The organism is Olivibacter sp. XZL3, assembly GCF_004368405.1.
Taxonomy (GTDB): domain Bacteria; phylum Bacteroidota; class Bacteroidia; order Sphingobacteriales; family Sphingobacteriaceae; genus Olivibacter.
Genome location: NZ_SBJH01000010.1, coordinates 1 through 115,343 on the forward strand (window position 1 = coordinate 1; position 115,343 = coordinate 115,343).

108 protein-coding genes, 1 tRNA gene and 1 riboswitch (1 of these 110 running past the window's edge) are annotated in these 115,343 nt (G+C 42.6%); of the genes, 67 read left to right on the forward strand and 42 right to left on the reverse strand.

Translation table 11 applies throughout. From position 1 onward, the window contains the following. Nucleotides 1–426: 426 nt before the first annotated feature. On the reverse strand, nucleotides 427–1,824 hold the full coding sequence (locus EPX21_RS03685) for a pseudouridine synthase (protein ID WP_134088321.1): 1,398 nt from the start codon (nucleotides 1,822–1,824) through the stop codon (nucleotides 427–429). 211 nt (nucleotides 1,825–2,035) lie between these two features. Here EPX21_RS03685 and EPX21_RS03690 point away from each other — a divergent pair, with 211 nt between their 5' ends. The 3 genes from EPX21_RS03690 (at nucleotide 2,036) to EPX21_RS03700 (ending at nucleotide 6,380) form a co-directional block, all read left to right on the forward strand. After that, complete coding sequence (locus tag EPX21_RS03690) at nucleotides 2,036–2,827, forward strand: lytic transglycosylase domain-containing protein (protein ID WP_134088322.1); 792 nt, start codon at nucleotides 2,036–2,038, stop codon at nucleotides 2,825–2,827. A gap of 365 nt (nucleotides 2,828–3,192) precedes the next feature. Next, entirely contained in the window at nucleotides 3,193–6,030 is a 2,838-nt protein-coding gene (uvrA, locus tag EPX21_RS03695; RefSeq protein WP_134088323.1) for an excinuclease ABC subunit UvrA, read from the forward strand. Between the two features lie 29 nt (nucleotides 6,031–6,059). Continuing rightward, entirely contained in the window at nucleotides 6,060–6,380 is a 321-nt protein-coding gene (locus tag EPX21_RS03700) for an iron-sulfur cluster assembly protein (protein WP_134088324.1), read from the forward strand. Between the two features lie 66 nt (nucleotides 6,381–6,446). Here EPX21_RS03700 and EPX21_RS03705 read toward each other — a convergent pair whose 3' ends face one another. Both EPX21_RS03705 and EPX21_RS03710 read right to left on the reverse strand, forming a co-directional pair. Further along, nucleotides 6,447–7,712, reverse strand: coding sequence for a cation:proton antiporter (locus EPX21_RS03705; RefSeq protein ID WP_134088325.1), 1,266 nt, complete (start codon nucleotides 7,710–7,712; stop codon nucleotides 6,447–6,449). A 30-nt stretch (nucleotides 7,713–7,742) separates the two neighbouring features. Further along, a complete protein-coding gene (locus tag EPX21_RS03710) occupies nucleotides 7,743–8,237 on the reverse strand; it encodes a cation:proton antiporter regulatory subunit (protein WP_134088326.1) in 495 nt (164 codons plus the stop codon). Between the two features lie 178 nt (nucleotides 8,238–8,415). Further along, a riboswitch (cobalamin riboswitch) is annotated at nucleotides 8,416–8,619 on the forward strand. A gap of 147 nt (nucleotides 8,620–8,766) precedes the next feature. Between EPX21_RS03710 and metE the strand changes: the two genes are divergently transcribed. Together metE and EPX21_RS03720 are read left to right on the forward strand one after the other, a co-directional pair. Continuing rightward, nucleotides 8,767–11,091, forward strand: a complete 2,325-nt coding sequence (gene metE / locus EPX21_RS03715; protein ID WP_134088327.1) for a 5-methyltetrahydropteroyltriglutamate--homocysteine S-methyltransferase — start codon at nucleotides 8,767–8,769, stop codon at nucleotides 11,089–11,091. A gap of 126 nt (nucleotides 11,092–11,217) precedes the next feature. After that, a complete protein-coding gene (locus EPX21_RS03720) occupies nucleotides 11,218–12,717 on the forward strand; it encodes an NAD(P)H-hydrate dehydratase (RefSeq protein ID WP_134088328.1) in 1,500 nt (499 codons plus the stop codon). A 14-nt stretch (nucleotides 12,718–12,731) separates the two neighbouring features. Here the strand turns inward: EPX21_RS03720 and lipA are convergent, their stop codons facing one another. Continuing rightward, the gene (gene lipA / locus EPX21_RS03725) at nucleotides 12,732–13,613 is read right to left on the reverse strand and encodes a lipoyl synthase (protein WP_134088329.1); all 882 of its coding nucleotides are present in this window, start codon (nucleotides 13,611–13,613) and stop codon (nucleotides 12,732–12,734) included. Between the two features lie 103 nt (nucleotides 13,614–13,716). Between lipA and EPX21_RS03730 the strand changes: the two genes are divergently transcribed. Beyond that, nucleotides 13,717–14,130 (forward strand): OsmC family protein, encoded by a 414-nt coding sequence (locus tag EPX21_RS03730; protein WP_134088330.1) that lies wholly within the window; start codon nucleotides 13,717–13,719, stop codon nucleotides 14,128–14,130. Here the strand turns inward: EPX21_RS03730 and ytxJ are convergent. From ytxJ to EPX21_RS03750, 4 genes are all read right to left on the reverse strand, one after another. Then, nucleotides 14,114–14,446: a bacillithiol system redox-active protein YtxJ gene (gene ytxJ, locus EPX21_RS03735; RefSeq protein WP_134088331.1), complete on the reverse strand. Its 333-nt coding sequence runs from the start codon at nucleotides 14,444–14,446 to the stop codon at nucleotides 14,114–14,116. The genes EPX21_RS03730 and ytxJ overlap by 17 nt on opposite strands. Nucleotides 14,447–14,456: 10 nt before the next feature. After that, nucleotides 14,457–15,212 carry a hypothetical protein gene (locus EPX21_RS03740; protein WP_134088332.1) on the reverse strand — a complete coding sequence of 252 codons (756 nt, stop codon included), beginning with the start codon at nucleotides 15,210–15,212 and terminating at the stop codon, nucleotides 14,457–14,459. Nucleotides 15,213–15,513: 301 nt separating this feature from the next. Further along, a complete protein-coding gene (gene ribH / locus EPX21_RS03745) occupies nucleotides 15,514–16,008 on the reverse strand; it encodes a 6,7-dimethyl-8-ribityllumazine synthase (RefSeq protein WP_134088333.1) in 495 nt (164 codons plus the stop codon). 20 nt (nucleotides 16,009–16,028) lie between these two features. After that, nucleotides 16,029–16,682 carry a tol-pal system YbgF family protein gene (locus tag EPX21_RS03750; protein ID WP_134088334.1) on the reverse strand — a complete coding sequence of 218 codons (654 nt, stop codon included), beginning with the start codon at nucleotides 16,680–16,682 and terminating at the stop codon, nucleotides 16,029–16,031. Nucleotides 16,683–16,828: 146 nt separating this feature from the next. Between EPX21_RS03750 and EPX21_RS03755 the strand changes: the two genes are divergently transcribed. Both EPX21_RS03755 and EPX21_RS03760 read left to right on the forward strand, forming a co-directional pair. After that, on the forward strand, nucleotides 16,829–17,932 hold the full coding sequence (locus EPX21_RS03755; protein ID WP_134088335.1) for a DNA replication/repair protein RecF: 1,104 nt from the start codon (nucleotides 16,829–16,831) through the stop codon (nucleotides 17,930–17,932). A gap of 146 nt (nucleotides 17,933–18,078) precedes the next feature. Further along, on the forward strand, nucleotides 18,079–18,369 hold the full coding sequence (locus EPX21_RS03760; protein ID WP_134088551.1) for a DUF721 domain-containing protein: 291 nt from the start codon (nucleotides 18,079–18,081) through the stop codon (nucleotides 18,367–18,369). Here EPX21_RS03760 and EPX21_RS03765 read toward each other — a convergent pair. The 3 genes from EPX21_RS03765 to EPX21_RS03775 are packed head-to-tail and all read right to left on the reverse strand — an operon-like array spanning nucleotide 18,364 to nucleotide 20,640. Next, complete coding sequence (locus EPX21_RS03765) at nucleotides 18,364–18,876, reverse strand: shikimate kinase (protein ID WP_134088336.1); 513 nt, start codon at nucleotides 18,874–18,876, stop codon at nucleotides 18,364–18,366. The two genes, EPX21_RS03760 and EPX21_RS03765, sit on opposite strands and share 6 nt — an antisense overlap. A 12-nt stretch (nucleotides 18,877–18,888) precedes the next feature. After that, nucleotides 18,889–20,073: a BT_3928 family protein gene (locus tag EPX21_RS03770; RefSeq protein WP_134088337.1), complete on the reverse strand. Its 1,185-nt coding sequence runs from the start codon at nucleotides 20,071–20,073 to the stop codon at nucleotides 18,889–18,891. A 6-nt stretch (nucleotides 20,074–20,079) separates the two neighbouring features. Then, entirely contained in the window at nucleotides 20,080–20,640 is a 561-nt protein-coding gene (locus EPX21_RS03775; RefSeq protein WP_134088338.1) for a DUF1599 domain-containing protein, read from the reverse strand. A 220-nt stretch (nucleotides 20,641–20,860) separates the two neighbouring features. Here EPX21_RS03775 and folP point away from each other — a divergent pair, with 220 nt between their 5' ends. Then, nucleotides 20,861–21,718 (forward strand): dihydropteroate synthase, encoded by an 858-nt coding sequence (gene folP, locus EPX21_RS03780; RefSeq protein WP_134088339.1) that lies wholly within the window; start codon nucleotides 20,861–20,863, stop codon nucleotides 21,716–21,718. A 1-nt stretch (nucleotide 21,719) separates the two neighbouring features. After that, the gene (locus EPX21_RS03785) at nucleotides 21,720–22,736 is read left to right on the forward strand and encodes a YCF48-related protein (RefSeq protein WP_166670671.1); all 1,017 of its coding nucleotides are present in this window, start codon (nucleotides 21,720–21,722) and stop codon (nucleotides 22,734–22,736) included. 64 nt (nucleotides 22,737–22,800) lie between these two features. Here the strand turns inward: EPX21_RS03785 and EPX21_RS03790 are convergent, their stop codons facing one another. After that, nucleotides 22,801–23,946 carry an MFS transporter gene (locus tag EPX21_RS03790; protein ID WP_134088341.1) on the reverse strand — a complete coding sequence of 382 codons (1,146 nt, stop codon included), beginning with the start codon at nucleotides 23,944–23,946 and terminating at the stop codon, nucleotides 22,801–22,803. A gap of 61 nt (nucleotides 23,947–24,007) precedes the next feature. After that, the gene (locus EPX21_RS03795; RefSeq protein WP_134088342.1) at nucleotides 24,008–25,126 is read right to left on the reverse strand and encodes a M42 family metallopeptidase; all 1,119 of its coding nucleotides are present in this window, start codon (nucleotides 25,124–25,126) and stop codon (nucleotides 24,008–24,010) included. A 260-nt stretch (nucleotides 25,127–25,386) separates the two neighbouring features. On the opposite strand from EPX21_RS03795, the gene EPX21_RS03800 reads away from it, so the two are divergent. Beyond that, complete coding sequence (locus tag EPX21_RS03800) at nucleotides 25,387–26,355, forward strand: isopenicillin N synthase family oxygenase (protein WP_134088343.1); 969 nt, start codon at nucleotides 25,387–25,389, stop codon at nucleotides 26,353–26,355. 74 nt (nucleotides 26,356–26,429) lie between these two features. On the opposite strand, the gene EPX21_RS03805 is transcribed toward EPX21_RS03800, so the two are convergent. Next, nucleotides 26,430–27,866 (reverse strand): NAD-dependent succinate-semialdehyde dehydrogenase, encoded by a 1,437-nt coding sequence (locus EPX21_RS03805; RefSeq protein WP_134088344.1) that lies wholly within the window; start codon nucleotides 27,864–27,866, stop codon nucleotides 26,430–26,432. 198 nt (nucleotides 27,867–28,064) lie between these two features. Here EPX21_RS03805 and EPX21_RS03810 point away from each other — a divergent pair, with 198 nt between their 5' ends. Together EPX21_RS03810 and EPX21_RS03815 are read left to right on the forward strand one after the other, a co-directional pair. Further along, complete coding sequence (locus EPX21_RS03810; RefSeq protein WP_134088345.1) at nucleotides 28,065–29,072, forward strand: DUF4271 domain-containing protein; 1,008 nt, start codon at nucleotides 28,065–28,067, stop codon at nucleotides 29,070–29,072. 21 nt (nucleotides 29,073–29,093) lie between these two features. Further along, on the forward strand, nucleotides 29,094–29,858 hold the full coding sequence (locus EPX21_RS03815) for a uroporphyrinogen-III synthase (protein WP_013668429.1): 765 nt from the start codon (nucleotides 29,094–29,096) through the stop codon (nucleotides 29,856–29,858). 136 nt (nucleotides 29,859–29,994) lie between these two features. On the opposite strand, the gene uvrC is transcribed toward EPX21_RS03815, so the two are convergent. Next, entirely contained in the window at nucleotides 29,995–31,794 is a 1,800-nt protein-coding gene (uvrC, locus tag EPX21_RS03820; RefSeq protein WP_134088346.1) for an excinuclease ABC subunit UvrC, read from the reverse strand. Between the two features lie 2 nt (nucleotides 31,795–31,796). Next, the gene (locus EPX21_RS03825; RefSeq protein WP_134088347.1) at nucleotides 31,797–34,037 is read right to left on the reverse strand and encodes a transglycosylase domain-containing protein; all 2,241 of its coding nucleotides are present in this window, start codon (nucleotides 34,035–34,037) and stop codon (nucleotides 31,797–31,799) included. 431 nt (nucleotides 34,038–34,468) lie between these two features. On the opposite strand from EPX21_RS03825, the gene EPX21_RS03830 reads away from it, so the two are divergent. The 13 genes from EPX21_RS03830 (at nucleotide 34,469) to EPX21_RS03895 (ending at nucleotide 45,974) form a co-directional block, all read left to right on the forward strand. Then, the gene (locus EPX21_RS03830) at nucleotides 34,469–34,699 is read left to right on the forward strand and encodes an AtpZ/AtpI family protein (protein ID WP_134088348.1); all 231 of its coding nucleotides are present in this window, start codon (nucleotides 34,469–34,471) and stop codon (nucleotides 34,697–34,699) included. Nucleotides 34,700–34,718: 19 nt separating this feature from the next. Next, entirely contained in the window at nucleotides 34,719–35,108 is a 390-nt protein-coding gene (locus EPX21_RS03835) for a hypothetical protein (RefSeq protein WP_134088349.1), read from the forward strand. A 14-nt stretch (nucleotides 35,109–35,122) separates the two neighbouring features. Next, nucleotides 35,123–36,295 (forward strand): F0F1 ATP synthase subunit A, encoded by a 1,173-nt coding sequence (gene atpB / locus EPX21_RS03840; RefSeq protein ID WP_134088350.1) that lies wholly within the window; start codon nucleotides 35,123–35,125, stop codon nucleotides 36,293–36,295. Between the two features lie 42 nt (nucleotides 36,296–36,337). Beyond that, nucleotides 36,338–36,541, forward strand: coding sequence for an ATP synthase F0 subunit C (gene atpE / locus EPX21_RS03845; protein ID WP_105727133.1), 204 nt, complete (start codon nucleotides 36,338–36,340; stop codon nucleotides 36,539–36,541). Nucleotides 36,542–36,659: 118 nt separating this feature from the next. After that, nucleotides 36,660–37,154, forward strand: a complete 495-nt coding sequence (locus tag EPX21_RS03850; RefSeq protein ID WP_134088351.1) for a F0F1 ATP synthase subunit B — start codon at nucleotides 36,660–36,662, stop codon at nucleotides 37,152–37,154. A 19-nt stretch (nucleotides 37,155–37,173) separates the two neighbouring features. After that, nucleotides 37,174–37,710: an ATP synthase F1 subunit delta gene (gene atpH, locus EPX21_RS03855; RefSeq protein WP_134088352.1), complete on the forward strand. Its 537-nt coding sequence runs from the start codon at nucleotides 37,174–37,176 to the stop codon at nucleotides 37,708–37,710. Nucleotides 37,711–37,756: 46 nt separating this feature from the next. Further along, nucleotides 37,757–39,331, forward strand: a complete 1,575-nt coding sequence (gene atpA, locus EPX21_RS03860) for a F0F1 ATP synthase subunit alpha (protein WP_134088353.1) — start codon at nucleotides 37,757–37,759, stop codon at nucleotides 39,329–39,331. Between the two features lie 93 nt (nucleotides 39,332–39,424). Next, nucleotides 39,425–40,312, forward strand: a complete 888-nt coding sequence (gene atpG, locus EPX21_RS03865) for an ATP synthase F1 subunit gamma (RefSeq protein ID WP_134088354.1) — start codon at nucleotides 39,425–39,427, stop codon at nucleotides 40,310–40,312. A 513-nt stretch (nucleotides 40,313–40,825) separates the two neighbouring features. Next, nucleotides 40,826–41,596, forward strand: coding sequence for a 5'-nucleotidase, lipoprotein e(P4) family (locus EPX21_RS03875; RefSeq protein WP_134088356.1), 771 nt, complete (start codon nucleotides 40,826–40,828; stop codon nucleotides 41,594–41,596). 129 nt (nucleotides 41,597–41,725) lie between these two features. Further along, nucleotides 41,726–42,388: a hypothetical protein gene (locus EPX21_RS03880; protein ID WP_240768502.1), complete on the forward strand. Its 663-nt coding sequence runs from the start codon at nucleotides 41,726–41,728 to the stop codon at nucleotides 42,386–42,388. A gap of 585 nt (nucleotides 42,389–42,973) precedes the next feature. Continuing rightward, on the forward strand, nucleotides 42,974–43,660 hold the full coding sequence (locus EPX21_RS03885) for a porin family protein (RefSeq protein WP_134088357.1): 687 nt from the start codon (nucleotides 42,974–42,976) through the stop codon (nucleotides 43,658–43,660). Between the two features lie 20 nt (nucleotides 43,661–43,680). Next, nucleotides 43,681–45,324, forward strand: a complete 1,644-nt coding sequence (locus EPX21_RS03890; protein ID WP_134088358.1) for an NAD+ synthase — start codon at nucleotides 43,681–43,683, stop codon at nucleotides 45,322–45,324. Between the two features lie 95 nt (nucleotides 45,325–45,419). Continuing rightward, nucleotides 45,420–45,974, forward strand: coding sequence for a DUF4136 domain-containing protein (locus EPX21_RS03895; RefSeq protein WP_134088359.1), 555 nt, complete (start codon nucleotides 45,420–45,422; stop codon nucleotides 45,972–45,974). A 235-nt stretch (nucleotides 45,975–46,209) separates the two neighbouring features. On the opposite strand, the gene lnt is transcribed toward EPX21_RS03895, so the two are convergent. The 3 genes from lnt to rsmI all read right to left on the reverse strand — a co-directional run bounded on the left by lnt (nucleotide 46,210) and on the right by rsmI (nucleotide 49,410). Further along, the gene (gene lnt / locus EPX21_RS03900; protein WP_134088360.1) at nucleotides 46,210–47,832 is read right to left on the reverse strand and encodes an apolipoprotein N-acyltransferase; all 1,623 of its coding nucleotides are present in this window, start codon (nucleotides 47,830–47,832) and stop codon (nucleotides 46,210–46,212) included. Nucleotides 47,833–47,946: 114 nt separating this feature from the next. After that, nucleotides 47,947–48,582, reverse strand: a complete 636-nt coding sequence (locus EPX21_RS03905) for a PH domain-containing protein (RefSeq protein WP_134088361.1) — start codon at nucleotides 48,580–48,582, stop codon at nucleotides 47,947–47,949. 162 nt (nucleotides 48,583–48,744) lie between these two features. Beyond that, a complete protein-coding gene (gene rsmI / locus EPX21_RS03910) occupies nucleotides 48,745–49,410 on the reverse strand; it encodes a 16S rRNA (cytidine(1402)-2'-O)-methyltransferase (protein ID WP_134088362.1) in 666 nt (221 codons plus the stop codon). A 272-nt stretch (nucleotides 49,411–49,682) separates the two neighbouring features. Here rsmI and serS point away from each other — a divergent pair, with 272 nt between their 5' ends. The 3 genes from serS (at nucleotide 49,683) to EPX21_RS03925 (ending at nucleotide 52,654) form a co-directional block, all read left to right on the forward strand. Further along, entirely contained in the window at nucleotides 49,683–50,954 is a 1,272-nt protein-coding gene (gene serS, locus EPX21_RS03915; RefSeq protein ID WP_134088363.1) for a serine--tRNA ligase, read from the forward strand. Between the two features lie 187 nt (nucleotides 50,955–51,141). Continuing rightward, nucleotides 51,142–51,852 (forward strand): hypothetical protein, encoded by a 711-nt coding sequence (locus EPX21_RS03920; RefSeq protein ID WP_134088364.1) that lies wholly within the window; start codon nucleotides 51,142–51,144, stop codon nucleotides 51,850–51,852. Between the two features lie 145 nt (nucleotides 51,853–51,997). Then, a complete protein-coding gene (locus tag EPX21_RS03925; RefSeq protein ID WP_134088365.1) occupies nucleotides 51,998–52,654 on the forward strand; it encodes an HAD family phosphatase in 657 nt (218 codons plus the stop codon). A gap of 22 nt (nucleotides 52,655–52,676) precedes the next feature. Here the strand turns inward: EPX21_RS03925 and EPX21_RS03930 are convergent, their stop codons facing one another. The 5 genes from EPX21_RS03930 to yihA all read right to left on the reverse strand — a co-directional run bounded on the left by EPX21_RS03930 (nucleotide 52,677) and on the right by yihA (nucleotide 57,926). Continuing rightward, nucleotides 52,677–53,273: a TIGR00730 family Rossman fold protein gene (locus EPX21_RS03930; protein ID WP_134088366.1), complete on the reverse strand. Its 597-nt coding sequence runs from the start codon at nucleotides 53,271–53,273 to the stop codon at nucleotides 52,677–52,679. Beyond that, complete coding sequence (locus tag EPX21_RS03935) at nucleotides 53,263–54,978, reverse strand: M3 family oligoendopeptidase (protein WP_134088367.1); 1,716 nt, start codon at nucleotides 54,976–54,978, stop codon at nucleotides 53,263–53,265. Before EPX21_RS03935 ends, EPX21_RS03930 begins: the two co-directional genes overlap by 11 nt. A gap of 71 nt (nucleotides 54,979–55,049) precedes the next feature. Continuing rightward, entirely contained in the window at nucleotides 55,050–55,886 is an 837-nt protein-coding gene (locus EPX21_RS03940; RefSeq protein WP_134088368.1) for a hypothetical protein, read from the reverse strand. 478 nt (nucleotides 55,887–56,364) lie between these two features. Beyond that, a complete protein-coding gene (locus EPX21_RS03945) occupies nucleotides 56,365–57,219 on the reverse strand; it encodes a UbiA-like polyprenyltransferase (protein ID WP_134088369.1) in 855 nt (284 codons plus the stop codon). A gap of 104 nt (nucleotides 57,220–57,323) precedes the next feature. Continuing rightward, nucleotides 57,324–57,926: a ribosome biogenesis GTP-binding protein YihA/YsxC gene (gene yihA, locus EPX21_RS03950; protein WP_134088370.1), complete on the reverse strand. Its 603-nt coding sequence runs from the start codon at nucleotides 57,924–57,926 to the stop codon at nucleotides 57,324–57,326. Between the two features lie 179 nt (nucleotides 57,927–58,105). Between yihA and ubiE the strand changes: the two genes are divergently transcribed. The 19 genes from ubiE (at nucleotide 58,106) to EPX21_RS04045 (ending at nucleotide 78,329) form a co-directional block, all read left to right on the forward strand. Beyond that, a complete protein-coding gene (gene ubiE, locus EPX21_RS03955) occupies nucleotides 58,106–58,840 on the forward strand; it encodes a bifunctional demethylmenaquinone methyltransferase/2-methoxy-6-polyprenyl-1,4-benzoquinol methylase UbiE (protein ID WP_134088371.1) in 735 nt (244 codons plus the stop codon). 199 nt (nucleotides 58,841–59,039) lie between these two features. After that, nucleotides 59,040–59,798 (forward strand): SDR family oxidoreductase, encoded by a 759-nt coding sequence (locus EPX21_RS03960; RefSeq protein ID WP_134088372.1) that lies wholly within the window; start codon nucleotides 59,040–59,042, stop codon nucleotides 59,796–59,798. 225 nt (nucleotides 59,799–60,023) lie between these two features. After that, entirely contained in the window at nucleotides 60,024–60,479 is a 456-nt protein-coding gene (locus EPX21_RS03965) for a GatB/YqeY domain-containing protein (RefSeq protein WP_134088373.1), read from the forward strand. Nucleotides 60,480–60,541: 62 nt separating this feature from the next. Beyond that, complete coding sequence (locus EPX21_RS03970; RefSeq protein ID WP_134088374.1) at nucleotides 60,542–61,303, forward strand: alpha/beta fold hydrolase; 762 nt, start codon at nucleotides 60,542–60,544, stop codon at nucleotides 61,301–61,303. A 154-nt stretch (nucleotides 61,304–61,457) separates the two neighbouring features. Further along, nucleotides 61,458–62,126 carry a CBS domain-containing protein gene (locus EPX21_RS03975; RefSeq protein WP_134088375.1) on the forward strand — a complete coding sequence of 223 codons (669 nt, stop codon included), beginning with the start codon at nucleotides 61,458–61,460 and terminating at the stop codon, nucleotides 62,124–62,126. Nucleotides 62,127–62,222: 96 nt separating this feature from the next. Further along, the gene (locus EPX21_RS03980; protein WP_134088376.1) at nucleotides 62,223–63,113 is read left to right on the forward strand and encodes an NAD kinase; all 891 of its coding nucleotides are present in this window, start codon (nucleotides 62,223–62,225) and stop codon (nucleotides 63,111–63,113) included. A gap of 373 nt (nucleotides 63,114–63,486) precedes the next feature. After that, nucleotides 63,487–64,227 (forward strand): isoprenyl transferase, encoded by a 741-nt coding sequence (locus EPX21_RS03985; RefSeq protein ID WP_134088377.1) that lies wholly within the window; start codon nucleotides 63,487–63,489, stop codon nucleotides 64,225–64,227. Nucleotides 64,228–64,345: 118 nt separating this feature from the next. Beyond that, the gene (bamA, locus tag EPX21_RS03990; protein ID WP_134088378.1) at nucleotides 64,346–66,916 is read left to right on the forward strand and encodes an outer membrane protein assembly factor BamA; all 2,571 of its coding nucleotides are present in this window, start codon (nucleotides 64,346–64,348) and stop codon (nucleotides 66,914–66,916) included. Nucleotides 66,917–67,147: 231 nt separating this feature from the next. Continuing rightward, the gene (locus EPX21_RS03995) at nucleotides 67,148–67,684 is read left to right on the forward strand and encodes an OmpH family outer membrane protein (RefSeq protein ID WP_134088379.1); all 537 of its coding nucleotides are present in this window, start codon (nucleotides 67,148–67,150) and stop codon (nucleotides 67,682–67,684) included. Nucleotides 67,685–67,825: 141 nt separating this feature from the next. Beyond that, on the forward strand, nucleotides 67,826–68,416 hold the full coding sequence (locus EPX21_RS04000; protein WP_134088380.1) for an OmpH family outer membrane protein: 591 nt from the start codon (nucleotides 67,826–67,828) through the stop codon (nucleotides 68,414–68,416). 326 nt (nucleotides 68,417–68,742) lie between these two features. Further along, nucleotides 68,743–69,987 carry a glutamyl-tRNA reductase gene (gene hemA / locus EPX21_RS04005; RefSeq protein WP_134088381.1) on the forward strand — a complete coding sequence of 415 codons (1,245 nt, stop codon included), beginning with the start codon at nucleotides 68,743–68,745 and terminating at the stop codon, nucleotides 69,985–69,987. Between the two features lie 227 nt (nucleotides 69,988–70,214). Continuing rightward, nucleotides 70,215–71,855: a hydroxymethylbilane synthase gene (gene hemC / locus EPX21_RS04010; protein WP_134088382.1), complete on the forward strand. Its 1,641-nt coding sequence runs from the start codon at nucleotides 70,215–70,217 to the stop codon at nucleotides 71,853–71,855. A gap of 164 nt (nucleotides 71,856–72,019) precedes the next feature. Next, nucleotides 72,020–72,988: a porphobilinogen synthase gene (hemB, locus tag EPX21_RS04015; RefSeq protein WP_134088383.1), complete on the forward strand. Its 969-nt coding sequence runs from the start codon at nucleotides 72,020–72,022 to the stop codon at nucleotides 72,986–72,988. A 102-nt stretch (nucleotides 72,989–73,090) separates the two neighbouring features. Next, a complete protein-coding gene (hemL, locus tag EPX21_RS04020; protein WP_206105991.1) occupies nucleotides 73,091–74,455 on the forward strand; it encodes a glutamate-1-semialdehyde 2,1-aminomutase in 1,365 nt (454 codons plus the stop codon). 82 nt (nucleotides 74,456–74,537) lie between these two features. Beyond that, a complete protein-coding gene (locus EPX21_RS04025; protein ID WP_134088384.1) occupies nucleotides 74,538–75,401 on the forward strand; it encodes a sensor histidine kinase KdpD in 864 nt (287 codons plus the stop codon). Between the two features lie 2 nt (nucleotides 75,402–75,403). Continuing rightward, nucleotides 75,404–76,111, forward strand: a complete 708-nt coding sequence (locus EPX21_RS04030; RefSeq protein WP_134088385.1) for a response regulator transcription factor — start codon at nucleotides 75,404–75,406, stop codon at nucleotides 76,109–76,111. Between the two features lie 3 nt (nucleotides 76,112–76,114). Further along, nucleotides 76,115–76,627, forward strand: a complete 513-nt coding sequence (locus tag EPX21_RS04035; protein WP_134088386.1) for a hypothetical protein — start codon at nucleotides 76,115–76,117, stop codon at nucleotides 76,625–76,627. A 14-nt stretch (nucleotides 76,628–76,641) separates the two neighbouring features. Continuing rightward, on the forward strand, nucleotides 76,642–77,667 hold the full coding sequence (gene hemE, locus EPX21_RS04040; RefSeq protein WP_134088554.1) for a uroporphyrinogen decarboxylase: 1,026 nt from the start codon (nucleotides 76,642–76,644) through the stop codon (nucleotides 77,665–77,667). A 122-nt stretch (nucleotides 77,668–77,789) separates the two neighbouring features. Further along, entirely contained in the window at nucleotides 77,790–78,329 is a 540-nt protein-coding gene (locus tag EPX21_RS04045; protein ID WP_134088387.1) for a CopD family protein, read from the forward strand. Between the two features lies 1 nt (nucleotide 78,330). Here EPX21_RS04045 and EPX21_RS04050 read toward each other — a convergent pair whose 3' ends face one another. The 8 genes from EPX21_RS04050 to rpmB form a co-directional block, all read right to left on the reverse strand. Next, entirely contained in the window at nucleotides 78,331–81,351 is a 3,021-nt protein-coding gene (locus EPX21_RS04050; protein ID WP_134088388.1) for a DUF2723 domain-containing protein, read from the reverse strand. 87 nt (nucleotides 81,352–81,438) lie between these two features. Continuing rightward, nucleotides 81,439–81,792 (reverse strand): MmcQ/YjbR family DNA-binding protein, encoded by a 354-nt coding sequence (locus tag EPX21_RS04055; RefSeq protein ID WP_134088389.1) that lies wholly within the window; start codon nucleotides 81,790–81,792, stop codon nucleotides 81,439–81,441. Nucleotides 81,793–81,906: 114 nt separating this feature from the next. Then, nucleotides 81,907–83,499 (reverse strand): bacillithiol biosynthesis cysteine-adding enzyme BshC, encoded by a 1,593-nt coding sequence (bshC, locus tag EPX21_RS04060; RefSeq protein ID WP_134088390.1) that lies wholly within the window; start codon nucleotides 83,497–83,499, stop codon nucleotides 81,907–81,909. A gap of 114 nt (nucleotides 83,500–83,613) precedes the next feature. Beyond that, on the reverse strand, nucleotides 83,614–84,942 hold the full coding sequence (gene rimO / locus EPX21_RS04065; protein WP_134088391.1) for a 30S ribosomal protein S12 methylthiotransferase RimO: 1,329 nt from the start codon (nucleotides 84,940–84,942) through the stop codon (nucleotides 83,614–83,616). 13 nt (nucleotides 84,943–84,955) lie between these two features. Next, nucleotides 84,956–85,918 carry a signal recognition particle-docking protein FtsY gene (ftsY, locus tag EPX21_RS04070; RefSeq protein WP_134088392.1) on the reverse strand — a complete coding sequence of 321 codons (963 nt, stop codon included), beginning with the start codon at nucleotides 85,916–85,918 and terminating at the stop codon, nucleotides 84,956–84,958. A gap of 249 nt (nucleotides 85,919–86,167) precedes the next feature. Then, a complete protein-coding gene (locus tag EPX21_RS04075) occupies nucleotides 86,168–86,350 on the reverse strand; it encodes a DUF4295 domain-containing protein (protein ID WP_134088393.1) in 183 nt (60 codons plus the stop codon). 43 nt (nucleotides 86,351–86,393) lie between these two features. Beyond that, complete coding sequence (gene rpmG / locus EPX21_RS04080; RefSeq protein ID WP_027379950.1) at nucleotides 86,394–86,576, reverse strand: 50S ribosomal protein L33; 183 nt, start codon at nucleotides 86,574–86,576, stop codon at nucleotides 86,394–86,396. Nucleotides 86,577–86,657: 81 nt separating this feature from the next. Beyond that, nucleotides 86,658–86,891 (reverse strand): 50S ribosomal protein L28, encoded by a 234-nt coding sequence (gene rpmB, locus EPX21_RS04085; RefSeq protein ID WP_134088394.1) that lies wholly within the window; start codon nucleotides 86,889–86,891, stop codon nucleotides 86,658–86,660. Between the two features lie 170 nt (nucleotides 86,892–87,061). Between rpmB and EPX21_RS04090 the strand changes: the two genes are divergently transcribed. From EPX21_RS04090 to EPX21_RS04105, 4 genes are all read left to right on the forward strand, one after another. Then, nucleotides 87,062–87,514, forward strand: a complete 453-nt coding sequence (locus EPX21_RS04090; protein ID WP_134088395.1) for an IS1 family transposase — start codon at nucleotides 87,062–87,064, stop codon at nucleotides 87,512–87,514. A 183-nt stretch (nucleotides 87,515–87,697) separates the two neighbouring features. Then, nucleotides 87,698–89,092 carry a hypothetical protein gene (locus tag EPX21_RS04095; RefSeq protein WP_206105992.1) on the forward strand — a complete coding sequence of 465 codons (1,395 nt, stop codon included), beginning with the start codon at nucleotides 87,698–87,700 and terminating at the stop codon, nucleotides 89,090–89,092. Between the two features lie 53 nt (nucleotides 89,093–89,145). Then, nucleotides 89,146–90,720 (forward strand): MFS transporter, encoded by a 1,575-nt coding sequence (locus EPX21_RS04100; RefSeq protein WP_134088556.1) that lies wholly within the window; start codon nucleotides 89,146–89,148, stop codon nucleotides 90,718–90,720. 26 nt (nucleotides 90,721–90,746) lie between these two features. Continuing rightward, the gene (locus EPX21_RS04105; protein ID WP_134088396.1) at nucleotides 90,747–90,974 is read left to right on the forward strand and encodes a DUF6814 family protein; all 228 of its coding nucleotides are present in this window, start codon (nucleotides 90,747–90,749) and stop codon (nucleotides 90,972–90,974) included. A 28-nt stretch (nucleotides 90,975–91,002) separates the two neighbouring features. On the opposite strand, the gene EPX21_RS22585 is transcribed toward EPX21_RS04105, so the two are convergent. Continuing rightward, nucleotides 91,003–91,203 carry a hypothetical protein gene (locus EPX21_RS22585; protein WP_166670672.1) on the reverse strand — a complete coding sequence of 67 codons (201 nt, stop codon included), beginning with the start codon at nucleotides 91,201–91,203 and terminating at the stop codon, nucleotides 91,003–91,005. On the opposite strand from EPX21_RS22585, the gene EPX21_RS04110 reads away from it, so the two are divergent. The 7 genes from EPX21_RS04110 (at nucleotide 91,196) to lpxB (ending at nucleotide 99,122) form a co-directional block, all read left to right on the forward strand. Then, a complete protein-coding gene (locus EPX21_RS04110; RefSeq protein ID WP_166670673.1) occupies nucleotides 91,196–93,934 on the forward strand; it encodes a sensor histidine kinase in 2,739 nt (912 codons plus the stop codon). The genes EPX21_RS22585 and EPX21_RS04110 overlap by 8 nt on opposite strands. A gap of 13 nt (nucleotides 93,935–93,947) precedes the next feature. Further along, on the forward strand, nucleotides 93,948–94,310 hold the full coding sequence (locus EPX21_RS04115; protein ID WP_134088398.1) for a response regulator transcription factor: 363 nt from the start codon (nucleotides 93,948–93,950) through the stop codon (nucleotides 94,308–94,310). An 84-nt stretch (nucleotides 94,311–94,394) separates the two neighbouring features. Beyond that, the gene (gene acs / locus EPX21_RS04120) at nucleotides 94,395–96,317 is read left to right on the forward strand and encodes an acetate--CoA ligase (protein WP_134088399.1); all 1,923 of its coding nucleotides are present in this window, start codon (nucleotides 94,395–94,397) and stop codon (nucleotides 96,315–96,317) included. Nucleotides 96,318–96,432: 115 nt separating this feature from the next. Then, complete coding sequence (locus EPX21_RS04125; protein ID WP_134088400.1) at nucleotides 96,433–96,618, forward strand: CsbD family protein; 186 nt, start codon at nucleotides 96,433–96,435, stop codon at nucleotides 96,616–96,618. Between the two features lie 193 nt (nucleotides 96,619–96,811). Next, nucleotides 96,812–97,582 (forward strand): 5'/3'-nucleotidase SurE, encoded by a 771-nt coding sequence (gene surE, locus EPX21_RS04130; RefSeq protein ID WP_134088401.1) that lies wholly within the window; start codon nucleotides 96,812–96,814, stop codon nucleotides 97,580–97,582. A 126-nt stretch (nucleotides 97,583–97,708) separates the two neighbouring features. Continuing rightward, nucleotides 97,709–97,975 (forward strand): hypothetical protein, encoded by a 267-nt coding sequence (locus EPX21_RS04135; RefSeq protein WP_134088402.1) that lies wholly within the window; start codon nucleotides 97,709–97,711, stop codon nucleotides 97,973–97,975. 31 nt (nucleotides 97,976–98,006) lie between these two features. Next, nucleotides 98,007–99,122 carry a lipid-A-disaccharide synthase gene (gene lpxB / locus EPX21_RS04140; protein ID WP_134088403.1) on the forward strand — a complete coding sequence of 372 codons (1,116 nt, stop codon included), beginning with the start codon at nucleotides 98,007–98,009 and terminating at the stop codon, nucleotides 99,120–99,122. Nucleotides 99,123–99,209: 87 nt separating this feature from the next. Here lpxB and EPX21_RS04145 read toward each other — a convergent pair whose 3' ends face one another. After that, nucleotides 99,210–101,297, reverse strand: a complete 2,088-nt coding sequence (locus EPX21_RS04145) for a TonB-dependent receptor (protein WP_134088404.1) — start codon at nucleotides 101,295–101,297, stop codon at nucleotides 99,210–99,212. Between the two features lie 82 nt (nucleotides 101,298–101,379). Here EPX21_RS04145 and EPX21_RS04150 point away from each other — a divergent pair, with 82 nt between their 5' ends. Further along, nucleotides 101,380–102,204: a hypothetical protein gene (locus EPX21_RS04150; RefSeq protein WP_134088405.1), complete on the forward strand. Its 825-nt coding sequence runs from the start codon at nucleotides 101,380–101,382 to the stop codon at nucleotides 102,202–102,204. Here the strand turns inward: EPX21_RS04150 and EPX21_RS23025 are convergent. The 3 genes from EPX21_RS23025 to EPX21_RS04165 all read right to left on the reverse strand — a co-directional run bounded on the left by EPX21_RS23025 (nucleotide 102,201) and on the right by EPX21_RS04165 (nucleotide 103,873). Next, nucleotides 102,201–102,401 (reverse strand): hypothetical protein, encoded by a 201-nt coding sequence (locus tag EPX21_RS23025; protein ID WP_240768503.1) that lies wholly within the window; start codon nucleotides 102,399–102,401, stop codon nucleotides 102,201–102,203. The genes EPX21_RS04150 and EPX21_RS23025 overlap by 4 nt on opposite strands. A 302-nt stretch (nucleotides 102,402–102,703) precedes the next feature. After that, complete coding sequence (locus tag EPX21_RS04160; RefSeq protein WP_134088407.1) at nucleotides 102,704–103,078, reverse strand: GreA/GreB family elongation factor; 375 nt, start codon at nucleotides 103,076–103,078, stop codon at nucleotides 102,704–102,706. A 327-nt stretch (nucleotides 103,079–103,405) separates the two neighbouring features. Further along, a complete protein-coding gene (locus tag EPX21_RS04165; RefSeq protein ID WP_134088408.1) occupies nucleotides 103,406–103,873 on the reverse strand; it encodes a nucleoside triphosphate pyrophosphohydrolase family protein in 468 nt (155 codons plus the stop codon). Nucleotides 103,874–104,123: 250 nt separating this feature from the next. Between EPX21_RS04165 and EPX21_RS04170 the strand changes: the two genes are divergently transcribed. Continuing rightward, nucleotides 104,124–104,474 (forward strand): single-stranded DNA-binding protein, encoded by a 351-nt coding sequence (locus tag EPX21_RS04170; RefSeq protein ID WP_134088409.1) that lies wholly within the window; start codon nucleotides 104,124–104,126, stop codon nucleotides 104,472–104,474. Nucleotides 104,475–104,600: 126 nt separating this feature from the next. Here EPX21_RS04170 and EPX21_RS04175 read toward each other — a convergent pair whose 3' ends face one another. From EPX21_RS04175 to EPX21_RS04190, 4 genes are all read right to left on the reverse strand, one after another. Continuing rightward, entirely contained in the window at nucleotides 104,601–105,119 is a 519-nt protein-coding gene (locus tag EPX21_RS04175) for a hypothetical protein (protein WP_134088410.1), read from the reverse strand. Nucleotides 105,120–105,198: 79 nt separating this feature from the next. Next, nucleotides 105,199–105,903 (reverse strand): SDR family oxidoreductase, encoded by a 705-nt coding sequence (locus EPX21_RS04180; protein WP_134088411.1) that lies wholly within the window; start codon nucleotides 105,901–105,903, stop codon nucleotides 105,199–105,201. Between the two features lie 182 nt (nucleotides 105,904–106,085). Beyond that, entirely contained in the window at nucleotides 106,086–106,988 is a 903-nt protein-coding gene (locus EPX21_RS04185; RefSeq protein WP_134088412.1) for a lysylphosphatidylglycerol synthase transmembrane domain-containing protein, read from the reverse strand. Then, complete coding sequence (locus EPX21_RS04190; RefSeq protein WP_134088413.1) at nucleotides 106,989–107,324, reverse strand: hypothetical protein; 336 nt, start codon at nucleotides 107,322–107,324, stop codon at nucleotides 106,989–106,991. A gap of 254 nt (nucleotides 107,325–107,578) precedes the next feature. Between EPX21_RS04190 and EPX21_RS04195 the strand changes: the two genes are divergently transcribed. Together EPX21_RS04195 and EPX21_RS04200 are read left to right on the forward strand one after the other, a co-directional pair. Further along, nucleotides 107,579–108,100, forward strand: coding sequence for a hypothetical protein (locus EPX21_RS04195; protein WP_134088414.1), 522 nt, complete (start codon nucleotides 107,579–107,581; stop codon nucleotides 108,098–108,100). Between the two features lie 209 nt (nucleotides 108,101–108,309). Beyond that, nucleotides 108,310–109,494 (forward strand): aminopeptidase C, encoded by a 1,185-nt coding sequence (locus EPX21_RS04200; RefSeq protein WP_206105993.1) that lies wholly within the window; start codon nucleotides 108,310–108,312, stop codon nucleotides 109,492–109,494. 74 nt (nucleotides 109,495–109,568) lie between these two features. Here the strand turns inward: EPX21_RS04200 and EPX21_RS04205 are convergent, their stop codons facing one another. Next, the gene (locus EPX21_RS04205; RefSeq protein ID WP_134088416.1) at nucleotides 109,569–112,604 is read right to left on the reverse strand and encodes a DUF2723 domain-containing protein; all 3,036 of its coding nucleotides are present in this window, start codon (nucleotides 112,602–112,604) and stop codon (nucleotides 109,569–109,571) included. 360 nt (nucleotides 112,605–112,964) lie between these two features. On the opposite strand from EPX21_RS04205, the gene EPX21_RS04210 reads away from it, so the two are divergent. The 4 genes from EPX21_RS04210 to pth all read left to right on the forward strand — a co-directional run. Beyond that, nucleotides 112,965–113,035, forward strand: a tRNA-Gln gene (locus EPX21_RS04210). Between the two features lie 69 nt (nucleotides 113,036–113,104). Beyond that, complete coding sequence (locus EPX21_RS04215; protein WP_134088417.1) at nucleotides 113,105–114,061, forward strand: ribose-phosphate pyrophosphokinase; 957 nt, start codon at nucleotides 113,105–113,107, stop codon at nucleotides 114,059–114,061. Nucleotides 114,062–114,144: 83 nt separating this feature from the next. Next, entirely contained in the window at nucleotides 114,145–114,732 is a 588-nt protein-coding gene (locus EPX21_RS04220) for a 50S ribosomal protein L25/general stress protein Ctc (protein WP_134088418.1), read from the forward strand. 216 nt (nucleotides 114,733–114,948) lie between these two features. Beyond that, nucleotides 114,949–115,343, forward strand: partial view of an aminoacyl-tRNA hydrolase gene (pth, locus tag EPX21_RS04225; RefSeq protein ID WP_134088419.1) — the 5' portion only. The gene runs 166 nt beyond the window's last position; 395 of the gene's 561 nt are visible here — the first part of the coding sequence; it begins with the start codon at nucleotides 114,949–114,951; its stop codon lies off the right edge, out of view.

The window sequence follows — 115,343 nt, forward strand, 5'->3', positions numbered from 1 at the left end:
TGCAGTAACATGTGGGAGAGTAGGTCGGTGCCGATCTTTATTTGATAAGGCCGCTGTGCAGATGCACGGCGGCCTTTTTTTGTTATATTAAGTCAAAAGTCATAAGTCAAAACCCCGAAGGGCTCATTGATGCCTTGAAAAACCAGATAGGATATCAATAATTAAAAGCCTGCCAGGCGTTCCGGTTGTTATCGCCTATTGCCTAAAGCCTACCGCTACTCCCTACTGACTATTCCCTATTCAAATTCAAAAGGCCTGCCTCCCGGAGGGATGGCTTGCCAGACATCCCAGCTGCTGCCGGCTATAGCCTATAATGCCTATAGCGTAAGGCCTATTTGCCATAGCTTAAAACATAAAGCCCACGGCCTACGGCAAAAAAAAAGGCGCTTGCCATTGTTGACAAGCGCCTTTTTTTGTGGTAAATTGCTACTTAATAAGGTGTTTCAATTGAATGATTTCTTTTTCCTCTAAATACCTCCAACGGCCTCTCGGCAAATCTTTTTTAGTAAGATTGGCATATATGACACGATCCAGTTTTACGACATCATAACCCAGGGATTCAAATATCCGACGGACAATTCTATTTCTGCCGCTATGGATTTGTATCCCTACCTCTCGTTTACTTGCTCCTTGAATATAGCTAACGTCATCTGGCTTAATGAACCCGTCTTCCAGCTCAATGCCAAAGCCTATTTTGTTAAAATCTCCCTGTGTTAAGCTTTTGTTTAGCTCAACATGGTATATTTTCATGATATTATTTCTCGGATGCGAGAGCTTTTCAGCTAAATTACCGTCATTAGTCAACAATAAAAGGCCAGTTGTATTTCTGTCTAAACGACCAACCGGATAAATTCTCTCCTTTGATGCCTTTTCAACTAGGTGCATCACTGTTTTTCTTTCCTGCGGATCTTCGGTCGTAGTGATGTAATCCTTCGGTTTATTAAGTAATACATAAACCATTTTCTCTCTTTTTAGCTTCTCGCCATTGTATTTGATTTCGTCTTTAGCAGCATCAACCTTCGTTCCCAACTCTGTTACAACGACGCCATTAACGGTAACCACGCCTGCTTGTATCAGCTCATCCGCTTTTCTACGCGAACAAACGCCGGAATTGGCAATATAGCGGTTGAGTCTAATCAGCCCCTTATCTTCTCTTTCTTTTGAAAAATGTTCTTCGGTCGACTTCGATCGATCTCGCCGGGGTTTCCCAAAAGAACGATCGCCCGCCTTTTCATCCAACCTGTGTTTTGGACCCTCCGCAAAATTGTCCGATCTAAACCGCGATGGTTTACCTTGGTACTTTCGTTCAGGTGAATGGGATCTGTCGTTATTTGTATTTCTTCTATTTCCCGAATGGGATGTCTCTTTATTGTTATTGTACCTGTCTGCTTTGTCCGTGAAGCTGCCGTCGGAGTAGGAATTACCCTGCTGGCTATATTTCCGATCTGCGTTATATGGTTTTTTAGAAAAGGAGCTTTTCTCTGTTCTGTTTTTATATTCGTTAGTATCGTCGTTCCGTGAAGTAGAGCGTTTTGAATAAGCGGATTTGTCGTCCCGACGGTTTCGTTCGTCATTCCATGAAGAAGAACGTTTTTGGTAAGTGGATTTGTCGTCTCGACTGTTCCTGTTATCGTTCTGTGAAGAAGAACGTTTTTGGTAAGTGGATTTGTCGTCTCGACTGTTCCTGTTATCGTTCTGTGAAGAAGAACGTTTTTGGTAAGTGGATTTGTCGTCACGACTGTTCCTGTTATCGTTCTGTGAAGAAGAACGTTTTGAGTAAGCGGATTTGTCGTCACGACTGTTCCTTTTGTTGCTAAATGGCATATTTCTTTTACGTAAAATTGAATGCAAAGTTACTCAAAATAATGGTTATTGTCGTACTGCGGGAGTGAATTTTAACATAAAAATGAGACATATATGATACGTATAAAAATTCACATAAACAAGGCGGTTTTTGTAAGTGTTTGGACGGTAAGTAAATAATTTTTATATTTGCCATCGCTTTTTTGCATAACCAACACAGAAAGGTAAAAGAATGATAAAAAAACACCTATGTACAAGCGCGGTGGTTTTACTGATTTTAGTTCTTTCAAAAATGTTTATTTACAGCCGGCCTGTAGAACATAGAATTAAAAACGCCATACCAACAAGTACAAAAAGTGAGCCAAGTAAAGACAAAAAGTCGTTATTTGCAAGCTTAAATTTCGCGGACGAATATCTTCCAACGGAAGATGAAAATGTTGAACGAAAGATCACACGCTCTTTGCGAGCGCACTCTTTTGAACGGCTCAGGACACATAAGTTACACAAGAATGCGAGGGCATGGTTTCCAAAGATTGAGCCCGTTCTTAGAGCACACGGAATTCCCGATGATTTCAAATACCTGCCCTTAGTTGAAAGCGGATTGATGGAAGGCACCTCTCATAAAGGTGCTTCTGGACTCTGGCAATTTATGCCTGCTACGGCAAGGGCTTTTGGTCTAAAGGTCAACCGATCTGTAGATGAGCGCCTTGATGTAGAAAAATCTACAGTGGCTGCATGTAAATACCTACAGGCTTTATACAAAGACTTTGGTAATTGGACGCTGGTAGCGGCGGCTTATAACGTGGGTGGTGGCAGTTTGAGAAAGGCGATTCGCCGACAAAAAGAAGAAGACTATTATAAGCTGAAACTGAATCGGGAGACCGGGAATTACGTCTATAAACTGATTTCCACGAAAGAAGTGATCGAAAACCCAGCGAACTACGGTTATAGAGCAAGTGCCTCAAATGAAAAGCTTGCATTGGAAACCAGTGGTGGTGAAGGACATACTGCTAATCAGATGTGATTCGCCGCTACGGAAGCTATTAAAAGTCGCAGCACTTCGCTGTGACTTTTTTTTAATATGGTGTCCCGTCTGTATTTTTATTCTCAATTGCATAAATAGGCTCTAACACTCAGTTCGAAAGGTGATCAAGAGCCTTCGTGATGTCTTCATCTCTGTTGTTGTGCTGCAAGCAGACAGTGGAGGTTTTGTTAATTTTTTTAGCAAAATAAACAGTATTGACGCGCCTCTGATTGTATATCAAAGTAATTTGCCTAAGTTTGTATATACGTTGGCTGTCTAAAAGAAGCTGATATTAACTATTAAGCGATTGAGGTACCGAGGCGTTGCTCTTTGGACAGATTCACAATTTATATCTTTTTTTATACATGAGTAATCGGAATACACCTGATTTAGGCGAGCAAAGTGAACTCGAAGTTTTTGGCGCGCGTGTTCATAACTTGAAGAATATAGACGTGGTGATACCACGGAATGAGTTGGTGGTAATAACAGGTTTAAGCGGAAGTGGTAAGTCTTCCCTTGCCTTTGATACAATATATGCTGAAGGGCAAAGGCGTTATATGGAAACGTTTAGTGCATACAGTAGGCAGTTTATGGGTGGGATGGAGCGGCCTGACGTGGACAAGATTGCTGGACTTAGTCCGGTAATTGCCATAGAGCAGAAAACGACTAGTAAAAATCCTCGGTCGACTGTAGGCACCATTACCGAAATCTATGATTTTATGCGCTTGCTATATGCGCGGATTGGAGAAGCGTACTCCTACGTTACGGGCCGGAAAATGGAGCGCATGTCCGAAGATCAAATCGTTTCCAGAATACTGGAGCAATTCGATGGGCAAGCCGTAAATATTTTGGCGCCATTAGTGAAAGGGCGGAAAGGCCATTACAGGGAATTGTTTGAGCAGATCCGTAAACAAGGCTTCGTTAAAGTGCGGGTGGATGGCGAGATGATGGATTTGGTTCCGAAGATGCAGGTGGATCGATATAAAATTCACGATATCGAAATGGTTATCGATCGTTTGCTAATTAACGAAAAAGAAAGAAAGCGGCTTCAAGGGTCTATTCAGCAGGCCATGAAGGCGGCTAAAGGAATTATCAAATTGAGCGATCAGGATAATAATGAGTATTTTTTCAGCCGCTATTTGATGGATCCTGAGAGTGGTATTTCCTATGACGAGCCGCAGCCAAACACCTTTTCCTTTAATTCGCCTTATGGTGCCTGTGAGAAATGCGACGGCCTCGGCTATGTTTTTGAAATCGATAAAGAGTCGGTTATTCCCAACCCTAAGCTCAGTATCCTTAAGGGAGGAATCGCTCCCATGGGCGAATATAAGGACAATTGGACCTTTCAACAGCTAAAGGCGGTAGCAAAAAAATATGAATTTTCGCTATCCGAACCTTTGGAAAAGCTGACGGAAGAGCAATTGGATATCTTATTGAATGGCGCACCGGATTTGATAACGGTTCCGGTTGCCTATAACAAATGGAATGTTAAGGAGTATAAGATAACCTTCGACGGGATATTTAAGTTGTTGGAAGAGCAATCTGAACGCAAGGCAGAAGATATAGAGCTATTCAGAGTGATGAAGAAGTGTACGCTTTGCGGCGGTGCGCGATTAAGAAAAGAGTCGCTCCATTTTAAGCTTGCTGACAAAAACATATTCGAGCTGGCAAGCATGGATATCGTGGCGCTTACTTCCTGGCTTTCTAACGTAAAGGAGAAGCTAAGCGATCGGCAGCTAATCATAGCGGAAGAGATTTTGAAAGAAATCATTAATCGCTTAAATTTTCTGTTAAACGTAGGTTTGGGCTATCTTACTTTAGACCGTACTGCAAAAACGCTTTCTGGCGGAGAAGCTCAACGGATACGTCTGGCTACACAAATCGGATCGCAACTGGTTAATGTCCTTTATATATTGGACGAACCAAGTATCGGCCTCCATCAACGGGATAATGAGCGACTGATCAACGCCTTAAAGGAATTGCGTGACATCGGTAACTCGGTACTGGTAGTGGAGCATGATAAAGATATGATTTTAGAAGCCGATTACGTTGTTGATATGGGCCCTGCGGCGGGATTAAATGGCGGTTTAGTAGTCGCCCAAGGGAAACCGTCCGAAATTAAAAAGGCAGCGACATTAACGGCAGCTTACTTAAATGGAACGAAGGAAATCAGTGTGCCCAAAAAACGCAGAGAAGGCAACGGCCTTTATTTACGGTTAAAGGGAGCAACGGGAAACAACTTGAAAAACGTATCCGTGGATTTCCCTTTGGGTACATTGATTGCAGTGACGGGGGTGTCTGGCAGCGGTAAATCCACCTTAATAACCGAAACGCTCTATCCTATATTGAATCACCATTTTTTTCGTGCGAAAAAGACGCCGATGCCATATGCTAAAATAGAAGGTTTAGAGCACATTGATAAGGTGATCGAAATAGATCAGACGCCGATTGGCCGGACGCCGCGGTCAAATCCGTCTACTTATACCGGAGTGTTTTCGGATATTAGGAGTCTATTCGTTCAACTTCCCGAGGCAAAAATTCGTGGATATAAGCCCGGCCGATTTTCGTTTAATGTCAAAGGCGGTCGTTGTGAGGTCTGCCAGGGTGCCGGTATGAAGGTGATCGAAATGAATTTTTTACCGGACGTTCAAGTGCCTTGTGAGGGGTGTAATGGTAAACGTTATAACCGGGAAACTTTGGAAGTGAGATATAAAGGTAAATCAATTAGTGACGTCCTTGATATGAGCATCGATGAAGCCGTTCCGTTTTTTGAATCTATTCCGGCAATTTATCGGAAAATCAAAACTTTGCAAGACGTAGGGTTGGGATACCTTACATTAGGACAATCTTCCGTAACTTTATCTGGAGGGGAGGCACAACGCGTGAAACTGGCAACGGAGCTATCCAAGAAGGATACCGGGAATACTTTTTATATACTGGACGAGCCTACTACTGGCTTGCATTTTGAAGACGTCAACGTATTGTTAGGTGTGTTGAATAGGTTGGTCGACAGGGGAAATACCGTTTTAGTGATTGAACACAATTTGGATGTAATCAAAGTGTCTGATTGGATCATCGATTTAGGTCCAGAAGGAGGGGCGAGCGGCGGAAAGGTTCTTTTTGGTGGAGCCCCTGAGGAGATGATAAAGAGCAAAAAGAGCGAAACGGCTCGTTTTCTTAAAGCAGAGCTGCAAAGTCATTAATAACGTGTGTTAGTTTAATCTGTAATGAAATGATAATTTTGGATGAATTAGGAATCGCCGACAAAATCAAGGCGAAACTGGAGACTGTGTTTGACCCCGAGATTCCGGTAAATATTTGTGAACTCGGACTCGTCTACGAAATAATAACGAAAAAAGAGGGTATAGCGAAGGTCATAATGACGCTTACTGCCCCCGCGTGCCCTGTAGCCGGAGAACTTTTAGACGAAGTACAAAGAAAAGTCAGCGAGGTGGATGGGGTGAAAGATGCGCTTGTGGAGCTTACCTTTGAGCCGAAGTGGGACAAAAGTATGATGAGTGAAGAAGCTCGCTTGGAGTTAGGCTTTATGTAAGCATATCATTCCCTTCGCATTGGATTTACGCCAAAGAAAAAAGTTCTTGACAAGAACGATACGCCGCTATTTGTCTATTTGGATGTTTTTGGTGCTTTTCGACTCCAACGCTTCTAACGTTTTTACTGGTTGTTTGTCTTTGGCATATAATCCTCCTCCAAATATGCCATGCCAGATATTCCGTGACTCTTTTGTGAGAATAGGAGCAACAATTGCTAAGATAAGCACATAAACAACCACAAAGGACTGGATTATTGGGTTTAGTCCACCAGCCTTTCCTATATTAGCCATAATAATGGAAAATTCGCCTCTTGCCGACAATGTAAAACCAATATCGAAGGATGTTTTCTTCTTTAGACCCGCAAAGCGAGATGCGAAATAGCCCGAAGCGAGATTTCCACAGATGGTTACTAAGGCGGCGATGGCTCCCCACATAACGGCGCCTCCTAAAGACAAGGGGTCGATAGATAAACCGAAGCTAAAGAAAAACATAGCGCCAAAATAATCTTTATACGGTAAAACGATTTGCTCAATCCGCTTAATATACTGGGAGTCGGCCAACACTAAGCCGGCCATCAAGGCGCCGATCGCTTCGGCAACATGAATTGTTTCAGAAAATCCCGCCACTAAAAACAAGAGGGCAAAAATGATCAGGATAAATAATTCGCCTGATTTTACGCTTAATACTTTATCTATGTAAGGGATCAGCTTTCTTCCAAGAATTAAAAAAAGTAGAATAAAAGCAAGCGCCAATAAAGAAGTACTGGCTACCGTCCAAAATGAACCTCCTCCAGTAAGCACCAAGCCCGAAAGGAAAGATATATGCATGGCAATAAACAAATCGTCAAACATAATCATGCCCATAATGACTTCCGTTTCTGGGTTAGCTGTTCGTTTAAGGTCTGTCAGCACTTTGGCAACAATGGCGGTAGAGGAACTGGTCATTATACCGCAGAGAATCATCTTTTCGGCAAAAGGTAGGTCCATCATCCAGCCCACTAATAAGCCAGCAACAAAATTAAGTACTACATATACAGAGCCCCCTGAAACGATGGCTTTTCCCGACTTTATAAGGCGTCCAACAGAGAATTCCAGTCCTAAATAGAAAAGTAAAAATAAGACACCTAATCTCCCCATGAAATCAATAAACGGTTTGCTTTCCGTAAATTGTAAATCGATCAGGCCAATCGTTGGAGCATGTTGCCCCAAAGCCATACCGATCAAAATAAAGAAAGGTATAACTGAAAAGCGTAGTTTGTTGGCTACCAGTCCCACTAAAGCAACTAGTCCAACCGCTATTCCGATTTCCAAGATCAGGGTTTCTGTATGCATGCTTTTTACATGGGTTTTCTTAGGAGTTTTCTATACAACTTGATAGCTTTTTAACAGTTCTTTTAATGCTTTTATGTTACTCCGCTTTCCGGCCACAACGAGGGTGGTGCCGGGAGTTATTAAATAGTCGGGGCCAGGATTAATCACGCTGTCTTCATTTTTGATAGCAGCAATGATAGAAGCGCCTGTTTTTTGTCTAACGCCCAGCTGTCCGATAGTCTGCTGATTAATGACCGCCTTTTCTTCTATTTTGTACCATTCTATCACAAGGTCGTTAACGGCCAGTTCCATCGTTTCCAGTGCCTTTGGTTTATATGACAAGCCACCAATGATACCTGCTACCTGCCGCGACTCTTCATCACTTAGTGTCATAACGCACTTAGATTCATTTTCATCCTCGTCTAAACGATACAATTCGCGGTTACCATCGTCGTGGATAACCACTACCATATTGTCGCCCGCGCCGGTTTGAATTTGGTATTTCTTACCTATACCAGGTAAGTCACTTTCCCTAACTATAGACATGTTGATCTTTAATTTAATTAACAATATATGGGCTTGGTATTACAGCCATCCCTGTACTACCTATTTGACAGAATCCCATTGTTATTAGTAATAGACTTCTTTGTCGAATACTTTTACAAACAAATTGCAAAGTTATTAAATTTATCTTAGGTTTGAAGACTTGTTTATCAAGTAGTACTCAGATTGAGCGTTTAGTGGTTTCCCTTAGCGGGAATTAATAAGGAACCATGTGTGAATCATGGGCTGTCGCGCAACTGTAAGCGTTCTCCCTTTGTAGGGATAGGTTTTACATACCACAGTCACTGTTCTGTAAATTCAGGATGGGAAGACGTAAAACGGATGGACGCAAGCCAGGAGACTTGCCATTAAATTTTCGACAGGCTTTCGCGAAAGAAGCTATGTTGAGGCCCATTTCAGTAAAACCACTCCCTTGCCGGAGTTGGGGATATTGTGCCTTAAACTTTTTTCTCATCCAAAGCCGCGAGTTTTTTGAAACTGAACAAGTGTTATTCATTAAACTAATTTAAGTATGTTGTTTACAAACAATTTAGGGTACCCGCGCATTGGTGCCCAGCGGGAATTAAAAAAGGCGAGTGAAGCCTTTTGGAGCGGTAAGATTTCAAGAAAAGAACTGCTGGAAGCCGGACTTAAAATCCGTTCAGCTAATTGGAAGATTCAAAAAGAAGCGGGGATAGATATGATCCCTTCGAACGACTTCTCTTTTTATGACCAAGTGCTGGATACTACACTCATGGTAGGAGCGATTCCGGCGAGGTATCATGAGCTCGCCGCTAATAAGAGCGCTGCGTATGAATTGGATCTCTATTTCGCTATGGCAAGAGGATTTCAACACGACGGAATAGATGTCACCGCTATGGAGATGACCAAGTGGTTTGATACAAACTACCACTATTTAGTGCCTGAATTTACAAAACGTCAGCAATTCAGTCTCTTCTCGGAGAAAATCGTCAATGAATATTATGAGGCCAAACAATTGGGTATTGAAACCAAACCGGTGTTGATCGGGCCGATCAGCTATCTCTTGTTAGGTAAAGAAAAAGAAGCCGGGTTTAATCGCTTAGACTTAATCGAAGCATTGGTGCCCGTTTACGAAGAGGTAATCGGCAAACTGAAAGAGTATGGAGTTAAATGGATCCAGTTCGATGAGCCATTTCTTGCTTTGGATCTGGATGATCGAGCACGAGGCTTGTATAACCAAGTTTATAAGCGCCTGGTGAAAAGCGCAGGTGATACGAAACTGCTGGTAGCGACCTACTTTGAGGGCTTAAATGATAATTTATCGGCAGCTCTTTCGTTGCCAATTAATGCGTTACATATAGACCTTGTAAGAGCTCCCGAACAACTAGACGCTATTTTGGAGGATATTCCCGATGGGCTCATCTTGTCACTTGGCTTAGTTGATGGTAGAAATATTTGGAAAAATGACTACGAGCGGTCACTGACCTATATTGATAAAGCGGTCCAAAAAATAGGGAAAGAAAGAGTTTGGATTGCTCCGTCGTGCTCGCTACTGCATGTGCCTTGCGACTTAGATTATGAAGACAACGAGCAGACGTTATCTGTTCATATTAAAGATTGGCTCGCTTTTGCGAAGCAGAAATTAGGGGAAATAAAAGACCTCGCTTTATTAGGGGATAAGCGAGACGAGGGCACCGAGGTTTACGGACGATATCTCGAAAACCAGGCATCACAAGCCAGAAGAAGAACTTCCGAATTAATTCATCATCAAGAAGTAAAAGCGCGTGTAGATGCCATAGTTGATAAAGATACAAATAGACATAGCACGTTTAAGGAAAGAAAAGCCAAACAGCTAGAAGCTTTAAAATTGCCTTTGTTTCCTACAACAACTATAGGGTCTTTTCCGCAGACCAAAGAGGTTAGAAGTTGGCGGGCAAAGTTCAAAAAAGGAGAACTAACAGCGGCTTCTTACGAAGATTTGATTAGAGAGGAGACGAAAGAGGCCATTAAATGGCAAGAGCAGGTTGGTCTGGATGTATTGGTGCACGGCGAATTCGAACGGAATGATATGGTTGAATATTTCGGTGAACAGCTGCAAGGCTATGCATTTACAAAGAACGGCTGGGTGCAAAGTTATGGGTCGCGTTGCGTAAAACCTCCTGTATTATTTGGTGATGTGAGCAGACCCAAGGATATGACAGTTTATTGGACATCATATGCGCAATCGCTTACCAATTTACCAGTAAAAGGGATGCTCACCGGGCCGGTTACCATTTTGCAATGGTCATTCGTAAGAGATGATCAACCGCGTCAACAAACGGCCTTTCAAATCGCTTTAGCCATCAGAGATGAAGTGCTGGCCTTAGAGAAAGCAGGTATTAAGATTATTCAGATAGATGAACCGGCCATCCGGGAAGGATTGCCCTTGCGTAAAGCCGCTCAGCGGGACTATTTAAACTGGGCCGTTAAAGCTTTCAAATTAGCCGCGGCCGGTGTGGAGGACGATACGCAAATCCATACCCATATGTGTTATTCGGAATTTAACGATATCATTTCAGATATCGCCGCTATGGATGCGGACGTGATTACGATCGAAACTTCGCGCTCACAAATGGAGCTGTTGGATGCTTTCGCCGATTTCAATTATCCGAACGATATAGGTCCAGGCGTTTACGACATCCATTCGCCCAGAATTCCAAGCAAAGAGGAGATGGTGTCGCTCATGGAAAAGGCTTCTGCCGTTATCAACCCTAAGCAGTTATGGGTGAATCCCGACTGCGGGCTGAAAACAAGAGCCTGGCCCGAAACGAAGGCTGCCTTGGAGGCTATGGTGGAAGCAGCCAAAACGCTTAGATTGGTAGCTGAAGCCGTTTAACTGCAAATAATTTTAAGTAGAAAGGCAGACACATTTGTGTGCTGCCTTTTTTGTTGTTAAATTCGTTATTCATGGAAAGATAAGGCGGATATCGGTCCGGGTTGACATCATTCAATGTATTAAGATATGGTACCTCTACTAACTGCTGAACAAATTCGACAAGCTGACGCCTATACAATAGCGCACGAACCTATTTCGTCCATTGATTTAATGGAGAGAGCGGCTAAGGCTTTTGTAAATAAGTTCGTTGATCTCTATCCTGAACCAGCCTCGGTATTAGTCTGTTGCGGCACAGGTAACAATGGTGGTGACGGTTTGGCTATAGCGCGCTTACTTTATGAAAGGGGATATACCGATATTGCTGTGTGGATAGTGGCGTATAGTCAAAATAAGACGAAAGATTTTGAAGTGAATTATCAACGCCTATTAGCCTATCCCATTCGGTCACAGGAGTTGCAGCCGACCGACCCGATACCAACGATAGCAGCGGACATTGTTATCGACGCGCTTATCGGCTCGGGTTTAAATAAGCCGTTAAGAGCTCCTTGGGATTCGCTAGTTAAGTCGATCAATCAAGAAACCAAAATCGTAATTTCAGTGGATATTCCAACAGGAATGCCTGCCGATGGCAAAATGAACGGTTTTGAAGACGCCATCATCGCGCGTGATGTCATAACCTTCCAAGTACCCAAGTTAAGTTTTCTGTTTCCGGAAAGCGGTAAGTTCTTGAGGAAATTTCACGTGGTGGACATTGGTTTGCATCAACATTTTACTGCTTCACAGGACACTGAGTTTTGCGCTATTACGGAAGATGATATTCGTTCACGACTAAAAGTCAGGGAAGCTTTTAGTCATAAAGGTACCTATGGGCACGCATGCATTGTGGCCGGTAGCGAGAACACCATGGGAGCAGCACTGCTCTGCGCTGAGGCTTGCTTGTTTACGGGAGCTGGTTTGACAACGGTCTGCATCCCGTTTAGCGGACTAAGTGCACTGAATGCGCGCTTGCCAGAAGTTATGGCGCTTGAGCGATCCAAGTTGTCTGAGGTGTCGACAGGAAAATACAAGGCATTGGCTATCGGACCCGGTTTGGGCACGGGAGAAGAGATAAAGGGATATTTGAGTGAAATGTTGGCAGATGATCTTTCTGCCGCAGTTTTCGATGCAGACGCATTGAACGTCTTCGCTGAAAATAAAAATTTGTTGGCGTTATTAAAAGAGGGTACCATCCTTACGCCGCATATGAAAGAGTTTGATCGGCTCTTCGGCGACAGCGACCAGTGGTGGGACCGCGTAGTAAAAGCACGGACTGAAGCTAAGAAGAGGAAACTGATCATTATTCTCAAAAACCGTTATACCTTTATCGCTTTACCCGACGGGAAAATTTGGGTCAACTTCACCGGAAACCCAGCTATGGCGAGTGGCGGTATGGGCGACGTGCTAACCGGGGTACTGGTTGGCTTACTGGCGCAGGGCTATCGGTCGGAGGAGGCGGCTATTCTTGGCGTATTCATCCATGGGAAGGCAGGCGATTTGTTAGTGAAGGAAGGCATGGGGGTAATACCTGCCAGTTTGCTGATAAAAAAAATCCCCAATGTTATTGAGGATTTTTCGACGATATTGTAAAAGACTCCGGTCAATTACTGCATATCGAATAAGTGCTTTTCCGCATGGTAAGAAGAACGTACCAAGGGGCCGCTTTCTACGTATTTAAAGCCCATTTTTAGGCCAATCTCTTGATAATGCTTAAATTGTTCCGGCGTAATCCATTCGATAACCGGATGATGTGCTTTTGTAGGCTGAAGATACTGGCCAAGTGTTAAAATATGAACACCTGCATCATATAAATCCTGCATCGCTTCAATGACATCGGCTTCTGTTTCACCAAAGCCTAACATGATACCAGATTTCGTACGCAAACCCGCCGCAGATATCCTTCTTAAACATTCCAAGCTGCGATCGTACTTGGCCTGAATCCGAACTTCTCTGGTAAGGCGCCGAACGGTTTCCAAATTATGGGAAACCACTTCAGGACGTACCGCCAAGACCCGGTCTAAATTCTCCCAGTTGCCTTTAAAATCCGGTATCAGGGTTTCTAGTGTAGTATCAGGGCTTTCACGCCTAATTGCGTTTACAGTTTCAGCCCAAATGGTCGATCCACCGTCTTTCAAATCGTCCCTGTCAACAGAAGTAATCACGCAGTGTTTCACCTGCATCAATTTTACAGATGTTGCTACACGCATGGGTTCATCCAGTTCAACCGCTTTTGGTCTACCTGTTGCCACTGCACAGAAAGAGCACGAGCGGGTACAGATGTTACCCAAAATCATAAAAGTTGCCGTACCTGCGCCCCAGCACTCGCCCATATTCGGACAGTTACCACTTTCACAGATGGTGTGGAGTTTATGTTCGTCTACTAAGCCTCTTACATGTTTATATTCTTTACCTACAGGAAGCTTAACACGTAACCAATCTGGTTTGCGTTGCAATTGATTGGCAGGAATAACAGGTAGTTCAATCATAACACAAAAGTAGTTAATAATTTTTTAATTTAGTGGCGTATTTTGTGCTGACTTGGAAAGTTAGGACTCTAAAAACAGCTTATTACATTCTAATTATATTACAATGGCCACTGTTGAAACGACCTATTTAGGCGATTTGCGTACCGAAGCAATACATCTCCAATCGCAGTCGCGATTAATTACCGATGCACCTGTTGACAATCAAGGTAAAGGGGAGGCTTTTTCGCCTACCGATTTGTTGGCTGCTTCGCTCACTAGCTGCATGCTAACCATTATGGGGATTGCTGCAAAAAACCACGGAATTGCCTTGGGAAAAATAGAAGCATCTACCACCAAGATTATGCAAGCCAACCCCCGTAAAGTAGCGGAGATTCAAATTGTACTCAATTTTTCAGCGGATGCAAGCTTTTCGGTACACGATAGACGTATTTTACAGCAGGCGGCAGAGACCTGTCCGGTCTACCTAAGCTTGCATCCGGATATAGTGAAAAACCTTACTTTTAATTGGCCATCTTAACAACGACTTTCGCCACTTCTATCTCGTTATGCGACTCATTGTAAACGCATTGATTGCCTTTTATCAATAGCACTTGGGGAGATTCATGTCTTACATGCCATTTATTGGCGATTTCATTGGATATTTCCCGATATTTGATCAAATCGAGTAAGTAGACAGGCGTCTCCTCGGGAATAAGGGAAGACTCAAATTCAAAAGTTCTCTTCGCCATACTGCTTACCGGACAGCGCGTGCTATGCTTGAAGATAATGACGTAAGAATTTGAGTTAGCTATTGTTTCAAGCGTATCTAATGTGTTTAATTCAATCCACTTCATAGGGTATTCTCTATGGTTTTGACAATTTATCTGATTCGATATTTATAAGCGCCGATACAATCGGGAACTTCATAAAGAAGCCGCTTTTTGCATCGATGAAAACGGTAGGAAGGAGAAGCCCTCCGCCGACGTCTTTAAAACCGGAGGTCAGGAACTTGTACATAACGCGCTCTTTTTCATCTAGCGTCAGCCATTGAAAGATGCGTCCTGTATTCGTATCGATGTATACTTTTGACTTCAATGGTACGGTGTCGGTAGGAAATTGTTGAACCTCGGCTACGTTGTAACGCGTGCTTCCAATAAGTTCTGCATCTTTTACAATTAGCCTTGAGGCATCTGTCAGGCTTTTAGGTGGGAATAACCAAAAGGTCTCATGGTCAAAAGTCATCTTTACCGGAAGGATGATAAGGGCCGTAGAATCCTTGTTATTTACCGCTTTGTTGTCGATGAAAACCTTACCTTTATCGTTGTTTGTATTAAATAAGACAATGACCTTTTGTTGCTGTTCGTTGGTTCCTTCAAACCGACAAGCTCCGGTACTTCGATCCCATAAAAAGGAATGTTCTTCGGAGAATGTTTCCTTTAGATTGGTGCTACAGCTAAACATAAAGTAGCGCGCCTCGTTCCACCCTTGTCTTCCCCCAACGCCTTGCCAAACTAGATTGACTATTTGATCCTTGGTTTGAGAAAACGCCGTTTGTTCATTAAAGAAGGAAAATAAAAACACAAACAAACAAAAAGCGCGTTCAATTTTTTGAATATACATTTTCCTCGGTATGTTAATTTACATGCAAAGTTCCATGTCCGTCATACAGCCTTTGCCAAATTTATAAAAAAACTTAGCACATTCTTTCGGAACAAGTTATGCGTTAAATTGTTTCAAGCGAAGGTGTTTAAGATGATGTTAATGCTTATCGTAAGCAGGACACGTTTTCCGAGCACTTTCGTGGTAAAAAAGTAAACCTACGTCTAGCACAAAGATAAATCAATGAATTTTTCATGGCCCATTTATTTCTATAAAACAAGTAAACTTACCCTAAATATAGGGAATTCGCAAATATTTTATATTAAGCGCTTATGGACTTGCTTAGATTGGCCATTTGGATAGCGGTAACCGCTGCCTCTTCTCCTTTGTTTCCGTGTTTACCTCCTGCACGATCCAATGCTTGCTCTAGCGTGTTTGTGGTAAGCACGCCAAAGATCACCGGTTTGTTATACTTCAAAGAAACATTGGTGATGCCATTTGCCACCGCGTCACAGATGAAGGTGAAATGGGGCGTATCTCCTTGTATAACGCAACCGATACAGATAACGGCATCAATCTGTTTTTTACGTAAGATGATGTCAGCGCCCGAACTTAATTCATAGCTGCCAGGCACCTGTAGCACGTGGATTTTACTTTCAACAGCTCCCTCTTTCAACAACCGATTATAAGCACCTTCCAGCAGCGGGGAAGTTACCTGTGCGTTCCATTGTGCAACAACAATTGCAATTTCTAGGTCCGATGCAGAACCTACATCCATGTGTGAGAAATCGGAAAGATTCTTTAAGTTCGTTGCCATTTAACAGTTTTGTGTTACGCTTATCGGGCCTCACAGCGGGCGATATAACCATCGATGATGGAAGCCTCGTAGCTTTGAGGATAGTCGCTTTTGATTTTTTGATAGCTCTCCAATGCCGATTTATAGTCGTTCTGTGCTTCGTATATTAACCCCAATTTTTTCAGGAATAACGGTGCAGTAAATGAATTATCACTTTTATTTGCTGCTTTTTTGTATTGGTCAGCCGCCTTTTTATAGTCTTTCAGTTCGGTATATGCATCCCCCAATAAACCAGTCACTAAAGGATCCAAAACAGGACTCCCTGTTTCTGAATATTTTGAAAGCGCATTTACGGCCTCTTGGTATTTGCCCTGACGCAAATATAAGCCACCCAAATAAGCATTTGCCACGTTTGCCGATTTGGTGTTGGAATATTCTTCAGCAATCTCTTTGAAACCGGGGTAGGAGCCGTCGCCGTCGATGGCCCGGCCTTGAAGCGAATCTATCATGGCATACTCTTCGGCTTTAAACATTTCGTTCGTTGCTCTTTCTGCTCTTGGTGCCAGATAAAAGCGTTGGTATCCAATATAAAGTAAAATTAAAACAACAATACCGATTGCAATAAATGCCAGACTTTTCTGATTATCGCGGATAAAATTTCCTGTTCCGCCGTTTTTCGTATTATTAACGCTCACGTTATTTTTTGGTTAATTTGAGTTCAGTTTTTTAAGATTGCAAAAATACATTTTTAAACCTTAGATACAAGAGACAAGCGCAAAAGATTTTTGCCGCCTTACAGCTGATTTGTGTCTTGCTTCTTATTTATCTATGTTTGTATGTTATGTGGGTGAAAGAATTAACGGTTATTAATTTTAAAAACTATGAGGAGGCTTCGTTAATATTTGCCCCCGGTGTGAACGCGTTTACCGGTGATAATGGTGCAGGTAAAACGAATATATTGGATGCGCTACACTATTTGTCATTATGTAAAAGTTATTTTAACCCGATCGATTCACAACAGATTAAACAACAAACTGATTTTTTCATGGTACAGGGTGTGTTTGAAAAGGGGGATCAAGAGGATATCTTGGCCTGCAGTTTAAAGCGGAACCAAAAAAAACAGTTTAAAAAGAATAAAAAGGATTATCAGCGTTTGGCAGATCATATCGGGGCCTATCCACTTGTGATGATTTCTCCGAACGATTCGGTAATCATTTCCGAAGGCAGTGAGGAGCGGCGCAAGTTTATAGACAACGTGATTTCGCAAACAGACAATCGCTATTTAGACGACCTGATTCTCTATAATAAGTATTTACAAAGAAGAAATAGCTTGTTGAAGCAGCAAGCATCCAGTAAAATTTATGATGACGATCTGCTCAGTGTATACGATGAGCAACTGGCACAAGTGGGCGAACAGCTATTTGAAAAGAGAAAACTGTTCATACAACCCTTTATACGGATTTTCAATCAACATTATCAATATTTAACGAATGATGCCGAGCCCGTGGAGCTTAATTACGAATCTCAGCTGTTTGGAAACAGCTTGATGGATCTGCTAAGCCGCGCTATTCAAAAAGATCGGGCGTTGGAACGCACCACCGTAGGTATTCACAAGGATGATCTGTTGTTTTCCATCCACGGCATGCCATTGAAGAAATTTGGCTCACAAGGGCAACAAAAGTCATTTTTAATAGCTCTCAAACTGGCGCAATACACCTTCTTGTGTGAGAAAAAGGGTTTCAAGCCGCTGCTGCTGCTCGACGATATCTTCGATAAATTAGACGATAAACGTACAAGAAAGCTGATGGAAATGGTGTCTCATGATGATTTCGGCCAAATCTTCATTACCGATACCAGCGCCGAGCGTGTTCAAAGCACTTTCCGCGGTATTGATGTCGATGTGCGCATTTTTACCGTGTCGAGCGGCAAAATCAACGCAGTATAAAGCCCTTATCCAGCATAGAAAAAACGAAGAGCTGAAAGGATTAGCGCGAACCGGCCGGTGTACGTGTAAAGCTGCGTTGTGGAAAACTTTTATCCGAATTGATGCCGCTATTCGTAACTTTGGATTTCGATAATTCAATATACCTCATGGGCCGTACAAATGATAAAACCTTGAAAGAAGCGATCAATCAATACTTAGACGCACTTAAGTTGCGAAGGAAGTTTGATGAGACTTCTATATTGGCTGCCTGGCCAGAACTCATGGGGGTTGCAATCGCCAATCGTACGCGGCAATTATTTATCCGCGACAAGAAATTGTTTGTGCGGGTAGAGTCGGCCGTTATAAAAAACGAACTGATTTTAATGCGTTCTCAGATTATTGGTAAATTAAATGAATATGTCGGACGGGTGGTAATCGAAGATGTGGTGATCCTATAGCTCCAAATTTTTAATAAGCGCATCAATGTTGAGGTCTAAGACATTAACATGATGATGTGCCTGCATATAAAAAGGGTGCCGATGTTGCATCCTTTCCTCTATAAAGCCAACGAGTTCCTCTTCATTTAGATGTTGTATCAGCGGACGCTTATTTTTTTTGCTGTCTGCTAGTCGCTTCGCCAATGCCCCTGTGGGCATCTGAAGATAGATTGTTATACCGTGGCTATTCATCCACTCCATATTGTCGAAGAAACAAGGAGCTCCGCCTCCCGTGGCTATAACCGCTGGCTCCGAGATAGCAAGATTTTGGAGGATTTCTCTTTCTTTAAATCTGAAAGCTTCTTCGCTATGTTCTTTAAAATATGCTGTAATAGACAGGCCCACCTGTTCTACAAATAGTTCGTCCAGATCAACGAAAGGTCTGTTGAGCGCGCGGGCTAACTTTTTGCCATTGGTCGTTTTCCCGACACCCATAAATCCGACTAGAAAAACATGTTTCTTTAACATGAAGGACAACGATTAATCTAAGTGTTCAAAATAAGCCTGCGCTAAGGCTTCAAAAGATGGTAGCGTATGGTAATGCCATTTTTTGATTACCGTGCCATTTTTTAATAAAATAATGCCCGGATTAGCTCTCACCATGCTCTTTAAGGGAATAGCATCAGCAAAAAAGGTTTCTGCATATAACTTCATTTTGCTGTCTAATTCATTCACCTGTTGCGCTGTATTAGCGGTGAGTAATACCGTTCGAATGTTATATTGCTCCGTCGCCTGCTTCGCCAACTCGTTTATCTTTTGCAGTCCTGTTGGGTTTGAATAGTCTAAATTGTAAGCGACAAATACGAGGTTATAATAAGGGTTTTCGATAATCTCCTTTGTATGATCCACTCCCTGAGCATCGGTAATGTTCAAGTCTTTAATCGGCGCTTGATACCCTTCTTTTATCAGACGGCTTGTCGGCTCGCCTATAACTTCCCAATTTTCATCTTTCCAGAGCTCCTCTTGCAAATAAACCTTATCAGTTACCGATTTGGTTTCCTTTGTTTCCTTATGCTGTAGCGTATAAGTGATTTCATATTCGTCCATAGGAGCGCCCTTCGGGATGTGCATGAGCGCCGGTAGATTATTTCCTTCCTTATAAGGAAGGAAGTCAATGAATGGCAGAAAATTAAATGTATAAATTCCTATGCCCAAGCTAAAAACAATGGCGGCGGAAAGTGTAAGAATTTGGCTGATCTCATTGGAGAATACAGGGTGTATTCTTTTTCTGTTAAAGAAGATAACAAGAATAAAAAATAGTAAGATCAAGTCCTTTGTAAAAGACTGCCAAGGTGTCAACTTGATGGCATCTCCAAAGCAACCACAGGAGGTTACTACGTTAAAAAAAGCAGAATAAAATGTGAGAAAGGTGAAAAATACAATCAATAACAGGAGTCCGAGTGCTACTTTCCTGCCGTATAAACCGAATAATAACAGTATACCCAGCACCATCTCTAAACTGCATAAAAAGATAGCAATGGCAACAGCATAATCGTTTAGGAAGGCTAAATGAAAGACTTCGAAGTACTCTTGTAGCTTGTAACCAAAGCCGATGGGGTCGTTCGCTTTAATGAGTCCCGAAAAAATAAATAGGCAGCCAACGAACAGGCGGGAGAATGTCAATAGATAGGAACTTTTACTTTGCTTTGCAATGGCGGCGTTCATAGCATTTTAGGTGTTTGGAATTTGTTCAGCCTTCGGATCCGTTAATTTAATAAGCGCAAAAACAGCATAGTTGAGCATATCCTGATAATTTGCCTTTACGCCCTCAGAAGCGATGGTCCATCCGCTATTATCTTCAATTTGCTTAACCCTGAAGATTTTCATCAGAATTAAATCAGTGAGGGACCCTATGCGGAGATCCCGCCATGCTTCTCCATAATCGTGATTTTTTGAAAGCATGAGGTCTTTTGTTTCCTTGATATACCGGTCATACAGCTCTTTTACCGTGTTTAAGGCTAGATTTTCCTCCGCATCGGGCGGTAACTCGAGTTGAATCATCGCGATGACGCAATAATTGATAATGCCCACATACTCCGAAGGGATATCGTCAGCAATTTTAGAAAACTTATTTTCTTCAATGGTCCGGATGCGTTGTGCTTTTATAAAAATTTGATCTGTAATTGAAGGAAGCCGCATAATACGCCATGCCGTACCGTAATCGGCAGCCTTTTTTAAAAACAATTCTTTACATTGTGCAATGATAGCGTCGTATGCCGTTGAAGTATTCATTTAATTTTATTCACTTATTTTTTCGTCCTGTGAAAGTTCTTGTGCAAACCTAACACAAAAAAATATCTATTTCGAATATATCGATTTGAAAATAAAAAAAAACACTTCTTGGTGGAAAATGCAAGTTATTGCATCGTAAACGCTTTTTCTCTAAGTTTGCAAAAGTACGGAAGGGCTATAATCACTAGCTATATCGTCGGTACTCAATAAACAAGTGGATATGAAATTTCTCAATGTTGGCGGTAAGTTAATGGATTTATGTGTTCCGAAGATTATGGGAATACTGAATATGACCCCTGACTCTTTCTTCGACGGCGGAAGACACAATAGGTTAACTGACGCCTTAGAAAGGGTGGGTACGATGTTGACGGAAGGCGCAGATGTCATTGATATTGGTGGCTATTCGTCCAGACCCGGGGCACCTATAGTAAGCGTACAAGAAGAGCTGGATCGATTAATGCCGGTTGTCGAAGCTATTCGGCAGTCGTACCCCGACGCGGTATTGTCCATTGATACCTTTCGGGCCGAAGTTGCAGCGGCGGCCGTTCAAGGCGGCGCCCATTTGATAAATGACATCGGGGGAGGAAATCTAGATGAAAATATGTTTCCTACCATTGCAAAATTGGGGGTGCCTTATATTCTTATGCATAGCAGAGGAACTCCTGAAACGATGCAGCATGAAACCGATTACAAGGACGTTGTGAACGATATTATCGACGACCTTACTAAAAAGATAGCAGTGTTGCGGGCTCTGGGCGTAAAGGATATGCTGGTGGATCCCGGTTTCGGCTTCGCCAAAACATTAGAACAAAACTATCTGTTATTGAGTAAAATTAACGAATTAAAGGTTTTAGGACTCCCAATATTGGGCGCGTTGTCCCGAAAATCTATGATTTATAAACTATTAAATAAGGCTCCCCAGGATGCCTTAAATGGTACAAGCGTCTTACATACCGTGCTGTTAATGAAGGGGGTGGAAATGATACGGGTACACGATGTACGGGAAGCGGTAGAGGTGAGGGAGCTTGTCATGCAAATTAAGCCTAAAGATTTTGAAAGGAGTTTACACGATGCATAGCATGTTACTTTCTCTTGTTATTTTATTTACCGTCGGCACATTGAAGGGACAACAATTCAAGTTGGAAATGTTGCAAGAGGGTAAAGATGTGAGCTTTAGGGGAATGTCCATCCCAAGTGACAGCGTTGCGTGGATCAGCGGAACCAAGGGGACGATTGTAAAAACAACGGACGGAGGCGAAAATTGGACTTGGCTTAAGACGGAAGGCTACGAAGATTTTGATTTCCGATCAATCGTGGCTTTTTCAGATAAAAAGGCAATCATCGTTAATGCGGGCAGTCCAGCGGTTATTTTATTGACAGAAGACGGGGGGACGTCGTGGAAAAAGGTGTATAGCTACGATGCGAAAGAAATATTTTACGATGGCATTAGTTTTTGGGATGATAAAAAAGGTATTGTATTTGGTGATCCTATTGAAGGCAAATTACAGCTCCTTGTGACAGAGGACGGCGGGAATACCTGGATGAATATCAGCGATGACGCCAATGTTCAAATGAAGGACGGGGAAGCCGGTTTTGCCGCCAGTGGCAGCAGTATAAGGACGGCAGGAAATGGTTTAGTTTGGATTGGCACGGGGGGCACGCAGGCCCGTTTGCTCTTTTCTTACAATTATGGCCAGTCATGGACGAGCTATCGGGTACCTATTGAACAGGGGGAAGAATCTCAAGGCATCTTTTCACTGGCAATTAATGATCAGAAGCAACTTATAGCGATAGGAGGTGATTACAAAAACTTTAGGAATAATAACAATATCATTCAACTATCCACTAACGGGATGAATTGGAATGCACCAAAAACAAGGCTTTCGGGCTATAAATCCTGTGTTGATTTTGTTGATGACACTTTTGTGCTTGCCACAGGCACATCGGGTACCGACTTTTCCGTAGATGGGGGACAGTCGTGGAAGTTGCTCGATGAAAAAAGCTTTCATGTAGTTAGAGCTTCAGAAAGTGGTAAACTGGTTTTACTGGCCGGCGACAAGGGTAATATTTATCGCATGGTGAAGGACATTAAGTAAGAAGAAAGGGTTTCGTTGTCGGCGGTATTGCCTATTCAAAATTCAAAAGTAACCTGCCTACCGCCTATTTCCGTTTCATATTAACGACGGCATTACATACTATTAGGCTCGCAGTACCTAAGCAAAATACGCTCCAACCGCCCAAGTTGAACAGAAAGATTCCAATAGCTGAGCCAATCGCTCCACCGATAAACGTGGACGTCATAAAGACCGTATTGAAGCGATTTCTGGCCGCGGGATTTAATGAATAGATGAGCGTTTGATTGCTAATTTGCAGTGCTTGATGGCCTATATCCAATAAAATAATACCAAGAACGATTAAAATGATTTTACTTCCGGTGAAATAAAATGCGGCATATCCGAGTAACTGTGCGAGTAAACCCAGCAAGGAAATATTTCTTACTACTGTAACCGCACCACTGCTTCTTTTTCCAATCAAGGGTGCGGCGAGGGCGCCGGAAGCGCCTATGATGCCAAATAAACCGATCTCAACGGTGTTGTATTCAAAAGGTTTGGCCGCTAAGAAAAGTACCATAGTGACCCAAAAGGCGCTCATGCTTGCAAATGACAAAGCATTGCTTAATGAGGCTATACGCAGTTGCGGATAAGTTTTTATATAGTAGACTACCGATCGCATTAACTCACTGTAGGTGCCATGGTAAGTCGGTTTACTTGCAGGAAATACACGCTGTATAATTAAAACCAGCAGAAAACAGATCGTCGCGGCGGTATAGTACATTTGTCGCCATCCGAAAGCGTGACCTATATAACCGCTTAGCGATCGTGAAGAGACTATTCCGATCAGTAAGCCACCCATTACCAAACCAATCACACTGCCTCTCTTTTCATCCGTCGTCAAGCTTGCTGCAAGCGGAATAATCAATTGAGGCACGATGGAAAACAAACCGATGAGAAAGCACAATATCTGTAGAAGAAGGAACGACTTGGTAAAGGCCGCCCCTAAAAGAACAATGACCGAAAAAGTCGTTGTAACGACGATCTGTTGCTTCTTTTCTAATAGGTCGCCAAGCGGAACGAATAGGAGCAGGCCGGCTGCATAGCCTAATTGTGTAATATAGGTGATGCTGCCGGCTTCTGCTTCACGAATGCCAAAATCGTGCGCAATAAGCGGTAGTAATGGTTGACAGTAATAAAGATTGGCAACAACGAGACCACAGCAAATGGCCATAAATAACGTTAAATACTTCATCCGGATGAGCGTGAATATCTCGCATGTTACGCGTTTAACTTGGCAAACGAGATGAATTTGTTTAGTTTGCGAAACTTCTGAAGTCTTGACTCGGATTAATTTTCAATAACACCTCATAAATCAACCGGATTACATTGTCTACATCCTCTTTGTGGATCATTTCAACGGTTGTGTGCATGTACCGTAAAGGTAGTGATACCAGCACAGAGGGCACACCTCCATTTGAATAAGCAAAAGCGTCGGTGTCGGTGCCAGTTACCCTGGACGAAGCCTGACGTTGAAACGGTATTCCCCGCTCAACAGCCGTATCAATCAAAAGTTTGTTCAGATTAATTTGAACAGACGGCGCGTATGAGACGACGGGTCCCTTTCCACAAGCTAAATCACCTTGTGTTACCTTATTAATCATTGGGGTTTGCGTGTCATGTGTTACGTCCGTAATGATAGCCGCATTGGGTTTAATGGTTTGTGTAATCATTTCGGCACCCCGCAGGCCAACCTCTTCCTGGACGGCATTGACGATGTATAGTCCAAAAGGAAGTTTCTTTTTGTTTTCTTTGAGTAAGCGGGCTACTTCTGCAATCATAAAACCGCCGGCGCGATTGTCTAAGGCGCGCCCTACATAATAACGGTCGTTCAGCACCATAAATTCATCTTCATACGTGATAACCGAGCCGACATGGATGCCAAGCGCTTCCACTTCTTCCTTACTTGTACACCCGCAATCCAAGAAAATATTTTTCAAAGACGGCGCTTCTTCTTTTTCACCGCCTCTTGTATGGATGGCAGGCCAGCCGAATACAGCTTTGACGATACCCTTTTCACCGTGTATATTCACCCGTTTAGAAGGAGCAATCTGATGGTCGGAGCCACCGTTTCTAATGACATATAGAAGGCCCTCGTTGGTAATATAATTGACAAACCAAGAAATTTCGTCTGCATGTGCTTCAATCACTACTTTATACGAGGCTTCGGGATTAATAACGGCTACCGCTGTCCCATAATGATCGGTAAATGTTTCGTCTACGTAAGGTTTGATGTAATCCAGCCAAAGCCGTTGCCCTTCCCATTCATAACCGGTAGGCGAAGGGTTATTAATATATTTTTCAAAGAACTTTAATGTTTTTTCGGTTACAACCGTTGTGTGATGCTGTTCGTTGTTTTTTTCTGATTTTGCCATATACGTGATGTTCTTAATAAAAGAAAGGCTTTTACTGCCAGCGACCAAAAGTACAAAGTTTTCAGTAATAACCGGAGTTCGTCTATTCTTTATGAGCTCAGAAATTAATATTCGATCTCCGGTTAATATTACCCCGAGTCGGCTGTTGGCCAAGTTCTGTTTAGGGTAAAGGGCAAAATGCATGCGGATGCTAAACTTTTGTTTGTAATATCACGTTTTATTAAAGAGCTTTGTACCTTAGATTCATTAAGAACCACGCTATGCTTGATACAACGATTAATATCCCTCGCCTTGATTTATTAAATTTCACGGAAGGAACCGCGGAGCAACGAAAACAGTTTTCGGATGATATTGGCAAGGCCTTTACAGAAACCGGCTTTGTAACGATTGCGAATCACGGGTTGAATAAAGAGCTCATTGCAGAATTGTATGAGGTCGTTAAACAGTTTTTTTCATTGCCTGAAGAAACGAAAAGGGCTTACGAGAAACCTGGACTTGCCGGACAGCGCGGTTACACTGCAAAAGGACGGGAAAAAGCAAAGGACGCCAAAACGCCGGATTTAAAGGAATTTTGGCAACGCGGACAAACGATCCTTGGAGATGAAGAACTGCGAAAATCATATCCGGAGAACGTGGAAGTACGGGAATTGCCCCGGTTTAATGCGGTAACTGCAGAAGTTTATCGCCGATTGGAAACAGCCGGACGAGCGCTGCTGAAAGCAATTGCTAACTTTTTAGGCTTAAACGAAGACTACTTCGAAGAAAAGGTGATCAATGGCAATTCCATATTGCGGGCGATACATTATTTTCCTATAGAGAATCCAGACGAGATTGCGCCAGATGCGGTAAGAGCAGGAGCCCACGAAGATATTAATTTGATAACCCTATTGATTGGTGCGAGTGCTGACGGACTGGAAGTATTGACAAGAAACGGCACCTGGTATCCCGTCAAAGCCCATGGTGACGACATCGTGGTCAATGTAGGTGATATGTTGCAACGGCTTACTAACAATAAGTTAAAATCCACTACGCATCGAGTGGTTAATCCGCCGAAGGAATTAATGAAGACCTCCCGCTATTCAGTACCTTTCTTTTTACATCCCAAGGCAGACATGAGCTTGGCTGCTTTGGAAAATTGTATAGATTCAACACATCCAAAAATCTATCCCGACTGTACGGCCGGTGAGTATTTGGATGAGCGTCTGCGGGAGATCGGATTAAAAATGTAGTTTGTAAGGTACAAGGCATGAGCAGTGTGGTGTAAGGTGATTCGCCTTATACCTTCATGCCTTAGGCCTTATACCTATAAACCAAAGCACAGATATTTAATCTCCATATATTCATCGATTCCGTATTTAGAACCTTCCCGGCCTATTCCCGATTCCTTAATTCCACCGAAAGGTGCAACGGCGGTTGAGATTGCTCCTTCATTTATGCCCACCATACCGGCTTCCAAAGCCTGTGCTACCCGCCAACAGCGCTTGACGTTGTCGCTGTAAAAGTAGGCGGCCAATCCATATTCCGTGCTATTGGCAAGTGCGACGGCCTCATCCTCTGTTTTAAATCGAAATAAGGAAACAACAGGTCCGAATGTTTCTTCCTTTGCAATCTTTGCCTCTAAGGGGATGTCTCCCAATACGGTCGGTTCGAAAAACAGCGCGTTTTTATGTTTTCCACCGGTGAGTACACTCGCACCTTTTTCAATTGCATCCTTTACATGATTTTCCACCTTTTCCAGCCCTTTTTGATTAATTACAGGCCCTACTTTAACCCCTTTTTCTAAACCGTTACCTACCTTGAGTTGATTAACAGCCTCGGTGATGCGTTCGGCAAACTGATCGTAAACACCCTCTTGTACCAAGAATCTGTTGACGGCTACGCAAGTCTGGCCAGCATTTCGAAATTTAGCGGCAATGGCTCCTTTTACCGCGGCCTCTATATCAGCGTCATCAAATACAATAAAGGGTGCATTGCCTCCAAGCTCCAACGAAATTTTTTTAACAGTAGAGGCGGCATGTTGCATAAGTGTTTTGCCGACGGCTGTTGAGCCAGTGAACGATATCTTTCGTATTTTGTCGTTTGTAGCGAGTAGCTTGCCGATTCCCTCTGCGTCTTTTCCTGTTACTACATTGAAAACACCCTTCGGAAGGCCAGCCGCTAATGCGAGGTGGGCAACGGCAATAGCCGTAAGGGGTGTTTGCGAGGCCGGCTTTAAAACGACGGTGCAGCCAGCCGCCAAAGCTGGCGCAACTTTTCTTGTCACCATCGCTAAAGGGAAGTTCCAAGGAGTGATAGCTGCACATACGCCCACGGGCTGTCGTAATACAACAATCTGTTTATCCGCCGTCGGAGACGGGATCTGATCTCCGTAAGTACGATAGGATTCTTCGGCAAACCAGCTAACGAATGAGGCTCCATAAGTCACTTCAATTTTACTTTCTTCCAGAGGTTTGCCCGACTCCACGGTCATGATTTCTGCAATTTCATCCGTGTGTTTGATCATCAAGTCATGCCATCGTTTTAAAATGGCGCTACGTTCAGCAATAGGCGTTGTTCTCCATGAAGGCCATGCTTCTTCCGCACTGTTTATCGCTCGTTCAATATCTTTAAGTCCTAAATCGGCTACTGATACAATCGCCTCTCCAGTTGCCGGGTTAACGACATCGAAGGTTTTTTTGCCTATAAACTCTTCACCGTTTATAAATGCAGCGCCGTTAATTAATTTATTTCTCGTTTTCATGCAAATGTTTTTTGATTGAAGGGATGATACCATGAATATTAAGTGTAACACTAATTTTGTCCCCTGGTTTTCATCGTTAAGACGCTAAGTTGCCCCTTTTTTACAGACTGACCATTACTTCGCTAAAGTATCGATTTATTCTATTTCTTTACAACGGAAACAGCTAACTTTGCAGTTCATAATTCCATTCAAAAATAGATGCTTAAGATACGGCTGGTTTTTCTGTTACTTGTTGGTTATATTTTATTTACAGCCCATACTGTTCAGGATACCACTTTCCGTAAGCCGGCAACGCCGTCTTTAAAGTATTTAGTACAGGATTCGGCACGTTTTGCCCGGGCACTTGAAAAGCAACGTGTAAAAGATTCGTTAGAAAGAAGGGCTGACTCACTGGCGCTGCTGCGCGATTCCATACGGATGATGTATATAAAGCCATTGCCAATGGACAGTAAAAACCAGTTTTTGGATAGCCTTAAGAAGGTTTACATCATTGACGACGGAAATACGCTTTTGTGGGGAAAGCATGTTGCCTACACCGGTAGTAAGCAGCTCGGAGCGCGAAAGGTTTACCGGCCCCGATGGATATTATACGCCGTGTTTGCACTGTTTTTGTTTTTTGCCCTGATCCGCCTGTCTTTTATGAAAGATTTGGAGGCAATTGCAACTTCATTTTATAACAACAGGGTATTGCTACAGATAAGTAAAGAGGACAATTTAATAACTTCTTGGCCCTTTGTGTTTTTATACCTGTTGTTTGGCTTTACCATCGGGCTGTTCCTATATTTATATAGCGTTTATGGGCAGCTTCAATTTAGTCATTCGCCAATGAGCGTCTTTTTCACCATAGCGGCATTGGTGTTGGTATTATCGGTAGTCAAAATTTTAATAACAAGAGCTATCGGTTTCGTGTTTGGTATTCAAAAATTGGTTAGGGACTATATTTCTATATTATATTTAAGTTATTTTAATGCAGCAATAATCTTTCTTCCTTTACTTTTGGTCTTAAGTTTGGCTCCTACGGAGTATATAAGAGTCTGGCTAATAGTTTCTTGCTTGGTAGGACTCTTGGTCTTTGCTATGCAACTTTTAAGAGCCTCCAATACCGTCTTAAAAAGCTACCAATTTTCAAAGTTTTATTTATTTATTTATCTTTGCACCCTCGAAGTTGGTCCAATACTTATTTTGATCAAGTTATTAGGCATTTAACCGAAACTAAAATAAACACACGTGGCAGCAGAAGATAGAGAAAAAAAAGTAAAAAGTATCTTAGTAACCTTACCGAGACCTGAGAACGATAAATCGCCTTACTTTGCCTTGGCTAGTAAATATAATTTGAAGCTGGATTTCAGAGCGTTTATTCACGTTGAAGGCGTCCCTGCAAGGGAATTTAGAAAAGAAAGGATTAATTTAGCGGACTTTACTGCCGTTATCTTTACCAGTAGAAATGCGGCAGATCACTTTTTTAGGATATGTGAGGAGATGCGTTATGAGGTTCCGGCTGACCTAAAATACTTTTGTTTATCGGAAACAATAGCGCTTTATTTGCAAAAGTACATTCAATACAGAAAGCGCAAAATCTTTTTCGGAAAACAAACGGCTCAAGATTTAGAGGAAGTGTTGAAAAAACATGCGAAAGAGAAATTTCTTTATCCCTGCTCGGATGTAGCTAACGAGGAAACCCAAAATTGGCTGCAAGAGAACGGTTACGATTTTACTCCTGCTGTACTGTTTAGAACAGTTGTAAGTGACTTGTCGGATCTGGCTAATGTCTTTTATGATATTATCGTGTTTTTCAGTCCGTCAAGCATCCAGTCGCTGTTCGAAAATTTCCCAGACTTTAAACAAAATGACACGCGTATTGCGGCGTTCGGTCCGAGTACACATCAAGCAATAGCGGACAGGAACCTTATACTGGACATTGCGGCACCGACGCCCGAGGCGCCAAGCATGACGATGGCCGTTGAACAATACATAAAGAAGGTAAATAAATAAGCTTGGTTCACACAAACCGGCCATAAAAAAGAGCAGGATCAAAAAAGATGCTGCTCTTTTTATTGTTTAAGGAAGCATGCATTCTGTTGATTCTTCAGCTCGATAGAAGGAAGGCCGCAGAACAGATCGGACGGAGCTAAGTATTGAAATAGGACAATAGGGCTTCAGCTTGCTTCGTGTTGACAATCTGAAGGAGCTGCTCTTTAGACGCTTCCCTGATCTTCTTAACAGATTTAAAGGCGACCAATAATTTTTCTGCACTGGTCTTTCCGATCCCTGGAATCTGTTCGAGCTCCGTTTGAAAAGTCTTTCGACTTCGCTGATTCCGGTGGAAGGTGATACCAAAGCGATGGGCTTCATCCCGTAAATGCTGGATTATTTTCAGCGTTTCTGATCGCTTATCCAAATACAAAGGGTATTGATCCCCGGGATAATAAAGCTCTTCCAGTCGTTTGGCAATGCCGATAACCGTAACCTGCGAGTCAATTCCGAGTTTTTTTAGACTTTTAAGGGCTGCGGACAATTGTCCCTTACCGCCATCAATAATAATCAGCTGCGGTAGGGGTGTTTCCTCTTCCAACATGCGTTTATACCGCCGGAATACTGCCTCTTCCATGGTGGCGAAATCGTTCGGGCCCTCTACGGTCTTAACGTTGAAATGCCTGTAATCTTTTTTAGATGGTTTAGCATCTTTGAATACCACAATGGCCGATACCGGATATTTCCCCTGAAAATTTGAATTGTCAAAACATTCAATATGCCGGGGTAATACATTGAGCCGTAGGTCACTTTTCATTTTATTGAGAAGTCGTTCCGTTTTCACTTCTGGGTTTAGCTTTTCATACTGATCGAGCTTTTCCCGCTTAAAAAAACTTACGTTTTTAAAAGAAAGGTCCAGTAGTTTTTTCTTATCCCCTAACTGCGGAATCGTTTGTTTAAAATTTGGACTTTCAACATCCAGCATAAAAGGAACGATAATTTCTTTTGAGGTGCTATTAAAGCGGGTTCGAAGTTCCTGAACCGCTAAACTGAGTAATTCCTGATCGCTTTCATCCAAGCGTTTTTTCAACTCCAGGGTCTGCGTTTGTATCACTGTTCCGTTCATTACCTTCAGAAAATTAACAAAGGCATAACCTTCTTCAGAAGCAATGTTGAATACATCTACATCGTTTATGGTGTTGCTTACAATGGTAGACTTGCTTTGGTAGTTGTCCAGCAGCTCTAATTTCTGTTTCAAAACATGCGCCAGCTCAAACTGGAGATTATGGGTTGCCTGTTCCAGGTTAGCCTTCAGTTGTTTGAATACCAGGCCTGTTTTTCCGTTCAGAATGTCTTTAATGCTCTCGATATTTTGGTTGTATTCCTCTTCACTTTGGTAAGCTTGGCAGGGGCCTTTGCAGTTTCCTATCTGATATTCCAGACAGACCCTAAATTTTCCCTGTTCAATATTTTTTGGTGTTAAGGGCAGATTACAGGTACGTAGCGGAAAAATTTCTTTAATTACGCTGAGAATAGCGTGCATCATTCCAACGGAAGCGTACGGGCCAAAATATTTAGAACCGTCTTTGATGATTCTCCGCGTCCAGAAAACGCGCGGAAACGGTTCATTTTTGATGACAATCCAGGGGTAGGTCTTGTCGTCTTTCAACATGACGTTATACCGCGGCTGATGCTTTTTGATGAGGCTGTTTTCGAGTAGCCAGGCATCTATTTCAGTGTCAACAATAGTAAAGGTAATATTATTGATTTTCCTTACGAGTATGCGCGTTTTCGCGTTAAGCTGATACTCGTCCTTTACAAAATAGGAGCTTACTCTATTTTTTAAGTCCTTCGCTTTCCCGATATAAATGAGCGTGCCCTGTTTGTCATAATACTGATAGACACCCGGCTTGTGTGGTATTTTTTTTAACTCTTCCCGATAATCAAATGCATCCATAGCTAAAAATCCAGTCGATCATCAATCTTTCGCTCCTCTTCTGATGGGTACTCATATTGATACTTACCGCAATCCAGTTCCCTTTGCAGACCACCGGGAGGCAATTCAAAATCACCTTGGCTATAGTTCAAGTTTTTATCAGCATATACCTTTTGCATATAGATGGCGAACATAGGGAGAGCGGCATTGGCGCCCTGACCAAGCGAAGTAGAACTAAAATGGATGGATCGCTCATCCGCACCCGTCCATACGCCACTGACTAACTGAGGTGTTACACCGATAAACCAGGCATCGGAATTGGCTTGGGAAGTCCCGGTTTTTCCGCCGATTGGATTCAGTAATTTATATTTCCACCGAATTCGCCCGCCCGATCCATTTTGCACTACACCTTTTAGCATATCTACCATCACGTAGGCCGATTGATCATTCATCACTACTTTGACCTTTTTTGTATGTTCGTAAATCAAAGCACCGTTTTTGTCTTCTATGCGTAAGAGATAGATGGGCTCGGTCCAAACGCCGTGATTAACAAAGGTGGAATAGGCACCTACCATATCATAAACCGAAGCGTCGAAGGTTCCCAACGCGATGGAAGGATAGGCCGGTACTTCTGAAGTGATGCCCATGTTCTTGATCAGGTTGGCTACATTTTGTGCACCGACACGCTGGATAACGTCAGCAGTGGCCCAGTTTTGCGAATTGGCAAGTGCTGTTTTAAGCGTAATGGGGCCTGCAATTGTGCTCTCGCTCTTCGGCTCCCATCCGTCGACGTTGATCGGCGTATTAGGTACTTTAAAACACGGCGAGTAACCGTTGTCAATCGCTACGGCATACGTAAAAGGTTTGGCAGTAGAGCCGACCTGACGCGTACCCATTTTTACTTGGTCGTATTTATAGTGGGAGAAGTTAATGCCACCTACCCAGGCTTTTACATATCCTGTTTGCGGCTCCATAGACATCATGGCATTCCGAAGGATCAATTTATTATATTTAATGGAATCGAGCGGTGTCATGGTGGTATCCAAATCGCCCTTCCAACTGAACACCGTCATCTTAACCGGAGTGTTAAAATGTTCTTTAATTTCGTCTTCAGAAAAGTCTCCCTGTTTTAACCACCGGTAGCGGTCGGACTGTTTTACCGCCCGGTCAAGCAGGGTTTCCAGCCCCTTAAACGGATCCCTGCCCTTGTACTGGTTGTTAAAAGTAACCTGTAGGTCGCGCATCATTTCTTTCTGCGCTTCTTCAGCATGGATTTGCATCCGGGAGTCGATGGTGGTGTATATTTTTAATCCATCACGGTCCAAATCGTACGGCGTTCCGTCCGCCTTGGTAATAGATAGCTTATTAAAGATGTTCTTAATGTCGCTTTTTAATACGGCTCTCAAATATGGCGCAACACCGTCGCCATATACATTGGGACGGAAAGCCAGTCCCAAGGGCTGCTCTTTATAAGACGCCGCTTGTTCGGAGGTAATGAAACCCGCTTTGCGCATATTATCCAATACCGTGTTTCGTCTGTTCAATGAATTTTTTGGATAGCGGATAGGTGAATAAATCCCTGGTCCTTTTAGCATACCCACCAAAACGGCTGCTTGTGCCGCGTTTAGTTGAGAAGGCGTGGTGTTGAAATAAGTGCGCGCAGCCGATTTGATACCATACGTGTTATAGGCGCCAAAATCGACCGTATTCAAATACATCGTGAGTATTTCCTCCTTGGTGTAATTGCGTTCCAGGCGCACAGCTATAATCCACTCTTGAAGTTTTTGGATAAATCGCTTGGAAAAAGACCGCGCTCTACCTTCCTCCTGAAAAAGATTTAACGCTAATTGTTGAGTAATGGTACTGGCCCCTTGTTTTTTACCGATGAGGTTATAAAAAAGAATGGTAAAAGTACGTTTGAAATCAATGCCCGAATGGGTGTTGAAGCGTATGTCTTCCGTAGCTATTAGTGCCTGTATCAGTGCAGGAGACAATTCTTTATAGGTCACATTTGATCGGTTTTGAACGTAGTAGGTGCCTAATACAACACCGTCGGCCGAGATGATTTCGGAAGATAAATTGCTTTTAGGGTTTTCAAGATCCCGGAACGAAGGTAATTCGCCGAACAAGCCAAGGCCTACACTGGTAAGAAATAAGGAACCTAAGATAATGAGCCCAACAACTATCTTCCAAAAGGAAAAGGTGTAGCGCTTTATGTCGTCGTTCGTTAGTTTATTGTTTTGTTTTTTCGTGTTTCTTTGCATTTGTCTATACGCCTTTATCGTTGTTCTAGGTATTTAGTGATGTAATCGTTCATTTGTCCAAATCGCTAAGCTCGTAAAAATTGAGTGTCGTAATAATGAACGTCTCGTAGGTGGCCGATGGTATTTTCATGCTGTTTTTTAGTTCTGCTGTTAGCCTCCAACTAAAACCCAATTCGGGCTATTTAGTGTGGATAGGCTTGTCTATAAATCGCCTTCCGCCTGTGTTAATATTCATTACTGCAAATTTCTGTCCTGCAAAGATAATCTATTCGAATCAATATAGCTCAAATGTTGTTTTATCAGTGGGCGATTACGGCATGGGGTTCGATTTCGCCGTTGGGAGTTAAAGGGCGACGGCCTACCTGTACTGCACATGTTGAAGCGATATATATGTCGTATAAAATGCCTAAGTTTGCATTTTCAAGGAATAAATGAATCCTAAGCGAGATAAAACAGATTGGCAAAAGGACGGCAAAGCGTACGTCTACTATACGGGATTAGGGTTCCAGATGATTGCTACTATAGGCGTATTTGCATTCATTGGATATAAGGTTGATATGGCAAAGGCGGGCGAAGTCGGAATTTACACCGGTTTGCTTTCGCTGTTGGGTGTTTGCATCAGTTTATATTATACCATTCGTTCGGTTCTGAAGAGAAAATAAGAGACCTTAGTAAGACAGCATGACATTGTTCAGATTCACGATTCGCTATATAATTTTCGGCTTCGTATTGGGTCTGTTTTCTTGGATGCTTGCGATGCTTTTTCCCAAACATGAGCTGTTCGTGTCAAATTATTGGATCATTTTTCTTTTTCTTTTTCTACTCACTTATATCGCCTACTTCATTTCGGATTTCGGATTGAAAAAGACCCCACAAATGGGGGTTGTGGCTATCATGGGAGGGATTATATTGAAGCTGCTCTTTGCGTTGTCCTTCTCTTTGGTGATTCTGACTAAAACCGCTGAAAACCAGCTAGTTTTTGTGCTGAATTATTTTTCTTTATATTTATTATTTACACTCTTTGAAGTTATGTGTTTGTTGCGTAACTTGCGCGACCAAAATAATAAGTAAAAATCACGGAATAGATGAAATTTAGCCACTTTTTGACTTCAAAAAAATCAGGAATACTTGCGTTTTTTGCCGTTTTCTTCGCGTTTTTGAATGCCAGTGCCCAAAATCATGATCATGACCAGCAGGTCGATTCAGCCGCAATAGAACAGGCCGAAATAGGTCATCATGAAAGCCATGAAGAGAAGGAGTTTGATATTACTAGTTTTATCTTCCATCATATAGGCGATTCGCACGAATTCCATTTTTGGGGGCATGGTGAAAGCTGGACGGGTTTATACTTGCCGGTTATTCTTTACACCCATAACGGCTTAGTTTGTTTCAGTGCAAAGGAGTTTCATTTGAATGATGATGGTAGTGTCGTGGTAGAAAAGGACGGTATGCGTTTTGCTCGCTCACACGGAAAAATCTATTATGCTGCGGAGGGGGCCGAGCACGGCAGTTATGTGCATCATGAAAAAAATGCGAAAGGAGAGGAGGTCGTAACCAATCTCCGTCCGATCGACTTCTCCATTACTAAAAATGTGTTTACCCTCTTCTTATCGGTTGCTATTTTGCTCCTTGTTTTCTTGAGTGTGGCAAAAGGATATAAAAAACGGGAAGGAAAAGCCCCAAAAGGATTACAATCTGTATTGGAGCCGATCATTATTTTTGTGCGCGACGATATTGCTAAACCTAATTTAGGTCATAAGTATGAAAGATATATGCCCTATCTTTTAACAGTTTTCTTCTTTATATGGCTAAATAACATGTTAGGTTTAGTGCCTTTCTTTCCGGGAGGCGCCAATGTTACCGGCAATATTGCGGTTACGATGATCTTAGCCCTATTTACACTGCTTATTATACTATTCAGTGGCAATAAGTACTATTGGGGGCATATCTTTAATCCGCCGGTGCCTTGGTGGTTAAAGCCATTGATGATTCCTGTCGAGATTTTCGGAATCTTTACTAAGCCCTTTGCACTGATGATCCGTTTGTTTGCGAACATCACGGCAGGGCACATCCTGGTGCTGTCATTATTATGCCTCGTATTTATTTTTAAATCGTTGGCCGTAGCACCGGTATCAGTATTTTTTGTTGTGTTTATCGGCGCCATTGAATTATTGGTGGCCTTTATTCAGGCGTTCATTTTTACAATTCTATCTGCGCTCTTTATCGGAATGGCGATTGAAGAGCATGCTGACCACTAGAAATCATTAAACATTATTGTTAAACTAAATATATAAATTAAAATGACTGGAACATTAGCTGCAATTGGAGCAGGTCTGGCTGCGATAGGCGCTGGATTAGGTATTGGTAAAATCGGTGGTTCTGCAATGGAAAGTATCGCTCGCCAACCTGAGGCTGCTTCAAAAATTCAAACTGCGATGTTGATTGCTGCTGCCTTCATCGAGGCGGTTGCCTTATTCGCTGTGGTTGTTTCTTTAATTGCATAATTAAAGAAAACCAAATGAAACGAAAGAGCCTATGCTCGGGGTTGCCGTTTATAGGCTCTTTTCACAGACATTAGTAGACACTGTTTATATATAAAAAAGCACTTAATTAATACGCAATATGGACTTACTCATCCCAGAAGTTGGTTTAATTTTTTGGCATACCCTCTCGTTTTTGCTGCTCCTTTTTTTGCTGGCGAAATTCGCATGGAAGCCTGTTATGAAAGCAATCGGAGAGCGTGAGCGTTCTATCGAGCATGCATTGGACGCTGCAGAGAAGGCAAAGCAAGAAATGGCACGCTTAACCAGCGAAAACGAGCAACTGTTAAAGGAGGCGAGAGCCGAGCGCGACCTTATTCTGAAGGAAGCACGCGAAATAAAAGAGCAATTGCTTAAAGATGCCAAAGATCAGGCTCAACTCGAAGGAAATAGAATGATTGAAAAAGCACGCATCGAGATTAACAATCAAAAGGCTATCGCCATGGCGGATGTAAAGAACCAAGTTTCTAAACTGTCCTTAGAGATTGCCCGTAAAGTTTTACAGCAGGAGTTAGCTGATAAAAATAAACAAGACGCTTTAGTTGGTGAATTGTTGAAAGAAGTGAAATTAAACTAAGCAGCTAATCCCTAAAGATATGTCAGAATTTAAGGTTTCGTCTAGATATGCTAAGGCTTTATTGGATTTGTCAATAGAGCAAGGTGTGCTGGATCGGGTTCGGGACGAAGTAGCAGAATTTATAGCAATCATAAAAAGCCATAAAGAACTACAGTCGGTTTTAAAGAATCCGATTATCAAACAAGACAAGAAAATCAATATACTTACAGCCCTTTTTGGAGAGAAATTCAATCCAGTACTGATTGGCTTTTTTAAGATTATGGTGAATAAGGGACGTGGAGAAATTCTGTATGCGACTGCACAGGAATTTATCCAACAATATAATGCCTATAAAGGTATTGTGATTGCAAAGGTGAGTTCTGCAGCGCCACTGTCGGCCGAAAACGCCACGCAGTTAAAGCAACTGATTGCGTCTTCCATCGGCAAAGAGGTAATTATCGAAAGCTCGGTGAATGCCGATTTGATCGGCGGTTTTGTTGTAACCGTCGGTGATAGGCAAATAGACGCAAGTTTAGCAGGTCGCTTGAACAAATTAGACAGGGCTTTTCATGCCTAGGACAAAACAAAGGTTTAAACTTAGAAAAACATAAATTAAAGATAAAATGGTAGAGGTAAGACCAGATGAAGTATCGGCAATCTTAAGAGAGCAATTGTCGAACTTTAAATCAGAAGCCGAACTTGAAGAAGTGGGTACCGTACTCCAGGTGGGTGATGGTATTGCTCGGGTTTACGGCCTAACCAAAGTCCAATCGGGTGAATTGGTGGAATTCGAAAACGGATTACAGGGTATCGTACTTAACTTAGAGGAAGATAATGTTGGGGTGGTGTTGTTAGGACCATATGATGAGATTAAAGAAGGTGATACGCTGAAACGCACCAACAAGATCGCTTCAATCAATGTCGGTGAAGGTATGCTTGGACGTGTGGTGAATACGCTTGGACAACCAATCGATGGCAAAGGTCCGATTACCGGCAAAACTTACGAGATGCCGATCGAACGGAAAGCACCGGGCGTTATCTATCGTCAACCAGTAAACGAGCCCTTGCAAACGGGTATCAAGGCGATCGACGCGATGATTCCGATCGGCCGCGGACAACGCGAGTTGGTAATTGGTGACCGTCAGGTTGGTAAAACAGCGGTTTGTATCGACACCATTCTTAATCAAAAGGAATTTTTCGATGCAGGTCAACCTGTATATTGTATATACGTAGCCGTTGGACAAAAAAATTCGACCGTTGCGAACATCGTTCGTACATTGGAGGAAAAAGGAGCCATGGCTTATACGGTCGTAGTATCGGCTTCCGCTTCGGAACCAGCTCCTTTGCAGTTCTATGCACCAATGGCGGGAGCGGCAATCGGTGAGTTCTTCCGCGATACTGGTCGTCCGGCCTTGATCGTTTACGATGACTTGTCAAAACAAGCGGTAGCTTACCGTGAAGTGTCTTTATTGCTGCGTCGTCCTCCAGGACGTGAGGCCTATCCGGGAGATGTGTTCTATCTGCACAGTCGTCTTTTGGAACGTGCTGCGAAAATTAACGCGTCCGATGAGATTGCCCGTAATATGAATGACCTTCCGGAATCATTGAAAGATGTTGTCAAAGGGGGCGGATCATTAACCGCGTTGCCGATCATAGAAACGCAGGCAGGAGACGTATCTGCTTATATTCCGACAAATGTGATCTCCATTACCGATGGGCAGATTTTCTTGGAATCTAACCTGTTCAATGCGGGGGTAAGACCTGCTATTAACGTAGGTATCTCTGTATCGCGTGTTGGAGGTAGTGCGCAGATCAAGTCTATGAAAAAGGTTGCCGGTACCCTCAAGTTAGATCAAGCACAATACCGGGAGTTGGAAGCTTTTGCTAAATTCGGATCGGATTTGGACGCCGCTACCAAAGGAGTGCTCGACAAAGGGGTTAGAAACGTGGAGATTCTAAAGCAGGGCCAGTTTTCACCAGTGGCCGTAGAAAAGCAAGTGGCTATCATCTACGCTGGGGTAAAAGGCTTGTTCCGTAACGTGCCGGTAAATAAAGTGAGGGAATTCGAGTCGAACTACTTGCAACAACTGGAGTTGCGTCATCCTGAAGTACTTAAGGATTTAAAAGCAGGCAAGTTTACAGATGATATTACCGCTGTTTTAGATAAGGTGGCTAAAGAGATAGCTGCGAGTTATTAGATGGTTATGAGTTGCCAGTTGCGAGTTGCCAGTTTTCTTAACGTGCAAATCACACGCAACCGATAACTCACAACGCACAACTTTTATAAATATATGGCTAATTTAAAAGAAGTTAGAAATCGTATTGCGTCTGTAAGCTCTACACAACAGATTACAAGAGCCATGAAAATGGTTTCCGCTGCGAAGTTGAAGCGGGCTACAAATGCAATTGTGCAGTTAAGGCCTTATGCTGAGAAGCTAAAAGATATTTTGGCTAATCTGTCGGCTTCGGTAGAAGGTGCTTCTTCCCCTTTTATGGCGGTCAGAAAGCCAAAGAAAATTTTACTTGTTGTAGTAACTTCTAATAGAGGCTTGGCAGGTGCATTTAATGCCAATGTGATTAAAGCAACCAATCTGCTCATTGCGAATAAGTATCAGGAGCAACATAGAAAAGGGAACGTAAAGATTATTGCCATTGGTAAAAAGGGCCAAGATTATTACCGGAAAAACAAATATGAGGTTTTGGGTAATCATAGCGAGTTGTTTTCCAAGTTGAATTTTGAAAATACTTCAAAAATAACGGAAACAATCATGGCCGGTTTCATCGCGGGCGAATTTGATCGTGTTGAGCTTGTCTATAACCAATTCAAAAATGCAGCTGTGCAGATCTTAAAAACGGAGCAACTGCTACCGTTGGTGCCTGCTGAGCAGGAGGAAATAAAGCCTTCAGAAAATGCAGTTGATTATATTTTTGAGCCCTCAAAGGAAGAAATTATTCAGGAGTTGATTCCAAAATCCATTAAGATACAGGTTTATAAAGCGGTATTGGACTCGCACGCTTCGGAACACGGAGCGCGTATGACTGCCATGGATAAAGCCACTGATAATGCGGGCGAGTTACTTAAATCTCTTAAGCTTTCCTATAACCAAGCACGTCAGGCAGCTATTACAACCGAACTTACAGAAATAGTAAGTGGAGCAGCAGCGTTGTCTAACGGCTAATTAATAGGTAAACGATTATAATGTTTGGTGTCTAGAAGTATGATTCGGTCGCATTTCTAGACACCTTTTTTGTTAATGCTAGGCAGGGAGGCGGTTCTTTCGCATTCATGTCCTGAAGAATTACGAACATAATCGTTTTGACCGGCCCAAATATTTTTATTCCTTAAAAAAAAGTTTATTTTTGCAGGTAAAGAAATCACTATGGCAAATTCAGTAGAGCAAAGACCTCACGTCAGCACCGATAATAACGCAAACCAAACGCATTATTACGTAACTTTAGTTGTTGCTATAGCCTTTGGCTTAGCTGGTACATTTTTCCGTTTTATACAAGACTCTTTTTTGTTTACCTCCATTTCCAACATTCTATTGATCATTGGAAGTTTCATAGCTTTCCGTACGGTTTTTAGAATAATGAAATAGAGATTTCGGATCTTAGATATAAGAAGGCGTGAAGTATTTCGCGCCTTTTTTGTTGGGTTAATTTTTATTTTTAGACAAATTTTAACAACAGCTATGTTCAGCAAATCTGTTTTTTCTGTTATAGGCTTCCTGTTGGCCGCCGCCAGTACTTATGGGCAGGAATATCACCGAGATTATACAAATGCCGTGCTATGGCAACAGCAGTCGGGCGAATATCGCGCATTGTGTTTTCAAGCATATAATTTCGCGCGCCTAAGTCTGGATAAAAAGTTGAAAAAGCGGTCTCGAAAACCGAAATGTATTGTTGTTGATGTCGATGAGACCTTACTAGATAATTCTCCCCACAGCGCGCAAACGGTGCGGTCTAGAAAGAGCTTCGACCTGGCTGAATGGAAACGTTGGACCGGGATGGCGGTAGCAGACACGGTCCCCGGCGCCTGTTCTTTTTTGCAATACGCTGCATCAAAAAACGTGGAGGTGTTCTACATCAGTAATCGCGATCGGAGTGAAATTCCTGCAACCATCGAAAACCTAAAGCGATATGGATTTCCCTATGTCGATAACCAGCATTTGTTATTCCGGGACACTACATCAAACAAGCAGCCGAGGAGAGACCTAGTTGCAGGGACACATGAAATTATTATGCTTGCGGGCGATAACCTGAGCGACTTTTCGACCATTTTTTACCAGGAAGGGAAGGACGCGAAAAGTACAGTTGATCAACAGGCTAAGTTATTCGGAACGGAATTTATTGTTCTCCCTAATCCGATGTATGGCGACTGGGAACAGTCTTTATATCCAAAAGGTAATCTAACTGAAGAGGAGAAATCCGAAATTCGGCTGAACAGAATCAAAGGTTATTAAACGCCTAATAAACCTATCCCCCGTTTTTTTGTCTAACAACTTGGTAGGTATTTGTTTGCGGAAGGCTTCAATCCTTTTTTTGAAAACATTCTGCAACAATTAGGGTTACATCCGTAAGAATAATGAGATATGATGAAGGGGAAACTATTTTTAGTGATCGCATCACTTTTGTTGAGCGGTACATGGGCATATGCCAGTCTGCAAGATTCTGTCCAGCATATCAAAAAGTTGGAAATCAGGCAGAAGAAGAAAAAAAATTTTAATACAAGATATCGAGATTCCACGTTGGTGCTGACAATCGATACCTTGATCATGCACGATAAGGCTTCTCTCGAGTTCTTTGGGAAGAAGAAAGTGAAGCTAAAGGTTCACTATGCAGAAATTGCCAAAGAGGCGTACATGATAGGTACCGATAGCAAAAATAATGGGTCGAATATGGACATAGAAATCCATTTTGCAAAATTAGGCGCTCTTTATGTGTTGGCCGGCGGACGGGATGCCAATAATGGAACACGTACTTACCCCAATGGAAATGGAGGAAATGTTTCGTTCCGTTATGACCAGGCCGGTATCATCCCGCAGCAGGAAAATAAAGATCAACCGGCTTATTTGCGAATAGATACAAAAGCGGGCGGCTATCGGGTGAATCCACAGTCCGACTTATATAATATTTACTCGCAAATCGGCATGGGAATTCGATCAGGGGGCGGCCGTTTAGGAGCCGTTCCGCAGGGCCAGGTTTATTCCGGTTCACCAGGAAGGGATGGTAAAGCTACCGTTGAGGGGTTCTGATAGGGTTCCAGGCTATTAGTTTTAAGCTGTACACTATAGGCATTACGCTGGAGCGTTAAGCCTTGGGTGCTCTAAAGGGAATACTATTTTCAACATCATGGTTCTGTAATATTTGTTGGCAAATATTGAAAACGCTGGCGATGTCTTGTACATTTCCAGCTCGAAGCTTTTGTACGATAACTGGGCTATATTTTTTGCGGGCTCGATTTTATTTAAACTCAGATTACGCGTTAGGAATTAAAACGAAAGGGAACGATTGAAACTAGGCATGAAATAGGGAATGAGACGTACCGGGGTATGGCGAATGAGCTATTAAAATGGATGTAAAGGAGCATTTCATTGCAGTTCATGAGCTAATGCGTATTCTGGGTTAAAGTCTAGTTTGAATACATGTTTTTTAGCGATTACACGAAGCAAAAGTAATAATCGAAAAAAAGAGCTAGATTTGTGCATCTCTGAATTTGATATGGCCAAGTCTTGACAATAAGTCGCGCACTCAAGTGTAGCAGCAAAAGCAAATAACTTGAAGCAACAGGCGACGCTCTGGTCCTCGTGATGAATTTAATGGAGAATAAAGAATAATAGATGAAGTTAACTATACCGTTTAGAGAAGTAGCGGCTACAATAGTCGTGTGCCTACTTTTTTTACTAAAAGCCAATGCGCAAGATTACTACGATTCAAAATACGATAACAAGCGAATAAGTATGGGAATTACTTTGTCGCCCAACATTAATTGGTTGCGGTATGGCGACTTTGATGTAAAGTCCAACACCGCTCGGATAGGTTATAACTATGGTTTGGTCGCAGACTTCGCTTTTTCGGAGAACTATTACTTTTCCAGTGGACTTTTGATTGATAATTTACGGGCGCAGTCCGAAACCTATCAAGGCGGCGTTGACGGTACCGATTTTGTTATTAATAATTACAGTCTACAATACGCTGAAATCCCCTTTGGCGTGAAGTTGAAAAGTACACAACGGTATTACAGAAGCTATTATGGCCAATTTGGCTTTTCCCTCGGTGTTAAATTGAGTGCGAAGCAAGAAATATTGAACGGAAATAGGGTGGTAATACAGGAATCCCGGAATATGAAAGGAGACGCCAATATTTTCCGGCTCGGACTTCAGTTGGGCGGGGGAGTGGAATGGTTGTTGGACCACAATTTGCGGCTGATGACGGGTTTAAGTTTTAATAACGGTTTTACCCGTGCCATTAAACAGGGAGGCGCTAATAACTCCTATGTAGCTTTTAACTTCGGTATACTCTTTTAATAACGGATACGTCAATAAACATGGTTATCGCAATCGCTCAGATAAATTACCATATCGGTAATTTTGCAAAAAATACAGAAAAAATCTTGAACACCATCGCAAAGGCTAAAAATGCCGGTGTTGAGTTAGTGGTTTTTCCAGAAATTGCTGTTGGAGGCTATCTCGCTAAAGATTTATTGCGCTATGATTCCTTCTTAGATGCCTGTGAAGCAAGTGTCGATCAGATTGCCGCAGCATGTGAGGGCATAGCCTGTGTTATTGGCGCTCCTGTACGGAGTAAGCTGCCTAAAGGTAAACAATTGTATAATGCAGCGCTTTTTCTGGCGGAAGGGAGCGTACAGCATGTTGTTCATAAAACCTTATTGCCCGACTATGATGTATTTGATGAATACCGATATTTTGAGCCAAATGATGTGTTCAAATGTATTGATTATAAGGGGAGTCGAATAGCGTTGACCATCTGTGAAGATTTATGGAATGAGTATTTACCTTCACTTTACGCGCAAGATCCGATGGCGGTGTTGGCCAAGCAAGAACCGGATATTATGATCAATATTGCTGCTTCGCCATTTTCGGAAGACCATTTTGAAAGCCGGTGCGCTGTCGTAACGGCGCACAGCAGGCGGTATGGCTTGCCCGCTTTATATGTTAATACCATAGGCGCGCATGCCGATATTATTTTCGACGGACGTTCTTTGGTGTTCGACCAACAGGCGCAGTTGATAGATGTACTAAATCCTTTCCAAGAAGATCTTCGTTATTATCATTTAGCAGGAAAGGAGCTACGCGGGACGGAGCCCGCTGAAGTCTATAAAGAGCCCCTATCAATCGCGAATATTTACCAAGCTTTGGTTTTAGGGATTAAGGACTTTTTTTCCAAATCGGGTTTTAAAAAGGCCGTTTTAGGCCTGTCCGGTGGGATAGACTCGGCAGTGGTGGCTGCATTGGCAAGCGAAGCGCTCGGGCCTTCCAATGTAATGGGAGTGTTAATGCCTTCGGTGTATTCGAGCGGACACTCCGTACAAGACGCCCTTGATTTGGCCCGCAATCTGGGATGCCTACATGAAGTTATTCCCATTAAGGACGCCACCGAGGCCTTCGACCGGATGATGGCCCAGGCATTTGCTGGGAAGGAAAACGATATTACCGAAGAGAATATACAGGCACGCGTCCGTGCTATTGTTTTAATGGCGATGTCCAACAAGCACGGATATATTTTGCTCAATACATCCAATAAGAGTGAGGCCGCCGTTGGCTATGGGACCTTATACGGCGATATGGCCGGCTCATTAGGGGTACTGGGCGATGTGTTTAAGACAAAAGTTTACCAGCTTGCCAATTACATAAACCGCAACGGCATTATTATACCAGAAAATACGATCACTAAAGCGCCATCTGCCGAGCTGCGCCCTGATCAGAAAGACTCTGATTCGCTGCCAGACTATGATGTGCTCGATGCCATACTTCACCGCTATATAGAACTGGAACGGAGTGCGAAGGAGATCATCGGAGACGGTTTCGATAAAGCCCTGGTACACCGTGTGATAAAGCTAGTGGTAGGTGCCGAATTTAAGCGATTTCAGTCGCCACCGATTTTAAGAGTTACCAGAAAGGCCTTTGGTGCAGGTCGGGCTATGCCGCTGGTTGCGCAACATCCCTTTTAATATCAGCTGCAGTTGCAATACATTAAATTTTTCTAATCTGTAGCAGATTGGCATTAAATTCGTTATTTTTATAGCATAATTGGGAGGTATGTAAAATGAAAACAAAATGGTTCCTTTTGGCGATGGTGGCCATCGTAATGGCTGCCTGCTCACCATATAAGTACTATACAACACAGAGTAAAAACGGAGCGTTTTCTCAATATAAGACTTATGCCTGGTTGCCTGGTTTAGATTCGCTTTCTAAGTCGTATTACAATAATTCTATTGCGCAGGAAAATATTTATGAGGCGGCCGATGCGGCTTTAAAGGCAAAGGGTCTTACTTATGATAAAAGTAACCCCGATCTACTCTTTAGGTACAAAGCCATTGTAAACAATACCAGCAGAACAGTTTACGCGCCTATGTATGGCGGTTGGGGCTGGGGATGGGGCTGGGGCCCGTATTGGGGATGGGGCATGGGAGGTGCTGTTGGCAGAGAGCGCTATCGTGCCGGTCACATCATTATCGAAGCTATTGATGCCAAAACCAATAAAGTAATATGGCAAGGAAGAGGTACAGGCGAGGTTAGAAATCCAGAGAAAGCTGTAAATGATCTTCCTGTTGTTGTGCAGAATATTATGAAACAGTATCCTGTCATGGCACAGAATTAAGAATTTTTTAAGTGATAATTTGAAAGGGGGCCCGAATTGATAAAAGAGCCCCTTTTTTTATTGTTTAAGAATGGCGCGCCGCTTAAGCTACCTACGGAACAAGTCCGGCATGACGGAAAGAATGTCTAATACCTAAAGCTTTTATAGGATACCAGCTTACCGGCAGGCAGGTAAGTATCAAGATGCCCTGCCGGCGCTTAGAGCCGAAAGATCTAAGAGCTTTCGGTTTATGGCTCTAAAGTCGGCTCCGCTTAAAGAAAGTTCCGAAGAGTAAAATCAGGTACACCGCGCAGCCTAAACCTGCTGCGTACGCTATATAATCGCCCGTAGCCGTATAGAAAGTGATGTCATCGTTGAGGTTGATATCAGCCACCAGGGCCGTTGGTACCCACCATTCGCTTTGCGAAATGATATCTCCACGCTGATTGATGAACGCGGAAATGCCTGTATTGGCGGCACGTGCAACCGACCTCCGATTTTCTATGGCTCTCAACCGCGCATATTCCAAGTGCTGACTTTTTCCGGACGTGTTTCCCCACCAGCCGTCATTGGTAATGACCGCAATAAATTGAGCTCCTTGCCTTACGTAATCGGCTACATAATCACCCCAGATCGACTCATAGCAGATGATGGGCGCAGCACCGATCCCACTCTCGGAGTAGAACACCGACGGCTTTTCTTGTCGACCGTAACTTCCTGTACTACCGCCGAAGGCGGCAAATAAAGGTTTTAAAAAAGATAAATATGAAAAAGGTGTCTGTTCTACACCAGGTACCAATTTAGACTTATGGTAAAACTGCACTTTGGACGAATTGTCAATTAAAACGGCCGCATTGAAAACATCAAAGTATTGCGGTACATTACCGAACTGTCTTGCGGACGGCGTTTGCAACGAATCATATAACAACATTGATTCTATACCCGATAGCACATTTCCATTCTTGTAGTTATTTAAAAATTCCCTTATCCGTAAATAGCTTTCATTGCTCCTTATTTCTTCTTCGTTCACGCCGGGTGGCCTTTCCGGAATGGCCGACTCCGGCCAGATGAAAAATTCGGTATTGCTGTGGGCCTTGGCGCTCGAAAGGCGAATCAGTTGTTCGACTTGTTCGCTAATCGGCGCCTGCCATTTTTCGTAAGGATTGATGTTCGGTTGCACGACTACTACATTAGAGGGGTTTTCATGCTCCTCGTAAGTGAAATACTGAACAAGCGAAATTGCCATGGGAAAGAGCACGATCAGAGCAAAACCTAAAAATCTTTTTACGGAAAGCGGATAGCTTTTGTCGAATAGGCGTCGCCGTAAGAGAAGAAACAAGGCGATATTGCAGGCCCAGATCCATAGCGTTCCGCCATATACACCGGTATAGGCATACCACTGAATCAATTGATGGGTGTTGGCGAAACCATTTCCCAAGGTCATCCAAGGGAATGCCAAATCCCAAGATTGATGGAGGTACTCATAGCCAATCCATAAACACACCAGTCCGGCTAAGCTTCCTGATATACTATAACGTTTTCGCAATTGATAATAGAACCTAAATACGATAGCGATCAGCAGAGCCGCAAGACCGAATGGAATTAGGCTGATAAAGATCGCTACATAAGCCGGCATCACCGCGCTGATAGCATTGTAAACCCAATAAATCGAAGCGGTATTCCAGATAAGCGCAGTAAATCCCGCCAACAAAAATACCTTTTTGCCTTTTTTTGTCGTATCGTCAAGGATAATGCCCTCGATAGCCATTAATAAGGGTACAAAGGCTATTAACAGAAGTGGCGCGGTATAGGGCATGGGAGGCCAGCCCAGCCATAATAAAAAGGAACTTAATAAAGCCCAAGTATATTTGTTTTTCATCAATAGTTACGATCCTTCAATAAATTTATATTTCCTGCATGATACAATGAAAGCTACACAAGGGACGATTATCCGGAGTTTTTACTTGCAATGCAGCTAATCAACTGCTCATTCCTAGAACTGCGATAGAATATCGTTTTTCTTATTCTCGTATTCTTCCTGTGTGATGAGCTGTTTTTCAAAAAGAAGCTTCAGTTTTTTTAATTTGGCAGTTATCTCATCTTCCGGTTCGGCATTCGCTTTAACGAAGGGTTCCTCCTCTATTTTGAGCTTCCGTTCGCTGGATGATTCTTCTGGCAAGGGCTTAGGAAGAGGTGGTGTGGCGAGCTTTTTTAATTCCAGTTCACGCAATCGTTGTTCTTCCCGCTTCTTTTCGAGCGCTTCGCTCGCTAATTGATAAAGCTTTCTTGCTTGTACTTTGGGAATATATTCTACCGTCAAGTTTTCGTTATTTTGTGGAATAACGGTAAATTTTGCCCCAAAAAACTCTTCTTTGAACGCCACATCTTTTACATCCTGCCAAGGAAAGATCTCAAAGTTAGTAGTGAGACCAAGCTTTGCTGACTCGCATAAAATGATCCGTTTAGTGGTAATAACCACGCAGTCGGGGTGCAAGGTGATGGCAGGTTTCTTTTGCACGGCAATATAACTAATCACCTCTCCTGAAGTGAGCATGTCTTTTAGCTTGCCTAGCAGTTTTTCTACCACTTTAGGGTCTTGTTCCTCGTTAAGATATTGTTCTATGTACATTTTTCTAAGTCAAAATTCAAAAGTAAAAAAGTCAAAACCCCGAAGGGCTCATTGATGCCTTATTAAAATAAGCAAGACATCCATAATTCAAACGCTCACTTCCGAAATGGATGGTCAAGTCAAAATTCAATTCGCTAACAACTAATAACCAACCATGCTAATTTACGATTTTCCCGCTACACAAATTACAAACTCTCCCTTCACGGGATTGTTTTCAAAATGCGTCAATACACTTTCTATAGATCCCCTAACGGTTTCTTCATATATTTTGCTGATTTCCCGCGATACAGAAATGAATCGGTCGTTGCCCAAGAATGTACCAAACTCGCCCAGCGTCTTTACGAGTCGGTGCGGTGATTCATAGAAAATCATGGTTCTTTCTTCGTTAACTAAAGATTTAAGCTTCGTTTGTCGCCCCTTTTTTACGGGTAAGAAACCCTCGAACACAAAGCTGTCGGTGGGTAAACCCGAATTGACCAATGCCGGGACAAAAGCCGTTGCACCCGGCAGGCAGCAAACGTCCAATCCGTTTTTTATCGCCTCCCGGACCAACAAAAAGCCGGGGTCGGAGATAGCAGGCGTGCCCGCATCTGATATCAGCGCAACCACTTTACCCTCCTTTAAAAAACGGATCACTTCGTTTAAAGCCTTATGTTCGTTATGTTGGTGATGAGCATAGGCCTTTTTGTCTATTCCAAAATGCTTTAAGAGCGGGGCGCTTGTCCGCGTATCTTCTGCTAAGATAATATCTGCTTCTTTAAGCACGCGTATAGCACGGAAAGTCATATCTTCTAAATTGCCGACTGGAGTTGGAACGAGGTAAAGCATTTTTTTATTTGTAAGTTTTACGTTATGAGCTGTAAGTTTTACGTTATAAGTTTGCTAACGTAGGAAACAACGCACAGGATTAAGAAGTCCGACTGAATACATTTTAGAGTAAAAGTTAAAAATTAAAAAAAGTAGCCACTCGTCACTGATACACACTCGTCACTGATCACCATCCCTACCGGAGGCAAGCCATCCCTACGGGAAGCGAGCTTTTGAATTTTTACTTTTTTACTTTTGAATTTTAATATCTTTGTCTGCAAAAATAAGAATATATGTTGCAAATTAGCTATATCCGCGAAAACAGAGACGATGTAATTAGGCGCCTAAAAGTGCGTAATTTCGATCAGTTAGCATTGGTAGATGAAGTCATACGTTTAGACGAAGAACTTCGGTCGACCAAAATTCAGTCGGAATCTATTGCAGCAGAAGGGAACGCAGCAGCGAAACGGATCGGCGAATTGATGCGCCAAGGCCAGCGAGAGGAAGCAGAAGCGATCAAGGCCAGATCTGGCGAATATAAAGATCAGTTGAAAGTGTTGAACGAACAGCTGGGCCGCTTAGAAGATGAATTTTTTGAAAAAATAGTTCAGCTTCCCAATCTTCCCTATAAGGACGTGCCGGCAGGAAAAACGGCCGACGACAATGAAATTGTGCTTGAGCATGGTGAAAAGCCGACTTTGCCGGACAATGCGCTCCCACATTGGGAGCTCGCCGCGAAATATGATATCATCGATTTTGAGCTAGGCGTTAAGGTGAGTGGGGCTGGTTTCCCAGTATACAAAGGGAAAGGAGCCAGACTTCAAAGAGCCCTTATTAATTTTTTTCTTGACCAAGCGGCGGAAAACGGCTATCGTGAAGTGCAGGTTCCCATTCTGATTAATGGTGATTCGGGCTTTGGAACCGGCCAATTGCCGGATAAAGAAGGGCAAATGTACTATGTCGGCGCAGACGACCTATACTTGATTCCGACGGCGGAAGTTCCTGTTACGAATATGTACAGAGGCGAAATTCTGAAGCAGGAAGATTTTCCGATCAAAAATACAGCTTACACGCCTTGCTTCAGAAGAGAGGCAGGATCTTACGGAGCCCATGTTCGAGGATTGAATCGTTTGCATCAGTTTGATAAAGTCGAACTGGTACAAATCGTTCATCCAGACAAATCTTACGAAGTGTTGGAAGAAATGAGTACTTATGTGCAATCTTTGCTACAGAAGCTGAAGCTGCCTTACCGGGTACTTCGGCTATGTGGCGGCGATATCGGTTTTGCTGCTGCCATGACCTATGATATGGAAGTGTGGAGCGGTGCGCAGCAGCGATGGCTGGAGGTTTCCTCCGTTTCAAACTTTGAGACCTTTCAAAGTAACCGTCTGAAGACCCGGTTTAAAGGCGAGGATGGAAAAATGCAGTTGGCCCATACGCTGAACGGAAGTGCGTTGGCACTTCCGCGCATTGTGGCCTGTATTTTAGAAGAAAACCAGACAGATAAAGGAATTCGGGTTCCGGAAGTATTGGTGCCTTATACGGGCTTCGACTGGATCAGTTAAGTCCATGCCTTGTAGTTGTCCCCTTTAAATCGAGCCGCGATTAAAGGGGACAACCAGTTTACGTTTAAATCTCAATTCGACCGAATGCTAAACAGTTTTTTATACTTGTTTGTTAAAAGGAACGAACAGGCAAATTTGCCTGTTTCATAAATTTTTTCTAACTTAAGCATATAAAACTGGAGGTTGTATGTCCAAGTTAAATGCCGATTGGTTTATTGAAATCCCTTTGGATTTTGAATATAAGAAGTATCAACTCTTAGCCTACCTAAAAGAAATTAACCACCACTTTCACAAGAACAGGTTGTACCCAAATCTGAATGATCTTGTCTTTCATTACAATAACTTACAGAAATTCAAGAAGGACAAGACAACATTGCAAGACTCTTTTCCGGTACGGTTAACGCACGCCGATACCGAGGCGGTCAAGTTAACCTATGAAAAATTGGTGAACGACGATGCGTTGATGATAGAGATTGAACGCATTATCAGCTATGCGATTGTGAAGTTAGATCGGGTTCTTAAGGAAGGGAAAGAGATTTATGATTTTGTTGAAAACTGCTTGACTATTGAGGCGATTGGCGTTATGCCTTTGTATCCTTATAACGGATACATGCTACTTAAAAACGGGGATGAAAAAGGAATTCTCGTGTACGAATATCAGGTAACGCTGTTTGAAGGTAAAGATGAAAAATATCGAGGTGTTCATATGAAATATCTCACCAAGTACGACCGTCATTTCCTTTATAGTACGCCCGAATCGATTAGAAAAGATCTGATTCACCAAAGAAAGACGCTCCCTAATCCAGCCGTTTATCATGTAGAGAGCGATATCACTTTTCCGCTAGATCAGACTTTACTGCCCATGGCTAAGCGTACCTTGATGAAGGAGATTTCTTAAGCGGCGCAACCATTTTTTCGGCCGTTTTCGTCTTCCACCTTTATAACCTGAGTTCGACTATGCTTTATGAGCTCAGGGATTCAATAGCCATCGTTCTGAACAGAAAATAATATTCGATCTCAGGTTTATAACTATCTTTACGGTTATGAACGAACGAGCCGTAATTTTTGACATGGACGGTGTTATTTGTCACACCAATCCATATCATGCAGAAGCCTTTAGACAGTTTTTTGATAAGAGATCGATTCCTTATACCGAACAGGAGTTTATTGATCACATGTATGGGAAACATAATAGCTATATTATGAAGTATTTTCTCAAGAGAGAGCTCAGTGATCAAGAGGTTAAAGTGTTGGAAGACGAGAAAGAAATGCTGTTTCGCAGTATTTATACGGAGGTGGTGGATCCCATACCTGGATTTTTATCGTTTTTATCGGATTTAAAAGCAGCCGGTTATAAAACGGGTGTTGCCACCTCTGCGCCCTATTTAAACCTGGAGCTCATTCTGAACAAATTAACTTTTGCCTCGCAGATGGAATCCATATTGAGTAGTGAAGACGTTGATCGACATAAGCCAGATCCGGAAGTATACCTCAAATCGGCGCGAAATCTGGCCGTGGCACCCGAACAGTGTGTAGTCTTTGAGGATTCTTTTTCGGGCGTTACGGCAGCAATCAATGCAGGAATGAAAGTCGTTGGCGTACTTTCATCCCACGCGAAGGAAGAATTGCCTCCATGCGACTATTATATTCAGGACTATCGGGATATTGACATTGCGAAGGTCAGCCGGTTAATTGCTTAACCGGCCGCAGTGCTGCGCTATGTTATACTTCTTTTTCGCTGCCGATCCACTTGCCAACGGTAGGCGCTTCATAAGCTTCCATTTGCTGTATCAGGCGATCCAGGTCGTTATCGACCAATAACATATCCCGGTTGCTTTCTTTTAAGAAACCGCTGTTGACCATCTGATCCAGCAATAAGAGCAGATGATCATAGAACCCATCAATGTTTAGCAAACCAATAGGCTTTTGGTGTAGGCCGAGCTGTGCCCAGGTGATGATTTCGAAGAGCTCTTCCAATGTCCCAAAACCACCGGGCAAGGCGATAAACGCGTCAGACAAATCATGCATTTTCGTTTTACGTTGATGCATGTTTTCCACAATAAACAGGTCTGTAATCCCTTCATGGGTCAACTCTTTCTTCTGTAGGAAGTCTGGCAGGATCCCGCTCACATGGCCTCCTTTGCTTAGCGCTCCATTCGCAACGGCTCCCATTAAGCCGACCTTAGCCCCGCCATATACAAGGCGAATCTTTCTTTCGGCCAAGCCGACTCCCAATAAGAAAGCTTGGTCAATATAGTCCTTCTTCAGTCCATTACTCGACCCACAAAATACAGCAATACTATTTATGCTATTCTTCATATAATTTTTCCAGTTCGGCTTTTACAAATTCTACAAGTTCTCTTACATAATTTTGGCTAAAGTCGAATGCGACCCCAGCCGTTTGGTAAATTTCAGGTATTGTTTTCGTGTAACCCAGTTTTAATGCATCGATGTACTGCTTTAGGCCTTTTTCGGGGTTTTCTTTGTAATTTTTCCATACGGCAATCGCACCTAGTTGGGCCATTCCATATTCGATGTAATAGAAAGGGACCTCGTATAAGTGCAGTTGCTTTTGCCAAAGAAACGACTTGGCTTCCTCCAAGTTCTTCCAATCGGTAAAGTTCTGACCAAAGCGGTCGAAGATTTCGATCCATGCGGCTGTACGCTGCTCTTCCGTGTGATTCGGGTTCGTATAAAGCCAATGTTGAAATTGATCAATAGTAGCAACCCAAGGCAATGTTTTCAAAACATCTTCCAATTGCTCTCTCTTCGCCCGTATTAAGTCCTCTTCTTTGTCGAAAAAGGCGTCCCAGAAATCCATTGAAATGAGCTCCATACTCATGGAGGCCAGTTCAGCAATCTCGCTGGTCAGTTGCTTGAAGTCGTTTAGCTCCAAATCAGCCGTTAGGAAGGTATGCAGGGCGTGCCCTCCCTCATGTACCATGGTTGTCAAGTCTCTGAATGTGTTGGCCGAATTCATGAAAATGAAGGGTGCGCCACTTTCCGCCAAAGGATAATTATAGCCGCCCGGAGCTTTTCCTTTTCTGCTTTCCACATCAAAAAGGTTGTTGGCTTGCATAAAATCGATGTATTTGCCTATCGACGGGTCTAGCCGGTTGAAACAAGCAGCCGTTTTTTCGATGAGTTCGTGCCCATTATTAAAAGGTTTAAGACCAGGTTTTCCGGTGATATCGACTTCCATATCCCAAGGTTTCAGCTCATTGAGATGCAGTGCATTTTGCCTGAATGCCGCCCGTTCTTTTAAAAGGGGAACCACTTCTTTTTCAATGGCGGCGTGAAAAGCGTAACAATCTTGCGGACTGTAGTCAAAACGACCTAGGGATTGGAACATATAGTCGCGGTAATTCTCAAAGCCAGCATTTAGCGCCACTTGGTGCCTTAGCTTAAGCAGCTGACTAAAAAGTGCATTCAGCTGTTCTTTATCCTGTAAGCGCCGCGAGGTTATGCTCTGCCAAACGGTAGCCCTTTTAATTCGATCTGTATCCTTTAGAAACGTCGTCGCCTGTGGAAGTGTATACTGTTGTCCATCTATCTCAACTTCCATAGTTCCTGTAATAGACTGGTATTTTTGTTGCTCTACTTGCAGTTGAGTTAATAAAGGAACATTTTCTTCCCTAAATATTTCAAGTGCTTTCTTAACAGCCCTTAAATAAACAAAGTACTTTTCCTGATCTATCTCCTTTACATAATCAGATGCTATCAGTTTTTTATTCAATGCATTCGCGATAGGGGCTATTTTCGGTTCAATTTCTGTAGCGAAATATTGAAAATCCTGAAGTAATTTTTCATCGGTAGTATCGCAAGTCATACGTATATAACGCCAAGCAAAATCCTCTTCTAAAACTGCCTCTAATTCACTGCGGTCGAGCATCCACTGTTCCAAAGCTTCCTTAGAATCGATGGTTCTATTTTGTAAATCTTGAAACAACGGATTTAAATTTTCCCACACCACCGGAAGGTCTTGTGGGACGAAACGACGGTTTACTTTATTTAGTGTTTGCATAGGTTCTTTATATATTAATCTCTTATTTACAACGTATGAGCTGAAAAAGACATTGCTTTTTTAATGTCAGCTTATTCCCATTTTATGTCGATGACGTTAATAGGCGAACTATCGGTTGTTGCAGCCTTGGTTGTTTGTTGATCTAAGGGCGGATAGGAGACAAACATGTCATCCCTTGCATATTCAACTGCTGTGATAGCCGCAGCGACCAACTTTTTGTTATTGGAATAGCTACTGTAATCCGCGTTGCCATAATACCTAACCTGTGTGCAACATATAAACAGTTTGTTGTTTAATGGTGCAACCTGAAAGGTGCCCTGCAATTTCGTAAAATGCGATTGATATAGTGGGATTATGATATCCTTTGTTTGATGATGATTAAAAGAAGATGCTTCCAGGTCGATAACCGAAAAAAGAAATCTAATTGAAATTGCGTGCATTTTCAAAAGGTTCGAAAAGGCGGTCATCGGATTATGCTCGGCTATGGTTAGCTTCACTTGTCCCGAAGGGTCATAACCTAATATAATCGGGTTTTGAAGGATCAGCGAATTAATAGCTGCATGTTTATTTAAATTTAAACCGAGCAGCATTTTTATATTGTGGTCTATAAAGTTTTTGCTTTCCAGTTCATGTACAGGGCCATTTCTGAAAATCCGTTTGCAAACTTCTGTTAATCTATTGTGGACACCCTCGTATTTATACTCCGCTAGAACGGTTTTTAAAGCAGTTTTTAATTGCTTTCCTGTCTGGCTGCCTAAACCAAAAGCCTGTTGGGCGGCGATACTCCCAGGTGAAAAATTATAGGGCTTCGCCGAAGCTCTTTTTGTGAAGTGTTTTCCACCACGACTATAATGAACATGATCGCCTAATTTTCCGCTGAGGGTAATATCACTCGTTTGTTTTGCCATAGCGTACGGATTAAGCAGCATTTTACAATTTTTTTCGTAAATTTGCAAAGATTCCTTCTGTCTTCCAGCTTAACCATCTAAAATTGCAACAAATTTCCAAGTTTGAACTCCACATAAACTCCACGTGAAGGCCACCTTTATTCCACGTTAGACCCGTCTGTCGTTCGGTATACCTCCGCCCTCCATCCATGTTTCATTGCTTTTCTATAGAACCTATACAGTACGGATGTAGCAGGAATCCCGTAAGAATGGAAGGCATGAGAAAGGGATCGTACACTATTTAAGTAGCGCTTTTAAATTGCTTTTGGCCAGAAAAGCATCGAGTAGTGCAAACACATGCTCTTTTTCAATAGTGTCTAACCTTTCGATACCCTTTAGCCTTTCACCGGTACTCAAATATGTGTTTTAGTTACAATCAAAAAATGAGAAAAAATGTCGGTTTTTTAATACTCATACTAGCACCTGTTTAAGTCCCAGTTTAACCAAAAAAATAAATATCCAGCAAAAAAAATACAGCAAAAATAACTGACGCAATACCGTTGGTCGTCATAAAGGCCCTATTGACGCGTCGAAGATCGGTTGGACTTACAATAAGATGTTGATAAACCAATAAAGAGCAATAGAAAATGACGCCCGCGATATAAAACCAGCTTAAGTGCATATAAAACATAGGGATAATGACACAGCAAGCCGATAAGCAATGTAGTATTTCGGATATGCGCAAAGCCCCTTTTTTACCAAAATAAGCGGGTATGGAGTTAAGGTGGTGATTTCGGTCGAACTCTTCATCCTGCAAGGCGTAGATAATATCAAAACCACTTACCCAGAACAGTACCGAAAAAGCATATAAAACAGGTACGACGTCGAAGCTTCCTGTTACTACCAAATAAGCACCTAGAGGTGCTAAGCCCAAGCCGAGCCCTAATACCAGATGACAAAGGGGCGTAATGCGTTTGGTGTAGCTGTAGAACAACACGACAAACAGGGCAACCGGCGAAAGGTAAAAACAGACGGGATTAATAAAATAAGTCGCCGATACAAAAATAACACAGTTGATAACAGTAAAAATTAACGCGTTCTTTGCGCTCACCCGGCCCGCTGGAATGTCGCGCATCGCTGTACGTGGATTAAGGGCATCGATATCTCTATCTAAGTAGCGGTTAAAAGCCATCGCCGCATTCCGTGCCGATACCATGCATACCAGCATCAGGAGCAACAAAAACCAGTTGAATGTATAGCTGGTAGTGTGGACGGCTAAAAAGAAGCCAATAAAGGCAAAAGGGAGGGCAAAAATGCTATGAGCAAAAAGAACGAGCGATAGATATTTTTTCATTGTTAAACTATGAATATGTACAAAGCTTTTGAAGGCAGTAAAGAAAACCAATATTTTATTCTTTACCTAAGCGCAAGAGCGCTCCGGCCGTTGGGCTCGATGGGTCAAATCGCAAACCTTTGATTTACCTCATCTATTAAATTCAACACTTCATCGCAACCGAGCCGTGTTTCGGACGACGTCAATATATGAGGTGGAATTTCTTCAAACCATGTCAATAGCGCTTTACGGAATAGGGCAATATTGCTTTCCGATTTCGCTTTAGATTGTTTATCCGCTTTTGTGAACACGAGAACAAAAGGGATTCCCTTTTCTCCAAGCAGGCAACAAAAGTCGAGGTCAATTTTTTGGGGTGGGAGACGGCTATCTATCAATACAAAGATACATTGCAGGTTCTCCCGGCTAAAAATATATTTTTTTATAAATTTTTCCCACTCCGATCGATTCGATTTAGCGGTTTTGGCGTAACCATATCCGGGCAGGTCCACCAGATACCAATCTTTGTTAATCAAAAAATGGTTTATCAGCTGGGTTTTCCCTGGCGTTTGTGAGGTCTTCGCCAAACCCTTGTGTTGAGCTAGCGCGTTGATTAACGACGATTTACCTACATTTGATCGCCCTATAAAGGCATACTCCGGAAGTACTGGAGGAGGAAGCTTGTCTACTTTTGTGTTGCTGCAAACAAATTCGGCACTTTTTATCACCATAATAGGCAAAGATAGCATTTTACTTATAGGTTTTAAGCATTAGGTGTTATGCATTAGGCGATAGGCAAGGGACGCCACCGCCCCTGCTACTATTCTATCGCTCATAACCAACAATCAATAACTAATAACGGACAACTAGACTTGGCGATGAAGTCAATTTTGTATAAGTTTGCCTACGTATGAACTCCAATACTATTACTCCATATAAAGACGACAAGGCGAGCAAGAAGCAGCAGGTCGCTACCATGTTCAATAATATCTCGAAAACGTATGATTTTTTGAACCACTTTTTGTCCTTCGGAATCGATATTATATGGAGGAAAAGGGCTATAAAATCGCTCAAAGAGTTACAGCCCAAACAGCTTTTGGACGTTGCGACCGGAACGGGCGATTTCGCTTTTGAAGCGATCAATATATTGAATCCCGATCAAGTAATTGGAGTGGACATTTCGCAGGGGATGTTGGACATTGCCAGAAATAAAATTGCTAAACGTGGCTTAGCACAAAAGTTTGAAGTGGTTTTAGGTGACTCCGAAGGTTTACCTTTCGGGAACGCCTCTTTCGATGCGGTAACCGTAGCATTTGGTGTTCGTAATTTTGAGAACTTGGAGAAAGGCCTGACAGACATCTGTAGGGTATTAAGGCCGGGCGGACAGGCGGTCATTTTAGAGTTTTCGACGCCGAAGACTTTTCCAATGAAGCAGCTTTACAGCATATATTCCCGTACCGTGATGCCTTTTTTGGGAAGGTTGTTCTCCAAAGATCGAGCAGCATACAGCTATCTGCCCGAGTCGGTGGCACAGTTTCCGGATGGCGAACGGTTTACAGCCATCCTTCAACGGGCAGGTTTTACCAAAACGGTGTATCGGCCACAGACTTTCGGCATCTGTACCATTTATATAGGCACCAAATGATCGTTAAAGTGCTTTACTGTGCTGCTGGCAACATGCGATGGTCTTAGATCTATTGCCGATGGTTGTTTAGTAAGGAGCGACAGGTGGGCCTATAATGTTTTCTAAATGCCTGTGAGAGGAACTAGCCGTACGAGTTTTTGTCGCCATGGAAGCTTCCGTGCTATGCTGGCAGAAGGCATTACAACAAAAAATTAAACGCATGAAAACAGTTTTTATTACAGGAGCAAGCTCGGGCATCGGTTTTGCCAGTGCAGAAGTATTTGCACGCGAGAAATACAATCTTTTATTAGCTTCCCGCCGCATAGATAGGTTGCATATTATGGCGACTGATCTTCAGAATAAATACGGCGTTCAGATCCACACAGTTGGCATGGACGTACGAGATAAAAATTTAGTAGAGAAGGTTTGGGAAGAATTGCCCGATCAATGGAAAGATATTGATGTGTTGATCAATAACGCCGGTCTGAGTCAAGGATTAGATCCCATACAAGAAGGAAATACGGACGACTGGGACCGCATGATCGACACGAATGTAAAAGGACTTTTATACGTGACACGTGTCGTGGCGCCTATCATGCAAGCCCGTAGAAGTGGACACATCATTAATATAGGTTCAGTTGCCGGTAAAGAAGTTTATCCGAATGGCAATGTTTATTGCTCTACCAAACATGCCGTTGATGCATTGACCAAAGCCATGCGTATAGACATGTTGCCTTATAACATCAAAGTTACCAGCGTTGATCCAGGGGCCGTCGAAACAGAATTTTCGATCGTTCGCTTTAAAGGAGATCATGAAAAAGCCAAGAAAGTATATGAAGGTTTTACGCCCTTATCCGCAGAGGATGTCGCAGAAGCGATCTGGTTTGCAGCATCCAGACCGGCCCATGTAAATGTCAACGACTTATTATTGATGCCAACCGCGCAAGCCTCTGGTACGATTTTCTATAAGGAACAGTAAAATAATTGGCGCGAAGCTTGGACAGTATTTCATTTTATGATTAACTTGAGGGCGCCAATTAGCCGCAAAGGTAAATCTTTAGTAAATACTTCTTCCTATATAGCTGTTTTATGCGTAAAATAATTAGTTTTGCCCAAAAAGAAGTGTCAGGTTGGTGTCTAGTACAAAAGATACGCGACTATTAAATCAAACGCACCGTGAAATGTGCATAATTTGAATAGCATTATGGCTCTTGAAAACACGATAAATCAGGATATTAAAGCGGCTATGTTAGCCAAAGACGACGCTCGGTTGAGGGGCTTGCGAGCAATCAAATCTGCTCTTTTATTGGCAAAGACAGAAAAGGGGGCGGGCGAAACATTAACCGAGGAAGTGGAAATAAAAGTTTTACAGAAACTGGTTAAACAGCGTAAGGAATCAGCGGAGATTTATTTACAGCAAAATAGGCAAGATCTTTACCAGATTGAAAAAGAAGAGCAGGACGTTATCGAAGAATATTTGCCCAAGCAGCTTAGTAAAGAAGAAATTACCGAACAGGTGAAGCTTGTTATTGAAGAAGTCGGAGCGGCTAGTGTAAAGGACATGGGTAAAGTAATGGGGCGGGTAAATCAGCTTTTAGGAGGCAAGGCCGATGGTAAAACGATAGCAGAAGTAGTGAAAGAGCAACTGAACGCTTTGTAAACACTTTGTCGTGCATTATCGAGGTTCATATTAAAATTATATAGATACTAGGAACATATTATATGGAGTTGACCATAAAGGAAGACAAAGAGTTTAAATTTATAGACGAAGGAACGGGAGAAGTGGTGCTTATGCTCCATGGCTTAATGGGTGCCTTGAGTAATTGGGAAGATACTGTGAGCGAATTGAAAGAGAACTATAGGGTCATTATTCCCATGTTACCCATCTATGACATGCCGATTATTTCCACGGGCGTTAAGAGCCTGACGAAATGGTTCGAGAAGTTTGTCAATCATCTTCAGTTAAAAGATTTCGTACTCATCGGTAACTCGTTGGGCGGACATGTGGCCCTTATGTACGTAGCGGAACATCAGGATAATGTGAAAGCGTTGGTGCTTACCGGAAGTTCGGGTTTATATGAAAATTCTTTTGGAGGCTCTTTCCCGAGAAGAGAAAGCTACGACTATATAAAAGAAAAGGTCGAATTTACTTTTTATGACCCAAAAATAGCGACCAAAGAGCTAGTAGACGAAGTATTTGCAACGGTCAATAATAAAGAACGCGTCATAAAGACCATTGCCATGGCAAAGTCGGCTATTCGGCATAACATGGCAAAAGAGCTTCCGAATATCAAGATCCGCGTCGGATTGATTTGGGGTAAAAATGATAAAATTACGCCGCCAGACGTCGCGGAAGAATTTTTGGAACGATTACCCAATGCAGAACTGACGTGGATCGACCAATGTGGTCATGCGCCGATGATGGAGCAGCCTTTGCAGTTTAATCAGCACTTAAAGACGTTTTTGAGTAAATTGGATACGTAAAATTTATTCTAAGAATCTTTTTAACACATAGATTAAACCAAACGTTGTTTTTATCGTATATATATTATATACTTATTATTAATTGCGCAGAAAGCATGGTACCCTAATCAGGTATAAGTACGAAGCGATTGACTAAAAAACGTAAAAAACAGCGATGACTTCAGGTGAAATCATAAAGAATGACATATTTCCTGTGCGCCCAGAGGATACGTTGCAATTTCTTCTGGACAGAATGGCAGAATATAAAGTGTCACAACTGCCTGTAGTACAGAACGATTTTTATTTGGGTTTAGTTGTCGAGGACGATCTTTTGGAGCATGTTGGTGATGAGATGCGTTTGGAAGCTGTTGCCTCCAAGCATGCACTCAAATTGATTTTTGCATTCGAAAACCAACATGTATACGATACCCTCCGTCTTTTTCATGCGCATGGACTGGACATATTGCCGGTTGTAGACGAGCAACAGCAGTACAAAGGTGTAATCACCTTGAAAAATTTAACGGATTTTCTGGCAGGTAATATGGCGTCGGATGCCGAAGGCGGGATCATTGTGTTGGAGATTGGGAATCGGGACAATTCCTTATCTCATATAGCACAAATCGTCGAATCCGACAATACGCAAATTCTAAGTTCAAGTGTACGCGATTTCCCCGAATCAACCAAATTAGAAATTACATTGAAATTGAACAGAACGGATATATCGTCTATCGTGGCGGCTTTTTTGAGGCACGATTATATCGTCAAGGCAATTTATAATGATAAGAGAGGATTTGATACCACGCGAGATCGTTACGATCAGCTGATGAAATACCTGGATTTATAATGTCGGATGGACCTCATGAGCGGCTTTTAAAAGGACGTCAATCGGCGAAGCGGCGCTTATGTAAGCCTCATCTCCGCAAGAAAACAATTTATTTTGATGAAAATAGCCATATACGGACGGGAGTTTCAATATGCGGTCATACAATATGTACAAGCCTTATTTGATCTTTTAGCCGAAGAAGGAGTGGGAATTTGGGTGTATCAACCCTTCAACGAATTTTTAGCCGATAAGATCGCTTGGAAACAAACCACCCATTCTTTCGAGGTACATAAAGACCTTCCAAAGGATATTCGGTTTATGTTAAGCCTCGGTGGAGATGGTACGATGCTCGCTGCGGTCTCAATTATTGCCGATAGTGGCATCCCGGTTACTGGGATCAACTTCGGCCGATTGGGCTTTTTAGCCAGTATCAATAAAGATAAGATAGAGGATGCCCTGAGGCAATTGCTGACCGGCAGTTACGACATCGAAAAGCGGGTATTGTTAGCTACCTACAAGGAGGATGGAAGCGGAACTGCCGCCAAACAACTGGCCTTCGCCTTAAATGATATTACCATCATTAAAAAAGACAGTTCTGCCATGATCACCGTTCACGCTTATGTGAATAATGAGCTGTTAAACGCTTACTGGGCTGATGGTTTGATTATCGCAACGCCAACAGGTTCTACGGCTTATTCACTAAGTTGCGGCGGACCCATCGTCATGCCCGGCTCCGGCAATTTTATTATTACCCCTATCTCACCACACAACCTAAATGTCCGGCCCATTGTTGTGTCAGACAGCAGCACAATCCGGATCGAGGTGGATAGCAGGAGCGACTCTTTCCTTTTTTCTTACGATTCAACCACCGAAACGGTCAATACCGGAGCGGTTATCAATATTCAGAAAGCCGATTTTACCGTCAACCTGATTCGGTTAAAGAACGAAAGCTTTTTTAGTACCATACGTCACAAACTCTTATGGGGACTGGATACAAGAAACTACTAAACATCCGATAAGTGATCCGCTGAGAAGGATGTTGCAGGTAATAGTTTGGCCACTGAGCACGCAAAGCCCGAAGTGTATAGCATAAAGCCCGGAGCAGCTTATAACTGATCACTAAAGAAGATCACTAATTCGATTAATTCTCTTATCTTTACCACCTTTATTGGAAATGCGCCTTATATCTAAAGATACATTTGTATTGCTTGCAGTTGTGCTTTCTTGTACTCCTTGCCGGAGAACCTTAATTTTGGCGGAGAATTAGTAAATTCTGCATAGTTAGAGAAGGAAAGGCGTTTTATTGGCGATATTGCGGTTGCATATGCTATATTTAGGGCAAAATGCCCTGTTTATATAAAGAGAAGATTTAGCTTTTAAGATGACTGATATTGAACTTATAGACCGCAGTAAGCTGCCTCGCCACATTGCCATTATCATGGACGGTAATGGGCGTTGGGCGAAAGAGCGCGGTAAGTTGAGAGTGTTTGGACATAAACGGGGCGTGGATGCTGTGAGAGACGTGTTGGAAGGTGCTGTGGAAATAGGCGTGCCTTACCTCACTTTATATACATTTTCTACCGAAAACTGGAACCGCCCCAAATTGGAGGTGGCGGCCCTTATGGAATTGCTGGTCTCGTCCATTGGTAGGGAGACGAAGAGGCTGATGGCCAACGGAGTGAAGCTCAATGCTATCGGAAATTTAGAACAATTACCTCCCAAAGCATTAGCCCATTTAAAGCAATGCATGGAGGAAACCGCTGCCAATACGAAATGTACACTTACATTGGCACTAAGTTATAGTTCGCGGTGGGAAATTACAGCTGCCGCAAAGAAAATAGCGGAGTCTGTTGAGAAGGGTTTAATAAAGGCAGCCGATATCGATGAGCATCTGTTCGCCCAACAGCTTAGTTCTTACCCGTTGCCCGACCCTGAATTGATGATACGTACGAGCGGCGAACAGCGTGTCAGTAATTATCTCCTGTGGCAACTGGCTTATGCAGAACTGTATTTTACCAACAAATTGTGGCCCGACTTTCGGCGCGATGACCTGTATACCGCTATCATTGAGTTTCAAAATAGGGAGCGGAGATTCGGCTTAACGAGCGAACAATTAAAATAAGTATTTTAACTTTATATATATCAAATATCAAAAGCTAGCGTTCAAAATAGTTGAAAAAAAATAGTTTAACAAAAATTAACAACTGTTTATTTTACTTTAGCGGCGATAAATAAATTCAATGAAGCGACTTTTTCTTTTAATAGGTTTTTGTTTGATAGGAGCGCAAATTGCTTCAGCACAACTTCGTATTGGTAATTCTTCTTCTAAACAAGCAGGAGGTTCAAGTTATTTGACTCCCAAGGATTATATTATCGGTGGCGTTACCATAAGCGGCACCAAGTTTTTAGATAATGATGTGTTATTAACCATTTCTAAATTGGCCGTTGGTGATCGGATCGAGGTGCCCGGAGAGGCAACCTCCAATGCAATAAAAAACCTGTGGTCGCAAGGGCTTTTCGATAACATCGAATTAACGATTGATATGATACGGGGCGACTCCGTTTTTTTTAATATCGATGTGGTTGAACGTCCCCGCTTAACGCGGATAGATCTCGACGGCTTAAGTAAAAGCCAAACGGAGGAGGTTAGAAAACGGCTCAATGAAAATACCGGAAAGATCATTAATGAAAATTTACTTAACACGACGCAGAACACCATCAAGCGCTACTTAAGAGAAAAGGGGTATTTATATCCGGATATCAAGATCACCCAAGTAAAAGACACGACCGAGGCCAATAATCAAATCCTAAACGTAGCTGTTAACAAGAACAAAAAAGTAAAGGCCAAAAAAATCAACTTTACCGGCAATGAAGCATTTTCCAATGCGAAGATGCATAAATACTTGAAAAAGGTTAAGCAAAAGAGATGGTGGAGGTTCTGGGGCCCCGGCAAGTTTAATTACGAGAAGTATGATGAAGGCAAAGAAGCGCTTGTGTCAAAAATGCGTAGCAAAGGTTATAGGGATGCAACTATTCTTCGGGATTCTGTTACACAGTTGGACCGGAAGAACGTGCGTATAGATATTGACGTATATGAAGGGCCGAAATATTATTTTGGTAACATAACTTGGTCGGGAAATGCCAAATATACAGATGAAACGCTCACCAAAATTTTAGGGATTGAAAAGGGTGAAGTATTCAGTGAGGAGAAATTAAATACAAAATTATTAGGGCCATCCAAAACCGGCGCTGACGTGTCTGCCTATTACATGGACGATGGTTATTTGACCTTCCAAGTGGATCCGGTGCAGACAAGAATCTATGCAGATACCATTGATTTGGAAATGCGTATGTACGAAGGACCGCAATACGACGTAAACAGGATCGTGCTGAAAGGGAACGATGTGACCAATGATAAAGTCGTTAGGCGTCAGCTGCAAACGAAGCCGGGGCAAAAATTTTCCAAAACGAACATCATGCGGGACATTCGGGAGATTGCAACTTTGGGTAACTTCGATGAGTCGAAAACTTCGCCAGTGCCTAAACCCAATCCAGCAGACGGAACGGTCGATATCGAGTATACGGTGGCAGAGAAGCCGTCCGATCAGGTCGAATTGTCGGGAGGTTTCGGAGCTGGCCGCATTATCGGTACCCTCGGTTTAACTTTTAATAACTTCTCTACCAGCAACCTTTTCAATAAAAAGGCGTGGAAGCCATTGCCACGAGGCGACGGCCAAAAATTGAGTTTAAGAGGTCAAACGAGCGGTAAATCGTATCAATCGTATAGCTTTTCTTTTTCTGAACCTTGGCTTGGTGGTAAAAAACCAATTTACTTCGGTATTAGTGCCTTTACTTCCATGTCGGCATATGGAGGATACGATTATTACACCGGCCGGGAATATATTACAGAGAGTACGCCGAAAATCCGAATGAACGGTATTACGGTCAGTTTAGGTAAGCGTTTAAAATGGCCAGATTATTATTTTCAGGTAAATTACTCGTTAAACCTGCAGCAGTATAAATTGAGAAATTACGATGCCTACTTTCTTTTCAGAAATGGTACGTCCTATAATATCAACTTGACGCAGGAGATCAGCCGTAATTCATTGAGTGATCCGATTTTCCCTACGTCGGGATCGAATTTGCGCTTCACCGTACAGGCGACACCACCTTACTCGTTGTTCAATAATATCAATTATCCAACTGCGCCAGATCACATCCGATACCGTTGGGTAGAATATCACAAGTGGAAGTTCGACTCTCAATGGTTCCAAACTGTTATGGGCAAATTGGTATTCAAAGCGCAGGCTCAGTTCGGTTTTATCGGCTCGTATAGTAAAGTAACAGGTACTTCGGCTTTTGAACGTTTCAAGTTAGGGGGCGATGGTATGATGGGCTTCGACTTTTTGCAGGGCTCGGAGGTTGTTGCGATGCGCGGTTACGCCAATGGTTACGTCATACCTGAAAATAAAACCGCCAGTCAGGATATACAAATCGCCCGAAATTCGGGTAGTCCAATCTACACGCGTTACCAGATGGAATTGCGGTATCCGGTGATGATGAACGAACAAGCGAAAGTGTTTCTGCTAGGTTTCGCCGATGCAGGTAACACTTGGGATGCGTTCAAGGATTTCAATCCGTTTAAAGTACGCCGTTCTGTAGGTATCGGTGCACGTATCTTCTTGCCTATCTTTGGATTGCTGGGGATCGATTATGGACATGCATTTGATCCAATTCCAGGCGTCGACAGAAGTCAGTGGCGCCAACCGTTTACCTTTAGTATTATGCAACAGATGGGTGGATTTAATTAGTAAGATATAGGACGTTGTAGGGAGTGATGAGTAGTGGCAGTAGCAATAGCTAATACGACCCACGGCTGTCCCGGTACCAAAAGAATTGCTAAAAAATGTTAAATTTTCTGTTTAAAATATAGGAATGGTATTATATTTGGCAAGCACTGACTAGTGAGGCCTCTTTCTTATTTGGGAACAAGTTAAACCCTGAGTAAAAAGTAGCGTCTTAGAACTTAAAGGAGTAGAACAATGAACACTAAAAAAATATTCTTAACGTTAGCTTTTATATTTGTCGCAGGAGCATCGGCATTTGCACAACGTTTTGCGTATGTCGACAGCGAGTATATCCTGAAGCATATTCCTGAGTATGTTTCTGCACAAAGGCAACTGGAAGACATGTCAGAGAAGTGGCAAAAGGAGGTAGATGCACGATATGCCAGTATAGAACGGATGTATAAGGCTTATCAACAAGATCAGGTGATGTTGAGTGATGAAATGCGAAGAAAAAGGGAGGATGAGATTGTGCAAAAGGAACGCGAAACGAAAGAATTCCAAAAGAAAATTTTTGGCTTCGAAGGAGATCTTTACAAGGAACGTCTAAAGTTAATACAACCCATACAAGATCGCGTTACTAAGGCGATACAGGCGGTAGCGGAAAGCCAGAATCTCGACATCGTATTGGACAAAGGGAGCGAAGTGACGATTCTTTACTCGAATCCCAGCTTGGATAAAAGCAAGGATGTGATTACCCGTTTAGGGTATAAACCCGAAGCACTTGCAAAATAGGGAATACTTGCTTAAAATTGCATCGGTTTTGCAAATCTGTAGCGGTGCATGTTTAGGCAGCGTGGCGCAGTATAATAACGTAATTAACTTAAACAAAAATCATAGTCGGCTCATCGGGGCCAAACAAAATTGAAATTGCGAATGAAACATTTATTAAAGTCGGTTTTAGTAGCTGCAGGATTATTTTTAACGGTTGGCGCTGTTAATGCACAACAAAAGATTGGGCACGTAAATTCACAGGAGATTTTATTTTTGATGCCGGAATACAAAACGGCTAATCAAGCATTAGAGACTTTTGTAGGAACCAAACGCACCGAAATCCAACAGATGGATGCCGAACGCCAAAAGAAAATTACGGCGTTTATGGACAAACAAAAGACCAGAAGTGAGGCTAATAAAGAAACAGTAGATCAAGAATTGCAAACGCTAAGTACGGAAATCCAACAAATGGAAGGGCGTATGGGAGAAGTACAACAAAAAGCAGAACAGGAAGTAGGTGCAAAAAGAGAGGAAGTATTTCAACCCGTTTTTGAAAAAGCAGAAAAAGCGATTCAAGCCGTAGCGAAAGAAAAAGGTTATGCTTATATTTTAGACATCGCGCAGCAATCCGTGTTATACTTTGAAGGAGGTGATGATATCAGCGCAGCCGTTAAGACAAAGTTAGGAATTGATCCAAACGCGAAGCCGGCAGCTCCGGCAAATGCAGCGCCTACGACTCCGGCAGCGCAGTAAGTTGTCCAAGAGAAGAAAAACCGTTTCTATTTATAGAAGCGGTTTTTTTTTGTATAAGGAGATAAGGTAGTAGGGAATAATGTCTTGTTAATCGTTAAGTCGTTGTCTATGGGTGTTCGTTATTGGTTATGAGTAATAATAGGAGCAGAGGCAGTAGCAGAGGCGTTCTCGGCCTAATACCTAAAGCCTATTGCCTAACGCCTAAACCATAAATATCACCTATTTAAAAACGTTCTAAATAGCTGTGTTTTACAAAGTTTTGACACTGTAACACGTGCATAGCTGTACTTTTGTCGACAGTATAATATAGAGAGGGTAAAGAGACCTTGGAGCATCTTAAAGTAATAGCATTTACACACAAACACGTTGACCTAAAAGATTTAGGCAATTTGGTTATTTGTAATGAAGAGCTTGAAAGCCGATTAATCAATGTCAAAAACAATTTCGATATTGAAGAGATTTTTTACGTAGGTACATGTAATCGGGTAGAGTTCATTTTTCATGGGAAACATACACTGACTGATGAGTTTGTGAAAAACTTTCTGAGGGGATTGAATTTCTGCGTACCGGACGAACAGTTTGATCAGTTTCTCAATCAGGTTACCACGTATGAAGGCTTGGATGCCCTGCAACACTTGTTTCGGATGTCTTGCTCCTTAGAGAGTCTGGTAGTGGGCGAGAAAGAAATTTTAGCGCAAGTTCGTCGAGCCTATGAAAGATGCCGCTTATCTGGTTTAACGGGTGATTTTATGCGCTTAATGATGAACAGCTTGGTCAAGACAGCTAAAGAGGTTTATACCCACACCATGATATCACGCAATCCAGTGTCTGTCGTTTCTTTAGCTTATCGCAAATTAAAGGACCTTAAATTTGCAGACAACCCACGGATCTTACTTGTTGGCGCCGGGGAAACCAACCAAAATATCTCAAAATACCTCCAGAAGCATAAATTTTCAAATTTCGTCGTATTCAATCGTACTCCGGATAAGGCTAGGCGTTTAGCCAAAGAGTTAAACGGTAGAGCTTTTCCTTTAAGCGAATTGAGAAATTACAAAGAAGGTTTCGATATACTTATCACCTGTACCGGCTCTACTGAACCGGTGATTACACCAGCCATTTATGAGACGCTACTCAATGGCGAATCATCTAAAAAGATTATCGTTGATTTAGCGGTTCCAAATGACGTAGCCGCGGAAGTTATTGCTGATCACCCAATACACTATATTGAAGTGAGTGGTTTGCAGGCTATTGCGAATAGAAATCTTCAAGAGCGTTATAACGAGCTGATCCATGCAGAGAAGATCATCGAAAGCAATGTGGCCGAATTTCTTCCCATTCTGAAACAGCGGAAGGTTGAGATCGCCATGCGGCAAGTGCCCGAGAAAGTGAAAGAAATTAAATCTTTTGCCTTGAATACGGTTTTTGCTAACGAGCTCAGCTCATTAGACGCGAGCTCAAGGGAAGTTTTAGAAAAGGTCATTAACTATATGGAGAAGAAATATATTAGTGGCCCAATGGTACTCGCGAAGGAGATATTAATTACCAAAAGTAAAGAGGTAACGGAAAACTAAATATTCCACTCCTTGTTACTTTCTGTATATTGCTTTTGGCTTATCGTATTATTTTTTATTTTTATGGCAACTAAAGATGGTTTATCAGATAATATACCATCTTTTTTAGCATATATTGATTTGTGGAATGTTCGGTCAATCGCCAAAAAGCTTAAATGAGTAAGTTCTTGTCGGCAGGCGGCTTAAGGCTTAAGAAGAGTGTATACGAATGAAACATAAATATAAAGGTGGATAGAAAGCTTATTATTGGAACAAGAGGCAGCGATTTGGCCTTATGGCAAGCCAATCATGTGAAAGATCGCTTAGCTGCAATCGGTGTACAGGCGGAGCTGAAGGTTATTAAAACGCAGGGAGACAACATACAGCATCTTCGTTTAGATAAATTAGAGGGAAAGGGCTTTTTTACAAAAGAATTGGAAGAAGAGCTTTTAGGTGGCCATATCGATATAGCCGTACATTCCCATAAAGATCTGCCAACCACCAATCCACCCGGATTGAAGATAGCAGCGGTTTCAGAACGGGAAGATCCTTCTGAGCTGTTGATCGTTTTGAAAGATTGCGTCGATCTTAAAAAAAGGCTGTCGGTTAAACATAACGCTATTGTCGGTACTTCGTCTAATCGGCGGAAAGCACAACTGCTTGCTTTTAGGCCTGATTTGGAGATTGAAGATTTGCGGGGAAACGTCAATACGCGCTTGCAAAAGTTGCGCGACGAGAAATACGATGCGATCATGCTGGCAAAGGCCGGAGTCGAGCGGTTGAAGCTGGATTTAAGCGAGTTTCATGTAGAAGTCATTCCTCCCACCGAAATTATTCCTGCGCCCGCGCAAGGCGTTTTAGCTATACAGATCCGTGAAACGGACGAGCTGCTAGAGGAAGTTTTGCAGCAAATACATCAAAAGGATGTAGCGGAAGCCATTGGAGTAGAACGGAAAGTACTCAACCTTTTTGAAGGAGGCTGCCACATGCCCTTAGGCTGTTACTGTAGGAAAACGGCTACCGGTTTTGAAGTTTGGACTGCTAAGGCCAAAGATGGCGAAAGTTTTCCGACCCGTTTGTATTTGAAAGCGGAAAGTACAGCGGGGTTAGCTGAAAGAATTAAGGAGAAATTCGATCCAGGAAGGAAATTGCCGGAGTCGGTGTTTATTACCCGCGAGCTTTCGGAAACGTCATTTCTAAAACGATCTTTAGAGCAGCATCACACCAAAGTGGAAGGGCGTTCACTTATTAAGATCTTCTCGATCATAAATACGCTCGATCCTTATATATTAAAATACGTTCGTTGGGTGTTTTTCAGTAGTAAAAACGGTATTGAGAACTTTTTTAAGCTTAATCCGCGACTGAGTAAACACGTTCAATATGCCGTGGTAGGTCGGGGTTCAGAAGAGGCGCTGAGAAGTTACGGCATTATACCTGCCTTTACAGGCGAAGCGGAAGGCATCGAAATGGAAAAAATAGGCGATGCTTTTGCGGAAATCGCGGCGGGTTCTACCGTACTTTTTCCTCGGGCAAAGGGCTCCTTACAAACGATACAAAGTAGATTAAAAGCTGATACAAAAGTGATCGACCTGCCAGTTTACGAAACACGTATTGACGAACAGGTAGAAGGGTCGCGGGCGGATGTACTTATTTTTACGAGTCCCACTAATGTAGAAGCGTATTTTAAAGACAATCTGGTTGAGCCAGGGCAGAAAGTGATCAGTATCGGCAATTCGACGGGAAAGAAACTGGAGGAAATCGGCGTGCAATATACGCTGCCCTTTTCTCCGGACGAATTAGGCCTGGCGGAGGCAGTGTTTGCGCTTGATTTTACCGATGGAAAAATGACGAAAAGCGACCCGTCCGGAACTGTCACCCCATTGCTATAATATGTCTTGCGTGCGAAATCGCATATTTTCCTGCTTATCTTTGTAATAAGAGAACCCACAAAGCTTCGTGTCACGAGCACCTTCCTTTTCCCTTTGAAAACAATGGTGTTTAGCTTGCAAAGCTATGTAGTTCGTCTTGAGCGGTTAGATTTTAAAAGAAGAAGATGATTTATCGACAACGTAGATTACGTAAAAATCCAATTATTAGAGAGATGGTGGCAGAAACCCGTCTGTCAAAGGATATGTTCATTTATCCTTATTTTATCGTCCCAGGAAATCAAGTGAAACATGCATTGCCTTCCTTACCGGGCGTTTATCATTTTTCCATTGATAAGCTTATCGAGGACGTGGAGATTGGGTTGAAGTTAGGGGTAAATAAGATCATGCTCTTTGGGGTTGGAGAAGAAAAGAGCGCTGACGCCCATACGGCTTACGATCGCGACGGGCTGGTGCCCAGGACAATCAAAGCACTTCGAGAAGCTTTTGGAGAAGATTTATACATTGTTACGGATGTTTGTGTTTGTTCGTATACAAGCCATGGCCACTGCGGAATTCTAGAACACGATTACGTGCAGAACGACCGTACCATTGACGTGTTGACAAAGATGTCGCTGGCTCATGCAGAGGCAGGGGCTGATATGTTGGCACCTTCGGACATGATGGACGGTCGCATTCGTGCGATTAGAAACGCGCTTGACGAGAATGGTCAGGTCAATGTAGCGATCATGTCCCATGCAACCAAGTTTGCTTCATCTTATTATGGCCCATTCAGGGAGGCCGCAGATTGTGCACCTAGTAAAGGCGATCGAAAAGCGTATCAAATGGATTTCAGAAATGCTAATGAGGCTTTACGCGAAGCGTTTCTGGATGAACAGGAAGGCGCTGATATCTTAATGATTAAGCCGGCTTTGGCTTATTTGGACGTAATTAGCCGGATAAAAAGTGAAAGCAGTTTGCCTTTGGCCTGCTATAATGTTTCCGGTGAATTTGCGATGGTAAAAGCCGCTGCGCAGAATGGGTGGATTGACGAACAAAGGATTGTGATGGAAACCATGTACGCGTTTGCACGTGCCGGCGCTAGTGTCATTACTACCTACCATATCAGAGATATGGTGGAGCAGAAGTGGATTTAATTGGGAAATAGTTAGTAGGAAATAGTTAGCCGTTAGTTAAGATTGGTTGTATAACTTGACATCTTAACAATTTAACGTTTCAACAAATAGCAAATAAAGAACATGTTAGATTCCATAAAAAAGATGTTTTCCGGAAACGAAGAGGAAGTACGTGTGGCTGGAGCCAAAGCAGATATATCACGTGAGAAATCTGCGGTTTTATTCGAAAAAGCGAAGAAATATTTTCCAGGTGGCGTAAATTCGCCTGTACGGGCTTTTAAGTCGGTATACGGTACACCTTTATTTATCGAAAAGGGGGATGGATGCTTTGTTTGGGATGCGGATGGTAATAAATTTATAGATTTTTGTTGTTCTTGGGGGCCGCTTATTCTCGGTCATAATAACGAGAAAATCAGGGAAGCTGTTACGAACGCACTGCAAAATGGGCTAAGTTTTGGCGCGCCTACGGCGCTCGAGAACGAACTGGCCGAGCTTATATTAAAAAATAACAAGTATATCCAAAAGCTGCGTTTTGTGAGCTCCGGTACAGAGGCGGTGATGTCGGCAATCCGTTTAGCCAGAGGCTATACGAAACGTGATAAGATCATTAAATTTGAAGGGTGTTATCATGGACATTCGGATTCGCTGCTGGTAAAAGCCGGTTCGGGATTGATCACTTTTGGCGAAACGTCCTCATTGGGCGTACCCAAGTCTTTTGCGGACGAAACGATTGTCATTGGCTTGAATGATAAGGAAGCCGTGAAGACGGCTTTCGCCGAATTCGATGGTGAAATTGCTGCTGTTATTATAGAAGGGATTCCCGCAAATAACGGTTTGTTAATGCAAGATAAAGACTATATCGAATTCTTACGCACAATCACAAAGGAACAGGGAAGCTTACTCATCTTTGATGAGGTAATTACCGGTTTCCGCTTGGGCTTTGAAGGTGCCGCGGCCTATTATGACGTGCAGCCTGATATTATCACCTATGGAAAAATCATTGGCGGTGGGATGCCGGTAGGCGCTTATGGATCTTCGGAAGAGATCATGAGCTACATCTCTCCTGACGGAGGCGTTTATCAAGCGGGTACCTTGTCGGGCAACCCGGTTGCTATGGCGGCAGGGATCGCCCAATTAAGCGAACTGAATAGACCTGGGTTTTATAAAGAGTTGAATCGGAAGGCAGCAGATTTCGCAGCGTCGATTCAGCGATACGCAAGTGCCAAAAATTATAAAGTACGGGTATTTAATGTAGCCTCCATCTTTTGGATCGCTTTTACCGATAAAGAGGAGATACAGGCAGCTACAGATATCGAGGCTGCTAGCATGGAGAAATATAAAGTAATGCACCGGGAATTGCTAAATAGAGGTGTTTACCTCGGGCCTTCAGGTTATGAAGTTGGGTTCGTGTCAGCAGCCCATTCGAAAATAGAACTGGAGAAAGCGAAAAGAGCTATATTTGAAAGCTTGGATATAGTGTTTAAATAGCTGTTAGCTTTTAGGGGTTCGCTTTTAGTTTAATTGGCTAACAACTAACAACTAACAACTAACAACTGACAACTAATTAGGTATGCGAAAACCATTGTTTTTGTTTTATTTTCTTGTTTTCTACGCAATTGCGCAGATTGTGTGGTGGGGAATGCTATTGATGGAGCTGGAACCCTTAAGAAAAGGAATGGTGATAGGAGAGGGGTTTATTTTTATGACCATCTTTTTGGTCGGAGCCATTAAATTGAAAAGAGCCTTTGTGCATGAACACAAAACGCATAAGCAGCAGCACAATTTCCTTCTTTCCGTGACCCACGAGCTAAAATCGCCGTTGGCATCGATTAAGCTTTACATACAGACGATATTAAAACGAGACTTGAACAAAGAGCAACGGGATCAATTTTTGTCGAATTCGCTGAAAGATATTGAACGTTTGGACGACTTAGTAGAAAACGTACTGTTAGCGACGAAATTAGAGAGCATAGGAAAAAGCATCCCGAAAGAGGAGTTCGACTTTTCCGAGTTGACCGGCAGGGTGGCCGATAGACTGCAAGTGCATTCCTGTACCTCCCAGATCATTAAAACGGAGATTCAACCGAATATTTTTTATGTTGGCGATAAACTTGCCATCACATCGGTTATCACCAACTTAATAGAGAATGCGATCAAATATTCCCCGCCCTGTGCCCATGTCCATGTGAAACTGTATAAGCACGAACATCAGATACGTTTTTCGGTGGCCGATTTAGGGATCGGCATCAATGATGAGGAAAAAAAACGTATTTTTAATAAATTTTATCGTGTTGGGAGTGAGGATACCCGTAAAACGAAAGGTACGGGTTTGGGGTTATACATTGTAAAGTCGGTTTTGGACAAGCACAACGCCCAAATCAAAGTATTAAATAACACTCCTACAGGGAGCATTTTTGATGTAACATTTAATTGATTATGCAAGCAAAACAACGCATACTTCTGGTAGAAGATGAAGAGCACTTACTCGAAGCCATTAAGTTGAATCTTGAATTGGAAGGATATAAAGTAACTACGGCAACAGACGGTAAAAAGGCCCTTAAAAAGTTCAAGGAAGAACGCTTTAATTTGATTATTCTGGATGTCATGATACCCGAAATTGATGGTTTCCAAGTAGCCGAGACAATCCGCTTGGAAAACACGGAAGTTCCGATTATGTTTCTTACCGCCAAAAATACGAGTGAAGATCGGATTACGGGATTGAAGAAAGGGGCCGATGATTACTTGGTGAAGCCTTTTAATCTGGAAGAGCTGATCTTGCGTGTCGGCAATTTGGTTAGAAGAGGGATGAAGGGCGATGATCTAAAAGAACTTAACTCGTACCAAATAGGCGACAAAACGATTTACTTCAACTCCTTCGAGTTGCATCATAACGATGGAACGGTTACCGCATTGACAAAAAAAGAGACCATGTTGCTTAAGCTGTTAATAGAGCGGCGAAATGAAGCGGTATCCCGCGAGCAGATTTTGGAAACGGTTTGGAATTATGACGTATACCCTTCTACACGCACGATTGACAATTTCATTTTAACCTTCCGTAAGTATTTTGAGCCGGACCAAAAAAATCCGATTTATTTCCACTCTATCAGAGGCGTTGGTTATAAGTTTACCGATAACAAGAATTAGCCTATGATGACTTCGAAAGCTCGACTGGGAGTTGTAGTACTTGCTTTATTGCTATTAGCGTATACCATTTATGCCAAGACTTATCAGTTGACCTCGTTAATGATCGGTTTGATTGGCTATACCATATGGAGCTATTACAGAGAAGGTACGGTACTCTTGGCTTCTGAAGCTTTTAAGAAGAAACAATACGATCTAGCACGTACTCTTTTGGCGGATATCAAAAATCCTGATCATCTCAGAAAGAAGCGGCGAAATTATTACGAATTTATCAGCGGCAGCTTAGACTTACAGCTACTTAACTATGATAGCGCGGAAAGACATTTCCAAATCGCCAGTAGGTTACCTTTCCGGCGTCAGAACGACAAGGCCTTAATCTTTGTGAACTTGGCAAACATCAATTTGATGAAGAAGGATTATGAACGCGTGAAGGTATACCTGGAAAAGGTAAAGGAATTGGAGGTAAGCAGCCGCATAGCTCAAATTGTAAATAGAATAGAAAACGAAATACCTAAATAAAAGTGACCAAAGCTATAAAAGACAGTTTATTTATTCGGGCAGCTTTTTCGCAGCCAACAGAACGTCCCCCGGTATGGATGATGCGACAGGCGGGCAGATTTATGAAAGAATACTGGGATATAAAGAATAAATATTCTTTCTTGGAAATGTGTAAGACGCCCGAAATAGCGGCCGACGTAACAATGTTACCGGTAGACTTGTTAGGGATCGATGCTGCCATTCTGTTTTCTGATATCTTGGTAACAGCCGAAGCGATGGGTGGCGAACTAAGTTTTACGCAAGGAGTCGGACCCAGGTTCGCCAACCCGGTGCGGAACGAACAAGATATTGATGCCTTGCAAACGGACGTTGCGCATAAACTGCAATATGTAGCGGATGCTATCCAAGTGATTCAGCAAAGGCTTAACAGCAGCATTCCTTTGATCGGTTTTGCCGGAGCTCCTTTTACGGTGCTGAGCTATTTGATTGAGGGCGGATCGTCCAAAGATTTTAAGCTTACCAAACTTTTCCTTAACAACCATCCTGCGCTTGCTCATAAATTGTTAAAGAAAATAGCCGATGTGACGGTGACCTACCTAAATATGCAGATCAAAGCGGGTGTAAATGCCCTGCAGTTGTTCGATAGCTGGGCTTTGGCTTTATCGTGGGACGATTATAACGAGTTTTCTCATCAGTATAACGCATCGATTATAGCACAGCTTGATAGGAAGGACATACCGATTATCTCTTTTTGTAAAGGAAGCTCTGTATTTGCTCCGCTCATGGCCGACGCAAAACCGGATGTGATTTCGGTCGATTGGAATGCCGATTTAAAGCAGATAAAGGATAAGTTGCCAAAAGGGATAGCCGTGCAGGGAAATTTGGATCCCTTCATTTTATATGCTGACAAGTCGGTGATTAAAAAGAAAATCCTCCATCTATTTGAGCGCATGCGCGGGGAGGAAGGGTTTATCTTTAATTTGGGGCACGGAATTATGCCAGATATTCCTTTCGATCACGTGAAGTATGCCATCGAAGTAGTGAAGGAGTTTAGATACTAAGCTTTGTTATCTGTTGTTGGTTATTGATTGTTCGCCGTATCATCTGATATTTTGATGGTATAAAATGTTTTCATGAAGCGCGTCTAACTAATAACCAGCAACTAATAACTAATAACCAAGAGATGTACTTATACGCAAAGGCTATCCATATCATTTTTGTCGTCTGTTGGATGGCGGGCTTATTTTATATGGTAAGGTTATTTATTTACCATACAGAAGCGAAACAACGACCGGAAAGCGAATATGCTATCTTGCATAAGCAGTTTGTGCTTATGGAACGTAAACTGTGGTGGATCATTACTACGCCTTCCATGTATTTCACCATCGCTGCTGCGGGAGTGATGATGTACCTGAATCCGGCTTGGTGGTACCAACCTTGGATGCATGTGAAACTTACCTTTGTTTTAGGACTGATTGTTTATCATTTCATTTCTCAACGGATTATGTTTAAGTTGGCCGAGGGAGAAGCTGGTAAGTGGACTTCGATGAAACTCAGGTTATGGAATGAACTGGCTACGGTTTTGTTGTTCGCTATTGTGTTTACGGTAGTACTGAAAAGTGCAATAAACTGGATCTACGGCGTAGTAGGTTTAGTGCTCTTTGCGGTCATGCTTATGATAGCTGTTAAACTATATAAAAGACTGAGGGAAAAGAGCAATTAGCCTATTGGCTAATTGCTGTCAGTTTTCTTTCGAGCATGGCATATTGATTGCCTAAATATTTTTCCATATCTGCTTGTTTATATTTTTTGGAATTGGCTAGCATTGCATTTAAGACGCCCATGCCTAATTGAATGCTACGTTCATCAATAGCGTTCGGCTTATCTTTCGCAATAGCCAAGTTGTAATGGAGCTGTTCCGCAATATAATCTCCGTTTCGTTTCATGATTTCATTTGCTTTATTCTTTTCATCCACCTCATATAGGGTGTCCGAAATAAAATAGTAGTCAACCGCTTGATTCATCGTCAGCACTTGCTTAGGCAATACATCCAGGCACCTATTGACTACTTTTTTAGCCTCATCTTTTTGTTTAGCTTCTAAGAGCTCCCTGGATAAGATGTTAAAGCTGTTGGTGTATTGCGGAATGATGTTTCGCGTAATAGGATCTAAATAGCTTAGCTGACCTACATTTCCCCAGGTAAATCGATTCATTAAGTTATCGTATAAGGCCCATCTGTTTGTCCGTTGTGTATCAGTAGATACATTTGCCAGGGCAGACTGCCCGGTTTTATCTGGATCTATTGGCATCAATCTATGTAATAATCCCTCATTTATCAGGTATTTGTCCAAGCCCAAGGTTTCACTTGGTGGAATTTTTACGAAATAGATTGGACGCTGCCACGCGTTGTTTTTCAGAAGATCTAATAGGGCTAAATCGCCGCGCGTGATATAGTCGCGGTTAAAATCCCATTCCATACTATCGGTTATAAAATCTTGCCAAGCTTTCGGCACGGCCTTGTTTTTAATCACCTCCTCTTTAATTACTGTCAGCTTCATTTTTTTGGTAGGCAGGAAATTCTCTCCCGTGCGGTCAGATTTATCATCCGGATGGTCCGATAACATAATATCCAATAGCTCTTTAATTTCTACTGGTCTATCGATGTCATAGTCTTCATACACCAGGTAGTCCCGAACACCTTTATCCAATTTGGCTGGCTCGATGCCTATCGGTAAAGGCGCTGAACGGTTGATCTTTTTACGCATCTGCTTTAGATACCAATCGGCATTCAGGTAGCCGATATTAACTACACGCACATCCGGACGAATCCCTTCCACTTCTTGTGCATACCAAATCGGAAAGGTATCGTTATCACCGTACGTAAACAGAATGGCATTCGGTTCGCAAGAGGCTAGATAATTGCGGGCATATAAATCCCGGGTTGTATACTTTTCAGATCGGTCGTGGTCATCCCATCCCTGATATAGCAGTAAGCAGGGAACCGCTAGTAGACAGCTGAGTGTTGTCGATAAAACTAAAGATTTTTTTTTAACTAAGTTCGTCAATGCAACAAGGCCTAGCCCGATCCAGATGGCGAAGGTATAAAAAGACCCAACATAGGCATAGTCGCGTTCACGCGGCTGAATAGGTGTATCGTTCAGGTAGAGTACAATCGCCAGACCGGTAAAGAAGAAGAGAAGTAATACAATGCCCATATCTTTTCTACCGTTTCGATAATGCCAGGCTAAGCCAATTAACCCCAACATAAGTGGCAAGAAATAGAATTGATTGCGGGAAGGATCTTTTTTAGCAGATGTGGGCAAATCGTACTGCCCGCCAAGGCGCATGTTGTCGATAGGTTTGATACCGCTCAACCAGTTTCCATCCGTCAGGTTACCGATTTGTCCTGATTCATCATTTTGTCGCCCAACGAAATTCCACATAAAATAGCGCCAAAACATAACGCCGGCCTGATAACTGGTGAAAAACTGTAGATTGCTCCAAAAACCGGGCTGCTCATTTTCCCCTAATTGTAGCCAATATCGATAGAAATCGCTGTCCTTTTGGCTGTGCACACGGGGAAACAGCGTGGTGCGGTCGTACGTATAAGCGGGCTTATGTCCCACGATGGTGTACTTATCCGCATCTTTCCTGTAAATTGGTGCGCCATCTTCTACCGCGATGGGACTGGAGTCAAAATACTTTCCTATGATTAACGGACTGGATACGTATTGGTCACGCGATACGTATTCCAGCAAAGAAAAAATATTATCGGGATTGTTATTGTTCAGTGAAGGATTTGCATTCGCCCTGATAAACACCATGGCAAAGGAGCTATACCCAAAAAGGACGAAACAAAAACAGAGGAGCACCAAATTCAGTTGCGCTTTATTATGCTTAATGGAGTAACGAATGCCTAAAACGATTGCGGCAACTAATAACACGATAAAGGCGGAGATTCCGCTCCCGAATCCGAGGCCCAGCGTGTTGACGAAGAAAAGATCGAAGTGAGCGGCGGCTTTTATTAAATATTGGATTACGCCCCATAAAATCGCTCCTAATAGAAGAAAGCTGATGCCAAGCTGTTTAATAATGCCCTTTGCGGTTACTTGCTTGGCTTTCTTAAAATAAATAACCATCGCAAGTACCGGAATAGTTAGCAGGTTCAATAAATGCACACCTATTGACAAGCCTATAATAAAGGCGATTAACACCAGCCATTTCTCCGACCTCGGTTCATGTGCATGGTTTTCCCATTTCAGAATAAGCCAGAATAGCGTCGCTGTACACAAGGAGGACATGGCATATACTTCACTTTCTACCGCAGAAAACCAAAAGCTATCTGAAAAAGCGAAAGCGAGTGCTCCGACTGTACCGGCGCCTAAAATTTTCACTAAGGTCAGTTCTGACAAACCTTTGTCTGTTAAGCTTCTCTTTGCCAAGGCAGTGATCGTCCAAAAGAGTAATAAGACGGTAAGACCGCTACAAACAGCAGAACCGGTATTCATCCAATACGCTAACATGGTTTTGTCGCCCAGGGCAAGGTTCGAAAAAACGTTTTGGAGCAGCAGGAATAGCGGCGCGCCCGGTTGGTGTACAATCTCCAGCTTATAGGCAGCGGCGATAAATTCGCCACAGTCCCAAAAACTGACGGTGGGTTCTTTCGTAAGGAAGTAGACGAGCGTTGCGATAAAGGCACATAGCCAACCGATAAGATTGTTAAGCTTGTTGTAGGTCTTCTCCATAATAAGGCGTTTTGTTACCTAAAATTAGCGGAGAAAAGCTGAAAACCTTAGCCTAAAATGTTAAATGTTAATATGTATGTGTGTTTGTTACAATAGCGTGCTTCTGATCCGAGGTGAAAGCTTGTTATAAACCAATTCGTAACTATGGTCAATAAGGTCTTTGAGTTGTTGAAGAGAAAGTTCTCCGTTTGCTTCTACGGTATTCCAGTGTTTCTTATTCATATGATAGCCGGGAAATACACTAAAGGGGTATTGCTCGCGTAAGTCGATCGCCCGTTCGGGATCGCACTTGGCGTTGAAAGATAGAGGTTGCACATCCAAACCGGTTAAGAGGAAGACTTTTCCGCCGACCTTAAAGACCAGGGTGTCCGGACCGAAAGGAAATCCTTCCGTAACGCCTTTTTTGCTCAGGCAATAGGTTCGCAGTTCTTCGATGTTCATTTTTTAACTCAAAATTCAAAAGTAAAAATTCAAAAGCTTGCTTTCCGAAGGGATGGTCAAAATCGAACCTAAGTGTTCGGGGGAAAACCAACAACGAATCAGCAGTAACTAAAACTAATACAATATCGTAAACTTCATATCCAAAGGATTGAAGAATTTAAGTAGATCGTTTATTAGCTCATCGCCATATTTTACGTATAGTAAACCGAAATTCTCTACACGTTCTTGAAGTTGGCCATTAGGGAAAAACTTTTCCTTCATATGGTCGATTTGCGATATAGCGTCTTCGAAATTTTGTTTATCCGCTTTGATGAACTTTTTCTCCAGGTTATTGATCGCCTTATGCAGTCGCGCTTTCACCGCCTCCGTGCTTGGGCGCAGGGTAGGGTCTATTTTAGCGGCCCTGTCTTTAATTCGTTCAAAAATAGCTTCCATTTCTAACCACTCATCGTTTAAATTAAGACGATGTTTTGAATGAATGCGGACGTACTCCCTTTTTAGTTCGTTTGTGTCCCTAAAAAGGCTTTTAAACGTTAAATTAAGCCTAAAAACTTTATAGTCTAAATGTTCGTTGGATACAATGGCCGAGTTACGGGGAAGCAGAATAGGGAAATCTACTTGATAGTGTTCAAAGTTACTTTTGAGCTGTAACCAGTAAATAATCTCAGCGCCGCCGCCGATATAACAGATATTTGGTAGAATAATCTCTTGATAAAGCGGCCGCATCACCACGTTTGGGCTAAAGCGCTCCGGATGGTTTTCGATCTCCCTAACCAATTCTTCTTTTGAGAAAAATTTGTTGTGGTGCAATACTTCAAAGTCTCCGTTCGGTGTTTGGACAATACGCTCTCGATACGTATCTGTCAAGTAAAAGAAGTTTATCTCGCGGGCATGCGCTTGGGCTTCGAAGCCAGCTTGTTCTAATGCTTGTGTCGTACGCACAATATTTTGATAACTATACCGGTTCAATATATCCTCTTTTATGTAAGGAGCAAACAAGGTTTTTAGTCCACGGTGATCGGGATCAATGGTCACTAAGCCATATTTGCCAAATAATCCATTTACCAGACAGCGTGTTGCATCGGCTAAGTTTTTTTGATGAAGATAAGCTTCTTCGACCAGTTTGGCCAATCGATCCGAATTGTGGCTTAAGCCCAGTAGTCTTTGGTATTTCTTTACGGTGCGAGCCATCGAGAAAGTTTCCATCCTACCGGTGGCGGCTTGGGCAGGGGTATCCCATTTAATCAATTCGCCTTGCAATTGGGTATGATTGATTTCGGCAAAATCATGGTCTTCGGTAGCCATCCAATAAACAGGTACAAAGTTGTGATCAGGAAATTTCTCTTTCAACTGCATACACAGTTTAATGGTGCTTACGATTTTGAAAATGAAATAAAGAGGCCCTGTGAAGATATTTAGCTGATGTCCTGTTGTGACGGTGAAGGTGTTTTCTTCCTTTAGTAAGTTGATGTTATTTTGTACTTGTGGCGAAAGGTGTTCAAAAGATTTATATTGATCTATTAGCGCGTCAACCAGCACAGCCCGATCTGTTTTTTGCCCCTTTTTCTGGTTAATTTGTTTTTCAAAGCCTGATAGATCCGGGTTATTACCTACGAAGGGGGCAAGTTTCTTGTCTTTCGCTATATAAGCTAGCAGGGTTTCCGAAAAACTATTGGTATCGCTGTAATTAATATAACTTGCTTTCATCTGTTTTATATAGGCTCTCAGCAGTCGGCCGTCCGCCGTCCGCTTTGTATATACCTACAATAATAAACGATAAAACTGATTCCTTTCGTCCTTTTATCGTCAATTTAGTAATTCTTATGACTTGATTGTCCCATAGAGATCGAAGTCCTCCGCCCGGTCGACATGCACATGGGCGAATCTACCAACGGAAGTATAGCCGGTGTTAGCGGGAATCAGTACTTCGTTATCCACTTCAGGCGAATCATATTCCGTGCGTCCAACAAAGTAACCTTCTTCCATTCGGTCTATAAGCACTTTATAGGTATTTCCCACCTTCGCTTGATTGATTTCATAGGATATTCCTTGTTGGAGTTCCATGATTTGTTCTACTCTCGACTCCTTTTCTTCTTGCGAAATATCATCCTCCAAAGAATGGGCGTGTGTCTTTTCTTCATGTGAATAAGTAAAACATCCCAAACGATCAAAACGCGTGTTTTCCACCCATTCCATCATCTCGGCGAAATCTTGTTCTGTTTCACCGGGATAGCCGCAAATCAGGGTCGTGCGAAGCGCAATATTAGGAACTTTCTGCCGGATCGCATCCACCAGATCGATCGTTTTTTGTTTTGTTATACCTCGGCGCATGGATTTGAGCATATTATCTGAAATATGTTGTAAAGGCATATCCAAATAATTGCAGATATTAGATCTTTCGTTCATTACGTCCAATATATCCATGGGGAAACCTGAGGGGTATGCATACTGTAGGCGAATCCATTCAATACCTTCGACGTCCGACAGATTTCTTAGCAGGTCTGCCAAGTTCCTTTTCCCGTATAGATCTAAACCATAATAGGTGAGATCCTGTGCAATCAATATCAGTTCCTTGGTGCCGTTTTTGGCTAAGTATTTGGCTTCTTTAACTAAATCGGCAATCGGTTTCGATACATGCTTACCGCGCATTAACGGTATTGCACAGAAGGAGCAGGGGCGGTTACAACCTTCAGCAATTTTAAAATAGGCATAATGGGAAGGTGTGGTTAACATTCGCTCGCCAAGTAGCTCGTGTTTATAATCGGCCCCTACACTTGTCAGCAATTGCTGTAGGTCGTTGGTACCGAAATAGGCGTCAATATTGGGTATTTCTGTTTCAAGTTCCGGTTTATATCGTTCCGACAAACAACCCGTTACAATCACTTTATCGAGCTTCCCTTCGTCCTTTAATGCACTGTATTGCAAAATGGTGTCGATAGACTCCTGTTTGGCATTATCAATAAAGCCGCAGGTATTGATAACGACGATATCATTTTCGTGAATATTATCCGCTTCATGCACAACTTCCATCTGGTTCCCACGCAGTTGTCCCATGAGTATTTCGCTGTCATGAATGTTTTTTGAACATCCCAGCGTAATCACATTGACCCGTGGTGTTGAGGTGCCGTTGTTCGTCTTTTTCGTTTTCATTCCTACACTTTCCCTATTTGAACAGGGAATCCACAAATTCTTTTTTATTAAATAATTGCAAGTCGTTTATCCCTTCCCCAACACCTATATATTTCACAGGTATTTTAAATTGGTCGGAGATACCAATAACCACACCTCCTTTGGCAGTGCCGTCGAGTTTTGTCAATGCCAGCGCGTTGACATCTGTGGCTTGGGTAAATTGTTTACATTGTTCAATCGCATTTTGCCCCGTTGATGCATCTAAAACAAGTAGTATTTCGTGAGGTGCTCCCGGAACTACTTTTTTCATTACATTTTTGATTTTCGTCAGCTCGTTCATCAAGGCAAGTTTATTGTGCAGGCGTCCGGCAGTATCGATAATAACGACGTCCTCTTGACTTGCTACAGCCGATTGAATGGTATCGAAAGCTACCGACGCAGGATCCGAACCCATGGCTTGCGCCACTACTCGAACACCTACTCTTTCTCCCCAGAGCTTAATTTGATCAACCGCCGCCGCCCTAAAGGTGTCGGCAGCGCCCAAGACGACTTTATTTCCTGCTTGTTTCAATTTATGAGCAAGCTTGCCAATGGTGGTTGTTTTGCCAACGCCATTTACGCCAACAACCATAATGACATAAGGCTTATGGTTGCCGTACTCGAAGTTCTCAAAATCGTTGCTGTTGTTTTCGGCAAGGAGTTCCTGGATTTCGTTACGGAGTATGTCATTTAACTCAGAGGTATTGATGTACTTGTCGCGAGCAACGCGGTCCTCAATACGCTCAATGATCTTTAACGTTGTAGTGACCCCCACATCCGAGGTCACGAGCACCTCTTCCAGATCGTCCAGCACTTCTTCGTCAACCATCGACTTACCAACCACCGCCTTGGTGATTTTAGTGAAAAAGCCTTCCTTTGTTTTTTCTAGACCTTTATTTAGTGCTTCCTGAGCTTCCGGGGTCTGCTCTTTCTTCTTGAAAAAATCGAATAATCCCATAGTATTAAGATGCCAGAATCAATGTTTTTATTGGTAAAGGTACTAATTTCCTCTATAAAACCTTCATGATCGATGCAGGATCAAATAGGTAAAACGTGTCATGAAGGTTCTTGATGGCCTTTTGAACCGAGTGCAAGGATCGCATTCATGCTGCTGAGGCCGAGGTGTTTAATAACCAAGGTGCTTTCAAAAAAAAAGCCCTTCCAACTGAAATCGGAACGGCTCTTTACATGCACAGCTCACTTATTTTTAAGCGTTGTTTTCAGCAACAATTTCTTTTGCAGCTTCTACCGCGTCTTTAATGTGGTCGTTGTGAGCAATCAATTCTTTGAAAGTATAAGCACCTGTTTTAGGTGATCTAACCGCAGTAATTACTTTCGTGTAATCTTTACCTTTACCGGTTTTAAGGGTTGCAACGGTTTTCTTAGCCATTTTCTTTTATTTTTATGCCCTTTCGAGCTTGTTATCAAAAGATTTATTTAATCTCTTTGTGAACGGTTACTTTTTTAAGTACGGGGTTGTATTTTTTCAACTCCAAACGTTCAGTGGTATTCTTTTTATTCTTGGTGGAAATATAACGAGACATTCCCGGCATACCACTTTCCTTATGTTCAGTGCACTCTAAGATTACTTGAACTCTATTACCTTTTTTAGCCATTGTTATTTTGTCTTAAATGCCGCAATTCTGCGGGATATTTTTTGCTACAGGATGAATAGTTATGATGCTAATAACGCTAAACTAAACGTATCCTTTTTTTATGAACTTACTAATAACTGCGGTTATACCATTTTTGTTGATGGTTTTGATTGCAGATGTTGAAACTTTTAATGTAATCCAACGGTTTTCTTCCGGGATAAAGAACCTCTTAGTTTGAAGGTTTGGGTAAAATTTACGTTTGGTTTTAACGTTTGAGTTAGAAACGTTATATCCATTCAATGCTGCTTTACCGGTTAAATCACAAATTCTTGACATGACTATATGCTGTTCGTTCTATTTTAAAAATCAGTTTCTCAAAGAGTGTGCAAATATCCGAAAATGTTTTTTCTTATGCAAGTGTTTTTTTTTATGATTTTTTTCTTACGGTGATGATACACAGGAAGTGATCTATTTTTACCGACTATATCTGCTAAAATACTATATTTATGGTAATTTACTATATATACATCAAAGATATGTCGGTAGCCATAAATTGTCCACGGTGTTTCAGCGAAGCTTATGTGAAAAGTGGTTATGTCAATAATCGCCAACGCTATCGCTGTAAAAGCTGCAATTACTTTTTTTCGGTGCAGAAGCCAGGGAAAAAGATCGATGCGTATTACGTAACGAAGGCGCTTCAATTGTATCTAGAGGGCGTCAGTTACCGCGAAATTGAACATATTTTGGGTGTTAGCCACGTTTCTGTCATGAACTGGGTTAAACAATATGGGATCAGTCGGCCCTCTCATTCCCATTTCCGCGCGACCTACCGAATTATGCGTCACAGTGAGGTCGTTGAGTTCTTTGCCGACCCCAAGAACCTGACAAACCGGGGCATGATCTTAACTGAGCTTGGGGATAAGTATATGCTGATAAAATGGGATCGCTTTCGTGATTAATTATTGGTGTAAGCCAAATTATTATCCTTTTTATACCAAAACGATCATTGGTAACTATAGTTTCTTAACAGGTATATATAGCTTTTTTGGATTTCAGAAAGGGGATTCCGTATTTCGATATAACATTAGCGCGACGTACAGCCATTGTGTTTTGATGATTTGTTAACCAATTGACTATTGACCATGAAAACTTTGATAAGCCGAATAGTCGTTACATGCGGAATCCTTACTATTTTCACAATAGATGTCTATGCACAAGGTTCAGATATTTACGGGCCTGGACTGAAAGTAAACATCGACGAGGAGGGAGAGAAGTATGTCCGTTTTCTTATCTGGAACCAGATATGGGCCCGCAGCGGCGCAAATAACCCCGGTACGATGCAAAACGGTGTTGCGGCCGACCGGGCTTGGGATATCGGGGCACGCCGATTACGTTTTCTGGCTTATGCGCAGATATCTCCCCGGTACATGATTTTATCTCATTTTGGAATAAACAACCAAACCTTTGTAAATGGTGGGGCGTCGGGTGCAAGTGGAACAGGTGCCTATGGTCAGGGTAAGAAACCGGGCGTTTTTTTTCATGATGTTTGGAATGAATATGCCGTCGTACCGGATAAAAATCCCCTAAAGGGTACATCGAACAACTATACGTTCTATATTGGTGGTGGTCTTCATTATTGGTCGGGTTTATCTCGGATGACTTCCGCCTCCACCTTGAACTTTTTAGCCGTAGATGCACCCATTTTTAACTGGCCATTGATTGAGCAGTCCGACCAGTTTGCGCGGCAGTTTGGCTTTTACGCAAAGGGCAAATTATCCAGACTTTGGTATCAGGTGAGTTTAAATAAACCTTTTGCGACCAATATGGATCCTACGGCTGAAAATGTGGCAGTTGATCATAATACGGGTAAGCCGGGATATGGAGGTTATTTTGATTGGGAGTTCTTAGAAGCAGAATCGCAGTTGCTTCCTTTCCGTGTGGGTAGTTACCTAGGGAGTAAGCGGGTATTTAACTTGGGGGCCGGCTTTTACATTAACCCGGAAGGCACTCGGAGTATAGATGCAGAGGCTGCCGTTAAGCAACACGATATCAGGCTGTTTTCGGTAGACGCCTTTTTGGATATACCCTTTGGGCGGGAGGATAAGCGCATGGCTTTGACCGCTTATAGCGTGTTTTACGATTATAATTTCGGACCGAATTATTTACGGCATATCGGTATTATGAATACGGGCACCTTAGATCCCGCTTTTACCGGACAACAGGCGATGGAAGGGGCCGGAAATGCGCGGGCTATGATAGGGACTGGCCAGATATGGTATACGCAGGCGGGTTGGGTTGCACCTAAATTTTCTGCGAACAGTAAAACGCGTCTACAGCCTTTTGCTGCTTATACCTATAAAAAATTTGACGCGCATCGGCAAAGTGGCAGTTTCTGGGATATGGGGGCTAATTTATTGCTGGACGGCCAAAATGCTAAAATAACTGCGCAATATGCGAGTCGGCAGCTCTTTACCGAAGAGGGATATCGGTTTCAAAGAAAAGGGGAGTGGATTTTACAGTTGCAGATTTACCTCTAACAATTAGATGTTAATAATAATCAACGATCAATTATAAATACCAAATAAATATGATGGAACAACAAGTGTCTTACAAAAAAGTCGATAACAGAACCTTATGGAAAGTGATCGGCGCTTCATCCTTAGGAACGCTCATCGAGTGGTACGATTTTTATATTTTCGGAAGCCTCGCAATCGTTATTTCTACTAAATTTTTTCCGGCCGATAATCCCACAGCGGCGTTTCTCTCCACCTTGGCTACCTTTGCGGCGGGTTTCGTGGTGCGTCCTTTCGGGGCTTTGTTTTTTGGCCGTTTGGGTGATATCGTAGGGCGGAAGTATACCTTTCTTATTACCTTATTAATTATGGGGTTATCTACGTTCGCTATCGGCTTAGTACCGGGCTATGAGACGATCGGTTTCGCAGCGCCGGTTTTGGTGCTTGCCTTTCGCTTATTGCAGGGATTAGCCCTTGGCGGTGAATACGGGGGAGCGGCTACCTACGTTGCGGAATATTCAGAACCGGATAAGCGGGGATTCCGGACATCATGGATACAAACGACGGCAACTTTCGGTCTTTTTATCTCCCTGGGAGTGATTATGCTCACGAAAAGCTTGATGTCAGACGAAGCTTTTCAAGATTGGGGTTGGCGGGTGCCTTTTCTCATCTCCATCGTGATGGTGGTAATCTCGTATTTTATCCGTAAAAACATGGAAGAATCTCCACTGTTCAAGAAAGCAAAAGCCGAGGGTAAGACCAGCAGTAACCCGCTTAAAGAATCCTTTGGAAAACGTTATAATTTTAAGTTCGTATTGCTGGCTTTATTCGGCGCAGCCATGGGCCAGGGCGTGGTTTGGTATGCCGGCCAGTTTTATGCCCTTTCCTTTCTACAGAATGTATGTAAGGTGGATTTCGACCAAACGAACTACATGATCGGTGCCGGCTTACTAGGAGCAACGGGTTTCTTCGTTTTCTTTGGATGGTTGTCCGACAAGATCGGTCGGAAGGCCGTCATGCTAAGTGGGATGCTGATTGCTGTATTTACGTATCGCCCGATCTTCGACAAGATTTATCATGCTGCAGATCCTGCTAATAAGGTGGAGATAGGAAAGGAACAGCCGGTGGTGAAAGAAGCGGTGGATGAAGAGACGGGCGAGCGGATACGGACCACTACCCTGATCAGTAATTTTAGTGATGGCAGTTCGTTGAAGGAAATCAAGCGGGAACGCTTTGATCAAAACGCGCTAGATGCGGGTCCGAAGATCGATACCAGTAGAAGTATCCACTTGGGAAATAGTAGTTTTTGGACCATCGTATCGCTCTGTTTCGTGCTGGTATTTTATGTAACTATGGTGTACGGACCCATAGCGGCCTTTCTGGTGGAGATGTTCCCGGTGAAGATTCGCTATACATCGATGTCTTTGCCCTATCATATCGGGAATGGTATTTTTGGTGGCTTGCTCCCGGCCGTAGCAACGTACTTGGTTGCCAAATCGCAGGCTCTGAACGATGCCGCCGCCGCTGCGGGTAATGCCTTACCTGTTGATAAGCCCTATCTGGCGGGTTTGTGGTACCCTATAATCATTGCCAGCGTGAGTTTTTGTATTGGTTTATTATATATAAGTAACAAAAAAAGAGATATCAGTTAAGTGATCTCTCTCATCAAGAGAATTATATGGAAGCTTTAAAAAGAATTTTAGGGATTGTATGGATGCTATTGGGCCTCGCGGCAGGTTATTACTTGCTGGTAAGTCAGGCTATTCCCCAATTTCAAAGTGATAATCCGGACGACTTGGTCCCTGCGATTATCTACACCTTTATTCTGGCGCCCTTGATAACTGGAGGCCTGATTATATTTGGGTATTATGCGTTAATCGGCGAGTATAGTGAAGACCGCATGTAAAACGAATGGATAAGCAGAAACGAAAGAATTACCAGTTGGTACTTATCTCGTTCATCGGGATATTGTTGTTCAATTTTCCTTTATTGTCAGGGATAAGTGCCAACACGTTGTTTTTCGGCTTACCTTCTCTGTATGCGTATATTTTTGTTTGCTGGTTTGTCGTCGTTTTTATGATTTGGATGGTTTTAAAATAGTATTGGTTGATAGTTATGACAGGTTGGATGATCATAGGTATTTCTTTCTCCTATCTGTTGTTACTGTTCGGTATTGCTCATTGGGCCGAGAAACATAAAAAACGCTACCTAAATTTTTTCCATAGTCCGTATATATATGCATTGTCTTTAGCGGTTTATTGTTCGGCTTGGACTTTCTATGGCAGTATTGGGAGAGTCGATACGGATGGACTGGATTTTCTCACAACCTATTTAGGTCCGGTGATTGCAGCACCTTTGTTTGGGATTGTTTTGAAGAAAATGATCCGGATTTCAAAAACCCAGGGAATCAGCACCGTTGCCGATTTCATTTCTGCACGATATGGCAAAAGCTCTTTTTTGGGGGTGTTGGTCAGCGTCATTTCCCTATTAGGGGTCATACCCTACATTTCGTTGCAGATAAAAGCGATTGCCAGCAGCTTATCTATTGTGCTTTCTGATTATGCCCTTATTGGAAGCACGGCGTACATTCCCCTTTACATCACTATTTTTTTGGCCGTTTTTGTGCTGATTTACGGCAATCGGCACATTGATTCTACGCGGCAACACATCGGGATGGTTACCGCCGTAGCTTTCGAATCAATCGTCAAATTAATGGCATTTCTAACAGCGGGAATTTTTATTTGCTATGGCCTGTTTAACGGACTGGACGATATTTTTTCCAGGGGAATTGATTTGCCTGTTTACCCGCAGCTGACTGCTTTGTCTAAGGATAATAGTTATATCAATTGGTTTTCCATGACTGTGCTGGCCTTTTTTGCCGTATTACTGCTGCCAAGGCAATTTCAGCTTGGGGTAGTAGAGAATATTCACGAAAAGCAGGTGGACAAAGCCATGTGGATTTTTCCGATTTATTTATTGATTATTAACTTTTTTGTACTGCCGATTGCACTAGCTGGCTTTTTGTATTTCGATGGGCAATCCTATGATGCCGATTACACCCTGCTTTTACTACCGTTGAAAGCCTCGCAGCCCTGGATCGTTATATTGGTTTACTTAGGCGGCTTCTCTGCAGCTACCGGAATGATCATCGTAGAAACTACGGCGCTCGCCGTGATGCTCTCCAATAATATATTGATGCCACTTGTCGTGGCCATCAAACCACTGAAACGCTTCGTGCTGAAAAATGCACAAGATCGACTGCGCTCTATTCGGAAATTTTCCATTGTTTTGATACTGATATTGGCTTATGGTTATTACCGTTCCATAGCCCACAGTTTTAAACTCAGTGAATTGGGACACATTTCGTTTGTCGCCATCATCCAGTTTGCACCCTCATTATTAATCGGCATGTTTTGGAAAGATGCTACAAAAATAGGAGCAAAAGTTGGATTGATTGTAGGTTTTCTGGTTTGGTTTTACACTTTGATCGTGCCGTCACTGGTCGAGATTAACAGGCTACCGCAGCAAATTGTGGAGGAAGGCATCTTCGGTTTGAGCTTTTTAAAACCTGCTTCTCTATTTGGTTTGACGACACTAGACACTATCCCACATGCGGTTTTTTGGAGTATGACGTTAAACTTGCTGTCCTTCATTGCCGTGTCTGTCTATACTAAGAAGGATGCGTTGGAAACGATTCAGGCAGAGCTTTTTGTAGAGGTATTTAAATATTATCCGACCTTTGTCCGGGGAACAGAAAGCAAAGGAGCAGACGATCCGCTTATGATCGACAAAGGTGCGGAAACGGAGGCTTTGTACAGTGAGAGGGGACCGCTGAGTACTTTGTTGGAGACCTTTTTCGGCAAGGCCGAAACAGTTAAACTTTTTAAGGAGTTTCAGCAACAGCATTCCGACAACCTGGCTCCCTTGGGCAACCGATCCTTTTATTACTTCGTTGAACAACGCCTTTCCGGTATTATCGGATCTGCTTCCGCCAAAGTCATGATGGCCTCACTTGGTAGCGATCATCATATTGACTTACAAGAGGTGGTGGAAATGGTGCGGGAATCGCAGCAGTTGATTTCACTAAATAAAGAGTTGACTGAAACCACCGCGCAGCTCAAGCGTGCCACAGAGGCACTCGCTGCCGCCAACCAGCAGTTACAGGAAGCCGACGAAAGAAAGAACGAATTTCTGTATACGATTACCCATGAATTAAGAACTCCGCTCACGTCGATACGAGCTTTTGCAGAAATATTATACGATCATCCCGATTTGGACGACGAACAACGGAGGGAGTTTCTACAGGCTATGACTTCTGAAATCGAACGGCTCAGTAGGTTGATTACGGAGGTGCTTGATCTAGAACGTTTGGATATCATCAAAGAAGGTCTTAATTTGCAACCGTTAAGGGTGGATGCATTTATTTCGGAAAGTGTACGGGCCGTAAGCCAATTAAAAGCAGATCGTAATATCAAATTTGATGTAACCGTAGATCCCGCAATTGTGGAAGAAACAATGGCAGACATCGACCTATTAAAGCAGGTAATGATCAATTTACTGAGCAACGCGGTCAAATTCTGCGATCAGCAAAGCGGGCATATAGGCGTAAACGTTTGGCAAGAATCGGCAAAAATAGTTTTTGAGGTGACTGATAACGGAGCCGGTATTGAAGAAGAACTGTACGATAAAGTGTTTGAGAAATTCTTTCAGGCGACGCAGGCGAATCAGGGCAATGCCCATGTGGGTAGCGGTTTGGGCTTGGCCATCAGTAAAAAGATTGTGGAAAGGCACGGAGGGCGCATATGGGTAGCAGCAAGTGGCAAGGCGGCAACGAGCTTTCGATTTTATATCCCCTTATCCAATTAAAGGTGCACTTGATATGAAAAAGGTATTAATAGTAGATGACGATTCCAATATTGTTCTGTCCCTCGACTTTCTATTGAGGAAGGCAGGGTATACCGTGTTGATTGCGCGCGACGGGGAAGAGGCGATTGAGAGTATAGAAACACATCAGCCTTTACTGGTCGTTCTGGACATCAGAATGCCTAAAGTGGATGGTTTTGGTGTGGTTCAATATCTAAAATCAAAACCATTGTTTAAACAAATAAAGATCATTATCTTGTCGGCAAAGGGGAGAGATGCAGATATTGAGCGTGCTGCCAGCTTGGGGGTTGATCAGTATATGTTAAAGCCATTTTCTACCCGTACATTATTAGCTAATATTCAACTACTTCTTGCTTAGTTGTTTAAGGTGCGGGGGTGATTTAAGCACGGTGTAGAATAACAGTATATCAATAAATTAACAACATATAAACACAACAACATTATGAGTCTTTTAAGAGTCAAATCATTTGAAGATTATAAGGAAGTTTATAAAAAAAGTGTAGAACGACCAGAAGAGTTCTGGGCCGGTATAGCTGAAACCTTTAAATGGAAGAAACCTTGGGATAAGGTGCTGAGCTGGAATTTTAAGGATCCGGATGTAAAGTGGTTTGAAGGCGGAAAGTTGAATATCACCGAAAACTGCCTAGATAGGCACATTGCAGAGTTAGGCGACAAGCCGGCTATCATCTGGGAACCCAATGATCCAAACGAAAACTATCGTGTTTTAAGCTATAAGCAATTATTATTCAACGTGGAGCAGTTTGCCAATGTATTAAAAAACAACGGCATTGAGAAGGGAGATAGGGTCTGTATTTACCTGCCAATGGTGCCCGAGTTGGCGATAGCAGTGCTAGCTTGTGCCCGCGTTGGAGCCATTCACTCGGTAGTATTTGGTGGGTTTTCTGCTCAATCGATTGCTGATCGGATCAACGATGCGCAGTGCAAGTTAGTGATTACAGCGGATGGCAGCTTTAGAGGTACGAAAGTCATCGAATTAAAAGATATTGTAGATGATGCGTTGGGACAATGTAAATCGGTTGAAAAGGTAATTGTTTTGACCCGCACTCGCACGGCGGTTTCTATGATCAAGGGAAGAGATGTATGGTGGGAAGATGAGATTAAAAAGGTAGAAACACAAGGCAACCCGCACTTCCCGGCCGAAGAGATGGATTCGGAGGATGTGCTGTTTATATTATATACATCCGGCTCTACAGGTAGTCCGAAAGGAGTCGTTCATACCTGTGGTGGATACATGGTTTATACCGGATACACATTTGCCAACACCTTTCAATACGAACGGGGAGATGTCTACTTCTGTACAGCCGATATCGGTTGGATTACCGGCCATTCCTACATCCTTTATGGCCCCTTGTCGCAAGGCGCAACTTCCTTGATGTTTGAAGGGATTCCAACTTATCCGGATGCTGGAAGACTTTGGGATATCGTAGAAAAGTACAAGGTCAACATTGTGTACACAGCGCCTACAGCTATCCGTTCGTTAATGGGGTTTGGTGACGATTACGTAAAAGACAAAGACTTAAGCACCATCAAAACTTTAGGGTCTGTTGGGGAGCCAATTAATGAGGAGGCTTGGAAGTGGTTTGATGAGAAAATCGGACATGGGAAGGCTCCTATTGTCGATACCTATTGGCAAACAGAAACGGGCGGTTTTATTATCAGTCCGATTGCCGGAATTACACCGACGATTCCAGGTTATGCGATGTTCCCGCAACCGGGAATCCAATTAGCCTTGATGGATGAGAACGGAAAGGAAATCGAAGGAAATGGGGTAAGCGGTAACCTGTGTGTTAAGTTTCCTTGGCCAGGTATGTTGAGAACGACTTATGGCGATCACGAGCGTTGCCGGAAGACTTATTTTGCCACCTACGAAAATATGTATTTTACCGGTGACGGTTGTTTAAGAGATAAGGACGGTTATTATCGTATCACCGGTCGGGTGGACGATGTGCTAAATGTTTCGGGACACCGTATAGGAACCGCCGAAGTGGAGGATGCCATAAACCGTCATAGCGATGTAGTGGAGTCGGCAGTGGTCGGCTATCCGCATGCGATCAAAGGACAAGGCATTTATGCTTTTGTGGTGGCCGGGGAGCATTTAAAGGATGCGGACTTGATGCGTGGCGACATCAACAAAACCGTTTCCCGCATTATAGGTGCTATCGCAAAGCCCGAGAAAATCCAATTCGTAAGCGGTTTGCCGAAAACAAGATCGGGAAAGATTATGAGACGTATTCTTCGTAAAATCGCCGAGGGTGATACTTCTAATCTTGGCGACACTACGACCCTGTTAGATCCGGAAGTGGTAGAAGAAATTAAAAAGGGCGCGGAAGCCTTGCGCGGTTAACAGATTCGCAGTAGACCCGCTCCGATTTCTTTACTTTTTTCGCCAAACAATCGCTCTTTACCGTTGTTTAATTAATAAACGAACAAGATTGTTTACCTATTAAAAACGAGTTAAAATGAGCAATTTGAAGTTAAAAGGAATGTGGAACGAAGTAAAAGGTAAGGCAAAACAAAGTTACGCCGATTTAACGGACGATGATTTGATGTACGAGGAGGGAAAGGAAGATGAATTAATCGGTCGCTTGCAGAAAAAGACCGGAAAAACAAGAGACGAAGTTGTCGATTGGTTAAACAGCCTTTAAACATTTCCACCAATAGATTATTAAAGGGAGAACGGTGTTCAACATCGTTCTCCCTTTTTATTTGCTGCTTCAGAGCAGACGGATTCGCACTTGAAATTCGCGCTTGAAAGCATCGATGCCGTTCTCGACTGATCGGTTCTTCCTTATTAAAAACCCGTGCTTATTATAGACGCGGTTTTAGTATCTTCGCAACATGACAAAGCAAAAACCCACCATTCTCGTTGTAAACGATGATGGAATCACCGCTCCCGGTATTAAAGTACTCATGGAGGAGATGCAAACTTTGGGAAAAGTAACGGTCGTTGCCCCGGAAAGTCCGCAGTCAGGCATGGGACATGCAATAACCATTGGTAAACCGCTTCGGGTTGACCCCGTAAATATTTATCCGAATGTAGAAATGTATCGATGTTCCGGCACGCCGGTAGACTGCGTGAAGCTGGCTGTTAATAAGATTTTTAAGGGGAGGAAGCCCGACCTTTGTGTGTCAGGGATAAATCATGGTTTGAATAACTCGATTAATGTATTGTATAGCGGCACCATGTCGGCCGCTGTTGAAGGCGCTATAGAAGGGATTCCCTCCGTTGGATTTTCTTATGATGATCATACATTCGAAGCTGATTTTGAAAACTGTCGACCTTATGTACGGGAGATTGCAAGCCAGGTTTTGAAAAACGGACTGCAGCTTGGAACCTTGTTGAACGTAAATTTTCCGCAAGGGCAGATAAAAGGGATCAAGGTGTGTCGACAGGCGGACGCAAAATGGGCAGAAGAGTTTGACGAGCGGATAGATCCTTACCATCGCCCATATTACTGGCTAACCGGTAAATTTGTGTCAAACGATCGAGGCGAAGATACCGATGTGTGGGCGCTCAGTCATGATTTCGTGTCGCTGGTGCCTGTTCAATTCGATATGACTGCGCATCATGCGATCCCACAATTGAATTCCTGGTCATTTGATGTGTAACTTGTTCGGTTATAAGTTTTAGGTATTAGTTAGGTTTTAAGTGTGGGCTAATAATAGGAGCGCTGCGCTGATGAATGGGAAGCAAAAGCCCATGCCGCTAAGGCAAAGTTTGCTAGCTGATTGTATATGTTAAAGAAAAATAGTCTATTACTCGGTGTTTTATTAGGTGCTGTTGCTCCGTTAATTGCTTTTTTATTTACGGAATTTACTTCCTTGGGGCATCGATTTGCGGACAAGCCGCTTACTTTGTATGCAATTGGCGGTGCTGTTAACCTGCTATTGGTGAGGTATTATTATAAACAGCAAGCATCGCGTACCGGCGGAGGTATTATGGGGATAACTTTTGTGGGGCTCATCCTATTGTTGTATTTTAAAGGCGGTGTAAGCGCTTAGATGAAGGCGAAGTCTTTAGGATTGAATGTCTATGAAATATTATGTTATTGCAGGAGAAAGCTCCGGTGATTTACACGGCGCTCGTTTAATAGAGGAGCTGCGAAAACGGCAGGGTGCCGATGCTCAATTTCGCATCGTTGGCGGCGATCGTATGGAACAGGCCTGCGGAGAGCGAGCGATGTTGCATGTACGCGACATGTCATTTATGGGCTTCATTGAAGTGTTGCTAAATATAAAAAGCATCGCTAAGAATTTACGAACTGTTAAAGAAGATCTGCTGGCTTATCGGCCAGACGTATTGATTCTGATCGATTTCCCGGGATTTAACTTGAAGATTGCATCCTTTGCGAAACACCATGATATTAAGGTTTTCTATTACATCTCTCCGAAAGTTTGGGCTTGGAATACGGGTAGGGTAAAAACGATTAAGCGCATTGTTGACCACCTGTTTTGCATCTTGCCTTTTGAGGTCGATTTTTATAAGCAGTGGGATATGAAAGTGGATTACGTGGGAAATCCTTTATTGGACGCCGTTGCATTACACCATTCAGACTCGACATTCAAAATAAGGCATGGTTTAGAAGGCAAAAAATTGATAGCGCTATTGCCGGGGAGCAGAAAGATGGAAATCAGTAAGCTACTGCCGGAGATGGTGAAGCTTGTTAATCTCTTTCCTGGACATCAGATGGTCATAGCGGGAGCCCCCAACTTTGATAAAGGGTATTACGATGCATATATAGGAGGCCACGACTTGCCAGTTATTTTTGATGAGACATATAATCTTTTGCAGCATTCGGAAGCCGCGGTTGTTGCAAGTGGAACGGCTACCTTGGAAACTGCCCTGTTGGATATTCCACAGGTGGTGGTATATAAGGCTAATCCCATCTCCATTGCCATAGGCAGAAGAGTGATAAAAGTAAAGTACATCTCCTTGGTTAATTTGATCATGGATGAAGAAGTAGTAAAAGAGCTTATCCAAGAGGACGCCAATTACCGTTACATAGCAAATGAATTGAATCTTTTGTTAAATGATGGGACTCATCGCTTGAAAATGTTAGCTGCCTACAAACGGTTAAGAGATGTCATGGGCAAGCCGGGCGCCTCAAAAAAAGTTGCTGAACTGATTGAAAGGTATTTGGCCAAATAAATCAGCAATCGGCCTGTTGCCAGCTGTCAATAGTCGTACAGATCCTTTTTGCTTCCTTTACGAGTTGTGCGAACGATAGCGCCCGAGCTAAATAAAGCAAGAAAGACCGAAGTAATAATTGCGTGGCATCGCTGCATTGTAATAACGACCGCCGAAGGCATTGATGTCATTGCCTAAGCTATAGGTCTCATTCAATAGGTTGTCGATCCCGCCGAATAGCTGTAGTGTCGTGGTTCTGAAAAGCCCTTTTTCCCAAGTGATTTTACCCTGTATTAGGTGGTATCGTTTTGCATAGGCTGTATTTGCATCGTTTAAGGGAATGGATGCGGTATAATTATGTTGCAGATACAGACCGATTTTTTTGGGGAAAAGTAGATGCATCCCGCTTACCAGAACCTCTCCCGGTACGCCGGTGAGTTTGTTTCCTGAATAGTCGTTATCGCTGTCGCGGTACCCAGCGAATCTAAAATGGCTCCAGGTGAGACTGCTTGAAAGACGCAGTCCGTTCACAAATCGATCTGTGCTAGGCTGTAAAATCCAGGCGTTGACAGCCGCTTCAAGTCCACGCTGCTTAACGCCTCCTGCGTTCGTGAAAAACTCTTCTCCGTTTTCATTACTGAGTCTGACAATAGCATCCTGCATGCGGTAAGTGAATGCGGAAATGTCCACCTGGATACGGTTTGTCGGACTTTGCCATCTGATGCCGGTTTCTTTGTTCCAACCGGTCTCGGGCTGCAGCTCAGTGTTAATGATTTTATCGGAGGACCTTACTTCGGCGGATGTAGGAGGAGAAAAGCCTCTGCCAACGGACGCGCGCCAACTGACTGTCGGTGTAATTAAATAGGAAGCCGCCAGTCGGGGCATCCACGTGGGATCAAAACCGACTGTTTGGAATTGATTAGTGGCCTCCGGAAAGAGACTCTTGTAAGCGTATTTGAAATAATTTAGACTGAGGGCCGCCTCAACGTTTAGTCGTTGTGCAAAATTGCCCGCGAGGCGAACGAAATAAAAGTGCTGGTAATTTTTAAGGGCATCTCCCGCTTGTTCACCTCCCTGCACGCCCTGATTATTGTCGAAGTTTAGGATATCTGCTTTCCCTTGCTGCCATTCTACTCCAGCGTCTGCTTGCCATGAAAACATGTTTTGACTTTGATGTGTGTAGGAGAGGTAAGAGCGCAAACCATAATTATGCTCGTATCTCTTTTCATAGTTCGTAATAAACGGATTTTTGAAGTCGGTGTAGGAACCGAAAATCGATAACACATGTTTCAGATTGGCGGTTAAGTTCGCCTCATGAACCAGTCCGCCCAAAAGGGTATTGTTGTAAATAGCGGCTTGTTGTTCCACTGCGCCCGGGTTAGGTCCCGCCGAAGGCCGCGCTTGTTTCGGGTTTTCAAGATATTGACTTTCTGTAAGTCCGCCCGGCGTTCTGTAGAACATACTTGAGTATAAACCGATAAACCGCAGCTCATTTTTATCGGTATACTTAAAGCGTTGGGCAGTTTGTATAAAATGTCGACGATTTGCGGTGTTTTCGCGGTAGCCATTTCCTTCCTGGTATGCGTAATCCAGTCCGATCTTATATTTATCACTGACTTTTTGGTTACCTGCGAGGTGGTGATGAAACAGGCCATAAGAGCCGAGGCTTTCCCTTAAACTCCAGCTTGCCGATTCATTGGTCTGCAATCCGTTAGGTGTCATGATGACCACTCCTCCCGAATTGGCACCATAGAGGCTGCCATCCGGGCCCTTTAAGATCGTCATGTTATAAATGGCGAAAGGGTCGATGGAATTCAAATACGTATTGCCGCTAGCGTCAGTGAGCGGAATCTCGTCCAGATAGATTTTTACATTCCGGACACCGAAGGGCGACCGCAGCAAGCTCCCTCTGATGGAAAGGCGGTAACTGCCGGGTGACCGCTCTTCCATCCGTACGCCCGGAATGGTGTTGAGAGCGGGTAGCAGGGTATTGCCTTGCTGTAAATTAAGGAGCTCTTTATCTATTAACCCTATGGAACTGGAAACTTCAAGATAGGGTTGGGTACGCAGGTAGGCCCGCACCGAAGCAGCCGGTAATTGCAACAAAGTGTCTGGTCTTGTTTCTTGTCCATAGGTCGTTGTAATGTATACTAGTTGAAAAGCTATGAGAAGGACCGCCAAAAAGTGAAGTTTCATTTTATATCCCATGGTATTTAAACTAAAGTAGTAAAAGGGAGTCAAATAAGCAATCAAATACTTGTTATTAAATCTTATATTTATGAATCGGCTTTTTTCTCTTTTAGCGTTAGTCTTTCTATTGTCTTCCTGTTCAACTTATTACGTCAGTAAGTTAAATAGCCCCGATCTTGGGAAAAATGAAGAAACCGGGGTGTTCACCTTTGAAAATGATTCGGTAAGAATAGCTTATAATTTTTTCGGAGAGGATGCGCCTGTCACAATTGATGTGTTTAATAAAATGGACGTGCCTCTCTACATCGATTGGCAGCGATCGGCCTTAATTGTAGGTGATCAGGCAACGAGCTATATGGGCGACAACCTCGTGATTAATGGGCGTACTTCTTCGAGTAATTACCGTACTGTTTATGATTGGCGGCAGTCAAGAGGTGAAGGAACCTTTGATGGAACGGCGACGATTCCAAGAGGACTTACCTTTGTGCCGCCGAAGGCTAAAGTGGAACAGACAAAACTGAAACTCGCTAATTTATTCTATGAAGGGATTGCCGATTCGAGCTATCAAAGTGCCGCATTGGCGACTACCGAAGGAACAGTGAAGAAGATCAAGGTGCGGGATTATAGCCAAGAGAACACACCGTTGGCATTCCGGAGCTACCTCACACTCTACGTGCAAGATAACACGGATAAGCCGCGGCCCATGATTTTTGAACAAAAGTTCTATGTAGATCAGATTACCAAGCTTACGATCGAACCGAATAATTTGCTAGGGTTCCGCAGTAAACGAGGCGATACTTTTTTCAATAAGGAAACGAAGGGCCAAGGTGCGGCGCTGGCTACAGTAGCCGTGGCCGTGGGCGCGTTGGGTTATGTGGCTGAAGAAAGCAGCCAGAGGGCCGATAAAAACTAGCCGTTGATTAAGGACTCATTTTTTACTAAAAGGATTTCTTCTTGTTTGATCAATAGGTAGCCATATTCATAACAAAAGTAATATCTGGTACCTTTAGCGGTGTCGAGCACATGTGTGTGGTGCTTAAAGTCGAATCCCATGTGAGAGAGGTCCGCTTTTAGGACCTTTTTCTTTCCGTCGGGATTGAGGTGCATCATAATATGCCTGTTTTTTTTCAGTATAGTGTTTATCCGGCGAATATAGTTTGGATCGTGCTTTTTCAACTTATTGTTGAAGTTACTTCGGCAGGCATCGTTGCAGAACTTTTTATCTGAACGACCAAATAAGGGCATGTTGCAATCACGGCAAAGACGTTCCATAAGCGATCGAGTTACTAAGAAACAAGAAGTCTCAAGTAATATACAAATTTAAGCAACGGGTAGTAAGCCAAGGAAAAGAATGAACAAACTGAACGTAGAGAACGTTTCCTCGGCTTCATCAATGCGGTGAATGCTTATCATTAACTGACGTCCAAGATGATATATTTTTTGATTCCCGCAGGCATTTTCCATGCTACTTGATCGCCTTCTTTAAATCCAATAAGGGCAGAACCCATGGGAGTCAACACGGATATTTTTTGCGCTTTTACATCTGCTAATTCAGGAGCCACGATACGGAAGGTCATTACACGTTGGTTGTCGAGATCTTGGATTTTGACAAGAGAATTTAGCTTTACGCGCTCTTTTTCAATGGTTTCTTTTTTCAAAACTTTAGCTCGCCCCAACTCGTAAGCGAGTGACATCATCTGCTTGGGGTCATTGGAAGGTCTTACATGTTTAATGAGGACGTTGTAATCTTCCTGTGTTAATACCACCTGATTTTTCAAATTTTCCATATTCTTATTATTGAAGGATGATAAAATAAATTGAATAAAAAACAGTTCTTCGCAAGGAAGAAGTTTTTTGATAAATGATAACTGATTTTTCCCCGGAACTGAGTGGGTCTGTAATGGAAGTCCCGGGTTTATATACTAAACTCTTTTGGGCACGAAAAACGATAGAAGCCGGTTTTACGACGATAAGGTGCGTCGTGGCGGCTTCCTTTTAATGTATATTGAAATGCGTTTTCCATGTTGACAAAGCTATATAAAATCAAGATGAAAGGCAATAGCTCTGCCCAGTGTTTTGGCAGGAACGGAAAATTACTTCGTTTCTATAAAGTTTTATTCCTGAATAATACCTTTAAGGTCGGCAGGAGAGTAATTAACCGATTTCAAGGTTTTGCGGTCTTCTGTTCGGTAGACCAAGTATAAATCGCCCTGCTGTTCATAGAAACAATCCACGCCTTTGTTTTTGTAGTGAAGTATGGTTGCTTCCGCTTCCTCCAGACTTTTGCACGCCTTGCTCATATTGGAACGTTGCACTTCGTCAAAAAGGGCTTTGAATTTCTCTGCTAATCCAAATTCCAAAATTGCACCGGATAAAACGTATTGTATATCGCAAAGGGCATCGGCAACTTCCACAATATCTTTGTTTTGAATGGCTTCTTCCAGTTCTTTCAGTTCCTCGGCTATCAGTGCGACACGCAGCTTGCAACGTTGTTCGCTAGGGATGGTTGGTTGTCCTAGAATCGGATGTTTAAATGTTTTATGAAATGCTGCAACTGAAGTCAGTGTAACGGGATCTTGCATGATATGTAAATTTTTTCCAAACATAAAAAAAATGGAGGAGATAATCGCGTGGCAACTGGCATGTCTTATGTTTTTTCATGCGACTTAAGCGTAAGTGATCCCTGGTGTAAACGGATATAAACGTTTATATCCGTTTATTATACGGCTAGCATTCTCTCAGCACCTACTTTTGTGAAAGCAACAATCGCGATTGACGTAGGATACTTTAAGGGTAACTACAAGTAATTCTTGATCTAATAAAAAATGTATTATGAGTACTTTAAAAAACAGTGTACGATTGACGGGCTTTTTGGGTAATAAGCCTGAGGTAAAAAAATTTGGAGATAACAAATGCTTGGCGCGTGTATCCCTTGCCACCAACGACCGTTATCGAAATCAACGGGGCGAATGGTTAACAGATACGCAGTGGCATCAACTCGTTTTTTGGGGAAAGCAAGCTACTTTTGTCGAAAAAGCTTTGGACAAGGGCAGTGAAATTTCAATAGAAGGCAGATTGATTAACAGAAGCTACACAGATAAAGACGGGCTGGTTAAATATACTACCGAAGTGGTTGTTAATGAAGTACAGGCTATCCAAAGAGGCACTGCGCTTGCTGAATAAAGCCTAAGCACCGTCCTGCCGTAGTCGGTGGGGCGGTCTGCATCTCTTTTATCAGCTGTAAACAAGGTAGTGAGCGCAGGGAAGCGCTGCATGTTTGCGCTGATATTCGCGATTTAGCTTATTTGGTCAAATATTTTTTGTGTTGAAACTTTTTCGAGTGTAAGGGCCCGGCATAGCGTGGTCTCCTTCTTTGAATAAGAAGTTAACAACATTGATATTGGCCAAATCGGTGAAAGCATAGGTGGCTTCAGCTAAATAGGTCAATGCGCCGGTCGTGCCCATCTGTTGGGTTAGAAAGGTGGCATTCTGAATACTCACCGAAAGGGTATCGTGACTAGTTTTGCCGATTTCCAACTTAATTTCCGGATACTTAATGTTTAAGGCTTCGGCAAGCTCCTCCTTGTTTAGCGGAATCTTGCTCTTTTGTGGGTTCTCTTGTAGTTCGACGCGCGTCGTTGTCGAATCGACAACCGCAATGAAAGGTAACGTTAATGTTTTGCTGGTTTCCGAAAGGTCCTTATCTGTATCAGTAGTGCGGGTAGCTCGCTGTTCCTCCTTGTTTCCTTCTTCGTTTCGACAAGCCAAGATGGCAACCGAAGTGAATAGGATGAAGGCAATTCTTTTTATTGACTTTTTTGTTTTCATGAGAGTTGAACTTGAAGTCCGTTAACATACATTTGTACCAAGCGCCGTCCTCTTGCCGGCTGGGCACTGGTACAGCTTCTTACGGTGTTGTGACGGCTACCGGCAAAACCTTGCCATTAAAAAATTTATGGCCAGTCAGCGCAAAATCAGCTATATATTTGCCCATTTCGAAGGCGGCGATTGGCGACTCATAATTAGGAAACGCTTTTTCCAGCATTTCTGTTTGCGCCGACCCGATTGCTAAGCAGTTGACGTGGATCTTTCTTTCTGCAAATTCAAGGGCAAGGCATTCGGTGAGCGTATGGAGCGCCGCTTTGCTGGCAGAATAGGCTGCAAGCCCGGGAAATTTTACGCTACCTTGAAATCCGCCCATACTACCAATGTTTACTATGTGGCTTCCGGCAGGCATAATAGGGCAAAGGTGCTTAATCATTTTTACGTGTCCCAAAACGTTTGTTTGCAACATCTCTGCAAAATCGATGGCACTGGTCTCTTCAAAAGGTTTGTTAATCAGCGAGCCAGCATTGTTGATCAAGATATCTACGTGGCCAATTTTCTCCTTGATGAAGGGTAGCAACCCAGATTCATAGTCGTCATGGACAATGTCAAATCGCGCAGGATATATATTGCAATCCGGATTCAGACCTTTAGCAATTTCAAATAATCTTTTCAGTTTGTCATGCGACCGGGCCAACGCAACCACATGGTGGTCGTTTGTCAAAATGAGCTCCAATACCGCTTCAAAACCTATGCCGCTGCTTGCGCCTGTTATTACAATGTTCATATTCACTATATTATTTGTTCAATTTGCTGTCTCGATACAATAAAATCTCCTTGAATGTGCTCAGATTGTTATTTCGAAAGACGGTTCAAAAATGTTTTTATCATACCTGTGCTTTAGCAAACGCTTACCTGGATTACAGGTCAAGCAGCTAAATGTTTAGGTAAAGTTACAATCTTTTTCGCCTAATCGTCTAAATCGACCTCATCGGTTTCAGGCAGCTTTTCTTCTCCCAGTGCTTTCGGATGAAGAGTAAAATAAGATCCTATTAAGGAGATAATTGCAGATATAAAGTACGATATCAAGCTGATTAAAATAGCCCGGTGCGAATCCAGGTGGAAATAATCCGATCCGTAAAGGAATACGATTTCCCTGGCTCCGAGGCCACCGATTGATAAAGGAATAACCGCTACGATCTGTGATAACAGAAAGAGTAGGAGATAGGGAGAAAATTTCCCTTCAAAATGCAGACTGTATAAGATACATATTGCACATATGACCTGTAATGATTGGACGCCGAGCGCTTTGAAGTGTTTGAATGCAAAAGAATAGGCATAGTCGGTAAAAAAGCGATTCATCGCAAAGTAATAGGCAATCGTACCGACAACCACAGTCACAATGGGCACCCAGTTCGGAATTTCCAGTTTGGGAATAAAAATTACTAGCACCGATGTGATCAGACAGAGCGCCCACATACCGCTCAATCTGTCGAAAAAGATGCAGGAAAGTAACTTCCGTCCCTTGATCTGATACTTTTTTCGCAAAAAATAGATCTTATAGCCGTCACCGCCAATGCCACCTGGTAGTGAGATGTTATAAAACATCCCCAGCAGGTACAGCTTGAAGTTATATAGCTCGGGAAGATAGAGCTTGATGCCTTTAAAAAAGGTGTTTAATCTCCAAGCGGAAATCGCGACGGATATAAAAAAACTTAAAAAACCTAAGAAGAGGAATAGTGGATCTGATTTAGTGAAAACTTCTTTTAAATCATTTAAGCTTATTTTGGTAAACACAAGGTATAAGGCCAAGCCGGTTATGGCGAATTTCAAAAGTAGTTTGGATGTGTTCCAGAGCTTATGTTTGGTCATTTATTTATAGATCAAAGGAGCTAAACGGATAAAAAGCATGATTACATAGATGATCAAAAGGAGGGTATTGAGCGACAACATCCAATTAAGGTCGGTTTTTTCGTGACGGGCGCGCCCTGTCAAAATGAGCAAGGTCAGGAAACTGAGAAATAGGATTAAGGGGAATATGAACACCCATTTGTTTTCTATATAAACATAGGTGGTTTCCATTTTTGCGGCAATTTCATCGTCTACAAAAACAGGAATGATGGCGGCGGCCAAGATAATAATGAATAGTCTTACGAGCAACTTAGAGATAAATTTGCTCGTGGTATGGTTTTTGGATGGGGACTTCATGAATGTTTTTTTTGTTATTCCTTTTGCCGTTAGTTAGCGCTATTAACTCAATGAATAATTGTTTTAAAAAGCCGCACAATGCTATATCTTTGCATTGTATTTTTATCGCTCGAAACGCGTATAAAGGAAGCAAAGGTACAATTTTATTGTATTAAGATTAAAATCTGTCGCTAAAGAATAAACGATTCTATAAGACGTATCGTATTTAGCTCATTTTAATCTTTAACATAATTTATCATTAATAAATAATAGGAATGAAAACAATCTCAAAATTTTTAGTTTTAGTGCCCCTTGTATTCTTTATTGTTGGCTGTTCATCTTCAAAACAAGCTACATCATCGTCTGCTCCCAGTGCCGGTCAGTGGAAAAGAGGAGTGAGGGGGCAGTGGGTGCTTAACAGTATTGAGAAGAAAAACTTCCCTTCTGGGGCGAGTGTAAAACGTATATTTGACGAGGCCCCGATTGACTGCTTCATTGGAAGTGCTTGGAACTTGATAGCCAATGGAAAGGGTAGTATTACTTTCTCGGCGGACGGCGAGCTTTGCGCACCGGGTGCTACTCGCGAAATTTTTTGGTCGATCTACGAACCGGAAAACGGAGGAGAAGCTCAATTTCAATTCAAGAAACTTTATCCCGGAGAAAAAGCAAAAAATGTTACCGAAGGCTATCGTTTAGACTTAGCCTACGCTGATGAGGGAACACTGACGCTGCAAATGCCGGTAAATACCGGAGGTAATAGCGATTCTTTTTTAGAGTTTAAGTTTACCAAACGTTAAGATTACTTCTTTATTGACAATCTTAACAGGGGGTGTCTCCTATTCTTGCTTGCAACAAACATAGGAGACACCCCCTTTCCTTTTCCTGGGCACAGCTACCACGGCACTTAAGTCATTTTTTCGATATCCCTAAACCTTCATTTGTGGTTTGCCTATTAAAACTCTACATTTACGCCCCTAAACAAATTTCACGCATGCTAAAAATTAATATGAAGACGCTAGTCGTTGCCGCCGCTTTCTTTATGGCGGGCAATGGGCTTAGTCTAGCGCAAGACAATTTAGTTAACTCATTACAACAAAACCAGAGCGACAGCAGTAAGTTCGGATTCAAATTTACAGAACTCATTAATCTGCAAAATACTTCGGTAAAAAACCAAGGGTCATCCGGAACCTGTTGGAGTTATTCCGGAAACTCTTTTCTTGAATCGGAAATGATCAGGAACGGACGCGAACCGGTGGAGATATCTCAGCTATTTACCGCGAGGAATGTGTACGTCGAAAAAGGAAAGAATTATGTTCGCTTACATGGCGGTTTAAGTTTAGGTGAAGGCGGACAGCTTCATGATGTGATCAATATGTACCGCAAATATGGCGCAGTGCCCCGGGAAGTTTATACCGGATTAAATTATGGTACGGAAGGGAATAAGTTGGCCGAGATGAGCGCAATAACAGACGCGATATTAGCTGCAGTAGTTAAAAATCCAAACGGTAAATTGACGCCTAATTGGATGAAGGCTTATACCAATGCCATTGACGCCTACTTGGGAGCGGTGCCTGAAACCTTTAATTATAAAGGAAAGAACTACACATCCAAATCATTTGCGAAGGAAGTAATCGGGCTCGATGCCGACGATTATATTGAAATTTCCTCTTTTAAAAACGAACCTTATTATGGCAAATTTACGTTGTTGATACCCGATAACTGGTCTTTTGACCAGGTATATAACGTGCCGATGGCGGATATTACCGGTATTATCGATCATGCTCTAAAAAACGGCTATACGGTTGGCTGGGCCACTGACGTAAGTGAAAAAGGCTTTAGCTGGAAAAATGGGGTTGCCTATGTGCCGGAAACGCCTTATGAGGAGATGAGCAACGAAGAAAGAGCATCGATGTTCAACGGACCCAAACCTGAATTGGCAGTAACGGAAGCGTTGCGGCAGCAAGCTTTCGACGACTATTCCACTACCGACGATCATGGAATGCACATTGTGGGACTGGCAAAGGATCAAAATGGCAAAGAATACTATATAGTTAAAAATTCGTGGGGTATATCAAACGATTATAACGGCTACCTTTACGTAACCAAGGCCTTTGTTCAGTTTAAAACAACGGCCTTTATGTTGCATAAAGGAGGACTGCCGAAGGATATAGCCAAGAAATTAGGGATATAAGGCTTATTCAGTTAAAAAAAGAAACGTCCACCGCTGGAGTGGACGTTTCTTTTTATGTTAATTTGTTTCTTCTATTAACCTTGAGGTGTTCCGGAAAACAGTTTTTCGATATTGTTTAAGGCATCTTCGAGTGCCTTTGCTTGTTCCGTTTGCTTGTATTCCTTCGCAAGTTCGGCAGAGCTGTAAATGATTTGCGTGCCAATTTGTATGTTTTGCATCTCTAAGTTCGGCTTGGTCTGTGCAATAGCAATATAATATCGTAGCAATTCACCCACGTATTTTCCGTTTTGTGCTAACAAAGCGTTCGCCTTGTCGGTCATACCGACCTGATAAAGTTGTCGGGACAGGAAATACAGTACGCGAGACTGGCTCAGGGAGTAGATGCGACTTGGTATAACCGTTAAACATTTTTCAAGCACCTTCTTGGCCTCTTCAGTGCGGCCTTCTTCGTAAAGCGTTTGGCTAAGTGTGCTGAAGTTATTGATGATTAAAGAAAGCATGCCGTAGGATTCATGATCCAGGTAACTTGCTTTTGCCATATTGCCCCACACAAATTTGTTCATGGTATTATCGTATAAGGCATCTACATTAACGGTTTCGCCCATACGCATCTGCTCTTCGGTCTTGTCGAATTTAACGGGCATCAAACGTAAAGCGAAGCCCTCGTTAATGAGGTAGTTGTCGAGCCCTAAATAATTGCTGTTGGGCACGGTGGTAGCAAAGTAAATCGGACGTTTCCAATCGTTGTGTACTAAAATGTCAAACATAGCGAGCTCGGCCTTCGAAACAAAGTCTTTGTTATAAGTCCACACCATGGTGTCTACGATCTGGTTATCCCATTTGCTCGGAACTACCTTGTTTTTTAGCACATCGTTTTTGTTTACGGTCAGTTTGAAATTTTTGGTAAACAGGTAGTTGGAGCGACTGCCGTCTTGGTATTCAACCTGATCATTTGGGTTGTCGGATAATAAGACATCAAGAACGGAGCTGAGTTCAATGGGTTGTTTGAAGCCTGCATCCATAAACGACAAGCCATCCCGCGTTCCTTGTTTAAACTGACTGTCTTTCATAGTGATAGGCAGGGCGTCTGCCTCGTTCACTTTTTCCTTCATTTGGCGTACATACCAATCTGCACTCAATAAGCTGAGGTTGACAATCCGTACATCCGGTCTGAAATTTTCCACTTCCTGAACATACCAAAGCGGATAGGTGTCATTGTCTCCATAAGTGAATAAGATAGCGTTCGGTGCGCAGGATTGTAAATAGTCTTTCGCTAAGTCGCGAGCTACATATTTGGTAGAGCGATCGTGATCGTCCCAGCCTTCTTTTGCCATTAGCACAGGCGCCGCTAACAAGCCAATCAATGTGGCGGCGATGCCGGCTGTTTTGGCATTTGTTTTTTTCTGTAGTATGTCGGCTAAGCCGATGACACCTAACCCAATCCATATGGCAAAGGCATAAAAGGACCCAGCGTAGGCATAATCGCGTTCGCGGGGCTGAAGAGGGGTTTGGTTAAGATAAAGCACAATGGCCAGTCCGGTAAAGAAAAAGAGTAAACCGACAATTCCGGCATCTTTCTGATGGCGTTTGAAATGCCACAGGGCGCCTATGACTCCTAAAATAAGGGGAAGTCCGTAGAATTTATTATTCGAAGGGTCGGTTTTTAATGATTCGGGTAGGGCGTCTTGTCCACCCAAGCGAGCTTGGTCGATCGGTTTAATGCCGGTTATCCAGTTGCCCTCGGTAAAGCTTCCATCTCCCTTTTGATCATTCTGTCTACCTACAAAATTCCAAAAGAAATAGCGGGCGTACATATGTCCAATCTGATACGTGAAAAAGAAGTTAAGGTTATTGCCGAACGTAGGTTGGTCGTTTTCGCTCAAGTTCAGCCAGCTTCGATAAAATTGCGGATGGCCCCGTCCCGGGTCATTGCTATAAATGCGTGGGAAAATAGTTTCTCGATCGTAAACATAGTTATATTTCTTTCCTATATTTTCATATTTCTCCTCTCCTTTTATGTAGGAGCTGCCACCTTCTTTACGATCTACGATCTTCGAGGTAAAATACGGGCCTTTTAACAAGGGCTCTTCACCATACTGCTCGCGGTTGAGGTAACCTAAAAAAGAGAAGGCATTGTCGGGATCGCTGTTGTTCAGACTGGGATCGGCTTTAGCGCGGACCAGGATCATGGCAAAGGAGCCATAGCCGAAAATAATAAAACATATTCCCAATAAGATGAGATTTAGCCGGGGTTTTAGGTTCTTTATAGAATAGAAGATGCCAAAGGTCAAGCCTCCTATTACGAGTAAAGCAAAGAACACAACGCCGGTACCAAAACCCAGGCCGAGTGTATTGACAAAGAAGAGATCAAAATAGGCTGCAAATTTGATTAAGTACTGAATGATTCCCCATAGTACGAATGCAACAATAACACAACCAATGAGAAGGGTTTTGAAAACGCCGCTATTGGTGGGATTTTTAACCCTTTTAAAATAAACAACCAGTGCCAAGGCTGGAATGGTCAATAGGTTCAGCAAGTGTACACCGATGGAAAGGCCCATTACATAAGCAATCAACAAAAGCCATTTATCCGCACGGGGCTCTTCAGCATGTGCTTCCCATTTGAGGATAGCCCAGAATACAATCGCTGTGCATAAGGATGACATCGCGTATACTTCGGACTCTACCGCCGAAAACCAAAAAGTATCCGAAACGCTATACGCTAAGGCTCCTACGAGGCCCGCTCCCATTATCTGAATAAGGTTGCCTTCCGCTTGCGCGGTGTCGCTCTTCCAAAGTACTTTACGGGATAGTGCCGTGATGGTCCAAAACAGAAACATAATGGTTAAGCCACTGGAGACAGCAGATCCAAAATTCATCCAATAAGCAATGGATTCCTTGTTGCCAAAGGCCAAATTGCCAAAGATGTTCTGTAACATTAAGAAAAGTGGAGCGCCCGGTTGATGGACAATCTGCATCTTATAGGCTGCTGCGATAAATTCACCACAGTCCCAATAACTGGCTGTAGGTTCTAGGGTTAACACATAAACTAAGGTGGAAACAATAAAGGTTATCCATCCAAGTAAATTGTTCGTTTTGTTATAATCCATCAGTTACTATTGTTTGTTTCTTTCTGTTATGCGTTTATTATTCGTATAAGGAACGCACAATATGCCATTATAATACAATTAAGTGCCGAAAATAAGTATTACTATTGATATAAAGGAAAAATTAAAAATTAAAAAATGAAAAAGGGGATAGCAAGAAAACGAAGGATTCCTCGCCAATGTACGTAAAAAGATAAAGATTAGTCGCTAAATGCCGCCCGCCCCTACGGTTGAAAAAATCCGCTTGATAGTCAAGTAGCTGCAAAAAAAAGGAAAAAAAATGGATAAAATATTTTGTGTATTTAGAATATCGCTTTATATTTGCACTCCGTTTACGGCAGATGGCTGATAAACGAGAAGGATTGCCCGATAGTATAAAGGTAGTACAACTGATTTTGGTTCAGTTTGTCTAGGTTCGAATCCTGGTCGGGCAACAAAACGGAAAAGAGACTCGGGTCGTTTTAAAACGACCCGAATTTTTTTAAACACCAAACCCGCACTCAATGCCTCTTCAATTTAACACGGTTAAATTATTTGCCGGATCTGGTAGCAAAGAACTGGCTCACAAAATCTCTCAAGCTTACGGTAAGGAACTGGGTGAAATGACCTTGTCTCGCTTTAGCGACGGTGAATTTCAGCCATTTTACAATGAATCTGTTCGCGGTAGCGATGTGTTCTTGATTCAATCCACTTATCAGCCTACTGATAATCTGTTTGAACTCTTATTAATGATTGACGCTGCAAAAAGGGCGTCTGCGCATTATATAACGGCTGTGGTGCCTTATTTTGGTTTTGCTCGTCAAGACCGTAAGGATAAGCCACGTGTGGCAATCGGCGCAAAGATGATCGCTAATTTGTTAACGGCAGCTGGTGCGCATCGCATCATGACGATGGATTTGCATGCCGCGCAAATTCAAGGCTTCTTTGATATTCCTGTCGATCACTTAGATGCAGCAAGTATTTTTGTGCCTTATATTAAGTCATTGAATCTTCCAAACTTAACAATCGCTTCTCCGGATATGGGCGGTTCTTACCGCGCCAGAACCTTTGCTAAATATTTCAATGCCGAAGTAGTTATATGTGATAAGCAACGTAAGCGGGCGAACGAAATTGAGTCGATGTCCATTATCGGTGATGTAACGGGACAGGATATTGTGTTGATCGATGATATCTGCGACACGGCCGGGACTTTATCAAAGGCGGCTTCCTTGATTATGGAAAATGGGGCAAGTAGTGTACGGGCCGTGTGTACGCATCCGGTACTTTCAGGTAAGGCCTATGAAACGGTCGAAAATTCGGTATTAAGTGAGTTGATCGTTACCGATACCATTCCGTTAAAGGGAGAAAGCAGCAAAATCAAGGTCTTGTCTACCGCAGATTTATTTGCACGCGCTATAACGAACATTAACGAGCATGGTTCAATAAGCGATCTGTTCAAAATTTTCGACCAAAATAAATAATCGATCCATTTTTTTCCTATCTTTGCAGGCTTGAAAATGGAACGTATAGTATGTTCTGTTAAAAACAAATAATAATAAAATAAATGAAATCAATTGCTATTAGCGGTTCTCTTAGAGAGAACGTAGGGAAAAGAGACGCAAAAGAATTGCGCTATGCTGGTAAAGTGCCTGCAGTTCTTTATGGAGGTGATGAACAATACCACTTCGCTGTGTCCGCAGCTGATTTGAAACCTTTGATTTATACTCCTGAAGTTCATTTCGTAGATCTTGAAATTGACGGAAAAAAGTATCAAGCAATCGTTCAAGAAGCTCAATATCATCCGCTTACTGACCAAATTATCCACGTTGACTTTTTGGCCTTAGATGATCAAAAAACGGTATCGATGAACATTCCTATCACGTTGACAGGTACTTCACCGGGCGTGAAAATGGGGGGTAAATTAGTTCAAAAATTACGCAACCTGCGCGTGAAAGCATTGCCTAAAGATATGCCTCAGGTTATCGAAGTAAGTTTAGAGTCTTTAGAAGTTGGTAAATCGGTGCGCGTTGGTGCTATCGAAATTGAAAATGCTAAAGTTCTTAACAATGCAGACGATACGATTGTATCCGTAATCATGTCTCGCGCATTAAAACAAGCTGAACAGGAAGCTGCTAAAGCGGGTAAGAAATAAATTTCTTTTTAAAAATTTATTGAAAGCACCCGATGATCAGCATCGGGTGCTTTTTTTTTCTGAATCGGCTGTTTATTTATCCATGTCTTTATTTTCAGTGGCATGAATAAGCCTGTTGCACTCGATTCGAAAGGGCATCAATAACCTTGTTGATGACATCTTTTATCTCTGTTGGTGATCGTAGGGCTAAATCGAAGGTTTATTAGCTTAAAAAAAATGAAATATTTAATCGTTGGTTTAGGTAATATCGGACAAGAATACGCGGACACAAGACATAACATTGGCTTTATGGTGGCTGACGAACTCGTTCGCGAGTTCAGGGCAGGGTATTCGACGTTGAAATATGCCTTTTATTCGGAGTTTAAGCACAAGGGACGGACTGTTCATGTGATTAAACCGACTACTTATATGAATTTAAGTGGAAAGGCGGTGAACTATTGGATGAATGAACTCAAAATACCCTTGGCTAACGTTTTAGTAGTTGTTGATGATTTGGCCATTCCGTTCGGCAGCATCCGCATAAAGCCAAAAGGAAGCGCTGCCGGCCATAATGGATTAAAGAATATCGAAGCACTATGCGGTGGTCAACAATATCCACGCCTACGCTTTGG

Bases quoted from the DNA above. Each gene is read 5' to 3' on its own strand.
- EPX21_RS03890 (WP_134088358.1), top strand. From the start codon at position 43,681: ATGGTTATCGCAATCGCTCAGATAAATTACCATATCGGTAATTTTGCA.
- ftsY (WP_134088392.1), bottom strand. From the start codon at position 85,918: ATGGGATTATTCGATTTTTTCAAGAAGAAAGAGCAGACCCCGGAAGCT.
- EPX21_RS04205 (WP_134088416.1), bottom strand. From the start codon at position 112,604: ATGGATTATAACAAAACGAACAATTTACTTGGATGGATAACCTTTATT.
- EPX21_RS03895 (WP_134088359.1), top strand. From the start codon at position 45,420: ATGAAAACAAAATGGTTCCTTTTGGCGATGGTGGCCATCGTAATGGCT.
- rimO (WP_134088391.1), bottom strand. From the start codon at position 84,942: ATGAAAACGAAAAAGACGAACAACGGCACCTCAACACCACGGGTCAAT.
- EPX21_RS04175 (WP_134088410.1), bottom strand. From the start codon at position 105,119: ATGAAAACAAAAAAGTCAATAAAAAGAATTGCCTTCATCCTATTCACT.
- EPX21_RS03970 (WP_134088374.1), top strand. From the start codon at position 60,542: ATGGAGTTGACCATAAAGGAAGACAAAGAGTTTAAATTTATAGACGAA.
- lpxB (WP_134088403.1), top strand. From the start codon at position 98,007: ATGAAATATTATGTTATTGCAGGAGAAAGCTCCGGTGATTTACACGGC.
- EPX21_RS04110 (WP_166670673.1), top strand. From the start codon at position 91,196: ATGATCATAGGTATTTCTTTCTCCTATCTGTTGTTACTGTTCGGTATT.
- EPX21_RS03975 (WP_134088375.1), top strand. From the start codon at position 61,458: ATGACTTCAGGTGAAATCATAAAGAATGACATATTTCCTGTGCGCCCA.
- uvrC (WP_134088346.1), bottom strand. From the start codon at position 31,794: ATGGATGCATTTGATTATCGGGAAGAGTTAAAAAAAATACCACACAAG.
- EPX21_RS03685 (WP_134088321.1), bottom strand. From the start codon at position 1,824: ATGCCATTTAGCAACAAAAGGAACAGTCGTGACGACAAATCCGCTTAC.
- EPX21_RS04215 (WP_134088417.1), top strand. From the start codon at position 113,105: ATGCCTCTTCAATTTAACACGGTTAAATTATTTGCCGGATCTGGTAGC.
- EPX21_RS03705 (WP_134088325.1), bottom strand. From the start codon at position 7,712: ATGCATACAGAAACCCTGATCTTGGAAATCGGAATAGCGGTTGGACTA.
- EPX21_RS03740 (WP_134088332.1), bottom strand. From the start codon at position 15,212: ATGTATATTCAAAAAATTGAACGCGCTTTTTGTTTGTTTGTGTTTTTA.
- rpmB (WP_134088394.1), bottom strand. From the start codon at position 86,891: ATGTCAAGAATTTGTGATTTAACCGGTAAAGCAGCATTGAATGGATAT.
- EPX21_RS04200 (WP_206105993.1), top strand. From the start codon at position 108,310: ATGAAGACGCTAGTCGTTGCCGCCGCTTTCTTTATGGCGGGCAATGGG.
- atpG (WP_134088354.1), top strand. From the start codon at position 39,425: ATGGCTAATTTAAAAGAAGTTAGAAATCGTATTGCGTCTGTAAGCTCT.
- EPX21_RS04090 (WP_134088395.1), top strand. From the start codon at position 87,062: ATGGTAATTTACTATATATACATCAAAGATATGTCGGTAGCCATAAAT.
- surE (WP_134088401.1), top strand. From the start codon at position 96,812: ATGACAAAGCAAAAACCCACCATTCTCGTTGTAAACGATGATGGAATC.
- EPX21_RS04185 (WP_134088412.1), bottom strand. From the start codon at position 106,988: ATGACCAAACATAAGCTCTGGAACACATCCAAACTACTTTTGAAATTC.
- atpA (WP_134088353.1), top strand. From the start codon at position 37,757: ATGGTAGAGGTAAGACCAGATGAAGTATCGGCAATCTTAAGAGAGCAA.
- EPX21_RS03760 (WP_134088551.1), top strand. From the start codon at position 18,079: ATGGGCCGTACAAATGATAAAACCTTGAAAGAAGCGATCAATCAATAC.
- EPX21_RS03700 (WP_134088324.1), top strand. From the start codon at position 6,060: ATGATAATTTTGGATGAATTAGGAATCGCCGACAAAATCAAGGCGAAA.
- EPX21_RS04075 (WP_134088393.1), bottom strand. From the start codon at position 86,350: ATGGCTAAGAAAACCGTTGCAACCCTTAAAACCGGTAAAGGTAAAGAT.
- atpH (WP_134088352.1), top strand. From the start codon at position 37,174: ATGTCAGAATTTAAGGTTTCGTCTAGATATGCTAAGGCTTTATTGGAT.
- ubiE (WP_134088371.1), top strand. From the start codon at position 58,106: ATGAACTCCAATACTATTACTCCATATAAAGACGACAAGGCGAGCAAG.
- lipA (WP_134088329.1), bottom strand. From the start codon at position 13,613: ATGATTGAACTACCTGTTATTCCTGCCAATCAATTGCAACGCAAACCA.
- serS (WP_134088363.1), top strand. From the start codon at position 49,683: ATGTTGCAAATTAGCTATATCCGCGAAAACAGAGACGATGTAATTAGG.
- EPX21_RS04165 (WP_134088408.1), bottom strand. From the start codon at position 103,873: ATGCAAGATCCCGTTACACTGACTTCAGTTGCAGCATTTCATAAAACA.
- lnt (WP_134088360.1), bottom strand. From the start codon at position 47,832: ATGAAAAACAAATATACTTGGGCTTTATTAAGTTCCTTTTTATTATGG.
- EPX21_RS04150 (WP_134088405.1), top strand. From the start codon at position 101,380: ATGAATCGGCTTTTTTCTCTTTTAGCGTTAGTCTTTCTATTGTCTTCC.
- bshC (WP_134088390.1), bottom strand. From the start codon at position 83,499: ATGAAAGCAAGTTATATTAATTACAGCGATACCAATAGTTTTTCGGAA.
- EPX21_RS04125 (WP_134088400.1), top strand. From the start codon at position 96,433: ATGAGCAATTTGAAGTTAAAAGGAATGTGGAACGAAGTAAAAGGTAAG.
- EPX21_RS03710 (WP_134088326.1), bottom strand. From the start codon at position 8,237: ATGTCTATAGTTAGGGAAAGTGACTTACCTGGTATAGGTAAGAAATAC.
- EPX21_RS03795 (WP_134088342.1), bottom strand. From the start codon at position 25,126: ATGGCAAAATCAGAAAAAAACAACGAACAGCATCACACAACGGTTGTA.
- EPX21_RS04050 (WP_134088388.1), bottom strand. From the start codon at position 81,351: ATGGAGAAGACCTACAACAAGCTTAACAATCTTATCGGTTGGCTATGT.
- EPX21_RS04025 (WP_134088384.1), top strand. From the start codon at position 74,538: ATGCGAAAACCATTGTTTTTGTTTTATTTTCTTGTTTTCTACGCAATT.
- EPX21_RS03690 (WP_134088322.1), top strand. From the start codon at position 2,036: ATGATAAAAAAACACCTATGTACAAGCGCGGTGGTTTTACTGATTTTA.
- yihA (WP_134088370.1), bottom strand. From the start codon at position 57,926: ATGGTGATAAAAAGTGCCGAATTTGTTTGCAGCAACACAAAAGTAGAC.
- rsmI (WP_134088362.1), bottom strand. From the start codon at position 49,410: ATGCTTTACCTCGTTCCAACTCCAGTCGGCAATTTAGAAGATATGACT.
- EPX21_RS04180 (WP_134088411.1), bottom strand. From the start codon at position 105,903: ATGAACATTGTAATAACAGGCGCAAGCAGCGGCATAGGTTTTGAAGCG.
- EPX21_RS03850 (WP_134088351.1), top strand. From the start codon at position 36,660: ATGGACTTACTCATCCCAGAAGTTGGTTTAATTTTTTGGCATACCCTC.
- EPX21_RS03830 (WP_134088348.1), top strand. From the start codon at position 34,469: ATGAATCCTAAGCGAGATAAAACAGATTGGCAAAAGGACGGCAAAGCG.
- rpmG (WP_027379950.1), bottom strand. From the start codon at position 86,576: ATGGCTAAAAAAGGTAATAGAGTTCAAGTAATCTTAGAGTGCACTGAA.
- EPX21_RS04145 (WP_134088404.1), bottom strand. From the start codon at position 101,297: ATGAAACTTCACTTTTTGGCGGTCCTTCTCATAGCTTTTCAACTAGTA.
- EPX21_RS04030 (WP_134088385.1), top strand. From the start codon at position 75,404: ATGCAAGCAAAACAACGCATACTTCTGGTAGAAGATGAAGAGCACTTA.
- EPX21_RS03790 (WP_134088341.1), bottom strand. From the start codon at position 23,946: ATGAAGTATTTAACGTTATTTATGGCCATTTGCTGTGGTCTCGTTGTT.
- EPX21_RS03885 (WP_134088357.1), top strand. From the start codon at position 42,974: ATGAAGTTAACTATACCGTTTAGAGAAGTAGCGGCTACAATAGTCGTG.
- EPX21_RS03805 (WP_134088344.1), bottom strand. From the start codon at position 27,866: ATGAAAACGAGAAATAAATTAATTAACGGCGCTGCATTTATAAACGGT.
- EPX21_RS03965 (WP_134088373.1), top strand. From the start codon at position 60,024: ATGGCTCTTGAAAACACGATAAATCAGGATATTAAAGCGGCTATGTTA.
- EPX21_RS03775 (WP_134088338.1), bottom strand. From the start codon at position 20,640: ATGAATACTTCAACGGCATACGACGCTATCATTGCACAATGTAAAGAA.
- EPX21_RS23025 (WP_240768503.1), bottom strand. From the start codon at position 102,401: ATGATGCACCTCAATCCCGACGGAAAGAAAAAGGTCCTAAAAGCGGAC.
- EPX21_RS04170 (WP_134088409.1), top strand. From the start codon at position 104,124: ATGAGTACTTTAAAAAACAGTGTACGATTGACGGGCTTTTTGGGTAAT.
- EPX21_RS03985 (WP_134088377.1), top strand. From the start codon at position 63,487: ATGACTGATATTGAACTTATAGACCGCAGTAAGCTGCCTCGCCACATT.
- EPX21_RS04105 (WP_134088396.1), top strand. From the start codon at position 90,747: ATGGAAGCTTTAAAAAGAATTTTAGGGATTGTATGGATGCTATTGGGC.
- EPX21_RS03905 (WP_134088361.1), bottom strand. From the start codon at position 48,582: ATGTACATAGAACAATATCTTAACGAGGAACAAGACCCTAAAGTGGTA.
- EPX21_RS03835 (WP_134088349.1), top strand. From the start codon at position 34,719: ATGACATTGTTCAGATTCACGATTCGCTATATAATTTTCGGCTTCGTA.
- EPX21_RS04045 (WP_134088387.1), top strand. From the start codon at position 77,790: ATGTACTTATACGCAAAGGCTATCCATATCATTTTTGTCGTCTGTTGG.
- EPX21_RS04195 (WP_134088414.1), top strand. From the start codon at position 107,579: ATGAAAACAATCTCAAAATTTTTAGTTTTAGTGCCCCTTGTATTCTTT.
- bamA (WP_134088378.1), top strand. From the start codon at position 64,346: ATGAAGCGACTTTTTCTTTTAATAGGTTTTTGTTTGATAGGAGCGCAA.
- EPX21_RS03810 (WP_134088345.1), top strand. From the start codon at position 28,065: ATGCTTAAGATACGGCTGGTTTTTCTGTTACTTGTTGGTTATATTTTA.
- EPX21_RS04095 (WP_206105992.1), top strand. From the start codon at position 87,698: ATGAAAACTTTGATAAGCCGAATAGTCGTTACATGCGGAATCCTTACT.
- EPX21_RS03935 (WP_134088367.1), bottom strand. From the start codon at position 54,978: ATGCAAACACTAAATAAAGTAAACCGTCGTTTCGTCCCACAAGACCTT.
- EPX21_RS22585 (WP_166670672.1), bottom strand. From the start codon at position 91,203: ATGATCATCCAACCTGTCATAACTATCAACCAATACTATTTTAAAACC.
- EPX21_RS04035 (WP_134088386.1), top strand. From the start codon at position 76,115: ATGATGACTTCGAAAGCTCGACTGGGAGTTGTAGTACTTGCTTTATTG.
- EPX21_RS03770 (WP_134088337.1), bottom strand. From the start codon at position 20,073: ATGAACGCCGCCATTGCAAAGCAAAGTAAAAGTTCCTATCTATTGACA.
- EPX21_RS04190 (WP_134088413.1), bottom strand. From the start codon at position 107,324: ATGAAGTCCCCATCCAAAAACCATACCACGAGCAAATTTATCTCTAAG.
- EPX21_RS03945 (WP_134088369.1), bottom strand. From the start codon at position 57,219: ATGAAAAAATATCTATCGCTCGTTCTTTTTGCTCATAGCATTTTTGCC.
- EPX21_RS03930 (WP_134088366.1), bottom strand. From the start codon at position 53,273: ATGAAGAATAGCATAAATAGTATTGCTGTATTTTGTGGGTCGAGTAAT.
- ytxJ (WP_134088331.1), bottom strand. From the start codon at position 14,446: ATGAAGTGGATTGAATTAAACACATTAGATACGCTTGAAACAATAGCT.
- acs (WP_134088399.1), top strand. From the start codon at position 94,395: ATGAGTCTTTTAAGAGTCAAATCATTTGAAGATTATAAGGAAGTTTAT.
- EPX21_RS03880 (WP_240768502.1), top strand. From the start codon at position 41,726: ATGATGAAGGGGAAACTATTTTTAGTGATCGCATCACTTTTGTTGAGC.
- EPX21_RS03940 (WP_134088368.1), bottom strand. From the start codon at position 55,886: ATGGCAAAACAAACGAGTGATATTACCCTCAGCGGAAAATTAGGCGAT.
- hemL (WP_206105991.1), top strand. From the start codon at position 73,091: ATGTTAGATTCCATAAAAAAGATGTTTTCCGGAAACGAAGAGGAAGTA.
- EPX21_RS03755 (WP_134088335.1), top strand. From the start codon at position 16,829: ATGTGGGTGAAAGAATTAACGGTTATTAATTTTAAAAACTATGAGGAG.
- EPX21_RS03980 (WP_134088376.1), top strand. From the start codon at position 62,223: ATGAAAATAGCCATATACGGACGGGAGTTTCAATATGCGGTCATACAA.
- EPX21_RS04135 (WP_134088402.1), top strand. From the start codon at position 97,709: ATGTTAAAGAAAAATAGTCTATTACTCGGTGTTTTATTAGGTGCTGTT.
- EPX21_RS03995 (WP_134088379.1), top strand. From the start codon at position 67,148: ATGAACACTAAAAAAATATTCTTAACGTTAGCTTTTATATTTGTCGCA.
- uvrA (WP_134088323.1), top strand. From the start codon at position 3,193: ATGAGTAATCGGAATACACCTGATTTAGGCGAGCAAAGTGAACTCGAA.
- EPX21_RS04055 (WP_134088389.1), bottom strand. From the start codon at position 81,792: ATGAACATCGAAGAACTGCGAACCTATTGCCTGAGCAAAAAAGGCGTT.
- EPX21_RS04220 (WP_134088418.1), top strand. From the start codon at position 114,145: ATGAAATCAATTGCTATTAGCGGTTCTCTTAGAGAGAACGTAGGGAAA.
- EPX21_RS04115 (WP_134088398.1), top strand. From the start codon at position 93,948: ATGAAAAAGGTATTAATAGTAGATGACGATTCCAATATTGTTCTGTCC.
- EPX21_RS03920 (WP_134088364.1), top strand. From the start codon at position 51,142: ATGTCCAAGTTAAATGCCGATTGGTTTATTGAAATCCCTTTGGATTTT.
- atpB (WP_134088350.1), top strand. From the start codon at position 35,123: ATGAAATTTAGCCACTTTTTGACTTCAAAAAAATCAGGAATACTTGCG.
- EPX21_RS03875 (WP_134088356.1), top strand. From the start codon at position 40,826: ATGTTCAGCAAATCTGTTTTTTCTGTTATAGGCTTCCTGTTGGCCGCC.
- EPX21_RS03960 (WP_134088372.1), top strand. From the start codon at position 59,040: ATGAAAACAGTTTTTATTACAGGAGCAAGCTCGGGCATCGGTTTTGCC.
- metE (WP_134088327.1), top strand. From the start codon at position 8,767: ATGTTGTTTACAAACAATTTAGGGTACCCGCGCATTGGTGCCCAGCGG.
- EPX21_RS03925 (WP_134088365.1), top strand. From the start codon at position 51,998: ATGAACGAACGAGCCGTAATTTTTGACATGGACGGTGTTATTTGTCAC.
- EPX21_RS03720 (WP_134088328.1), top strand. From the start codon at position 11,218: ATGGTACCTCTACTAACTGCTGAACAAATTCGACAAGCTGACGCCTAT.
- EPX21_RS03800 (WP_134088343.1), top strand. From the start codon at position 25,387: ATGCTTGATACAACGATTAATATCCCTCGCCTTGATTTATTAAATTTC.
- folP (WP_134088339.1), top strand. From the start codon at position 20,861: ATGAAATTTCTCAATGTTGGCGGTAAGTTAATGGATTTATGTGTTCCG.
- atpE (WP_105727133.1), top strand. From the start codon at position 36,338: ATGACTGGAACATTAGCTGCAATTGGAGCAGGTCTGGCTGCGATAGGC.
- EPX21_RS04000 (WP_134088380.1), top strand. From the start codon at position 67,826: ATGAAACATTTATTAAAGTCGGTTTTAGTAGCTGCAGGATTATTTTTA.
- EPX21_RS03765 (WP_134088336.1), bottom strand. From the start codon at position 18,876: ATGTTAAAGAAACATGTTTTTCTAGTCGGATTTATGGGTGTCGGGAAA.
- EPX21_RS03785 (WP_166670671.1), top strand. From the start codon at position 21,720: ATGTTACTTTCTCTTGTTATTTTATTTACCGTCGGCACATTGAAGGGA.
- EPX21_RS04160 (WP_134088407.1), bottom strand. From the start codon at position 103,078: ATGGAAAATTTGAAAAATCAGGTGGTATTAACACAGGAAGATTACAAC.
- EPX21_RS03825 (WP_134088347.1), bottom strand. From the start codon at position 34,037: ATGCAAAGAAACACGAAAAAACAAAACAATAAACTAACGAACGACGAC.
- ribH (WP_134088333.1), bottom strand. From the start codon at position 16,008: ATGGCAACGAACTTAAAGAATCTTTCCGATTTCTCACACATGGATGTA.
- EPX21_RS04100 (WP_134088556.1), top strand. From the start codon at position 89,146: ATGGAACAACAAGTGTCTTACAAAAAAGTCGATAACAGAACCTTATGG.
- hemB (WP_134088383.1), top strand. From the start codon at position 72,020: ATGATTTATCGACAACGTAGATTACGTAAAAATCCAATTATTAGAGAG.
- EPX21_RS03730 (WP_134088330.1), top strand. From the start codon at position 13,717: ATGGCCACTGTTGAAACGACCTATTTAGGCGATTTGCGTACCGAAGCA.